Raw genomic sequence first — 98,439 nt, 5'->3', positions numbered from 1 at the left:
CGAGAGGCGGCGCGGCCTCGCTGCGGCGCTGCGGGGGCTGCGCGGCGGGCCGTGACCCACCGCCCTTGCCGCCTTCCATATCCTTCAGGCGAAAATCCACATCGCCCATCTGCTTCTGCATCTCGGTCTGCATCTGCCGAACCTGGAACTGCAGTTCCTCGTTGCGGCCGGTCAGCTGCCGCACCTGCTCTTCCAGCCGGTTCAGGCGCAGCGCCATTTCGGCCGGGCTCTGCGCATGGGCGAGCGGCGCCAGCGGCAGCGTCATGAAGAAAACGGCGGCACCGGCGAGGAGTCGGGTCTTGGCGTGGTTCATCTGCGGGGTTTCCGTTGATGCTGGACAGCTCAGCTATGTGCGGATCGGGGCCGGATTGCGGCGCGGCGCCACAAGCCTCATCGCACAAAAGAAAGCCCGGCCGCCAGAGGCAGGCCGGGCTCTCCCGATAACTTGATTCGGCTGGCGATCAGCTGCCGGCGCCGCCCAGCACCGTGACGGCGCGGCGGTTCTGCGACCAGCAGGAGATGTCGTCGCAGACAGCCACCGGGCGCTCCTTGCCGTAGGAGATCGTGCGGATGCGCGAAGCCGGAACGCCGCGCGAGGCCAGGTAATCGCGGGTGTTCTGGGCGCGGCGTGCGCCGAGCGCCAGGTTGTACTCGCGCGTGCCGCGTTCGTCGGCATGGCCTTCGACCGTGATCTGGTAACGCGGATACTTGCTGAGCCACGTGGCCTGCTTGTCCAGCGTGGCCTGCGCGGTCGAGGTCAGGTCCGTCGAATCGCTCTCGAAGAAGACGCGATCGCCGACATTGACCACGAAGTCGCCGGGGCTGCCGGGCGGTCCGCCATTGCGGCCATATCCCGCGCCGCCTGCACCGGCGCCGGCGAGATCCTGATTGGTTTTGGATGCGCACGCCGATGCCAGCAGCGCCATGGACAGCACGGCGGCGATCGAGACGGCGCGGTGAGCACCCTGCATTCGCAACATGGAAGAAAACTCCTCGCGTCCTTGTTCGGACATGCCCTTTTCTACACGCGGTTTGGTTAAGCGAAGGTTCCGTTAAGCGATTTTCTTCAAATCGGATCAACGTTACCCGCCGAACACACCGCGTGATGCGTGCAGAGGTGGTTGGGGCTCAATCATGGCCGCAACGCGGCGCCCCACCCTCTCAGCCCGCGATCCCGCCGAGGCGTGGTGCAACGGACACACCGGACGGTTCGGGCACGCGCCCGAGAAACGCCGCCAGCGCCCGCCACGGCTCGATCGTCCAGTGACCGGAGGCGAGCCCCGATGTCGAGGGCAGGATGAACACGGCGCTCGAACCGATACATGCAGGCTGGAGTCCGGCCTTCGCCGCCTTGCCCATCACCCGCCGTCCGGCGTTCAGGCTGTCGAACGCCACCGCGCGCGGAGCGTAGTGCTCGATCTTCGCGATGACGCCGGCCACGTCGTAGTCGCCGTGCGCAAGATCGCGGTCGAGCCCGCTGCGCGTCTTCACGAGATCGGTCAGTCCGATTCCGAAACGCGGCAGAAGATGGTCCTCATCCGGACGCATCAGGCGCGGCGTCAGGCCGACCTCGTGCAGCGTCCGCCAGAAGCGGTTGCCGGGATTGGCGTAATAGTGCCCGCGCGCAGCAGAAACCGGGCCCGGCGCCGTGCCGCACAGCACGAGGTCGAGACCCGGTTCCAGAAAATCCTTGAGGATCATCAGTGCAGGGAGGGTGACCAGGCCGGGTCGGACGCGTAGGCCGGGGTCTTCACCGCCTGCTCGTTGTAGCCGGTGATGTCGACCGAGAAGAGCTTGGGTCCGCCGCCCTGGTCACGGAAGAACATCAGGACGCGTCCATTGGGCGCCCAGGTCGGTCCTTCATTGTGATAGCCCGAGGTCAGGATGCGCTCTCCCTGCCCGTCCGGACGCATGACGCCGATGGAGAACTTGCCGCCACCCTGCTTGGTGAAGGCGATGAGGTCGCCGCGCGGAGACCAGACCGGCGTGGAATAGCTGCCTTCGCCGAAGGAGATGCGCTGCGCACCGCCGCCGCCTGCGCTCATCACATAAAGCTGCGGCTTGCCGCCACGGTCGCTCTCGAACACGATCTGGCTGCCGTCCGGCGAAAAGCTGGGCGAGGTGTCGATGGCCGAGCCCTCCGTCAGGCGGGTCGTCTGCTTGCTGCGCAGGTCCATCACGAACAGATTGGCGTTACCCTCGGCCTGGAGGCTCAGGGCCACACGCTGGCCGTCGGGCGAGAAGCGGGGCGCGAAGGTCATGCCGGGGAAGTTGCCGACGAGCTCGCGCTGTCCGTTCTCGAGGTTCAGCAGGTAGACGCGCGGATTGCCGCCCGCGAACGACATATAGGTGATCTGCTGCGAGCTCGGGCTGAAGCGGGGCGTCAGCACCAGGTCGTCGCCTCGTGAGAGCTGGCGCACATTGGCGCCGTCCTGGTCCATGATGGCCAGCCGCTTCACGCGCTTGTCCTTCGGCCCGCTCTCCTCAACGAAGACGATGCGGGTGTCGAAATAGCCTTTCTCGCCCGTCAGCCGCTCATAGATGGTGTCGGAGATGATGTGCGCGATGCGGCGCCAGTTCTGCGGCGTTGTCGTGTACTGCTGGCCGAGCATCTGGCTGCCGCCGAACACGTCCCAAAGGCGGAACTCTGCCTTCAACTGGCCACCGGGCTGCGGGGTCACGCGGCCCGTCACCAGCGCCTGCGCGTTCACGATGCGCCAGTCGCCGAAACGCGGCGGCTGGTCGATATTGGTGATGCGCTCGATGAACGCTGCGCGGTCGATGGGCGCGAACAGGCCCGAGCGCTTGAGGTCGGCCTCCACCACGCCGGAGATGTTCCGGGCCATCTCGTCGCTCGCTCCGCCGCTCGCGAAATCGGTGATCGCGATCGGCATGGGCTGCACGACGCCCTGAGTGAGTTCCACGCGAAGCTGTGCAAGCGCGGGCGTGCCCGCAAGCGACAGAGCTAGGACGCCTGCACAGGCAGCCACGATGCGGTTCAAGGCGGTTCGGAGTTTTGGCATGCTTTGACCTAAGAGATTTGAAGCGGGTGCTGGGTCAGCCGCCCATCATCTGAAGCGGGTCGAAATTGATCTCGGTCGTCTTCCAGCTGTCGTACATCTCCGGCGGCAGCTGGAGCGGCGAGCAGCGGCGCACGGCACGGGTGGCCGCGTCAGCCGCTGCCTGGAAGGCAGGATTGCGGCTGCTGTTCGTGACGATCGGCCCACCCGAGATCGAGCCGTCACGATTGAGATCGAACTGCACGACGACGGCCAGATCGGTTGCCCCGGTGGCGCCGATCGGCGGCGACCAGCAATTCATCACCTGATCGCGGATCATACCGGCCAGACGCGTCATTTCGGAGACGGAAAGCTGCTGCGCCGTTCCGCGCGCGATTCCGGCCGTGGTGTCCTGCGCCAGTTCCGGCGCGGCCTGCGCCACGCGGCCGGGGTCGCGCTTGTCGGCCAGCGCCGCGATCTTGGTGGGGTCGAATTTCGGGCGCGGCTTTTCGTCCGGCGTCTTGGCGGCCGTCTTCTTGGGCTCGGGCTTCTTCTCGACTTCCTTCTTGATGAGGTCGTCGAGGCTTGCCTGGCTCTTGGCGTCCACCTTCTTCTCGGGCGGCTTCGGGGTCTCGGCCTTCTTCGGCTCGGGCTTGGGTTCCGGCTTCGGCTCGGGCTTCGGCGCTTCAGCCTTCTTGGGCTCGGGCTTTGGCGGCTCGGGCTTCGGCTGAGGCGGCGCTTCCGCCTGCTTCGGCGGCTCCGGCTTCGGCTCAGGTACGGGCGGCGGCGGTGGAGGCGCGGCGGCTTCCGGCTTCGGCGGCTCGGGCGGCGCCTCCTGCGGCGGAGGCGGCGGGGCTTCCACGTCCTGCTTGGCCTCGGGCGCGGGAGGCTTGGGGTCCGGCGTCACGGCCGCGACCTTCTTGGCCTCCACCTTTGGCTTGTCGATCTTCTTCGACGTCTTCTCGCCCTTGGTCAGCTGGTCGTATTCGGATGGAGAGATCAGTTCGATGGGCAGCGCCGGCGTGGGCTGCGGGTCGAAAGGCTTGGCGCTGGAAAAGCCCACCAGCACATAGCCGAGCACCGCCGCGTGAGCGACGGTGGACACGACCATTCCGGTGTTCGGCGTCTTCACGCGTCAGCCCCCCTGCTCGACTTCGGTCACGAGCGCGACACGGCGGAAACCGGCGGCGGAGAGCGTCCCCATCACCTGCATCACCTGTCCGTAATTCACGGCTTTGTCGCCCCGCACATAAATGCGTTCCTCATAGCCCTGCTTCGTGATGGCATTGAGGCGCGGGACGATCTCGTTCACCTGAACGGGCGTCTCCTGAAGGAAAATCTCGCCCTTCGTGTTCACAGAGATGGTCAGCGGCTCCTTCTCGTCGTTCAGCGCGCCGGCCTGGCTTTGCGGCAGGTCGATCGGCACGCCAACGGTCAGCATGGGCGCGGCGACCATGAAGATGATGAGCAGCACCAGCATCACGTCCACCATGGGCGTGATGTTGATTTCGCTGATCACGCCGCCGCCGCGGCCGCCACGGCGTCCCCGCCTGCGTCCGCCGCTTCCGCCGGCCTTCGGTCCCGCGGCGCCCATCAGCTGGCCCGCTCGTCGATCTGGCGCGACAGGATGGCCGAGAACTCGTCGGCGAAGCCTTCGAGGCGGCTGGTGTGGCGAGACACCTGCGCGGAGAACTTGTTGTAGAAGATCGTGGCCGGGATCGCGGCAACCAGGCCGAGCGCGGTGGCGAGCAGCGCTTCCGCGATGCCGGGTGCCACGACGGCAAGCGAGGTGTTCTTCGAGGCCGCAATGGACTGGAAGCTGGTCATGATGCCCCACACCGTGCCGAACAGGCCAACGAAGGGGCCGGCCGAGCCGATGGTGGCAAGGATCAGCAGCTTGCTCTCCAGCCTCTCGACCTCGCGCTGGATGGAGACATCCATCACCTTGTCGATGCGCATCTGCAGGCTGGCGACGGCCTTGCTGCCGCCCTCGAAGCTGCGCTTCCACTCACGCATCGCGGCCACGAACAGCGACGGCATGGAGTTGACGGGGCGCGGCGCGAGGTTGCGGTACAGCTCCTCGAGGCTCTGGCCGGACCAGAACACCTTCTCGAAGCGGTCCATCTGGCGCTTGTTGCGGGTGAACAGAACGGTCTTGTCGACGACGATGGCCCAGGTCCACACGGAGGCGAAGATCAGGCCCAGCATGATGAGCTTGACCACCAGGCCAGCCTGCATGAACAGGCCCCACATGGACATGTTATGCGCGGCCGCGATGCCCTCTTGGGCGATGGCAGGATCCATTCGGGACACACCTTCTGGGCAGGGGTTCCCGGCGGGCCGGGCCCCAATCTCAACATCTGCGAAAGAGCGCTGTGCGCTTGGCAGGCCGCAGAAAGGGCGCCCTTTAGCGGCCGGGGCTGAACACCCCGTGGCCTGATGACGCTTCAATACGGCTGAACTGCGGCGCGCGCAGTCACCCCTTCGCACCCTTCATGGCCTGTTAAGCTTAAGGGCCGGTTAAGACGCCGGGTGCCTGCGGGACCGGCCGACGAAAAAAGCCGCCCCGGAAGGGCGGCTTCTCTTCATTCGTTCGCAATAACGCGAAGGCGTCAGGCCTGGTCGTGCACCACTTCGGTCGACGGCGCGGAACGCCCGCGACGGTCGGACATGAACTGGTCGAATTCGGCCTTGTCCTTGGCGGCGCGCAGCTTGGCCAGGAAGTCGCGGAACTCGGCCTCTTCTTCCTCGAGGCGCTTCAGAGCTTCATTGCGGTATTCGTCGAACGCGGTGTTGCCGCTCGGGCGGAAATACGCGTTGCGCTTGAAGGAGCCGCAGAAGCCCTTGAGACCGGCCATGCGGTCAGCGCCGCCGAAGCCGTTGCGCGGGGAACAGGTCATGCGTCCACTCCAGTACAGATAAGCCAGGGTTGCCAGCCCGACGGGCCAGAAGACGACGAAGCCGAGCACGACCGCCGCAATCCAGGCGGGCCTGCCCCATTCGTCCAGTTTCGCAGTGATTGCCATCTCAGCTCCACGTGTGAATGTTAAACACATTTACATTAGTGGGGATGCCGGTTTCGGGGTTCAAGAATTGCGTCAGACTTTTTTGATGCCCAGCCCCTGCAGGTAGACCAGCATGCCGGCCTCCAGCAGGTCCTCCGGGCTCATCGGCAGTGAGCGCCGTCCCGGATCGGCACGGGAGAACAGCGAGGCGATGCCGTGCGCCAGCGACCACATATGCAGCGCCACCATCAGCGCAGGAGGCCTCTGCGCCGGAGCCACGGTCTCCACCAGCCGCTCCGCCGCCAGCCTCAGCACGGCGAACGCCTTGTCCCCTGCCTGCCTCAGTTCCGGGGTGCTGTCGGCCGGAAGCGCCGCCTCGAACATCGCGGAATAAAAGGCCGGCTCGGTGCGGGCGAACGCCAGATAGGCGTGGCCCACCCGTTCCATGGCGTCGAACGGATTGGGACGCCCCTCGTCCCAGGCCTTCGTCAGCGCAGCCTCGAACGCCTCGAAGCCACGCGCCGCCACGTCGGAAAGCAGCGCGTCGCGGTCGCGGTAGTGCCGGTACGGTGCCGCCGGGCTGACGCCGGCCGCGCGAGCGGCCTCCACGAAGGTGAAGCCGGCCGGGCCTTTCTGCGCAATCAGGTCCAGCGCCGCCTTCAGCAGCGCCTCCTTCAGATTGCCGTGATGATAACCGCGCCCGCCCATCCGCCTCGCACCATGTGAATGCCTGTTACATCGAAACCGTTGGCATGTCTTGCAACACGGCACTTGCGCGCGGCATCGGTCAACGGAATAGACAGGCGATGCGCACCCCCCTCCTCGCCGCCCTCATCCTCCTCGCCACCGCACCCGCTCAGGCCATGGACGGCGGCACCCCAGCATCCACAAGCGATGCCGCCGCCTCGTCCACTGTCGCCATCCAGGCGGTGCGGCCCATGCCGGACGGCAAGGCGCAGGTGTCGGAATGCACCGGCGCGCTCATCGCCCCGGACCTCGTCCTCACCGCCGCCCATTGCCTCGACGCGGCGGACAGCCCCGAGCATGTGGCGGCGTTCTTCTTCAACGGCTCGAAGGCCGTTCCGGAGATCGTGCGCGTGGCCGCCATCGCCCGTCACCCTGCGCACCGGCGCGGCTGGGCCGAGAAGGCCGGCGACATCGAGACCCGGCAGGCGGAAATATCGGCCGATCTCGCGGTGCTCCGGCTCGCGGTCCCCTCCGGACGGCGGCCCATCGCGTCCGACACCTCGGCCCTGCCCGCCGCCATGCTAGGCGCGGGCATAGCTGGCCCGGGCGGACGCTCGGGCACGCTGAAGCGCGCGGCCATCGAGAACGTGCGCCCCACCACCAGCGGCCCGCGTCTGGCTTTCGCCACGCCGGTGAAGGCCCGCGTCTGCCGGGGCGATTCCGGGGGCCCTCTTCTCACCGCGTCCGGCGGATTGTGGGGCGTGTCCGGCGCAGCCCTGCGCGGCAAGGACGGCTGCGCGGCGCGTCTCGTGGCCGTGCCGTTCGATCCCGCCTCCCCGCCGGTTGCGGCCATGATGCAGATGGCGCGCCGGCCCTAGATGCGGCATAGGTCGGAAAAAACACCGGAGGAAACAACACGATGCCGACAGATCTGCCGGAACCGAACCACGCCCCCGCCACGCCGGACCAGGCGATAAGCGATCCCGACACCCTCTACTTGGCGCCATCCAAGCTGCGCTGGATCAGCACCCTCGTGGTCAGCACAGGCATCCTCGCTCTCGACGTGTCCCTGCTCGCGCAGGGCGGATCGCCCGGCATCTGGATGCTGCTGATCCTCTTCGGCCTCATGGCCGGCATCGCCATCACCCAGTTGATCCCCGGCTTGGGCGGGCTGTGGCTGGACCGCGAGGGCTTCCACTTTCGCGTGGCCGTCTACACGCGCCGCCGCCAGTGGTCCGAGATCACGGAGATCGCCTCCAGCTCGGCCGGCCTGTTCCACATCGTCGGCTATCACCTCGTGAAGGATGATCCCTCGAAGCCGCGCGAAGTGCTGCCGGAGACCTATGGCGTCGGCGCGCATGAACTCGGCCGCGTCATGAACTGGTGGCGCAACCGCGCTCTTGGCATCCAGCCCTCGGCACCCGTGCCCGTCGGGCTCGAAACGGCCGTCCCGCAGGACGGCAACGCCTAGGGCGCCAGCCGGGCTCGCACCTCGGGCGGCACCCTCACGGGCCGCCCGCCACGGCCCAGTACGGCGCAGGACACCTCCGCTTCCACCAGCACGGCACCGGCACGCGTCACCGCCTGCATCAGGGTCAGCGACGCGCCGCCCACAGCGGAAACGCGCGTCTCCACCACCACCTCGTCGTCGAGCCGCGCCGGCATACGGAAGTCGATCGCCATGCGCCTCACCACGAAGGTCACGCCGCTCTCGGCCATCAGCGTGCCCTGGTCGACGCCGGCGACGCGCAGCAGTTCGGTGCGGCCGCGCTCCATGAAGCGCAGATAGCTGGCATGGTAGACGATGCCGCCGGCATCGGTGTCTTCCCAGTAGATGCGGATGGGCAGGAGATGCGGGTCAGAGCTCAAGACAGGCCTCCGAGGCTCCCTCTCCCCGCCGGGGAGAAGTGAAGATCACTCATCTTCGTCGAACAGGGGCAGCGGCGTCGCCGGGGCGTTCGGCATGGCCAGCCCGAGATGGCGGAACGCGTTCGCCGTGAGCACGCGGCCGCGCGGCGTGCGCGCCACGAAGCCCTGCTGGATCAGATAGGGCTCGATGATCTCCTCGATCGCGTCGCGCGGCTCGCTCAGCGCCGCTGCCACCGTCTCGACCCCCACAGGCCCGCCGCCATAGTTCATGGCGATGGTGGAGAGGTAGCGCCGGTCCATCGCGTCGAGCCCCGCGTCGTCCACCTCAAGCTGCAACAAAGCATGGTCGGCCACCGCCCGCGTCACGCTTTCGGCACCGGCCACATAGGCGAAGTCCCGCACCCGCCGCAGCAGCCTTCCCGCAATGCGCGGCGTGCCGCGCGCCCGCCGGGCGATCTCGCGCGCGCCGTCAGGCGTCATGGCGATGCCCAGCACCCGCGCGCCGCGCGTCACGATTAGGTCGAGTTCCTCCACCGTGTAGAAGTTCAGCCGCACCGGAATGCCGAAGCGGTCGCGCAAGGGCGTCGTCAGCAGTCCCGCGCGGGTCGTAGCCCCCACCAGCGTGAACTTGGCAAGGTCGATGCGCACCGAGCGCGCCGCCGGCCCCTCGCCGATGATCAGGTCGAGCTGGAAATCCTCCATCGCCGGATACAAGATTTCCTCCACCGCCGGGTTGAGCCGGTGGATTTCGTCGATGAAGAGCACGTCGCGCTCTTCGAGATTGGTCAGCAGCGCCGCGAGATCGCCGGCCTTCGCGATCACCGGCCCGGACGTAGCCCGAAAGCCGACGCCGAGCTCCCGCGACATGATCTGCGCCAATGTCGTCTTGCCGAGCCCCGGCGGTCCCGCAAACAGCACATGATCAAGCGCCTCGCCGCGCGACTTCGCAGCCTCGATGAAGATGGAGAGGTTCGCCCGCGCCTGCTTCTGGCCGATGAATTCGGACAGCCGCTGCGGCCGCAGCGAAGCATCGGCCTCATCCTCGGGCGTACGTTCGGGTGTGACGAGGGATCTACTCACGACCCATCCTTCCCACCGCCCTCATGCTGAGCAGGCTCGCACCGCGAGCCATGTCGAAGCATGCTCGCGAGCACTGAACCCGGAGCCATCCTTCGACACGGATGCCGGTGGCATCCTGCTCAGGATGAGGCAGTAGACCGATCACTTCGCCAATTCCTTCAGTCCAAGACGGATCAGCACAGCCGTCTCCGCGCCCTCGCCCGCCGTCCGAAGCGCCGCAGCCACCGCGCCGCTCGCCTGCAATTGCGCATAGCCCAGGTTCACCAAGGCCGACACAGCGTCGGCAACCGGCCCCGGTGCCCGCTTCTCGCTGAGGTCGTCCTGCATCTGGATCAGGCCGATATCGGCGGTCGAATAGGCCGGAGCCTTGTCCTTCAGCTCGGCGACGATGCGCGCCGCCACCTTGGGGCCGACTCCCGGTGCCCGCGACACCGCCGCGCGGTCCTGCAAGGCAATGGCATTGGCGAGGTCCGGCGCCTTCAGCACGCCGAGGATCGCCAGCGCCACCTTGGCGCCCACGCCCTGCACCGTCTGCAACAGGCGGAACCAGTCGCGCTCCAGCTCGCTCATGAAGCCGAACAGCCGGATCTGGTCTTCCCGCACATAGGTCTCGATGTGGAGGCTGGCCGCCTCGCCTCGCCCCGGCAGCGCACCCAGGGTGCGGCTGGAGCAATGCACGAGATAGCCGACCCCGCCGACATCGAGGATCACCCAGTCCTCACCGCTGGAATCGACAGTGCCGCGCAGCTTCCCGATCATCGCGCACCAAGGGCGGCGACACGGGCCGCGTGCACGCGGTGGTGCGCATGCGTGATGGCGACGGCCAACGCGTCGGCGGCGTCGGGTGCTAGCGGCCCGGCCTTCGGCAGCAGCACGGCGATCATGGCCGCTATCTGCCCTTTGTCGGCGTGCCCGGCTCCCACCACGCTCTTCTTGATCAGGTTCGGAGCATATTCCGCGACCGGCAGGCCGGCCTGCGCCGGCGCCAGCATCGCCACGCCGCGCGCCTGCCCCAGCTTCAGCGTGGACATAGGATTGCTGTTGACGAAGGTTTCCTCGACAGCCGCCTCATCCGGGTCATGCGCGAGGATCAGCGCCGCAAGGCCGGCATGCAGGCCTGCCAGCCGACCCGCGAGGGGAAGCTTCTCGTCCGGCACCACCGTGCCGCTCGCCACATAGCTCACGCGGTTGCCGGTGCAGTCGATGACGCCCCAGCCGGTGCGCCTGAGCCCGGGATCAATGCCGAAGATGCGAATCGTATGTGGGACCATAACGTGAACTAATCCCGCATCAGGGGTTCACGTCCAGTTATCATCCCCAGACCCGCACCGCCCCGGATCCGCGCTCAGGCGGCGGTCAGCTTCGCCATCACCTCGTCGGACACTTCGAAGTTCGAATAGACGTTCTGCACGTCGTCGTCGTCTTCCAGCGCATCCACCAGCTTCAGCATGCTTTGCGCCTTCTCCTCGTCCAGCGAGGAGGTGATGTTCGGCCGCCAAACGGACTTCACGCTGCTGGCCTCGCCAAGAGCCGCCTCGAGCGCCTTGGAGACTTCGCCGAGATCCTCGAACCCGCAGGTCACGACATGGCTTTCCGCATCGGACTGCACATCGTCGGCACCGGCTTCTATGGCGGCCTCAAGCACCGCGTCCGGCGTGCCCGCCTTGGCGGGATAGATGATTTCGCCCACCCGGTTGAACATGAAGCCCACCGAGCCGGTCTCGCCCAGCGCACCGCCGGCCTTGGTGAAGTAGGAGCGCACCGCCGACGCCGTGCGGTTGCGGTTGTCGGTCAGCGCCTCGACAACAACGGCAACGCCGCCGGGGCCGTAGCCTTCGTAGCGCACCTCTTCATAGTTCTCGCCTTCGCTGCCCGAGGCCTTCTTGATGGCGCGGTCGATATTGTCCTTGGGCATGGACTGCGCCTTGGCCGCCTGCACCGCCAGCCGCAGCCGGGCGTTCATCGAGACGTCGGGAAGGCCCATCTTGGCCGCCACCGTGATCTCGCGCCCCAGCTTGGAGAACAGCTTGGCGCGCTGCGCGTCCTGCCGCCCCTTGCGGTGCATGATGTTCTTGAATTGCGAATGGCCGGCCATGGCGGACGCTCCCTGAAGCGGATTTTTGCGGGTTTATAGAATAGCGCCCGAGCGCACGCCAAGCCCCGCGAGGCCGCGCCTCAGCTTGCGAGGCCGAACGCCGCCCAAATGGCGCCGGCCAGCGCGGCCAGCACGCTCGCGGTGATGGCAATCCCGCCCAGTCCGATGGCGACGCCGAGCCCCAGCACCACCGAATCCTTCTCGATCAGTGCGACGGAGATGACCACCGTCGCCATCGCCGGAACCATATTGGTGAGCGGGAACGGCAGCAGCACGCACAGAGACAGCAGCATGATGAACAGGCCGATCAACCTCTCGGCGGTCGTGCTGGAGACGAGATTTCCGCGCGGCCGGCACAGTCGCTCCACCCGGCGCAGCTTCGGCTCTGCCATGCTCAGCACTTTCTGCAAGGTCTCGCGGCGCATCTTCTTGTCCAGCACCCGACGCGGAAGCCAGGGCGTCGGCCAGCCCAGCACCATCTGCGCGGCGATCATCAGCACCGGGAGGCCGAGGATCGAGCCAAGGCCGGGCGGCGCCGGCACGCAGTTCGGCAGGCTGAAGATCAGCAGCAGAAATCCGAAGCTCCGCTCCCCGAATGCCTCGAAAAGCGAGCGCACGGTGACGAGATCGTCGGGATCGCCGGCGGCAACGCGGCGCAGGACGTCGGTCACCCTCTCCTCGTCGTGGTGGACGGCGGCGTTCACCAGAAACGCGGCTCCACCGGCTCCAGCCGTGGCCCGATCCGCACGGGCGACACCTTCACGGCCAATCCCGTCTTGTCGTCCGTCTCCACCGCCAGCCCGCACACGGTGGCCTCGCCCATGGCGGCTTCGAAGCGCTGCGTCGAGATCTTGCGCAGGAAGCGCCGCACCGGCTCCTCCTTGTCCATGCCCAGCACCGAATCATAGTCGCCGCACATGCCGGCGTCGGACATATAGGCCGTGCCGCCGGGCAGGATCTGGTGGTCGGCGGTCGGCACATGGGTGTGCGTGCCCACAACGACGCTGGCGCGGCCGTCCACGAAGTGCCCGAAGGCCTGCTTCTCGCTGGTGGCCTCGGCGTGGAAATCGATCAGCACCGCGTCGCAGACCTGACCCAACGGAGCGGCGGACAGCTCCGCCTCGGCGCGGGCGAAGGGATCGTCCAGCGCATCCATGTAGATGCGGCCCATCAGGTTCATCACCAGGACCCGGCGCCCGTCATGGGTGTCGATCAGCGCCGAGCCGCGTCCGGGCGTGCCGGGCGGAAAGTTGGCGGGCCGGATCAGCCGGTCGGCGCGCTCGATGAACACAAGCGTCTCGCGCTGGTCGAAGGCATGGTTGCCGAGCGTGACGGCGTCCGCCCCGGCTCCCACCAGCTCCTCGTAGATCGCCTCGTTAATGCCGAAGCCGCCGGCCGCGTTCTCGCCATTGACCACGACGAGGTCGAGGTTCCAGCGCCTCCGCATACCGGGGATCGCGTCGATGGCCGCCTGACGGCCGGAGCGCCCGACAAGATCGCCCAGGAACAGGATGCGCATCCTACAGCCCGTCCAAGCCGCCGGCGCGCGGCGTGATGCGGATCAGCTCCCGCTCCGTCACCACGGCATCCAGCGGCACGTCGTGCAGCTCACGCGGCACCTCGTCCACTTCCTGCAAGGCGAAGGCGTAGCCGATGGTCAGGGGGCGCTCCTCGCGGGCCAGTGCACCGAGGGTGCGGTCGTAATGCCCCTGCCCGTACCCCACGCGAAACCCGCGGCGGTCGAAGGCGGACAGCGGCACGATCACCACATCCGGCACCACAGCCGGCGCGTCCACGTCCGGCTCGCGGATGCCGCCGAAGCCCTTGTCGAGCGGGTCCTCTTCCAGCCACAGCCGGAAATGCATGGGCACCTGCGGGTCGGCCACCTTGGGCAGCGCCGGCTTGGCACCTGCGGCCCGCAGCCGCTCGGCCAGCGGCGCGACCTTCACCTCGCCCTGAATGGGAGAATAGAGCGCGACTACCTTGCCCTCGGCGGGCTCGATCAGGCGCATCACGAAATCGGCGGCGTTCTGCGCGCAGGCCGCCTTCTCCTCGTCGGAGAGCGCGCGGCGGGCGGCGATGTTGCGGGCGCGAAGGGCGGCCTTGGCCGCGTGGCTTGTGTCGGGATCGGCGGTCAGGGCGGGATACCAGGCAGCAAGAGAAAAGTGCGGGCCACATAGGCCGTCGGATTTTCGATCCCGGGAACCTACCATTGTAGGTGGGCGCCATGTGACCAAGCCCAGGGGCAAGGCCAGGGACAGCTCCCTGTGAGATCGATAAGGCCCGGGAATACAGTGTTCCTAACGAACCCCGCAGCACCGCCCGATCAATTTAGTGCGTCGTCCTCGTCCGCGCCAGTGCCCGCGTCGCGCCGTCCGGCGTTCAATTCCTTCGCCACCGCCTCGAGCCGCTTGACCACCGCGTCGATCGCGGCGGCCGTCTCGAACTCTCCGGCCCGGCGCGCGTCCAGCTCTTCCTGATCGGCGGATTTCAGCTGCGCGGTGTCGCTGCGCATGGCCTCGACCTGCCTCCGCAGGTCGGACAATTCATCCGCCAGCACCACGCTGGCCATCACGGTCAGGCGCAGGTCGCCGATCTCGCCGAAGCTCTTGCGCATGGCATTGATCTTGTCGTCGACCGCCTTGCTCAATTCGTGCAGGTGCTCTTCCTGCCCGTCGTCACAGGCCATGCGGTAGGAACGGCCGGCTATGCTGACGCTGACTTCAGCCACGGGCTCCACCTTCCTCGTCGGCCTGGGCCAGCACGTCGCGGATGGTGTCGATGGCCGTTTCCAGCCGGCGCGCCACATCGCGATTGGTTGTCTCCAGCCGTGCGGCCCGCGCGCTGATCTCGTCCATTTCGTTGGCCAGCCGGGAGCGGTCCTCGGCCAGCATGGCGATCTCGCCCTCGTGGTCCGCCTCGGCGGATCGCTGGTCGAGCACGCGCGCCGAAGCCGCCTCTACGCTTGCCATCGCCATATCGAGCCGGCGCAGTGCCGCGCTCAAGGCGCCATCCTTCATAAGCATGCACTCCGATGGCGCCGCAGGTGGACCAGCCGTGGCGTAGGGCTGCTGACGATTTGACGATATTTTGCGGCTGAGCGCCATTGCGTCAATGCGCTGCAACACTTGCCCACGATTGTTGGTGCGTTGCATCACGCGGAGAAGGCTCCGTAAACGACCGGCGAATTGACTACCTCTTTGGGGAACCCTAGATGCTGGTGGCCGTAGGACTCTCCTCTCCTGGCCTTTCTGTCCCGGGTCGCAGCACCTGCCGACGGAGCCCTGAAAACCCTGCACGCGGAACGGGACGGACATGACATCTCGTGAACAGCACGATCGCCTGGCCAATGCCATTCGCATCCTCTCCATGGATGCCGTCGAGAAGGCCAAGAGCGGCCATCCCGGCCTGCCCATGGGCGCGGCCGACATCGCCACGGTCCTGTACACCCGGTTCCTGAAATACGACCCCAAGGATCCCCACTGGCCGGATCGCGACCGATTCGTTCTGTCCGCCGGCCACGGCTCCATGCTCATCTACAGCCTGCTCTATCTGTCGGGTTACGAGAGCATCAACCTCGATGACATCAAGAGCTTCCGGCAGCTGAACTCCCGCACCCCGGGCCATCCCGAGAACTTCATGACCTTCGGGATCGAGGTCACCACCGGCCCACTCGGCCAGGGTCTCGGCAACGCCGTCGGCTTCGCGCTGGCCGAGCGTCACCTCGCCGCGCAGTTCGGCTCGGAAGTGGTGGACCATTACACCTATGTGCTGGCCTCCGATGGCGACCTCATGGAGGGCATCAGCCATGAGAGCATCGGCATTGCCGGCCATTTGAAGCTCAACAAGCTCATCGTCTTCTGGGACGACAACCGCATCTCCATCGACGGCCCCATCTCGCTGTCCGATTCGACCGACCAGGTGGCCCGCTTCATCGCCCATGGCTGGAACGCCGAGCGTATCGACGGCCATGATCCCGAGGCCATCGCCGCCGCCATCGAGCGCGCCCAGAACAGCGACAAGCCCACGCTCATCGCCTGCCGCACCACCATCGGCTTCGGCGCTCCCGAAAAGGCCGGCACCTCGTCCGTGCACGGCTCGCCGCTTGGCGCGGCCACCATCGAGGGCGCCCGCAAGGCGTTCGGCGTCGACCTGCCGGCCTTCGGCATTCCGGACGACGTGCTGTCCGCATGGCGGGAAGCCGGCCTGCGCTCGCAAGACGCCCACGCCGAATGGAAGAAGCGCGCCGAAGCCCTCGATTCGTCCAAGAAGGCCGAGTTCGAGCGCCGCAACCGCGCGGAGCTGCCGGAAAGCCTCGGTGGCGCTTTCGACAAGCTCAAGGACAGCCTGTTCTCCGCGCCGAAGGAAGTCGCAACCCGCAAGTCCTCGGAGATCGTGCTCGACGCCATCGCCGATCACCTGCCGGAACTGCTCTCCGGCTCGGCCGACCTGACGCCCTCCAACAACACCAAGGTCAAGGCGTTCACCGAGGTCGCGCCCGGCGATTACGCCGGCCGTTTCGTCCATTGGGGTATCCGCGAACACGGCATGGCCGCGGCCATGAACGGCCTCGCCCAGCATGGCGGCATCATCCCCGTCTCAGGCACCTTCCTGGTGTTCTCCGACTATTGCCGCCCGTCCATACGGCTCGCGGCCCTGGCCGGCATCCACTCCATCTTCGTCTTCACGCATGATTCGATCGGCGTGGGCGAGGACGGCCCGACCCATCAGCCGGTCGAGCATCTGGCGGCGCTGCGCGCCATTCCCGGCCTGATGGTCTTCCGCCCGTGCGACACGGTGGAGACGGCGGAAGCCTGGGAGATCGCGCTCCGCACGGAGGGTCATCCCAGCGTGCTGGCCCTCACCCGCCAGAACCTACCGCAGCTCCGCCTCGAGGCCGCGCAGGCCGACACGACCGCACGGGGCGCCTACGAGATCCGCTCGGCCGAAGGCGAGGCAAAGGTCTCCATTTTCGCGTCGGGCTCCGAAGTCTCGCTGGCCGTCGAGGCGAAGGCAAAGCTGGACGCCGCCGGCGTGCCGACCCGCGTCGTGTCCGTTCCCTGCATGGAGCTGTTCTTCCAGCAGGACGAGACGTACCGGGCGAAGGTCATCGGCACGGCGCCGGTCCGGATCGGCGTGGAAGCCGCTCTTCGCCTCACCTGGGACGCCATCATCGGTTCGGACGGCGGCTTTGTCGGCATGGACAGCTTCGGTGCCAGCGGCCCGGCAAACGAGGTCTACGAGCACTTCGGCATCACATCCGATGCTGTCGTGGCCATGGCGCAGGAGCGGCTTGGTCGCTAAAGAAATCTTCAACAGGTAATGCGCAGTAACAGGCGTCTTTCAGGAGGAACATCGAGATGGCGGTTCGGGTAGCGATCAACGGCTTCGGGCGCATTGGCCGCCTCGTCCTCCGCGCCATCGTCGAGTCGGGTCGCGACGACATCAAGATCGTCGCGATCAACGATCTCGGCCCGGTGGAAACCAACGCCCACCTGCTGCGCTACGACTCGATCCACGGCAAGTTCCCGGCCGCGGTCACCGTGAACGGCGACGTCATCAGCGTTGCCGGCCACGGCGACATCAAGGTCACGGCGGTGAAGAACCCGGCCGAGCTTCCCCACAAGGAGCTCGACATCGACATCGTCATGGAATGCACGGGCATCTTCACCTCGCCCGCCAAGGCGCAGGCCCACATCGATGCCGGCGCAAAGCGCGTCCTGATCTCGGCTCCTCTGGCCGATGCGCCCAAGGGCGAGAAGACGGTTGTCTACGGCGTCAACCACGACACGCTGACGGCGGAAGACGTCATCGTCTCCAACGCGTCCTGCACCACCAATTGCCTGGCTCCGGTCGCCAAGGTCCTCAACGACGCAATCGGCATCGAGAAGGGCTTCATGACGACGATCCACTCCTACACCGGCGACCAGCCGACGCTCGACACCATGCACAAGGACCTCTACCGCGCCCGCGCGGCGGCTCTCAGCATGATCCCGACCTCGACCGGCGCGGCCAAGGCCGTCGGCGTTGTGCTGCCCGAGCTGAAGGGTAAGCTGGACGGCACCTCCATCCGCGTGCCGACGCCGAACGTCTCGGTTATCGACTTCAAGTTCGTCGCCAAGCGCGAGACCACGGTCGAGGAGGTCAACGAGGCCATCAAGCGCGCCGCCGGCCAGCAGCTCAAGGGCGTGCTGGACGTGGTGGACGACAAGCTCGTCTCCTCGGACTTCAACCACAACCCGGCCTCCTCCTCCTTCGCTCTGGACCAGACCAAGGTCATGGAAGGCACCTTCGTGCGCGTCCTGTCCTGGTACGACAATGAATGGGGCTTCTCGAACCGCATGGCCGATACGGCCGTGGCCATGGGCAAGTTCCTCTGAGCCATGGCGCTGACCCGCAGCCTCACTGCCCGCTGGCGTAGCCTTGAGGGAACGGGGCTCGACCACGTCACGTTGACGCCCGGCGAAGGCCGGGTGGTCGCGCGCGGCACCGTCATCGGCGAGCGCGGCGGCACGCCCTATGGCGTGTTCTACCGCGTTGATCTCGATGCCGAATGGCGCACCCGCGAGGTCGCCATCGGCACCGCCGAAGGCCAAGGCCTACACTTGCTCTCGGACGGCGCAGGCCACTGGTCGAACGGTGTGGGCGAACACCTCGCCCATCTCGACGGCTGCGTGGATGTCGATCTCGCCGGCACGCCTTTCACCAACACGCTGCCCATCATGCGCCACGCGTGGGAGCAGGGCGAACGTGCCGAGTTCCGGATGCTCTACATCCCGTTCGACAGCTTCGTGCCGAGCGTGGACGCGCAGGTCTACACCTGCATCGAGCGCGGCCGCCGCTTCCTGTACGAAGCCGCCGATCGCAGCTTTTCCGCCGAGATCGCGGTGGACGCCGACGGTCTCGTGACCGACTATCCACCCCTGTTCACCCGGATGCTCTGATGGCCGATTTCCGCACCCTCGACGATGCTGGCGACCTCACCGGAAAGCGCGTCCTCGTTCGCGTCGACTACAATCTCCCCATGGAGAACGGCCAGGTCACGGACGACACCCGCATCCAGGCCTCCCTGCCCACCATCCGTGACATCGTCTCGCGCGGCGGCAAGGCCATCCTGATGGCCCATTTCGGCCGCCCCAAGGGCAAGCGGGATGACAGCCAGAGCCTGAAGCCGGTCTTCCCCGCGCTCATCGCGGCGCTCGGCACCAAGGCCGCCTTCTGCGACGACTGCGTGGGCGAGAAGGCGGAAGCCGCCGCCAATACGCTCGCCAACGGCGACGTGCTGCTGCTGGAAAACCTGCGCTTCCACGCCGGCGAGGAGAAGAACGATTCCGAGTTCGTGGCGCAGCTCGCCCGCCTCGGCGATCTCTTCGTCAACGACGCGTTCTCCGTCGCCCATCGCGACAGCGCCTCCGTCACCGGCCTCGCCCATGTGCTGCCGGCCTATGCGGGCCGCTCCATGGAGAAGGAGCTGGAGGCCCTCACCAAGGCGCTGGCAAAGCCTGAGCGCCCCGTCGCGGCGGTTGTCGGCGGCGCAAAGGTCTCCACCAAGATAGACCTGCTGTCGAACCTCGTCGGCAAGGTCGACATGCTGATCATCGGCGGCGGCATGGCCAACACCTTCCTCGCCGCGCAGGGCCACGCGGTCGGCAAGTCGCTGTGCGAGCATGACCTGCTCGACACCGCGCAGGACATCATCGCCACCGCCGAAAGCGCCGGCTGCCGTATCGTGCCGCCCGTCGATGCCGTCGTCGCCAAGGAATTCCGCGCCCATGCCACGAACCGCACCGTCGGCGTGGCGGAGGTCGCGGACGACGAGATGATCCTCGACGCCGGCCCGAAGAGCGTGGAGGAGGTGTCCTCGCTGCTCGAAACCGTCAAGACGCTCGTCTGGAACGGCCCGTTCGGCGCCTTCGAGATGGAGCCCTTCGACGCCGCCACCGTCGCCGTGGCCCGCAAGGCCGCCGAGCTCACGAAGGCCGGCCGCCTGCTCTCCGTCGCCGGCGGAGGCGACACCGTGGCCGCGCTCAACCATGCCGGCGTGGCCGAAGACTTCTCCTATATCTCCACGGCGGGCGGCGCCTTCCTCGAATGGCTGGAGGGCAAGAGCCTTCCGGGCGTCGAGGCGCTCCGTTCGTCCAACTGATCCGCACGCACCTCAAGAGGCTCGACACATGGCTCGCATCACGCTCAGGCAGCTTCTCGACCACGCCGCCGAGCACGGCTACGGCGTGCCGGCCTTCAACATCAACAATATGGAGCAGGCGCTGGCCATCGGCGCCGCCGCCAAAAGGCTCGACGCGCCGGTCATCATCCAGGCCTCGCGCGGCGCGCGCTCCTACGCCAACGACATCATGCTGGCCAAGATGATCGACGCGCTGGTCGAGATCTATCCCGAGATCCCGATCTGCATGCATCTCGACCACGGCAACAACGAAGCCACCTGCGCCACCGCCATCCAGTACGGCTTCACCTCGGTGATGATGGACGGCTCGCTCGAAGCCGACGGCAAGACGCCTGCGGACTACGACTACAATGCCGGCATCACCCGCCGCGTCGCGGACATGGCGCACTGGGCCGGCTGCTCGGTGGAGGGCGAGATCGGCGTGCTCGGCTCGCTGGAATCTGGCGAGGGCGAGAAGGAGGACGGCCACGGCTTCGAGGGCGTGCTGAGCCACGACCAACTGCTGACCGATCCCGATCAGGCCGTCCAGTTCGTGAAGGACACGAAGGTCGACGCGCTGGCCGTCGCCATGGGCACCTCGCACGGCGCCTACAAGTTCTCCCGCAAGCCGGACGGCGAAGTGCTGGCGATGAACGTGATCGAGGAGATCCACCGCCGCCTGCCCAACGTCCACCTCGTCATGCACGGTTCGTCGTCGGTGCCGGAGGACCTGCAGGAGATCATCAACCGCTACGGCGGCGAGATGAAGCCCACCTGGGGCGTGCCGGTGGAGGAGATCCAGCGCGGCATCAAGCACGGCGTGCGCAAGGTCAACATCGACACCGACAACCGCATGGCCATGACCGGCGCCATCCGGAAGGTGTTTGCCGAGAACCCCAGCGAGTTCGATCCGCGCAAATACCTGAAGCCCGCATCGGACGCGATGGCCAAGCTGGTCGGCGAGCGGCTGGAGCAGTTCGGCACCGCCGGCAACGCGTCGAAGATCAAGGTTATCCCGCTCGGCGAAATGGCCAAGCGCTACGCCTCCGGCGAACTGGACCCCAAGTTCAGCTGACGCGCGGCGCGCGATCGGCTAGCATGCCGGCATGAACACCGGCAGGGCACAGGAACTTCCAGGCTGGCGGGCGCTCGTTGCGTCCGTCTGCGTGCTGTCGCTCCTCCTGCTCGTGTCCGCCGTCGGCCTCCAGCGCGGCCTCGTCACCGGCAATCATGTCGTGGGCGTCATGCTGGCCGCGGACAATGGCGATCCGGCGCCCGACACCTGGGGCGCCGCCTGCCCCAATTCCGTCGTCACCAAGCCGGGCCTCACCGAGACCGCGCCCCTGCGCTGCCCGGCCCGCGCGGAAACGCCCATCCGCCTGCGCCTGGTGGACGACGCCACCCCGCCCGCGCGCATCTCCGGCACCCCGTTCCGTCCTCCGAGAACGGCCTGACGCTCCCCGTCAGTCCCCGTCTTTTCCCGGAGTTTCATCATGACCCTCACCACCGGGCGCGTCCTCACGCGCCGCCTGTTCCTTGCCGGCCTTGCCGGTTCGCTCGCCGCCTGCCAGCAGACCACCGCCCCGGCGCCGAAGCCCGCAGCCGCCCTCCCCGTGCGTGACATCGAGGGCTACGGCCCCGTCACCTCCGAGCCCTATCCCGTGCCGGGTGTCCCCGCCGGCGCCATCCGTCCGGAATTCCTGCGCCAGGAGGTGGCCTATTCCACCAGCGAACCGCCCGGCACCATCGTGGTCGATCCCGGCGCGAAGTACCTCTACCTCGTCCAGGCGGGCGGCAGCGCCATGCGCTACGGCATCGGCGTGGGCCGCGAGGGCTTCGCCTGGAACGGCACCGCCCTCATCAACATGAAGCGCGAATGGCCGCGCTGGACCCCGCCGGCGGAAATGATCGCCCGCCAGCCGGAGCTCGAGCCCTACCGCAAGGGCATGGAGTCCGGCCTGCAAAACCCGCTCGGCGCCCGCGCGCTCTATCTGTTCCAGAACGGCCGCGACACGCTCTACCGGCTGCACGGCACCAATGAGCCGCGCTCCATCGGCAGCAATGTGTCCTCGGGCTGCGTGCGGCTGGTCAACCAGGACGTCATAGACCTGTATGCCCGCACCCCGCTCGGCACGCGCGTCGTGGTGCTGCCCTCGGCGGCAGGCGTCTAGCCAAAGGCACCAACCCCGCATCCGGCGTCCCGGCGAAGGCCGGGACCCATACCCCGTGCGGCTGACAGGCTGAACGAGGCATCGACAGCACCCGCGCGAAACCGTGAAATCCGAGCGTATAGGTCCCGGCCTGCGCCGGGACGCGCGGAGTGGATGCACTGCAAGAGCAGGCCCCCACCCGCGCCACGGTCCGCCCCATCCCGCACCCTGCGGAACCCCGGCGCATCCCCTCCGTTCCCCCACCGCACCCCCACGGCAGGGAACACACCGCATGGCCGCGCATCAGGGCTCGAAGAAGGTCATCTACGCCGCGCTGGCCGGCAATCTGCTCATCGCCGTCACCAAGTTCGTCGCCGCCTTCTTCACCGGCAGCTCGGCCATGATCAGCGAGGGCGTGCATTCGCTGGTGGACACGGGCAATGAGGGCCTGCTGCTCTACGGCCTGCACCGCGCCTCGCGACCCGCCGATGCCGGCCACCCGCTCGGCCATGGCCGCGAGCTGTATTTCTGGACCTTCATCGTCGCCCTTCTCGTCTTCGCGCTCGGCGCGGGCGTGTCGATCTACGAGGGCGTGAAGCACATCATGGAGCCGGAGCCGGTCACCAACCCGCTCATCAACTATGTGGTGCTCGGCCTCTCCATCCTGTTCGAGGGCTATAGCTGGACCGTCGCCTTCAGGGAGTTCCGCAGCCAGAAGGGCCGCCTCGGCTATGTGGAGGCGGTGCGCCGCAGCAAGGACCCCACCACCTTCACGGTGCTGCTGGAAGACAGCGCGGCGCTCGCCGGCCTCGCCATCGCCTTTCTCGGAATCTGGCTCGGCCACACCTTCGGCATCCCGGAGCTGGACGGCGTCGCCTCGGTCGGCATCGGCCTCGTCCTCGCCGCCACGGCGGTGGTGCTGGCGCGCGAAACGAAGGGCCTCCTCATCGGCGAATCCGCCTCACCCGAGGTGCAGGCCGGGATACTGCGCATCGCGCAGGCGGACCCGGCGGTGCGGAGCGCCAACGGCATCATCACCGTCCATCTCGGCCCGGACCAGATCATCGCCCATCTCAGCGCCGAATTCGAAGACCACACCACCGCCCCGCAGATCGAAGCCTGCGTGACGCGGCTGGAGAACGCAGTGCGTGAGGCCTATCCGCGGGTGACGGCGCTGTTCGTGAAGCCGCAGGCGGCAGGTGCTTGGAGCGAGCGAGCCGCGGCTATATTGCCTTCGACGGCTGACGTATAGAAGGTCTACAGACGCTAATCTGCCTCTACTTTACCGACGAGTGGCACGAGAGCCCATGTCTCGTTGGCTATTGACGCAAGAGGGCTCACTTCAACCATCGCAGACGGCACATTCCTCTCGATCCATACATTCGCAGCACCTTCATCGGACTTGCGGCGTCCCTTTTGAAATACATCTCGATACCTCAACGGCGATATACCCAGGAACGGAACGAAGGAAACCTTGTCGGCGTCAGTCTCTGCCTCCAGCTCAATTTCGTCTTCATGCAGCTCTTTCGCTCTGCTCTTAGGATAAGGCTCCATGTAAACGACACGATCAATGCCCGCAGCAATGAGGTGCTTTGTGCAGTTATGACAAGGAAAAGTTGTACAGAATAGTGTCGCTTTGCGCAGTGAACGCCCTAGTCTTGCAGCATCGCACAACGCGCACATCTCCGCGTGCACAACTCTGCCGTACTCTGTAAGATCCATTATCCACGAATTCGCAAGTGCACCATCTTGTTCTTGCGATCCTTTTGGTGCCTTACCTGTGAGCTTATCGACTATTGCTATGTCGCTACCTTCTTTCAGGATATCATCGGTGAGAAAGTTAGATCGCCGAAGACGCTCCACTAGATCCCTCAAGACTTCTTTCTTCTGTCGTTCATTCGGATCGAATCCCTTCATTACGTCTCGGTTGTCTGGTGTTTCTCCGTCCCAGTATGTGCCTCCGCCAGCTTTAGGGGCCTCATTGCAGCCTTGGGTTATCAATTCTCCGTCTTTAGAGAAGATAGCTGCTCCCACTTGGCGTGATAGATCTCCTGAACGAAGAGAAGAATATTTCGCCGCATACATACCGTATTCGTCTTTGTTGGGTGTGATGCTTGTTCTGCCAAAGAAAGCTTGAATAAATCTAGATACCCCCCTCTTCATCTTCTCCTGAGAAGATCCATCTATAAACAAATCTGCGAGGTGAAACGTGTCTCGGAGTTGCTGTCCCAGTTTCTCCCCGATCTCACTCGCGTCTCTCTCGATCAGGTGAATTACCTTACTCTCGATCTCAGAGGCAGAAAGCTGCGTGGAGGAACTTCTTTTGATAACATCAATCAAGAATTTGCGTCGGCTCTCCTCTGATGAGTATGCAGAAATGAGAATGAACTGCTTGCCGTAAACTTTTCTAAGGAGGTCGACCTCGCTTGGATGTTTGAGCTGACGCACGATATATGCCACTCGACACATGGGGGTTTGTCGTAGTCTCGGGATCTCAGCGGCGGGAACGTCTTCATCGAATTTCCGACGGGTGCGCGACTCGACGTTTGCTTTCTGTCGGGCATCGGCGATTGCGCCGACAGCGATGCGAGCTAAAGCATCAGGTCCGCGCTTCTTTCTGATGGCGTTTGCGTAGTCCATTTTCGCGATGAATTCGTCGCTCTTACTGTCGCCCTGCTTGAGAGCACCATCGCCATAGCCCTGCATCGCAGACGTGAGCTTTACCTCGTATGCCGAGTAAGCGATGTCGGAAAGACACTCCGCAATCACTCTGCAAATTAAGTCCATGTCGACGCCGATTGGACCAGCAGTGCCGAAAACAAGCTCGGGAGAATTTTCGGCCGCTGCTATCACGCTCGTGAACCTCTGATCGAATTAGTTCCGCAATTGGCGAAAGGTTGATTTGGCGGAACTCAGTTGTCCATGGTTCATTCAATTGGCAGAGAATCAAGGAGGTCGCGAATGAACCAACAAGATGACAACGGCGAGCGCCGACAGTCAGAGCGGGATCCTTTCTTGGTTGCAGCCATCAAGCAATCCGCAGAGTTGCTGGGTATGAGGTTCGTCGTAGATGACGAGAAGCTGCGCCAGTTCAACTCTGCACATGAGCCTGCGCCCACTCGTCGCTTTGTAGAGGGGCGGTTTTCTGTATCCTGAGCATTGACAATATTCCTATTCGCATGCTACACACCCGTCACTCCCGGTCGTGAGGGGCGCATCTAGAGGCGTCGACCATGCGGATCGAGGGTGCGGTGGCCGGTGTTGGGTTCGCAACCCAAGCCGGAGGCCCAAGGTGTCGGTTCCTGGCGGCGAGGACGTCCGTCTCGATCCACTTGGCGGCCGTTCGTACGGGGTGTGCCAACGCCCCAGAACGGCAGGGGGATCACAGCAGAGGGTAGCAAGTTAATCCTCTGGGGGTCCGGCACAGCAAGCCAAGCACACCGCGCGCGGGACGCCCCGAGACGGGCTTTCCCACGGTGACTGAACAACTGGCCTGGCTCTCAACCACTACCCTACCGAGCCAGACCGCCGCGGGAGCGGCCAATCTCCCGGCGTCCCGCGCGCCCCTCAGGGGTTCGATATTGGGAACGTGGCCACAAGGATCAGTGGCCGAAACATGAACTCTGTCCACGGAGCGCTTCCGCGCATCCGCAGTCCGGAACAGCCGCAGCGCCGCGCCCGGCGCGCAGCCGGCGGGCCTAGATCGGCCGCCCCATCAGGCGAAGATATTCCGCCTCCGGCGCGCCATAGGCCGCATCCGCCGTCGCCTTCAGCCCGTCGCGGTCGCGCACGGTGACGAGGCCGCGCGTGGAGCGGATCAGGTGCTGGCCTTCCAGTATGTGCAGCGCCGTGGTGACACCGGCGCGCCGCACGCCCAGCATGATGGCCAGGAATTCATGCGTCAGCGGAAGCTCGTCGCCCTCCACGCGGTCGTGGCTCATCAGCAGCCAGCGGGCCAGCCGCTCCTCGATGCTGTGGCGGGCGTTCGACAAAGCGGTCTGCGACATCTGCGCGACCCGCGCCTCGTTGAACAGCAGGAACAGGTCGTGCATGGAGCGATGCTCGCGCATCAGCCCCTGCAGCCTGCCACGTTCCACGCGCAGCCCATGTCCGGGGATCTGCATCGTGGTCTCCAGCAGGGAGCGGTCGGTGCCGTTGATGACGGAGCTGCCGGTCATGCCGTCCCGCCCGTACAGGCTGACTTCCGAGCGCTCGCCATTGACGTTGACGGCCAGGGTGGAGGCCAGCCCGGTCAGCGGAAAATAGACGTGCTCGATCACCTGTCCGGCACGTTCGAGGATCATCGCATGGGGAAGAGCGACCTCTTCGAGAAACGGCCGGAGCGCGCCAAGATCCTCGTCCGAAAGCGCTGCGAGAACACGGTTCTGGCTGGTGGCCACTGCTGGGTGAATCCTTCGTGCAAAGCAGATGTCCGCATAGATCACGCGGATGGAGGCGACTACGGACGGTTCCGTACATTATTGCAACAGCCGATGACCGCGCCGTCGGCGCCGCCACCGCGCGCGCCATCTACATTTTGCCACCGGCGCCTGCTAAGACGCGGGCATGTCGAAGACCTCCCAGAAGGGCGATGCCGCCCGCCTCATGCTCATCAGCCCCGTGCTCCAGCCGGACGCCGACTTCGAGGGGGCACTGGCTGCCGCACTCGAAGCCGCCGAGATCTCGGCGGTCGTTCTGCGCGTCGAGCCGGGCGGCGACGAGCGCGGGCTGCTGAAAGTGCTGAAGCCGCTGGTCGAGCTGGCGCAAGAGCGTGGCGCCGCCGTCCTCGTCGAAGGCGCGCCCGACCTGGTCGGCAAGTCCGGTGCGGACGGCATCCACGCGCTGGGTGAAAAGCAGGCCGTGGAGGCCACCGAGCGGTTCCGGCCGGAAAAGATCGTCGGCGTCGGCGGGCTCCGCACCCGCGACACCGCGATGTCGGTTGGCGAGATCGGGGCCGATTACGTGCTGTTCGGAGATCCCGGCAAGGGCGGCGAGGCCCCGCCGCTGGATGCGCTGCTGGACCGCCTCGCCTGGTGGGCGGAGGTCTTCGTCATCCCCTGCGTCGGCTATGCGGCCGCACCGGACGCCGTCTCCCGCATCGCCGCCACCGGCGCGGAGTTCGTGGCGCTCGGCCCGTGGGTCTGGACCCATGACGAAGGACCGGGTGCCGCCGTCTCGGGCGCAGTGGACGCCCTGGCCCTCGGAGAAGCGGTTTGATCGGGCGCGCCGTCGCCGCGGCCCTGCTGGTCCCGCTGCTCTGCGGCGCGGCCTTTTCGCAGGGGCCAAGCCTGCCGCCCATCGCCAAGGAAGACATGCCGCTGCTGCCCGCGCCACCTCCGGTGGAGGATGGCGGCACGGGAGACGCGGCCTATGCCGCCTACCAGCGCGGCGCCTATGTCACCGCCATGGAGTTCGCGCAGCGCCGCGTCCGGGAAAACCGCGACGCCGCCTCCGCGATGACCCTGATCGGCCTGCTCCACGAGAACGGCTTCGGCACCAGGCGCGACACGGCGCAGGCCGCCGAATGGTACGGCAAGGCCGCTGCGGCAGGTGACACCAACGCCATGGTGTCGCTGGCGCTCCTGAAGCTTGAGGGCGACGGGACGGCGAAAGACACCAAGGGCGCGGCCGATTTGTTCGAGAAGGCCGCCGGGCGCGGCGATCCTCTGGCGCGCTACAATATGGGCCTGATCCATATGCAGGGTGAGTCCCGCCCCCGGGATCCCAAGAAGGCGGCCGAAGATTTTCGCGTCGCAGCCGAAGCCGGCAACGCGGACGCGCAATACGCCTACGCCACCATGCTGCGCGAGGGCCAGGGCGTGGCGGAGGACCGCGTGGAGGGAGCGCGCCTGCTCGGTCTCGCCGCCGCCGCCGGCCATGGCGACGCTGCCGTGGAGTTCGCCATCTCCGTCTTCAACGGCGACGGCGTGCCGAAGAACGAGGAGCGCGCGGCGGTACTGTTCCTGGAATCCGCGCTGCGCGGCAATGTCATCGCCCAGACGCGGGTGGCCCGTCTCTACGCCGCCGGCCGTGGCGTGGAAGCCGACCGCATCCGCGCCGCTGCCTGGTACATGATAGCCCGCGAGAAGGGCGCAAAGGACCGCTATCTGGACGACGTGCTTGCCGGCATGACGGAAGACGAGACCGTCAAGGCCGAGGGGCGCGCGGCTGCCCTGCGCGGCGAGAGCGCCCGTGCCGGCACCGCGGGCCTTGACGCTCCGCCCGCGGGCGGGCAGTAACCGCCCTCCCCCTTTTTCCTCCGTCTCTGAGGCGTCATGCCCCGTTCCCCGTTGATGAACATCATGGTCCAGGCCTGCTCCAAGGCCGGGCGAGCCATGCGGCGCGACTTCAACGAGGTCGAGCAGCTTCAGGTGTCGATCAAGGGACCGTCCGACTTCGTCAGCATCGCGGACCGCCGCGCCGAGGACACGCTGCGCCAGGAACTCGCGCGCGCACGCCCGGACATCGGCTTCCTGCTGGAGGAAGGCGGCGAGATCGAAGGCCGCGACCCGTCGCAGCGCTTCATCATCGACCCCATCGACGGCACCACCAACTTCCTGCACGGCATCCCGCATTTCGCGATCTCGGTGGCGCTGGAGCGCAACGGTTCGCTGGTGGCGGCGGTGGTCTACAATCCGGTGGCCGACGAGCTGTTCACCGCCGAGCGCGGCAACGGCGCCTTCCTCAACGACAGGCGCCTGCGCGTGTCGGGCCGCAAGAACATCGTGGATTGCGTGATCGGCACCGGCGTTCCGCATCGCGGCAAGGGCGACCACGAACTGTTCGGCCGCGAACTGCGCGCCGTGCAGGGTCAGGTCGCGGGCATACGTCGAGCGGGCGCGGCCTCGCTCGATCTCGCCTGGGTGGCAGCGGGCCGTCTCGACGGATTCTGGGAGCGTGATCTCAAAGCCTGGGACATGGCCGCAGGCCTGCTGCTCATTCGCGAAGCAGGCGGTTACGCGTCCGACCTCGATGGCCGAGACGACATGCTGACGAAGGGCCACGTTGTCTGCGGCAATGAAGCGTCACATCGCTGGCTGGCCGACACGCTGAAGAAGGTGCGCTGAGCGCACCTCTCAGGCGATCAGGTCCGGCGTCAACGTGTCTTCGAGATGTGAGATGCGGTCCTTCAGGGCCAGCTTGCGCTTCTTGAGCCGCTGAAGCTGCAGCCGGTCACAGGCCACGAGCCGTTCGAGCGCCTCGATGGCCGTGTCGAGGTCGCGATGCTCTTCCTCGAGCCGCGCCAGCTCCGCCTGCAGCGCGGCGTCTTCCTCATTGTCCTGAACAACCATCCCGGCTGTGGCCCCGCCCGTGCCTCTGAACCGCCAACCGCTGAGCGGAAGACCGCGAGACGATACGCCCGCACACCCCCGCTCTTCAAGGAGGGAGCTCGCCCTACCCCCGCCAAATTCCTCGGTTGGAATCGACATACTACGGCTGCGGTGTCATCCTGCTGTCGTAGAGACACAAGGAGGAATGGAATGTCGATTTCTTCGCATCTAACGTCGCTCGTATCCAAGAAAGAGGATTTGGAGCGCCAGATCGAAGCCGAGCTTTCCCACCCAAATGTCGATGAAGTGCGCATCGCTGAGCTGAAACGACGCAAACTCAAGATCAAGGATCAGATCACCAAGCTGCAGCCGGAGATCGAGCATACCCTGCACTAGAGTGCATGTTGGAGGAGGAGCGGCTTAGCGCTCCTCCTCGTCATCTGCATCGTCTTCACGCGGCAGGTTCTTGAGCTTCGCGAACACGGAGTCGACGTCGATCGCCTCTTCCTGGGGACGGGTTTCCCGGCGTCCGAAGTCGGCGAACGGCTCGCTCTGGCCGGCCGTGGTAACCTCCGTCGGCAGCAGGCTCTGCCCCTCTTCCGCTGTCTCTGGCCGCGGCGGCGCGTTCCGGGCAGCCTTATTGACCTCGAGATCGAGGTCCATCTGCGAGCACAGGCCAAGCGTCACGGGATCGAGCGGCGACAATGACGACGTGTTCCAGTGCGTCCGGTCCCGGATGGACTGGATGGTGGTCTTGGTGGTTCCCACCAGACGCATGATCTGCGCGTCCTTGAGCTCCGAATGGTTCCGGATCAGCCAGAGAATGGCATTCGGCCGGTCATGACGGCGCGACACCGGCGTGTACCGCGGGCCCGCCCGGCGCTTGACCTCGGGAAGCTTCACCTTCGATTCGATGAGCCTCAGGCGGTACGACGCATTCGCCTCGCCCTTCTCCACCTCGTCACGGGTCAGCTGGCCATTCGAGATGGGGTCGATTCCGCGAATGCCCTGCGCGGCGTCGCCGTCGGCAATCGCCTTCACCTCCAGCTCATGCAGATGGCAGAACTCCGCGATCTGGGCGAAAGACAGCGATGTGTTGTCCACGAGCCAGACGGCAGTTGCCTTCGGCATCAGCGGCGCATTCGCCATGACATATCTCCTTTGAGCTTCGCCCGGAGGGGCGGAGCAGTCGTTCATCAACGATGACCGGAATGGCGGGAATATAGGTGTTCGTCCTCCTCGAAGCAAACCGGATCTGACACCCTGCGTGATCCTTTCCTTACGCTGCGCGTTGGTTGCTTTGGGCTACCTCGATGGCCTTGCAGCCAGGAGTTTTCGTGATGAACGCTGAAGAGGATGCGCAGCACCGCAGGCCTGGTTTCCAGATTGGAGAGGATCTTTCCGCCCTTTCAGTCGCAGAGTTGGATCATCGCGTCACAGCCTTGCAAGTCGAGATCGAACGCCTGAACAAGGCACGTGCAGCCAAGGTGGCCCATCTGGACGCAGCCGCCGGCATCTTCGGGAAGCTCCGTTAACCGTTCAGAAACCTTTACGGGCTATTAAGAAGCTTCTCCTGACTGGAGCGGCGCCTCAGCCTCGCTCGTTCTGACGTCTCCCTGGACTCGGAGCCGCCGACAAGGCGGCTTCTTTTTGCGCCGGGACACGCAGCAGGCGTTAACCATTCGTTAACTTTGCTCTTCCACTTCATGACGCTTGAAGCCAGTGTGGACCCGCATCACGCCTCGGTTCATACCCAGTGCCTTCAACGGATTTATCACGTCATGGAACAGCTCTCCGAGGGCCTGCAGGACGGGCGGTTCGTGCGCTTCAGCGACAAGCTGCTTACGTCTGATTCGTTTCGTGAGCTTTTCCGCGAGGGGATGGCGCTGGTCGAAGAGACTGCAGCCTACCTGGATGGCGATGGCCGCGACGAAAGCCGGCACCTTTCGAGGACGAGCGCCCTTGCCTACGCAACGGAGAGCATGAGGCTCACCACGCGCTTGATGCAGATTGCGTCCTGGCTCCTCATCCAGCGTGCTGCGAACGATGGCGAGATGAACCCGCAGCAGGCGGAACAGGAAAAGCAGAAAGTTAAGCTGAACGGGGCCCGCTCGACCGTGCCCGCCGACACTTTCCTCACGCTGCCCGACCGCCTGCAGGAGTTGGTGGGGCGCACCGAGAGATTACAGCAGCGCGTGGTGCTTCTGGAGAGCCACTTCCTCTCTGGGGCAAAGGACCTCGACAACCCGATCGCCAATCAACTGGCACTTCTGCGAACGGCTTTCGCCATCAGCGCATAAAACAGTTCCGAGCCGGTGATGACGAAAAAAAGCCCCGCTCAAGCGGGGCTTTTTCGATTCTGAATGCAGCCTATGTGCGCTTGCCGATGGATCCGAACCGCGCGGCAAACTTGGACACGCGGCCGGCGCGGTCAAGAAGCTGCTGCTGTCCACCGGTCCACGCCGGATGCGTCTTGGGATCGATGTCTAGCTGAAGGGTGTCGCCCTCTTTGCCGTAGGTCGAACGGGTCAGGTACTCGGTGCCATCGGTCATCACGACCTTGACGAAGTGGTAGTCGGGATGGATGTCGGACTTCATACTCGCCTCACGGCATGGGCGCGCGGCGCCGCACGCCCTCGATGTTCGAGAAACAGGAAGGCGCCCCTATAGCGCAGGCCCGGATCGGGCGCAAGCATCGTCGGCCACGCTCCGGAAACAGGCAATACGCCGCAGAAATTCCAGCACGGCGAACTTGCCCACACGGCCGCATCGGCTGCATGGTCCCGCCACCAAGGCACCCATGAGAAAACCTCGCTCCACATCTTCAAACGCGGCAGCGTCCACCAGACGGCTGGGGCCCCTGCGTGCGCTGCTTCCGTTCGCCGCTCCTTACAAGGGCCGTATCGCGCTGGCGTTTTTGGCGCTGCTTGCGGCATCCGCGGCAACCTTGATCGTGCCACTGGCACTGCGCCGGATCATCGACTTCGGGTTCAGCTCTGAAGAACGCGAGATGGTGGATTGGTATTTCGCGACGATGCTGGCTGTGGCGGCCTTCCTGGCACTTGCCAGCGCCTCCCGCTTCTACCTGGTCATGACGCTCGGCGAACGCGTGGTGGCCGATATCAGGAACGCCGTCTTCGCACATCTGACGGGGCTGTCCGCCAGCTTCTATGACCAGTCACGTGCGGGTGAGCTGGTGTCGAGGCTTACGGCCGACACAACGCTGATCAAGGCAACGTTCGGTTCGTCCGCATCTCTGGCACTGCGCAACCTCTTCCTCTTCGCCGGCGCCAGCATCATGATGGTGGTGACCTCGCCTCGCCTGTCCGCGCTGGTTCTCGTGGCAATTCCCTTCATCGTCCTTCCGCTCGTCGCGTTCGGACGCTCGGTTCGTCAGAAATCACGCAAGGCGCAAGACACGCTCGCCGACGCATCTGCGATGGCTGCGGAATCGCTCGGCGCAATGCGTACGGTCCAGGCCTTCAATGCCGAACCCGCGCTGAAGGCCGGCTTCTCACATGCCGTCGAGCGGGCCTATGATGGCGCGCGGTCAGCAACAGCGACGCGAGCACTTCTGACAGCCGTCGTCATCTTCCTCGTGTTCGGCAGCGTTGTCGCCGTGCTTTGGTGGGGCGCAACAGACGTTCTGTTTGGAAGGATGAGCGCCGGCCTTCTCGGCCAGTTCGTGCTCTACGCGGTCTTCGCGGCCGGGGCACTTGGTGAAATCTCGCAGGTCTGGAGCGACATCTCGCAGGCGGCGGGTGCGGCAGAGCGGCTGGACGAACTTCTGCACGTACCTTCTGCGGTGGTCGAAGTGCCTTCGCCGCGCGTACTGCCGAAGCCGCCACGGGGCCAGATCAGGTTCGAGCACATCGATTTCGCCTACCCCGCACGACCCGACTTACCCGTCCTCAAAGATCTCAGCATCGAGATCGCAGCTGGTGAAACGATTGCCGTTGTCGGCCCTTCGGGAGCCGGCAAATCAACCCTGATCCACCTCCTGCTGCGCTTCTACGACCCGCAATCGGGGTTCGTGACGATCGACGGCGTCGACATAGCTCAAGCGAGCTTAAGCGATCTGCGGAGCCGCATCGCGCTCGTTCCCCAGGATTCGGTTATCTTCGCCGGCACGGCACGGGACAACATCCGCTTCGGAAAGCCGGATGCATCGGACGCCCAGATCGAGGCAGCTGCCCTAAGCGCCGCCGCCGACGGGTTCATCCGCGCGCTTCCTGAAGGTTATGAGACCTCGATCGGGGAACGTGGCGTGACGCTTTCTGGCGGACAGAAACAACGCATCGCCATTGCAAGGGCCATCCTGAGAAACGCTCCCATCCTGCTTCTCGATGAAGCAACATCCGCGCTCGACGCGGAGAGCGAGTCCCTCGTACAGAACGCGCTCGCAGATCTCATGAAGGGCCGGACAACGCTGGTTGTCGCCCATCGGCTGGCGACGGTGCTGAGAGCCGATCGGATCCTCGTCATGGATGAGGGCCGCGTGGTGGAAATCGGCACACATGCCGAGTTGATTGCTCGTGGCGGTCTCTACGCGCGGCTTGCGAGCCTGCAGTTCAGCGATCCGAGCACGGCCCTGCGCTGAACACGGCGTTCAACGCTCCGTCAGCTTCAACTCGATGCGCCGATTGCGGGCGTATGCCTCGTCGCTGTCCGCAGGGTCGAGCGGCTGGTGTTCGCCGAAGCCGGCGGCCACGAGTCTCTGCGGAGGCACACCACGGGACACCAGGTATTTAACCACCTCGATGGCGCGTGCCGAGGACAGCTCCCAGTTCGACGGGTAAAGCGCCGACCGCTGGGGGCGCTTGTCCGTGTGGCCGTCCACGCGCAGGACCCAGTTGATGTCCGAGGGTATCTCGCGCGTCAATTCGAGCAAGGCGTCAGCGAGCTTGCCCAATTGCTCGATCCCAGAAGCCGATACAAGCGCAGACCCGCCTTCGAAGAACACCTCCGACTGGAAGACGAAACGGTCGCCAACGACCCTAATCTCCGGCCGGTTGGCGAGGATCTCCCGCAGTCGCCCGAAGAAATCAGAACGATAGCGCGCAAGTTCCTGCACCCTTTGAGCGAGCGCGACATTCAACCGGGATCCGAGGTCGGCGATCCTGGCCTGGCTCTCTCGACCGCGCGATTCCGATGCCTCCAGCGCCTCTTCGAGCGCACCGATCTGGCGTCGAAGGGCGCCGATCTGCTGGTTCAAAAGTTCCACCTGCGCCAAGGCGCGACTTGAGATCTCTTTCTGCTGGCCAAGCTCGTCACCGAGCGCCTGAACACGGCCGCCAGCCTCCGCCGCCTGCCCTGCACCGGCACTTGCCGCGCCTCGCAACTGGTCGCGCTCTGCCTCCACGCCGGCAAGGCTTGATTGCAACGAGGTAAGCTCATCCTGAAGCGAGCGCTTGGAAGACCGTTCGAGAGCCAGGAACTGCGTCAGCTCGGCCAGTTGTGCGTTCAGTTGCTCCAGCGCGGTGTCCTTGCTCGACACCTGCTGTGACAGCACGAATTGCGCCACCACGAAGACGGACAATAGGAAGATGATGGCCATGAGCAAAGTCGACAGCGCGTCGACAAAGCCCGGCCAGTAGTCGATCTGGCGTTCCCGCCCCCGGCGCCTTGCCATCGGTCAGCCCATGCGATCGGTGCGATGGTCGTTGAAGAGGCGCTTCAAATCCTCGGTCTGCGCCGTTTGGCGCTCCATCCATTCCCTAATGAGAGCCTGCTCGGCGCGAAGGTGGTGGATCAGGCCCTGCACGCCGTCGGTCAGACGCCCGACACCTGCTCCGCCGCCATTGCTCGCGAGCATCTGGTTGAGCCGGTCGAGCGCCGCCGCGACGTCGGTGTTGCCGCCCGCCAGGTTTTCATCGTCGCTGCCGATGTGGGCATCCGCAACCGTGCCGGACAGCCAGTCTTCCAGTTCATTGTAGAACCGGTTCTGTGCCTGCCCCGCCTGCAGATCCAGGAAGCCGAGAACCAGCGAACCTGCGAGGCCGAAAAGCGAGGACGAGAACGCGATGCCCATGCCGGACAAAGGCTGGCTCAAGCCGCGCTTGAGATCCTCGAAGATCATGCCCGAATCGCCGCCGCCCTGCACCTGCAGGCCGCCGATGACGCCGCCAACGGACGAGACGGTCTCCAGCAGGCCCCAGAACGTCCCGAGCAGGCCGAGGAACACGAGGAGGCCCGTAAGGTAGCGGCCGATATCTCTGGCTTCGTCGAGACGATTGCCGAGCGAATCGAGGATGGACCGCAGCGTCATCGTGGATATGGAGGCGCGGCCGAGACGATTGCCGAGCAGTGACGCCATCGGCGCCAGCAGGACCGGCGCATCGCGCAAGGCAAGGCCGGGATCCGACACCCGGAAATCATTTACCCACCGGACTTCGGGAAAAAGCCGCACGACCTGGCGGAAGGAGAGCGCGATGCCGATGAACAGAACGCAGAAGATCAGGCCGTTAAGACCGGGATTGGCCATGAAGGCCTTCGCGATCTGCTTGTGCAGCATGAGCCCGACAAACGCCACGAGCAGCAAGAACACCACCATCCTGAGCAGGAAGATCCGTGGCGAAGACAGCTTGTAGGGATCGAATTCGGCAACGGACATGGGGGCGAGCTTCCCTCTTTGCGGCGCGACCTTAACGGACCGAGAGACGCAAAGAAACGAGCAATGCCCGCCCACGTCATGCACTTGCCCGGTGCGTGCCTTCGCAGGTCGGAACAAGTGGCACACTGATGGATTCAACCTGCAGGAACCAACCCAGGAGGCCGGCATGTCGGACGACAAGACCAAGAAGGGGCAACAGGATCGCGGCCGCGTGGCGGCGAATGAGGATTACGAGGTCCGATACTTCGCTGAGAAGAACGACATAGCCCAAGACGAAACCGTCGACCTCATCCACAAGGTCGGCAACCAGCGCGATGATCTCGAGAAAGCCGCGGAGAAGGTCAGGGCGAAGCATTAGGACAGCCCGATCGTTGCTACCTTGCCGCGCGGTGGCACCCTCCATATAGTCCGCCGCTCTTTTCAGGGGCAGACGAAGGAATCTCCGCATGGCGGATCAGGGGCGCCCTGTCGCCATCATCATGGGCAGCCAGTCAGACTGGTCCATCATGCAGCATGCCGCCGAGACGCTGGAAGCGCTCGGTGTCGGTCATGACGCCCGCATCGTGTCCGCTCATCGCACACCGGAGCGGCTGTACAGCTTCGCGAGAGGTGCCCGCGGCGATGGCTTCAAGGTCATCATCGCCGGCGCCGGTGGAGCGGCCCATCTGCCGGGTATGACGGCGTCGATGACACCCCTGCCCGTTCTCGGCGTCCCGGTGGAAAGCAAGGCGTTGTCCGGGATGGACAGCCTGCTCTCCATCGTGCAGATGCCGGCGGGAATTCCGGTGGGCACGCTTGCAATCGGTCGTGCCGGAGCCGTCAACGCGGCGCTGATGGCAGCAGCCATCCTTGCCCTGAACGATCCAGAACTCGCGATCCGCCTTGACGCGTGGCGTGACCGCCAGACCACCGCGATCGCGGAAGCCCCCATAGCCGAGGCCTGAAATGTCGCATCAACCGCTTCCGCCGGGTGCCACCATCGGTATCGTTGGTGGCGGACAGCTCGGGCGCATGCTGGCGCTCGACGCCGCACGTCTGGGGTTCCGGGTCCATGTCTATTGCCCCGACGGGGGCAGCCCCGCCTTTGCGGTGTCGGCTGCCCATGTTCAAGCCGCCTACGAGGATGAGGATGCCCTCGCGCGGTTCGCGCGCGACGTCGACGTCGTCACCTATGAATTCGAGAACGTGCCGAGCCGGACCGCCGAGGTCCTGGCGTCTCACAGGCCGCTTTTCCCCGGCGCCCGCGCGCTGCAGGTCGCGCAGGACAGGCTGGAGGAGAAGAACTTTCTCCGGCAACTTGGACTTCCCCTTGCCGATTTTGCCGCCGTGGACGGCCGCGGCGACCTCTCAGCCGCGGTGCAGCGGCTCGGCCGCCCGTCCGTCCTCAAGACGCGCCGCTTCGGCTATGACGGAAAGGGTCAGATCACGCTGAGAGACGACGTGCTTCTGGAGAACGCACTTGACGCCGTGAACCGGCAGCCGAGCGTGCTGGAAGCTTTCGTGCCCTTCGTCCGAGAGATTTCCGTGGTGGCCGCACGCGGTCAGGACGGCGCATTTGCGGCTTACGACGTGACGGAAAACCGCCATGCGAACCACATCCTGAACACCTCGACTGTTCCCGCCAACCTCTCCTCAGAGGCCTGCGTCGAAGCTCAGGCTATGGCACGAAGCATCGCCGACGCCCTCGGCTATGTCGGCGTGATCGGCGTCGAGATGTTCGTCGTGGAGGATGGCGGGCGCGAACGACTGCTTATCAACGAGATTGCGCCACGGGTTCACAACTCCGGTCACTGGACGCAGGACGGCGCGGAGACGAGCCAGTTCGAGCAGCACATTCGAGCGGTTGCCGGTTGGCCCCTGGGGTCCACGCAGCGCTTGGCGCGCACCCAGATGACAAACCTCATTGGAGACGACGTGTCCGCTTGGAGCAGTCTTGCCGCCGAACCGGGCGCCCGCCTGCACCTATATGGCAAAGCGGAAGCGCGACCCGGGCGGAAGATGGGACACGTCAACCGGCTCCTCCCGGGCAACTGAAAACCAGTTCCGCCAAGATGGACAAAGCGCGACTCGTCTGGTAGACGCACACCTCAATCAGGCAATTGGCTGCATCGGCGCTTGCGCGCGGTCCTTGCCCATACCGGAACAGATCAAGGAAAGTGGCCGCCCGTGCAGGTTCTCGTTCGCGACAACAACGTCGACCAGGCGCTTAAAGCGCTGAAGAAGAAGATGCAGCGTGAGGGCATCTTCCGTGAGATGAAGTTGCGTGGTCATTATGAGAAGCCTTCGGAGAAGAAGGCCCGCGAAAAGGCTGAAGCCGTGCGCCGTGCACGCAAGCTGGCTCGCAAGCGCGCGCAGCGCGAGGGTCTCATCCCGATGAAGAAGCCTGCTGCCCGCTGATCCCAGCAGGCAAGCAAGATCGTGCAGAAGCGCCCCGGCTCGCCGTGGGCGCTTTTCTCGTTCACGTCCTCATGCTGCCGCAATGAAGGCACAATGTAGGACAAGGGGAACACACAATATGCTGGATTCCGGTTCGCGCAGCGCTTTGCGGCAGGCCTTGGCTGTTTCTGGATGCGCCATCTTGTTGGCGGGCTGCGGTGCAGGATCTCGTGCCGTCACAGGCACCATCGACGCAGAAGCCGCGGCGAGCGCCCAGACAGATGTCGCCTCGCTGACCGCGGCTGTGCAGAGCAATCCGCAGAACGCGGAGGCCTATAACACACGCGGCTCTGCGCTCGCCCGTTCCGGCAAATACAAAGAAGCGATCGCTGACTTTACCACCGCGATCCAGCTCGATCCGGGTTTCGATCGTGCCTACACCAACCGTGCCCTTGCCCAGCATGCGTTGAAACAGGACCAGTTGGCCATCGCAGACTACGAGCGCGCCATGAGCGTCAATCCCGGCTCAGCCCAGGCATATATCGGCCGTGGCAATGTCTACCGGCAGGCCGGTCGGTTCCAGCAGGCGATGAACGACTATCAGCGCGCGCTGGAGATCGATCGCCAGAGCGCACAGGCCTATCATAACCGTGGACTGGTTCAGCAGGCACAGAACCAGCATGGACCGGCCATCGAGGACTTTACCCGCGCAATCGCGATAGACGCCTCCGCCCCACCTCCACACATTGCTCGGGCCGTCAGCTATCTTGCGACCAATGATCCGAAAGCGGCGCTCGAGGATCTCAACACGGCCCTCGCGACAGCGCCGAGCAACGCCGAAGCCTGGTTCACGCGCGGGCAGGCTTATGAGCAGTTGAACGACCAGAACAATGCGCGCGCGGCCTATGCCCGCGCGGTGCAGGTCTCTCCTCGTGATGAGAGAGCTCGAAGCGCCTTCAGCCGTGTCGGCGGTCAGGCCGGTGTCAGCTACAGCCTGACCAACTGACCGCGTGCCCACTGCCAGGAATGAGAAAGCCGCCCATCTGGGCGGCTTTTCTTTTTCAGCACGACCCAACGAGGTTGGTGTGGATGGGAATGCTCAGGCGCCCGCCGGGACACGACTCTCGCCTGATCTACCGATCGCCGGGCCCGCGCACGAAAAAGGGCGCCTTGCGGCGCCCTTTCTTAAGAACGAATGGTGGGATCAGGCCAGAGCCTTGAGGACCTGGTCCGTGATCTTCTTGGCATCCCCGAACAGCATCATCGTGTTCGGGCGGAAGAACAGTTCGTTCTCCACGCCGGCATAGCCGGAGCCCATGCCGCGCTTGATGAACAGAACCGTCTTGGCCTTCTCGACGTCGAGGATAGGCATGCCGTAGATCGACGAGGTGGGGTCGGTCTTTGCAGCCGGGTTCGTCACGTCATTGGCGCCGATCACGAAGGCCACGTCGGCCTGCGCGAACTCGCCATTGATGTCCTCAAGCTCGAACACGTCATCGTAGGGCACGTTGGCCTCCGCCAGCAGCACGTTCATGTGCCCCGGCATACGTCCCGCGACGGGATGGATCGCGTACTTGACGTCCACGCCTTCCTTCTTGAGCTCATCCACCATTTCACGAAGCGCATGCTGAGCCTGCGCCACCGCCATGCCGTAACCCGGCACGATGATGACCTTCTCGGCATTCTTCATGATGAAGGCCGCGTCGTCGGCCGACCCCTGCTTCACAGGGCGCGTCTCGACCACACCACCAGCCGCCGCGGTCTCGCCGCCGAAGCCGCCGAGGATCACGGAGATGAAGCTGCGGTTCATCGCCTTACACATGATGTAGGACAGGATGGCGCCCGAGGAGCCGACCAGCGCGCCCGTGATGATGAGCGCGAGGTTGCCCAGCGTGAAGCCAATGCCGGCAGCAGCCCAACCCGAATACGAGTTCAGCATGGACACCACGACGGGCATGTCCGCGCCACCGATCGGGATGATCAGCGTGACGCCGATGACCAGCGCCAGAAGGGCGATGATCCAGAACACGGCGTGGCTCTCGGTCGCCACGAACACGGCGATCAGCACCACAACCGCGACCGCGAGGGCGATGTTGATCAGGTGGCGCTGCGGCAGGATGATCGGCTTGCCGGACATGCGCCCGTCAAGCTTGAGGAAGGCGATCACGGACCCGGTGAAGGTCATGGCGCCGATAGCTGCACCGAGCGACATCTCCACGAGGCTGCTGCCATGGATCTCTCCGGGATTGCCGATGCCGAAAGCGGCAGGTGCATAGAGCGCACCGGCTGCGACGAGCACGGCCGCAAGTCCGACCAGTGAGTGGAAGGCCGCCACGAGCTGCGGCATGTCCGTCATGGCGATGCGCTTGGCGATCAGCGCACCGGCGCCGCCGCCGATGGCGATGCCGAGAATGATGAGGCCCCACGCCATGGCGTCTGCGGGGGGCGCGATGACCAGCGTGGTGACGATGGCGATTGCCATGCCGACCATGCCGAACATGTTGCCCTGCCGCGACGTCGTCGGGTGGGACAGGCCGCGGAGCGCCAGGATGAAGAGGACACCGGCGGCCAGATAAAGGAATTGCGCGAGATTGGTCACGCCCGTCAGCCCTTCTTCTTATACATTGCGAGCATGCGCTGCGTGACCAAGAAGCCGCCGAAAATGTTCACGGAGGCGAGGATCAGCGCGAAGAAGCCAAGCGCGCGTGCCCAGAGCGGACCGCTATCGACTTCGCTGAGATGAACGCCGGCAGAAAGAAGAGCGCCGACGACAATAACCGAGGAGATGGCGTTCGTGACGGCCATCAGCGGCGTGTGCAGCGCCGGGGTGACGCTCCAAACGACATAGTATCCAACGAAGATGGCCAGCAGGAAGATGGCGAACCGGAACACGAACGGATCGATGGCTCCGCCGGTCGCCGCATGAACGCCGGCTCCGACCGCGTCGCCTGCGACATCGGCATAGGCCTGCGCGGCATCGGCGGCAGCGCGTGCGGCATCGGCCGCTTCAGCGGCCCGTGCGGCGGCCTCGCTGGGCGTCAGCGCCTGTGCAAGAAGTTGAGGCTGCATCTATTTCAGGCCCCTTTGGACTGGAAATTGGGGTGAACGACCGCGCCGTCGCGCGTCAGGACGGAGGCTTTGATGATCTCGTCGTCCCAATTTACGGCAATGGCGCCGTCCTTGATCACGAGTTCGAGGAAAGCCAGGAGGTTCTTGGCATAGAGACCGGAGGCGCTGGCGGCGAGACGGCCGGCCATGTTGCCATAGCCGACGATCTTCACACCGTTATGGTCCACGATCTCGTTGGACTTCGCGCCCTCGACATTGCCGCCACGCTCGACGGCCAGATCGACGAGCACGGAGCCGCGCTTCATCGATTCCACCATCGCGGTGGTGACGAGCTTCGGCGCCGGGCGCCCGGGGATCAGGGCGGTGGTGATGACCACGTCCTGCTTGGCGATGTGGCTGGCCAGCAGTTCCGCCTGCTTGGCGCGGTATTCTGCCGACATCTCCTTGGCGTAGCCACCGGAGGTCTCGGCCTGCTTGAACTCCTCATCCTCGACCGCGATGAACTTCGCGCCGAGCGATTCGACCTGCTCCTTGGAGGCGGGCCGAACGTCAGTGGCCGTAACGATGGCACCGAGGCGCCGCGCAGTGGCGATAGCCTGGAGGCCCGCGACGCCCGCACCCATGACGAAGACGCGTGCAGCAGGAATAGTGCCTGCGGCGGTCATCATCATCGGGAACACGCGGCCATACTCAGAGGCCGCCTCGACCACGGCGCGATAGCCGGCGAGGTTCGCCTGCGAGGACAGCACGTCCATGACCTGGGCGCGCGTGATGCGGGGCACGAGTTCCATCGCGACGACGGAAGCCCGTGTACCGGCCAGCTTCTCGAGCTCGGCCTCGTTCCCGTAGGGATCGGCGATCGAGAGGACGACTGCGCCGGCAGTGATGCCCGCCAGTTGCTCGGTCGTCGGACGACGCACCGAGAGCACAACGTCCGCGCCGGCAACTGCCTCAGCTGCGGAAGAGATAACGGTGGCACCTGCGGTCTCGAAATCCGCATCACGAAGGCCCGAGCGGAGCCCGGCTCCGGCCTGGACGGCGACGTTTGCCCCCATGCCCGTGAGCTTCTTGATGGTTTCGGGCGTGGCGGAGACGCGACCCTCGTTCGGGTCCGTCTCGGCAAGAACGGCAATACGTAGTGTCATCAGACCAGCAGAGCCCACACGATCAACATGAGAACGAGGACGACAGAGCCGGGAACGGCACTGTCACGAGCGGCACCGACAATGCCGGCGATGGTTGACAGAACAAGGCTTACGCCGAGCCAGAAAGTACTGCCGGCGGTGCCGAAGATGGCGAGGCCGACGACCCAGGTCAGCACCAGGATCGTGCCGACCTTGGTGAGCTTCATGACGTTTGTGTACGTCGCTTCATGCTCGGCATAGTCATTGCCAGCCGCAGTGGCGTATTCCGTCCTGCCGTGTTCGGCCATGCCCATCTCCTGTGCGGATCGATTTGCGCTTGCGCCTTTAGCCGAAAGACGTGCTTTCGGCAACGTTCCGCGCCACAGAATCGCCATATGCCGCAGGCTCCGGAGAGAAGCCCCATCGCCTGGCATACATTATGCCGAAGCTGGCGATCCCTCCAAGAGATTTACTGCACGCAGGGCGGACTTCTGCCGCTCTTCCACGCCTTCTGGGGAAAACCCGGCGATCTCCTCATTGAAAAGCCGGTAGAAATTCAGCTCGGCCTTCAGGTGAAGAAACGCGCCGCCGAGACCTATGGCGGCTCGATCCATGAACACGAACTCCCGCGGGACTGTAACCGGCCCCTTCTCCTTCAGGGCCCGGTGAACGTGGAACGCCTGCTTGCGACCGAACTCTGTCGGAGAGACGCCCTCGCCGGCGATAGCCTGCACCTTGTCGGTCAGCAGCGGACCATAGATGAACCCGGCCCAGACATTGAGGATATCCACCAGTTCCTTCGACAGGTTCCGGAATCCCCAGGTCTCGTACGCATGCACGACACGCGCACCATCTCCCGTACGGAGACCGTGGTAGAGATCGACGACGCCGCCTACAAAGCGTGGCGGGAAGATGCGTATGCAGCCGTAATCCAGAAGATTGATTCCGGACGGTGCTCCGTCGCTCTCACGAACCGTGTAGTTGCCGAAATGCGGGTCGCCATGGATGACGCCGAAATGCGCGAAGGGATGCCACCAAGCTTTGAAGATGGCTGTGGCGAGGCCGTTGCGCTCCTCCTGGGTGCCGCCGCGGAAATCCATCAGGCGCCGACCATCCAGCCATTGCAGCGTCAGCAGGCGGCCCGTGGATAGCTCCGGTCGAACGGAGGGCACGCTGACCTCATCGACATCCGCGAGCATGTGAGCATAAAGCGCGGCGTGTTTTGCTTCGCGGCGATAGTCCAGCTCTTCGCGAACGCGGTCGCCGATCTCCTGCGCGATCTCACTGGTGTCGATTGCCTGATCCATGCGGCGGTGCAGGCCCAGCAGCATGCGAAGCTGTGCCAGATCGGCTTCGACGGCCGACGCCATCTCCGGGTATTGCAGCTTGCACGCCAGCCGCATTCCATCGTGAGCAACGGCTTGATGCACCTGCCCCAATGAGGCGGCAGCGCTTGGGTTGAGATCAAACTCCGCGAACTTGTCCCGCCAGTCGGCACCCAGTTCAGACATCATGCGGCGCCGCACGAATGCCGCACCCATGGGCGGCGCTTCGCTCTGAAGCTTCATCAGTTCCGCCGCGTACTCAGGCGGAACAGCGTCGGGGATGGTGGCCAGCAACTGGGCCACTTTCATCAGCGGGCCCTTCAGCCCACCCAGAGCTGCCGCAAGATCGGCCGCGCCACCTGCGGCTCGGGATTGCCCCAGCACGCGCGCCCCCGCCATCCTTGCGGCAACGCCGCCGATATTGGTGCCCACGCGGGCGTAGCGGGACAGGCGACTGCTGAGCCTGTTTCGTTCGAGATCGCTGTTGTCTGTCATTGGGTTCCCGTGCTGCAGGTCAGATAGGACGCCGCGTCACGGGAACAACCAGCAGACCGCCCTCCCCGGCGGCTCAGGCCTGTTCGAGTTCCTCAAGGTCGCTGATCATCCGCTCGATCAGCCCGAGGCCGGTCTGCCAGAAAGCCGGATCCCGAGCATCGAGGCCGAAAGGCGCCAACAGCTCCGAATGATGCTTGGTGCCGCCGGCAGCCAGGAGTTCGAAATATCGGTCGGCGAACCCGTCATGCGCGTTCTCGTAGACCGCATAGAGCGAGTTCACGAGGCAGTCACCGAAGGCATAAGCGTAGACATAGAACGGCGAGTGGATGAAGTGGCCGATATAGGTCCAGAACACTTCGTAGCCGGGGTTGAACCGGATCGCGGGCCCAAGGCTCTCGCCCTGCACGCTCATCCAGATTTCGTTGAGGCGATCGCTGGTGAGTTCGCCCTCCTCCCGCCGCGCGGTGTGGACGCGACGCTCGAAGGTGTAGAACGCGATCTGCCGAACCACGGTGTTCAGCATGTCCTCCACCTTGGAGGCCAGCAGCGCCTTCTTATGCACCGGGTCGGTGGTGCCTTCCAGGATCTTGCGGAAGGTCAGCATCTCCCCGAACACCGAGGCGGTCTCTGCGAGGGTAAGGGGCGTCGGCGCCATCAGTGGGCCGTTGTGAGCCGCCAACACCTGATGCACCCCATGGCCGAGTTCATGCGCCAGCGTCATCACGTCACGCGGCTTGCCGAGGTAGTTCACCAGCACATAAGGGTGCGCCGAGGGTGTCGTGGGGTGCGCGAACGCGCCGGGCGCCTTCCCGGGACGGGCGGGAGCATCGATCCAGTTCTTGTCAAAGAACTTCTGCGCGATATCCGCCATCTTCGGCGCGAACTCGCCATAGGCTGAGAGCACCGTTCCGCGCGCTTCCTCCCAGGAAATGGTGCGCTGCTCCACGCTGGGCAGCGGCGCGTTCCGGTCCCAGTGCTCCAGCACCTCTTTGCCGAACCATTTGGCCTTCAGCTTGTAGTAACGGTGCGACAGGCGCGGATACGCGTCCTGTACGGCCTGCACGAGCGCTTCGACCACTTCGCGCTCGACACGATTTGCGAGATGCCGCGAATCCGCGATGTCCTCGAACTTGCGCCAGCGGTCGGAGATCTCCTTGTCCTTCGCAAGCGTGTTGGTGATGAGCGTGAAGGTACGAAGATTTTGCTTGAACACTGCCGCAAGGGCTTCCGAGGCGTCCTTGCGGAGCGTCTCGTCGGTTTCCTGCATCAGGTTCAGCGTGCGCTCCAGTGGGAGCTTCTCGCCCCGCACATCGAACTCTAAACCGGCGATGGTCTCGTCGAAGAGGCGGTTCCAGGCGCCGCGGCCGGTCGTATAATTCTCGTGGAACAGTTGCTCGACCTGCGGCTCCAACTGGTGCGGGCGTTCTTTGCGCACATCTTCGAAGAAGGGGCGGTAGCGTGCGATGTCCCCGTCGGAAAGCGCTGCGTCGAGAACGGCATCGTCGATCCCGTTCAGTTCCAGTGTGAAGAAGATGAGGTGGGCCGAGGCGTCCGTCAGCTTCTCGGAGACATCGCCGTAGAACTTCGCGCGAGCCGGATCATTGGTGTTGCCGGCATAGACAAGGCCTGCATAGGAGCCGAGGCGCCCCATCAGGTCGTCGATAGCCTCGTAGGCCCGCACCGCCTCAAGCAGCGCCTGCCCGCCATTGGCTGCGAGTTCGCTGAGCCGCCCTTTGTACCTTCCCTCGAAAGAACGCGAATCGTCCGCCGCGCGCGCCAGATCGGCAACAAGTTCAGGCGCATCCATGGCAGTGTAGAGGTCCGCCAGGTTCCACTCCGGCAATGATCCAAGCTTGGGATCGGCAATCGCGGGTTCGGCGGCATCGAAAAGTGCGGAGGGCAGGTTCACGGCAAACCTCGGGGGATCGGTGTGGTTGCACACCATATCGCGTCGTCGTCCGCGATGATCAACCTCCCGTGACCAGAGGTTCCGGTAAGTATCTGTTTACCAAGCGGTTCCACCATGCAGGTGCCGCGATTCCGCAGTGGGCGCTGTGCCATCTGGGGCGGGTTCGTCGCCATTTCTTGTGGCGTAGTGGACACGACTTCACGGAAGACGCGCCCATCGTGCGCTTTCGCACGCCGACCCTCTGCCCAAAGGGGTGGTGGCGGGACTACATGATCAAGGTTGTTTGGAGAACTCAGATGCGCAGGTCCCGCACGCTCGCATGCCTCGTCACTGCGCTACTGTGTTCGGCCGCGCCCGTCGCAACCATGGCCCAGGACGGAACGGCTCCCGCTGAACCGGTCCTGATGCAGGCTCCGCCTCAGCCAGCGCAATCGACGCCGATCTCTCCGGACGCTTCCGTTCCGGCCGATGCGGTCGTTTCCGCTCCTGAAGGCCAAGGCGCCGCTGGAGCATCCTTGCCTCTTCCTCCACAGGCAGCCAACGAGCCTGCAGCAGAGGGACAACCTCAACTCGCCGCGCCGACCGAGCCCGCGGCCCCCGCCCCTGCGCAGATCACGCAGGGCGTTGAAACGCCTGCCGCGCCCGTCCCCACCTTCGAAACTGTTCTTGCCGGGCGCCTCTCCACGCAACGGGAGGATGCTGAACTTGCCGCCTTCTACGTCGAACGCGGCAACAAGCCGCTGTGGATCGAAAACGGCAAGTTGAGTTCGAAGGCTGCGGACATCGTAGCGCGGATTTCCCGAGCCGATGAAGATGGCTTGCAGGCCAGCAGCTTCGTCCTTCCGGACCCCGGCGGCACCGACACTTCGCTGGAAGCTGAGACCGCTGCCGAGGTCGCGTTGTCGCGGGCGGCGATCGCCTACGCCCGCGAGGCGGAGGGCGGGCGGATCGATCCGGCCCGTGTCAGCCCGTTGGTAACACCGGAGATCTCCCGCACTCCTGGACGTGACATCCTCGCGGCGCTTGCCGCAGATGCCGATCCAGCCGCACGGCTGGCAGCCTACAATCCCCCTCACCCGGGTTTTGCGGCGCTGAAGGCGCGCCTGGTCGAGCTACGTCGCGACCAGCAAGATGCCGACACCGGTCCGGCTCCCATTCCTCCCGGCCCTGTGCTGAAGCCCGGAATGTCGGACGAGCGCGTTCCGCTGCTGCGGGCGAAGTTCGCCCTGCCGGCAGCGGGAGACACGGTCTACGATCCGGCTCTCGTCGACGCGGTGAAGGCCTTCCAGAAGGGTGCCGGGCTCCGGCAGGACGGCCTCCTGGGCGCGCGCTCACTCGCCCTTCTCAACGGAGAGGCATCGAGCCCTGAGGACGAGATCAAGCTGGTGCTCGTCAACATGGAGCGCTGGCGTTGGCTGCCGCGGGACCTCGGCAGCACGCATGTCATGGTGAACGTGCCTGAATACATGGCGCGCATCACCCGAGAGAATGCGGTGGTGCATGAGACGCGGGTCATCGTCGGCAAGCCTATCCACCAGACGCCGATCTTCTCTCACCAGATGCAGTTCATCATCGTCAATCCGGCATGGAACGTCCCCTCCTCCATTGCCACTAAGGAGATGCTGCCGAACCTTCTGCGGGATCCGACCTACCTTGCGCGTCAGGGGATGGAAGTGCTCGACACCAGCGGCCGTAAGCCTGTCGTTATCGACTCCACCTCGGTGGACTGGTCGCGCGTCAACATGAACCGCATCCGCATTCGCCAGCCTCCGGGCGAGCGGAACGCGCTGGGGCACATCAAGTTCATGTTCCCGAACAAGCATGCGGTATACCTGCACGACACCCCAAGCCGCGGCCTGTTCGCCAACGCCCAGCGCGCCTACTCGCACGGCTGCGTCCGCGTGCAGGATCCTTTCGCCCTTGCCGACGTGCTGCTGGAAGGATCGAACTGGAACGCTGACAAGATGAAGAAGCTCATCGGCCAGAAGGGCGAGCGCCGCATCAACCTGGCCCACAATGTGCCGATCCACATCGTCTACTTCACGGCCGAACTGGCGGCAGACGGACGATTGGTGAAGCGCGCCGATATCTATGGGCATGATCGCCGCATGGCCGCGCTGATGGGCCTGAACGGCCAGGCTCAGGCCTCCGTTCGCGGACGCTAAAATATCTTGGCTGAGGATTTCCGATCACATTTCTTGTGATCGGTCCCCTTTTTTGCCATGTTTGGGGCCGACATCGGGAGGTGCGGATCGAGGCGGCTGACACTGCTAAGGCGGTGTTAACCATCCTCATAGACGATACGTCACCTGATATCGCCTCCAACGAGGCTTAGGCCGGGATAAAGCTCTGGTGCAGACGCCTTCAGCCGCTTATCGATTCGTCCGCCGGGTGCGCAAGCTCGGCAGCAGCCTCGCCATCGCCGGCATCGTTGTCGCTGCAGGCGTCGAGGGTACGCAGACTGCGGTCGCCAACGGCGATACGCGGACGCTGAGCTTCTACCACACACATTCCAAGGAACGTCTGACGGTCACGTTCAAGAAGAACGGCCGCTACGACCCCGCTGCCCTTAAGCAGCTGAACTATTTCCTTCGCGACTGGCGCAACCAGAAGCAGACGAATATGGACCCCCGCCTCTTCGACGTGGTGTGGGAGGTCTATAAGGACGCAGGCGCCCGGAGCGACGTTCAGATCATCTCGTCCTACCGCTCGCCTGAGACCAATGAGGGCCTGCGCTCCCGCAGCTCAGGCGTGGCCAAGCACAGCCAGCATACCCTCGGCAAAGCCATGGACATTCATGTCGGCGGCATCCCGATGAGCAAGATCCGCGAAGCGGGTCTTCGCCTGCAGCGTGGCGGCGTCGGCTTCTATCCCACCTCGGGCCTGCCGTTCGTCCATCTCGACGTGGGCACGGTTCGGCATTGGCCGCGCATGTCTCGCCAGGAACTGGCGCGCGTGTTCCCCGATGGCCGCACCGTCCACATCCCGAGCGACGGCAAGCCGATGAAGAATTACGAAACGGCTTTGGCTGACGCGCGCCGCAGTGGCTCTGCCGTCAAGGGGCAGCCTGCTCCGTCCCAGCAGCCCATCATGATGGCTTCGGCGGGTAGCACGGGTGGCAATCTGATCAGCCGCCTGCTCGGCAATGACGACGAAGAAGATACGGCTCCAGCCGCGCCAGTGGCTGTAAAGCAGCCCGAACGGGCCGTGGCAGCAGCAAAGCCGCAGACAACGCCAGCCCAACCGACGCAGCAGCAGCCTGAACCGCGCGCTGCCGCTGTTGCGATTGCACAGGCCATCCCGGTGCCGCAGGCCCGCCCGAGCCTTGGCTATGCATCCGAGCCTGCCGCTGCAGCTGCTCCGCAGATGGCGTGGTCGCGTGGTCCTGATGCGAACGCCGCGCGTGCCGAAGCCGTTCGCGAGATGGCTGCGGCTGCCAGTGCGAGCACGACGACTACACCGGCACCGGCCCTGCCGATGCCGCGCCCGCAGGTCCCGGTCGCTAGCGCGCCTGCGACAGTGCTGGCCTCGGTCACACCCGTTGCGCCGCCAGTGCCTGAGATCCGGCCGCAGGCTCCTGTCACGGCGTCTCTCGGCCTCAGCAGCACCGAAGCCGCATCACGCTTAATCGCAAGCGCTGTGCGCCGGATGGCGGGCGTTCAGACGGAGGGTCGTGCGTCGGCACCGGCGGCAACACCCGTCGCAACTGCTGCCCTGGCGCCGGTTGAGCGCACTGCCAAGGTGGAAGCAGCTGAAGACATCGCCGTCGTTGCGGTCTCGCGTGAGCGGGCCGTTCGTGATGGTGCGGTGCAGTTGGCTGCCCCGCAGCCCGCGGCGGTCGAAGGTCTGATCGCAGCGCCGAAGGCCATCATCCCGGTCAAGTTCGGAGCCAATCCGACGGCCGGTCTCCGCAGCGATGCCTTTGCCGGAGCATCCATCGTTCCGGTGCGGACGGAGAGGTTTGCATCCACCGCGCCCCGCGCGGCCACGATAGTGGATGTGGACAGGCGCGGCTGAACCGCGTCTGTCTGATGATCATGTAATCTGAGGTGCGCCGGCCTAGGCCGGCATGCCCAGGGCGCTGAGATAGAGCTCCAGGATCGCGTCCTGCTCCTCGCGCTCCGCCGCGTCCTGCTTGCGGATCGAAATCACCTTGCGCAGAACCTTCGTGTCGAAGCCGTTGCCCTTGGCTTCGGCATAGACCTCCTTGATGTCATCGGAGATCCCCTTCTTCTCTTCCTCAAGCCGCTCGATGCGCTCGATGATGGAGAGGAGTTGATCCTTGGCGACGTCGGAAGCGGACATTTCGATGACCTCAGGGCAAACGCATGAACAGGTGCGTCTTTGAGACGTTTACCCTAAGCCACGTCAAGCGCCGGACCGTTCTTAACGCGCAACCTGTGGAAAGCGGGCACTACTGGCCAGCTCAATGACTTCCCCGAAGGTCGAATGCCTTCTGCTGTTCCAGCGTCGCTTCAGGCTGGTGGCGCGACTTCCATTCCTCGTAGCTCATCCCGTAGACGATCTCACGGCTGTCATCCTTGGACATCGCCAAGCCTCGCTCCTCGGCCGCGTCCTTAATCCAGTTTGACAAACAATTCCGGCAGAAGCCCGCCAGGTTCATCATGTCGATGTTCTGGACCTCGGGCCGCTCGCGCAGGTGGGCAACGAGACGACGGAAGGCTGCCGCTTCCAGCTCCGTCATGGTGTTGGCATCGATCTCGGTCATGTCGGCTCCTCAGTTCAGCGCCGGATCGGCGGATCCATATCGGCCCGTGATCCCCACTGCTCGATCTTGTGGATGTCAGGTTGGCGGATCAGCGGCGCAAGAGCCGTTGCAAGGCGATTGGCCCACGCGCCTGCTCCGAAATCATCCGAGATCAGGTCCTGCCGAACCTCGATGAGGGCGTGCGGTAGCCCTCGTTTCGTGCCGTGGCGGTACAGCGTGTCGTTTTCGAGTGCGCCGTCATAAGGCTCGTTGTCGCCAATCTCGAATTTTCCGTCCTGCCTCAGCGAGTCGATCAGAGGGCACGCCAGGCGAGGATCGCGGTCCCAAAGCACGGCGGCATGCCAGGGTCGTGGTTCGGTTTTCCAGACGGGCGTGAAGCTGTGTACGGCAATGATCGCCGGCGCCTGATCCGCCGCAGCCATAATGTCCAAATGACGCGCTATGGCCTCGTGATACGGGGCGTGGAAATGCGCAATGCGTTGCGCAATGCCCTCGGCACCGATGCGGGCATTGCCGGGGATCACGGCACCATCCGAGAGGCGCATCACCAGAGTGGGATCATCCGGTCCGCGATTGGGATCGATGAGCAGGCGCGAAAAACCTGAGAAAATCGCCGTGGCACCGAGCAGCCTCGCAAGCTCCCGCGTAACCGCTGCCGCTCCGATGTCGTAGGCGATGTGCCGTTGGAACTGTTCCAACGGGAGCCCGAGATGCCCGAATTCGGCAGGTACGGCATTGGTGGCATGATCGCACAGCAGAAGAACGTCGCTGGACGCGCCCGGCACGATTTCGACCGGGGCGCGGTATGGTTCAGGCATTGGCTCGTCAGGCATAGGCGCAGCATAGTGACGGCGCGCCGCTCCTGCCATAGGAAGCGCCATGTCTCTCCCGCCCCACGAGAAATCTCCTGCATCCTCGGCTGCGCTGGCCGCGCTCGTGGCCGGCGCCGTCGCGATGGGTGCATCACCCATCCTGGTGCGTCTTGCGGAGGTCGGCCCTTTCGCAAGCGCCTTCTGGAGGGTGTCGCTTGCGCTTCCGGTGCTGTGGGCCTGGGCCAGACTGGAAGCGCGCGGCAGGCCGAAGACCGAGAGCAGGCCCGTGAGCCGGGCTGCATTGCTGGCGGGGGCGCTGTTCGCAGGCGACCTCTTCTTCTGGCACCTCGCGGTCACCCACACCACAGTGGCCAACGCCACCTTCTTCGCCACCACGGCACCGGTCTGGGTTGTCCTCGCAGCCTGGCTGATGCGCAGCGAGCATGTGGGGCGGCGGACCTTGGGCGGACTTGGCTTGGCCGTACTGGGCGGAAGCATGCTCGTGGCCGAGAGCATGGAGGTGGATCCGTCCCGGATCAGCGGCGATATCTTCGGCCTCACCACCGCGATCTTTTTCGGCGGGTACTTTCTGGCCGTGCGGGCGGCGCGGCAAGAAGAAGGGCCGGCCCGGATTACTTTTGTCGCATCAATCGTGACGGCGCTGATCCTGGGTGCGATCGCGTTCATGCTGGAGCCGACTTTTATACCCGCCAGCGGCACTGGTGTGGGCGCCCTCGTCGGACTTGCTCTGGTCAGCCATGCCGCCGGCCAAGGCCTTCTCGCCTATGCGCTGGGCCATCTGCCGGCGGTGTTCTCGTCACTCGTGATCTTTCTCGAGGCGATCGCGGCTGCGGCCCTGGGTGTCCTCGTTCTGGGCGAGATGCTCTCCACCCTGCAGATCGCCGGCGGCGTGTTGATACTCGCAGCCGTAATGATCGCCCGCCCGTCCTCGTCCGCAGCGGGTTAGCCGCCGTCTTGCTGCCGCTTTTATCGCGCTGTTGTCCTTTGGTGAGAGCCGCTGCAGACGTTGACTTTGCCGCGCGTGAAAAGGATACACGTTTGTCTTGTCTGGCTTACGCGAGCCGATCACGTATGGCGTTGGTCCACGGTTCAGGTACTCGGGCGGTTTGGCGCAAGCCGGCTTGCATCGCGCTAACGGCGTTTATCTCCGCACTTTTGTATGCGCCAGCGGCTTTCGCCGTGGATTTCCGCCTTTGCAATGCGACCGCGGGCCGTGTCGGCATCGCAGTCGGCTACAAGGACGGCGACACCTGGGTCACCGAAGGCTGGTGGAACGTGGGCGCATCGAGCTGCGAGACCCTGCTAAAGGGGCCGCTGGTTGCGCGCTTCTACTACGTCTATGCCATGGATTATGACAAAGGCGGCGAGTGGAGCGGCTCGGCCTTCATGTGCACGCGCGAGAAGGAATTCACGATTCGCGGTGCGGACAATTGCCTTGCCAGGGGCTTCGCGCGCACCGGCTTTTTCGAAATCGACACGGGCGAGCAGCGTAGCTGGACTGTTCAGCTGACCGACGAGACGGCCAGCACGACTGGAGAGGCCGCCACGTCGACCGGGACCGGACGCAGCGCCGCGGCGGGATCACCCGGGCTGTCGCTCAAGCGATAAACTGAAGAGTACGCGCCGCTAGATCTCGCGGCCCTGCACCTTCTCGGCCAGCTTTGTGACCTGATCCCGAAGCCCGTCGATCCGGGGGTTGATCGCAAGTGCGCGACGATAGGCGTCCAGGGCACGACGTTCGTCCCCGGTCTGCTCGAGGATCCGACCGAGGCCGGCCCACGCGCCATAGTGCCGTGGTTCGTGGCGGAGGGTTTCGCGGATGTCCTGCATTGCTCGCCCGTAATCGCCCTTCAGGAAGAACAGGGTCGCCCTCTTGTTCCAGCCTTCGGCGTAGTCGGGCTTCGCCTCGAGTGCCGCTCTCAACAGCGTCAACGCACCGGCTGAGTCCTCGGAAGCGGCAAGCTCCAACGCGCGTTGCGTCAACAAATCCGCGGTATCACTGCCGGATTGGCTCCACAGTGCCTCGATGCCCGATTCGAAGCGGCGCGCATCTTCATCGCTGGCCGATGCGGCGAGGCGGTCGAAGAGGCGATCAAGCCGCTCCTGCCGTTCGCGCGCCGTCACGGGAGCAACGATTCGCGGCACCTCCGCCGCACCCACCCGGTTGCGCGGCGGGTTCTTAGAATCCTGCGCAAAAGCCCCTGACGCGAGAGCGAGAGGGGCTAAGCAGACGATGATGAAAAAGCGGTGCAGCCACATACGCCCAGGCTAGAGCGCTACGCTGCATACGTCAAAGAACAGAGGCGTGAGCCCCTGCAGGGATCAACCCTGGCGCGCCTTGAAGCGCTTCTGCGTCTTGTTGATGATGTAGACGCGGCCCTTGCGGCGCACGATGCGGTTGTCCCGATGGCGGTCGCGCAGCGACTTCAGGGAATTGCGGATCTTCATCGGTCTCTAGCCTGCCATAGCCGGCTCGCGCCGGAAAATAACCGTGGCCGCCGAAGCGGCCCGCTCAGTGATGTCGAAGCATCGGATATGGCGCGGTATCTAGGCCAAAGACCCAGGGATTGCAATGCCGAACCTGCCTCCGGCGCTACGCAACACCGGCTCGCAATAGATCATGGACATGCAGGATGCCAAGGGGGCGGCGATCCTCCACGACAAACAGCGCCATGATCTTCGACGAGTTCATCAGTTCGAGAGCCGCACTCGCGATTGATTCCGGGTCGATGGTGCGGGGGGCGCGGGTCATCACCTCGTCGATAGGCAGATCCAGCAGGCGCGAACTCATGTGCCGCCGCAGATCGCCATCGGTGACGATGCCTGCCAGCGCCCCATCGGCATCGAGCACGCCGACACAGCCGAAGCTCTTGGTGCTGATGGCAAGGATGGCTTCCGACATGGCCGTTCCGACCGGAACAAGCGGCATGGCTTCGCCCGCATGCATCAAATCCCGCACACGGGTCAGGCTCGCGCCGAGTTTCCCGCCGGGGTGAAAGGTCTGGAAATCCGAGGCGCTGAAACCCCGGCTTTCGAGCAGCGCGACGGCCAGGGCGTCACCGAGTGCAAGCTGCATCGTGGTGGAGGTCGTAGGCGCAAGGCCGTGGGGGCAAGCCTCCACAGTTCTCGGCAGCACCAGGACGATGTCGGCGTTGCGCGCCAGCGAACTGTCGGGATTGGACGTCATCGCCACCACCGGAACACGGAATCTGCGGGTGTGATGCAGCATGTCTTTGAGCTCGGCCGTTTCACCCGACCAGGACAGCGCCAGGACGACATCCTGAGGCGTGATCATGCCAAGGTCGCCGTGGCTCGCCTCGGCCGCGTGGACGAAGGAGGATGGCGTGCCCGTGGATGCAAAAGTGGCCGCCACCTTGCGCCCGATATGCCCGCTCTTGCCCATGCCGGTGACGATGACCCGGGCACCGTTGGCTATGGCAAGCACCGCAGCCTCGAACGCCCGGCCGAGGTCTCCGTCCAGCGCTTCCTTCAGCGTCTGCAGTCCATTCGCCTCGCATGAGACCGTCCGGACAGCAGAGCTCACGGCGTCGGACACCTGGAACCCATTAGGAACACTCGTCAGCACGCGGGCACCCTCTCGTTCATGCTCTTCTTAGGCCTGCCTATGTCCTTGCGACAAGTTCACCCGGGGAAACGAGGCGTTAACCAGGCTTGTTCAATGATGCTTAACCATGAGGAACCCGGAGCGAGCAGCATGCCATCCGCGTCCGGTAAGCCCTTGGCGAACCGGCGGGCTTGTCTGCGCCGTGTTGCCGGTCTTGCTGATCTCGACAGATGTCGGTGCTCAAGAACTTCGTGGCGCGCTCCCGCTTCCCGGGGAGCAGCCGACAGCCTCGCGATCCCTGTCCGAAACCGATCTGTCCTCCTCGCAGCCGCTGGCTGAAAGCACCGCGTTTGACCCGGGCCCGAGCGATGCGGCACCCCTGCCCGGCCTTACCTCCGAGCTTTTGGCAGCGCCCGGTGAAAGCGCCGCCTCGCGCAGGCGTGCCATATCCGAAGACGATCCATATGCGCCGGTCGGCCTGAAGGCCGGGTCTTTCATTTTTCTGCCGCGCCTGGACCAGAACGTCGGGGTCGACAGCAATCCTCGCCGGGAACGCGGCGGCGAAGGTTCGGCCTACTCCCGCACACTGGGACGGCTGGACGTCGAATCCGAATGGCTGCGCCATTCCCTTCGCGGCTCCATACAAGCGGGCTACACCGCTTACCGGGAGTTTCCTGATCTGGACGCCCCGGACTTCCTGGGCGAAATCGAAGCACGCGCCGACGTGCGCAGGGACATGCGGCTCGACCTTTCGTTCCGGCTGACGAAGGAGAGCGAAAGTCCGGGTGATCCCGACCTGCCCGAAGGGGTCAGCGGTCGCCCCGACATCCTTCGCTATGGCGGCACGGCCGGCTTTACCATCAAGCCCAACCGCGCATCGCTCGCCTTGCAGGCCCTCGCGGAACGTTCGGAATATGGCGAAGCCGTCCTGAACAATGGCGAGGTGGTGGACAACACAGATCGAAATGTCAGCGTCTTCGAACTGAAGCTAAGGACCGGGTACGAACTGTCTCCGGCGCTGGAGCCCTTCCTGGATGTGGCGGTTAACCGGCGAGAGCACGACCAGACCTTCGACGATCTCGGCTTCCGCCGCAGTTCCGACGGCTATGAGATCGCTATCGGCGCCAGGTTCGAGCCAAGTGTCGTCTTTGCCATGACAGGCAAGGTCGGGTATCGCCAGCAGACCCCGGATGATCCCACCCTCGACTCCATCAACGGGCTCGTGACTGAAGGTTCGCTCGTCTGGCGTCCGACCGCACTGACCACGGTCACGCTTGCTGTCGACAGCGGTATCAGCGAAACGACACGCGCGGATTCTTCCGGCGCCCTTGCCCGTTCGGCCTCGGCGCGCGTCGATCACGCGCTCAGGCGCAACCTCCTGCTCAGCGGCAGCCTGGTGTTCCAGAGGTCGGATTATGCCGGAAGCGACTACCGGATCGATGAGACGACCGCGGAACTGGGCGTCGAATACCGCTTCACCCGCACGGTGGCGGTGCGGGGTCGCCTCGCCCATCAGGATTACAGGACCAGCCTGCCGGGCGAGGACTACACCGCGAATGTGGTGGAGGCTGGTATCAGCCTCCGCCGTTGATCAGCGGGCGCTGATGGCCCGAACTTCCGCCATCAGGTCTGCGGCAAGGTCTTCGCGCTCGAGCCCGTAGGCCAGATTGGCCGTCAGGAAGCCGATCTTGGAACCGGTGTCGAAGATCCGACCGTCGAAGCGATAGCCGAAGAAGTCCTGCGTCTCAGCGAGGCGTAGCATGGAGTCGGTGAGCTGGATTTCGCCGCCTGCGCCGGCGCCCTGCTTCTCCAGCAAACCGAAGATCTCGGGCTGAAGGATGTAGCGGCCGGAAATCGAATAGTTGGAAGGCGCGACCTCGGCTTTGGGCTTCTCCACCATGGAGGTGATACGGAAGCCGGGGCCGTGCGTCTCTCCCACGCCGACGATCCCGTACTGATGCACCTGTTCCTTGGGCACCTCATTGACGGCGAGGACGTTGCCGCCACTCTGCTCGTAAACCTCGATCATTCCGGCGAGGCAGCTGGGACCATGATGCAGCATGTCCGGGAGCAGCACCGCGAAAGGTTCGTCGCCAACGATCTCACGGGCGCACCACACAGCATGGCCGAGGCCGAGCGGCTCCTGCTGACGGGTGAAGCTGGTCTGGCCCGCGGCAGGGAGGTCCTTCTGCAGCGCAGCAAGTTCCTTGGTCTTGCCACGGCGCTCCAGCGTCGCATCGAGTTCGTACTGCTTGTCGAAATGATCCTCGATCACACCCTTGTTGCGGCCAGTGACGAAGATGAAATGCTCGATGCCAGCGGCGCGCGCCTCGTCGACGACATGCTGGATCACGGGCCGGTCCACGACCGTCAGCATCTCCTTCGGCACGGCCTTGGTGGCAGGAAGAAAGCGGGTGCCGAGACCGGCCACGGGGAATACTGCTTTGCGGATGCGTCTCATCGGGGGATAAACTCTGTGTGGGGCCCGGATCACAATCTAGAGCTGTATCGTGACCTCTTGATTTAAACAAACGTCTGCCGGCCTTCATCGTTTCAGGCGATTATGGGCCAGCGGGGCACGTATCAGCTAAGTGCCGACCATTCTGGGGGGAGAATCGTTAATGAACGTACTTGTGACCGGCGGAGCCGGCTACATCGGCAGCCATATGGTGCTGGCCCTGCTTGAGGCTGGCGAACGCGTTGTCGTTCTTGACGATCTCTCGACCGGATACCGGTGGGCGGTGCCGCCGGACGCCACCTTCGTGAGCGGAGACATCTCGGATGGCCCCTTTGTCGAGCGCCTGCTGGAAGAGCACCGCATCGAAGCCATCATCCACTTTGCGGCACGCATCGTCGTGCCGGATTCCGTGGCCGACCCTCTGCACTATTACCTCGCGAACACCTGCAAGAGCCGCGCCCTGTTCGAGGCCGCCGTGCACGCCGGCATTCGCAAGATCGTCTTCTCATCGACGGCAGCGGTGTACGGGAACCCCATCAGCAATCCCGTGGGCGAAGATCAGACGCCGATGCCGGTTTCGCCTTACGGTGCATCCAAGCTCATGTCGGAATGGATGCTGCGCGACGCGGCCGCTGCGCATGACCTGAACTATGTCGTCCTGCGCTACTTCAACGTTGCGGGCGCCGACCCCGCCGGCCGGTCGGGTCAGTCCACGCCCAATGCAACCCACCTGATCAAGGTCGCGGTCCAGACCGCCCTCGGGCAGAGGCCTGCCATCGAGGTATTCGGCACCGATTACGAGACCCGCGACGGTACCTGCGTTCGCGACTACATCCATGTCACGGATCTGATCGGTGCACACATGTGCGCACTGCGCCACCTTCAGAACGGCGGCGAGAATGCGGTGCTGAACTGCGGATACGGCAATGGGTATTCCGTTCTTGAGGTTCTAGACTCCGTCAAGCGGGTCTCGGGGGTCGACTTCACGGTCAACCTGTCACCACGTCGGCCCGGCGATCCGGCGAAGATCGTCGCTCAGGCCGATCGCATCCGCCGAACCCTGAAGTGGCGACCGGAACACGACAATCTCGACCTGATCGTGCAAAACGCGCTGGATTGGGAACGTCGGCTTCACAACCGCGTGCACGGGTAATCACCTGTTCACCATACGGAAACCATCTTCGGGTTGTCTGGGAGGATCATTGGGCAGCAATCCAGCTGCCCATGCGAAGGGAGCGACACCCCATGACGAGATGCCCTCCGGCTCGGACTGTTCAAAGGTTTGGACGCGGCGCGGCCAGATCGAAGCTCCTGGCCGTGCTGATGCTGCTCGTGGGCATCCTCTCGTGGGCAGAACCGGCATCAGCTAATTTTCAGGCTTTCGTGGACCGTCTCTGGGTGGACGCGCAAAAGCGTGGCGTTCCCCGTTCGGTCTTCAACGCAGCCTTCGACGGTGTTCGACCCGATCCTGAAGTTCTCGCGCTGACCCGCAAGCAGCCGGAATTCACCTCCACATCCGCGCAGTACATCACGAAGCGCGCTTCTGATCTCCGGATCGAAAAAGGGCGCCTCAAGGCGGGCGAACTCGCGTCCCTGCTCAAGCAGATCGAGCGGCGTTACGGGGTGGATCCCTATGTGGTGCTTTCGGTGTGGGGCAACGAGACCAATTATGGCGGCTTCCTCGGCGGTCATTCCGTCATTCAGGCGCTCGCTACCCTCTCTTATGGGGGCTATCGCGCAGACTATTTCCGCAAGGAGCTGCTCCACGCCCTCGATATTCTTGCGCAGCGCCACACCGATCCGAAGCACATGATCGGTTCGTGGGCAGGCGCCATGGGCCACACGCAGTTCATGCCCTCGAGCTTCAAGGCCTATGCGGTGGACTTCGACGGTGATGGCCGTCGCGACATTTGGACGAACATTGCCGATGCACTTGGCTCGACCGCCAACTACCTGAAAGTGCACGGATGGAGGCCGGGCGAGGCGTGGGGCTATGAGGTGGTCTTGCCGCAGGGCTTCAACAGCCGCTCCGCGCCTGCCACGGCGACTTTGGGCCAGTGGCAGGCGATGGGCCTGCGCCGCGCGAATGGCCAGGGCTTCCCGCGCGCCGGCGATGTGGGCCGCCTCCTGATGCCGGGCGGCGCCTCTGGCCCGGTCTTCCTGGTGCTGCCGAACTTCCGCGTTATCAAGCGCTACAACAACTCCGACAACTACGCCCTGGCCGTCGGTCATCTTGCTGATCGCGTCCGCGGCGGCGGGCCTTTCGCTACGCCTTGGCCGGAGGACCAGCTTCTCTCGCAGGCCGAACGAAAGGAGATCCAGGCGCTGCTGGGCCGTCTTGGCTACCCGATCGGGACGCCGGACGGGAAGTTCGGTCCGCAGACGAGGTCCGCCATCCGCTCCTTTCAGGAGGCAAAGGGCCTGCCGGCGAGTGGAAACGGCAGCCTTGCCATGCTTGAGCGTTTGCGCACCGCCTACTAGGCACCTATCTGAACCAGACGCGTCAACTCGGTGCGTCCGCGTTTGAGGTTTTCGATGTCTTCACGGCGGCTACTACTCGTATTTGCTCTCGCCATGGTAGCCGCCGTGGAGCCCGCTGACGCCCAGTTCTTCGGATCCCGCAACAGCGATCAGCAGCAATCCGAGCCCAGGATCGTTCGACCGAGGACACGCCAGCCGCCCCAGGAGACCCGCCGCTACGTGCCCCCACCGCCCGAGCAGCGCACACGGCAGCCGTCCTTCTTCGACCGACTTTTCCCGCGGCTGGGAATGCCTGCGCCACAATGGTCCGAGCAGGGTCAGCCGCGGCCCCCCGCTCCTGCCCGACCGCGTCCGCAACGCCCAAGCCGCCCCGAGGCTACTGCGGGGGCAGGCGCGGCAACAGGTGCCGCCGCAAGAGCATCGTCTTCCGGTTCGGCGGCTGGTGCCGCACGCGAGCAACCACCGGCGCGGCGCAAGGTTGAAGCCTCCACCTTTGTTGCGGTTCTCGGCGATTCCCTGGCCGAGAACCTCGCCGGTGGCCTCTCCGAGACATTGAGCGAGCAGCCGGAAGTTGGTCTCGTACGGGAAATCCGCCCGGGCGTCGGCTTCCTGAAGCCGACCGATCGTAGCTGGAAGGCCATTGCCGAAGAGGTTCTGAACCGACAGCCGCCCGTATCGGCTGCCGTGGTGTTCATGGGCCCGATGGACGATCCGGTCGACAGGAAGAACGCGAAGGCGGACACGAGCGAGGCCATCTCAGCGTGGACGGATGTCTATGCCGCACGCGTGGACGACATCACCATGGCCTTCCGCATGAAAGGCATACCGCTGCTTTGGGTGGGCCTGCCGCCAGTGGAGGACGCGCGCATCAGTGCGGACAACGCCTTCGTCAACGAACTGGTGCAGCAGCGGGTCACCGCCATGGGCGCTACCTTCATCGACGTCTGGGAAGGCTTCGTGGATGAGCAGACCGACAGCTTCACGGCGGACGGTCCGAACATCGAAGGCCGTGTCGTGCGGCTTCGTACCGCCGACGGCGTTCACTTCACCAAGGCCGGTGCCAGCAAACTCGCACACTATGTCGAACTCGAACTCCGCCCCTACCTCCTTCCGAAGGAAGAGGGTGCAGCGCTCGCTGACGTGGCCAAGGAGATCCAGGCTGTGCCCATACAGCCGGGTTCAAGCCGTATCCTGCTTCTCGGGGAAGCCCGACGCAGCCCGGGCGCCATGCTGGTTCCCGCGGCTAATCCCGCCGCCGATCAGGCTATGGTGAGCAATGAGCCCGCCGCCAGGTCTTTGAAGACCGGAGAGGCGCTGGCATCCCGCCCCGGCAGGGCCGACGACTTCTCCTGGGCTGCAGTGCCTTGATCAAGAAAAAGGCCGGCTCCAGAAGCCGGCCTTTTTCTTGATCGCGACGGTCACACGCAGCGGCTAGATCCTCGGCAGCACCGACGCTCCCATGAGGTAGGCGTCCACCGCATGCGCAGCCTGACGTCCCTCGCGGATTGCCCACACGACCAGCGACTGGCCGCGCCGCATATCACCGGCGACAAAGACGTTCGGCACCGAGGTCTCGTAGCTCAGCGTGTTGGCGATGACGTTCCCGCGGGCATCGAGGTTAACCTCAAGCTCGTTCAGCAGACCTTCGTGAATGGGGGACACGAAGCCCATGGCAAGGAAGACAAGATCGGCCGGGATCTGGAATTCCGTGTCGGCGATGGGCTTGAAGGAGGCGTCGACACGGACGCAGTTCAGTGCCGTGACCTTTCCGTTCTCGCCGGCCACGCCTTGCGTGAGAACCGCGAACTCCCGCTCGGCGCCCTCCTGATGGCTGGACGAGGTGCGCAGCTTCAGCGGCCAATCCGGCCACGTCATCAGCTTGTTCTCGCGGGTCGGCGGAAGCGGCAGGATCTCCAATTGCGTCACGGAAAGCGCGCCCTGACGCACGGAGGTGCCGATGCAGTCCGAGCCCGTATCACCGCCGCCGATAACCACCACATGCTTGCCGGTGGCAAGGATGGGATCGCCATGCGGCGTGTTCTCTCCTGAGACGCGGCGGTTCTGCTGCGTCAGGAAGTCCATGGCATAGTGGATGCCCTGGAGCTCGCGGCCGGGGACAGGAAGGTCGCGCGGCTTTTCGGCACCGCCGGTGAGGATCACCGCGTCGTAGTCCTCCGAAAGCTGCTTTGCGGAAACATCGACGCCGACGTTCACGCCGTAGTGGAAGGTGACACCCTCCTCCTCCATCTGCCGCACGCGGCGGTCGATGAGGTGCTTCTCCATCTTGAAGTCTGGAATGCCGTAGCGCAGCAGCCCACCGGCGCGGGCGTTCTTCTCAAATACATCGACGTCGTGCCCGGCGCGCGCCAGCTGCTGAGCGGCGGCCATGCCGGCCGGGCCCGAGCCGATGACGGCGATCTGACGACCGGTCTTCTCGCGCAGCAGCGGGCTACCCGCCCATCCGTTTTCCCACGCCTTGTCGGCGATGGCGCATTCGATGGTCTTGATGGTGACCGGCTCGTCGGTGAGGTTCAGCGTGCACGACTGCTCGCACGGCGCAGGACAGATACGGCCGGTGAACTCCGGGAAGTTGTTGGTGGAGTGCAGGTTGCGGGCCGCCTCCTCCCAGTCGCCGTGATAGACGAGGTCGTTCCAGTCCGGAATCTGGTTATGGACCGGGCAGCCATTGTGGCAGTACGGGATTCCGCAATCCATGCAGCGCGCAGCCTGGGCCTTCGTGGCCGGCTCCGCGAGCGGGATCGTGAATTCCTTGTAGTCGCGCACGCGCTCGGCAACCGGCGCGTAGGTGCGATCCTGGCGTTCGATTTCCAGGAAGCCTGTGATCTTGCCCATGATTACTCCGCTGCCGCCAGCTGGTTGGCCTTTTCCATCTCGGCCAGTGCACGGCGGTACTCCGTAGGCATCACCTTGATGAACTTGCCCCGGTAGGTCGCCCAATTGTCGAGGATCTCCCTCGCCTTCGCCGAGCCCGTATAGCGCTCGTGATTGGCGATGAGCTGCATCAGCCGCTCGGAGTCCAGACGCGTCATATTGCTCAGCAGATCAACGCGGCCCGCGAAGAGCAGATCCGGTCCCTGATGATGCACGCGCTCCAGAAGCTCGGCCTCTTCAGGTACGGCCTCGAATTCCACCATGGACATGTTGCAGCGCTGGCTGAACGTGCCGTCCTCGTCCAGCACATAGGCGACGCCGCCCGACATGCCGGCCGCGAAGTTGCGCCCCGTCTGCCCCAGAACCACGACGATACCGCCGGTCATGTACTCGCAGCCATGGTCGCCCGTGCCTTCCACCACCGCGATGGCGCCCGAATTGCGCACGGCGAACCGCTCGCCGGCCACGCCGCGGAAATAGACCTCACCCGCGATCGCGCCATACAGCACGGTGTTGCCGACGATGATCGACTTCTCCGGCACGATGCCGGAATGCGGCGGCGGCCGCACGATGACCTTCCCACCGGCAAGTCCCTTGCCGACATAGTCGTTGGCCACGCCTTCGAGCTCGAAGGTAACGCCGTGGGCGAGCCAGGCCGCGAAGCTCTGCCCGGCGGTGCCGCTGAGCTTCACATGGATGGTGTCATCCGGCAGGCCGGCATGGCCGTAGCGCTTCGCCACCTCGCCGGAGAGCATGGCGCCCGCCGAGCGATTGTAGTTGTGGATCGCGGTCGGGATCACCACCGCTTCACCGCGCTCCAGCGCAGGTTCGGCCTCGGCGATCAATGTACGGTCCAGCACCTTCTCGAGGTGATGGTTCTGCGTCGTGACATGGCGGATCGCCGCGCCATTGCTCTCGTCAGGCTTCTGGAACAGCCGCGAGAAGTCGAGGCCACGTGCCTTCCAGTGCTCGACCACGCGCGTGCGGTCCAGCATCTGCATCTGGCCGACCATGTGCTCGAACCGGCGGTAGCCGAGTTCGGCCATGATCTCGCGCACCTCTTCTGCAACGTAGAAGAAGTAGTTGACCACGTGCTCCGGCTGGCCGGTGAAGCGCTTGCGCAGCACGGGATCCTGCGTCGCCACGCCCACCGGGCAGGTGTTCAGGTGGCACTTGCGCATCATGATGCAGCCTGCTGCAATGAGCGGTGCGGTCGAGAAGCCGAACTCGTCGGCGCCGAGGAATGCCCCGATGACGACGTCGCGGCCCGTCTTGAGACCGCCATCGACCTGCACCGCGATGCGGCCGCGCAGTTCGTTCTTCACCAGAGTCTGGTGCGTCTCGGCAAGGCCGATTTCCCAGGGGGAACCCGCGTGCTTGATGGAGGTCAGCGGGCTCGCGCCCGTGCCGCCCTCGAAGCCCGAGATCGTCACATGGTCGGCCCGCGCCTTGGCAACGCCTGCCGCGACCGTGCCGACGCCCACCTCAGACACAAGCTTTACCGACACATCCGCGCGCGGATTGACGTTCTTCAGGTCGTAGATGAGCTGCGCCAGATCCTCGATAGAGTAGATGTCGTGGTGCGGCGGCGGCGAGATCAGGCCCACCCCCTGCGTGGAATGGCGCACCTTGGCGATGATCGCATCGACCTTGTGGCCGGGCAACTGGCCGCCTTCGCCGGGCTTCGCGCCCTGCGCCATCTTGATCTGGATCATGTCCGAATTGGCGAGATATTCCGCCGTAACGCCGAAGCGGCCAGAGGCCACCTGCTTGATGGCCGAGCGCATGCTGTCGCCGTTCGGCAGCGGCGTGAAACGGTCCGTCTCCTCGCCGCCCTCGCCCGTGTTCGACTTGCCGCCGATCCGGTTCATGGCGATGGCCAGAGTGGTGTGCGCCTCGCGGCTGATGGAGCCGTAGCTCATCGCGCCGGTGGCGAAGCGCTTCACGATGCTGGCGGCGCTCTCCACGTCCTCAAGCGCGATCGGCGTGCGGCCGTCCGACTCGGCGGTGTTGAAGCCGAACAGGGAGCGGATGGTCAACGGCGCGTCCACGCAGTCATTGATCTGCCGCGCGTATTCGCGATACCGCTCCTGGCTGTTGCCGCGCACCGCGTGCTGCAGGTCGCGCACGGTGTTGGCGGTCCAGGCGTGGTTCTCGCCGCGCATGCGCAGGGCGTATTCGCCGCCGACTTCCAGCGCATTGCGCAGAACCTGCACATTGCTGAACGCGTCGGCGTGGCGGCGCACGCTTTCCTCGGCCACTTCGGCCAGCCCGATTCCCTCAATGCTGGTTGCGGTGCCGCGGAAGTAGCGCTCCACGAATTCACTCTTCAGACCAACGGCATCGAAGATCTGCGCGCCGCAATAGCTCTGATAGGTCGAGATGCCGAGCTTGGAGGCAACCTTCAGAAGCCCCTTGCCGACGGACTTGGTGAAGCGGGACACCGCCTCATATTCCGAAACCTCGACGGGGAAATCACCCGAGCGATGCATCTCCAGGATGGTCTCGAACGCCAGATACGGGTTGATCGCCTCGGCGCCATAGCCGGCCAGGCACGCGAAATGATGCACCTCGCGCGGCTCGCCGCTTTCCACCACGAGGCCCACGGAAGTGCGCAGGCCCTTGCGGATCAGGTCGTGATGCACGGCCGCCGTCGCCAGCAGCGCCGGGATCGGGATCCGGTCCGCGCCCACCATGCGGTCCGACAGGATGATGATGTTTCGGCCCTCGGCCACCGCCGTCTCGGCCTGAACGCACAGGGCCTCGACAGCGGCTTCCATGCCCTCGGCACCGGCTTCCACCGGATAGGTGATGTCGAGCGTGCAGGTCGAGAAGCTGGGCTCGATATCCGCGATGTGGCGGATCTTCTCCAGATCGGCATTGGTCAAGATCGGCTGGCGAACCTCCAGCCGCTTCTTGTTGGCCGTGCCCTCATGGTCGAGGATGTTCGGGCGCGGGCCGATGAACGACACCAGCGACATGACCAGCTCTTCGCGGATCGGGTCGATGGGCGGGTTCGTCACCTGTGCGAACAGCTGCTTGAAATAGGTGAAGAGCGGCTTCGACTTCAGCGAAAGCGGCGAGATGGGCGTGTCCGTGCCCATGGAGCCGACAGCCTCCTGCCCCGTCACCGCCATCGGCGCCATCAGCAGCGTGAGGTCTTCCTGCGTATAGCCGAACGCCTGCTGGCGATCGAGCAGCGGCACACTGCTGGTCCAGTCCGGCACGTCGGAAACCGTGTCGAGGTCTTCGAGCTGGATCTGAGTGCGCGCCAGCCAATCCTTGTAGGGATGCTCGGCCGAAAGCTGCGTCTTCACCTCCTCGTCGGAGACGATGCGGCCTTCCTGCAGATCGATCAGCAGCATCTTGCCCGGCTGCAGGCGCCACTTGGTGATGATCTTCTCTTCCGGCTCCTCGATCACGCCCATCTCGGACGCCATCACGACGATGTCGTCGGAGGTCACGAAATAGCGCGCCGGGCGCAGGCCGTTACGGTCGAGCGTGGCGCCTATCTGCCGGCCGTCCGTGAAGGCCATGGCGGCGGGGCCGTCCCACGGCTCCATCAGCGCGGCGTGGTATTCGTAGAAGGCGCGGCGGTCCTCTTCCATGTGCGGATGGCCGGCCCACGCCTCGGGGATCAGCATCATGGCCGCATGGGCGAGGCTGTAGCCGCCCTGCACCAGGAATTCGAGCGCGTTGTCGAAGCACGCGGTGTCGGACTGGCCCTCGTAGGAGATGGGCCACAGCTTCTCGATGTCGTCGCCGAACAGCGGCGAGGACACGGAAGCCTGACGCGCTGCCATCCAGTTGACGTTGCCGCGCAGCGTGTTGATCTCGCCGTTGTGCGCCACCATCCGGTAGGGATGAGACAGCTGCCAGGACGGGAACGTGTTGGTGGAGAAACGCTGGTGAACCAGCGCCAGCGCGCTCTCGAAATCCGGGTGCCGCAGATCGGGATAGTAAACGCCCACCTGGTCGGACAGGAACATGCCCTTGTAGACAAGCGTGCGGCACGACAGCGACGGCACATAATAGCCGCGCGTGCACGGGTTTGCCGCCCGGTAGATCGTGTTCGAGACGTGCTTGCGCAGGATGTAGAGCTTGCGCTCGAAATCGTCCTCGTCCGTCACGCCGGCGCCGCGGCCGATGAACACCTGGGCGTGGTGCGGCTCTGTCGGCAGCACGGAATAGCCGAGCGTGGAATTGTCGGTCGGCACGTCGCGCCAGCCGAGCAGCACCTGCCCCTCGTCCGCGATCACCTCAGCGAATGTTTCACGAATGATTCGCTGCCCTTCCGCATCGCGCGGCATGAACACATGTCCAACAGCGTACATTTGCGGCTCAGGCAGCGAAAAGCCCAGCCGTTCGGCCTCGGCGCAGAAGAACTTGTGCGGGATCTGCACGAGGATGCCGACGCCGTCCCCGGCGCGCTCATCCGCGCCCACGGCGCCGCGATGCTCCAGATTGGCGAGGATCTTCAGCCCCTTCTCCACGATGTCGTGGGAGGGCACATTCTTCATATGCGCGATGAAGCCGACGCCGCAGCTGTCATGCTCGTTCGCCGGATCATAGAGGCCATCGCGCACGGGCAGATGCGGATCGCGCGCATGGGTGCTCAGCGAGCCCCACGGCAGCGTGCTTTCGTCAGGATAAATCCTGGTCATGGCCTTCACCTCGCAAAAGCGGCCGGTGGCGCCCCGGCCCCGCCCACACCTTGAACCCCTCGCCCGTCGCGGTTTTGCGGCCGCTCCGACAGGCACATCCAGGCGACACCGCTCCGCCCGGTCCCGCAAAGCAGGCCGAGAGGATAGAACGGTTCCACCTGGACACAAACGGACAGCACCGCTGTCCTATTCAGCGGCCGGAAACTACGCGAAACAGATTTGGAACACAAGCGGGTTTTGGAGGGGTTCTAGGTCTTCCATGTTGTGTGCGCTGCGGGCAATCCTGCTCTCAAGCCGGCCATGCGCGCACTACACCCGGGAATCTGCAATTGCCCGATCGTTTAGCTGCGAGATTTGCTAATGAGCAGGTGGCCGCCAAACGCGGCGACAACACGAACCTGAGGGGCGAGCCGATCTTGGACAGTCAGGACCTCACGCGCATTTTGACGCTTTTGAAGCCCGGCATGGTGCTTACCGTGCCTGATGACTGGCTCGATACTGCTCTCGAGGGAACGCGGGCGCAGAAGGCCAACCGCGTTGCGGCACTCGCGAGTGAGTTCTGCTGCGTGCACAAGCACGGGATCGGTTTCCAGACCTTCGAGCGGGTTGATTATCCGCGCTGCGGCTGAGCGGCTAAACCCAGGCGACCTCGGCATCCTTGCTGCCTCATCCTGAGCTTGTCGAAGGATGTTCAGGTTGCTCAGGAATGCCTCCACCATCCTTCGACAAGCTCAGGATGAGGCCTTCGCTAGCTGATAGGACATGAAAAGCCCCCGGGCCTGATGGCGCCGGGGGCCTTGTTCTTACGCAATAGAAAGCGGGATCAGGCGGCCTTGTTGCCGGCCAGTTCCTTCACCTTGGCTTCGAGGCCGTGCACGTATTCTTCGAACTTGGCCGGGTTGCGGAACGCCTCGACCACTTCGGTGGTCCAGGTGTTGTGGCGCAGCGAGAGCTTGGTGAACGCCGTGGCGGTGCCGCCCTTCGCCGTCAGATGGTTCTGGATGCGGAAGGGAATGGCTTCCAGCACGTGATAGTCGGAGGTCGGGTGCTCCTTCTCGAACACCAGGAAAGCCTCCGAGGCCTGGCGGTACTGGCCGGCATTGATGAGGTCCGTCGCCTTCTCCAGAAAATCGGTGAGCGGCTTGTGATGAGCGGCAGCGTTCATTCTGTTTCCTTCCGGGTGACCTGAAACCTTTGGCACGGCCGGGAGCCGCGCGCGTGGGCCCGAAGCCCGCAGGGTCGAGGTAAGAGGGTGTACACGCCGGGTCAAGGTCGCAGATCGCCTCGGCGGCGCGTGCAACAAAAAAGCGCCCCGGTTTTCCGGGGCGCCCTGTAGCCGTCACATCCTGATGGATCAGGCAGCCTTGTTCTCGATGACCTGCGGACGGCCCGCTTCGGCCTGGCCGCTGCCGATCTGGATGGTGCGGGGCTTCTTGGCCTCCGGCACTTCCCGGACGAGCTCGATGTGGAGCAGCCCGTTTTCAAGGCTGGCGCCCTTCACCTGCACATAGTCCGCGAGCTGGAAGCGGCGCTCGAAGGCGCGCGAGGCTATGCCCTGATGGAGCACTTCGCCACGGCTCTCCTCGGCCTTCTTGTTGCCGGTGACCGTCAGCGCGTTCTCCTTGACCTCGATGTTGAGGTCGGACTCGCCGAAGCCGGCGACAGCCACGGAGATGCGGTACTCGTTCTCGCCAAGGCGCTCGATGTTGTAGGGCGGATAGCCCGGCGCGGCCTGCGCCTCGGCGGTGCCGAACTGGTCGAGCAGCGAGAACAGACGGTCGAAGCCGACGGTGGAACGATACAGGGGGGTGGGGTCGAACGTACGCATGTTGTCACATCCTTCTAAAAGCGATGCCGTGTCTGACCCGCCATTGCGGCCGGGCCATTTTGGTGTTGCACACCCCGTTCGGGCCTGTGCATCACCGATGTGGTAAGCACGATTTTCGCGTTCAAGAGCCCCCAGTCCACATTTCATGACACCCCCGCCCCTCTTCGCCCATCCCGATAATCCCCTTCCTGACGGTGGTGTTCTCGTGCCGCTGAAGGCCCCGGATGGGCTGGTGCTGCGCGCGGCGCGCTTCCCTGCGGCCCGTGATGCAGCGTTCAAGGGCACGGTGTGCCTGTTCGCCGGACGGGGCGAGTTCATCGAGAAGTACTTCGAAACCATCTGCGACCTGACCGCCCGTGGCTTCGACGTGGCCTCCATGGACTGGCGCGGTCAGGGTGGTTCGAAGGCGAAAGGTTCGCGTCGCGGGCACATCAAGAGCTTCGACACCTTCCAGCGCGATATCGACGTGTTCATGGAGGATTTTGTGCGGCCAGACTGCCGCCCTCCCTACTTCGCGCTGGCGCATTCCATGGGAGGCGCGCTGATCCTCGAAGCCGCGCGCCGGCGCACCACCTGGTGGGAACGCGTGGTGCTGAGCGCACCCATGATCGGCCTCCCGGGATTGGCTGGCGGGCCGCTGGTGCAGCGCCTCGCCGCCCTGTCCGGGCTGACGGGGCTGGGGCAACTCTACGTGCCCGGCGGTTCAGCGCGCTCGTCCTACTCCGGGCGCTTCGAGAACAATGTGCTGACGGGGGACCACAAGCGTTTCACCCGCGTGCAGACGCTGGAGCATGCGGCGCCCCATCTCGTATTGGGGGCCCCGACGCTCGGCTGGCTGAATGCTGCGGGCCGTGCCATGGCCACGTTCGGGGATCCTGAAAGGGTGGCGCAGATCCGCACGCCGACCCTCTTCGTCGCGGCGGGCGATGAACGCGTGGTCTCGAATCGCGCCATGACCCTGCTGGCCTCGCAGATGCGGACCGCCAAGGTGGTGACGTTGCCCAGCGCGCGGCATGAATTGATGATGGAGCGGAACGCGGTGCGCAACGCGTTCTTCGCAGCCTTCGAGGCCTTCGTCCCGGGGACGCCGACCTTTCCGGACTAAGACGGCTTGAAGCGATTGGTCCGCGGGAAGCCCTTCGGGGCGAGCCTTCCGGCATCGGCACGGTTGCCGATCCAGTCGCGCAATTCCTCGCCGGCCAGTGTCCAGGTGCGGCCGGACGTGTCGAGCCAGGTCAGGCCCTTGGCGTTGTCGAAGGTGCGGACATCGGCCACGCCGCCATCCTTGTACTTCTGCATGCGCACGCCCCGGCCGCGCGACAGCTCCGGCACCTGCACCAGCGGAAAGACGAGGAGCTTCCGGTTCTCGCCGACAATGGCCACCATGTCGCCGTCCACCACGGGCGCAAGGCGCACCTTCACGGCGGCATCGAGATTCAGCACGTTGCGGCCCTTGCGCGTGGAGGCGATGAGGTCGTCTTCGCGCACGCTGAAGCCGCGCCCGTCATCGGCCACCAACAGGCGGCGGGCTCCCGGCACATGAGCCCAGGCCAACGCGATATCGGCACTTTCCTCAAGGTCGACATGGTGACGGATGGGATCGCCCTGCCCGCGCCCGCCGGGCAGCCGCGAGGCATCCAGCGTGAAGACCTTGCCGTTGGTGGCCAGTACCAGGATCTTGGCGGTCGTCTCGGTCGGCAGCGCAACGAGCAGGCTGTCATCCGCCTTGAAGGACAGCGTCGAGAAATCCGCCACATGGCCCTTCAGCGTGCGCACCCAGCCCATGCGCGAGACGATGACGGTGACCGGCTCGCGCTCGATGAAGGCTTCGGTGATCGCCGCCATTGGCTTGTCCGGAGCCTCGGCGAAGCTTGAGCGACGCTTGCCCAGCGCCGTCTCGGGACCAAAGCTCTTGCGAACCTCGGCGATCTCCTTCTTCACCTTGTTCCACTGCCGCACATCGGAGGCGAGCAGCGCCTCGACCGAGGCCTTCTCGGCGGATAGCCCGTCATGCTCCTTGCGAATGGCGATTTCTTCCAGCTTCGCGAGCGCGCGCAGGCGGATATTGAGGATCGCCTCGGCCTGAACCTCGGTAAGTTCGAAGCGGCGGATGAGTTCGGCCTTGGGGTCATCCTCCTCGCGGACGATGCGGATCACCTCGTCGAGGTTGAGGAAGGCAATGAGCAGCCCGCCCAGCACCTCCAGCCGGCGATCGATGGCCGCGAGCCGGAAGCGGGCGCGGCGCACCACCACGTCGCGGCGATGCGCCAGCCATTCGCGCAGAACGGGCGCAAGGCCTAGCACCTGGGGCACCCGCCCCTGCACCAGCACGTTCATGTTTAGGCTGATGCGGAACTCCAGATCGGTGAGCTTGAACAGGCTCTCCATCAGGATCTCGGGATCGACCGTGCGGGCACGCGGCTCCAGCACGATGCGGATGTCGTCGGCGCTCTCGTCGCGGATGTCGGCGAGGATCGGCACCTTGCGGTCGATCACCATGGACGCCAGTTGCTCGATGAGCCGGCTCTTCGGAACGAGGTAGGGAATCTCGGTGACGATGATCACCCAGGTGCCGCGCCCGGTGTCTTCCTTGTGCCAGCGGGCGCGCACGCGGAAGCCGCCGCGGCCGGTGCGGTAGGCGTCGGCGATGGAGGAGGCCTGCTCCACGATCACGCCGCCCGTCGGGAAATCCGGGCCCGGAACAAGGTGCAGTATCTCGTTCGTGCCGGCGGCCGGATTGTCGATGAGGAGGATGGCCGCATCGAGCAGTTCAGACGCGTTGTGCGGCGGGATCGACGTCGCCATGCCGACCGCGATGCCCTGAGAACCGTTTGCCAGCAGGTTCGGAAACGCGCCGGGCAGCACGAGAGGCTCCTCTTCGGAGCCGTCATAGGTCTCGCGAAAATCGACGGCGTCTTCGTCCAGCCCGTCCAGCAGGAGGCGTGCAACCTCCGTCAGCCGCGCCTCGGTGTAGCGCATGGCGGCGGCGTTATCGCCGTCCACATTGCCGAAATTCCCCTGCCCCTCGACCAGTGGCCAACGCTGGGAGAAGTCCTGCGCAAGGCGCACCAGCGCGTCGTAGACCGACTGGTCGCCGTGCGGGTGGTATTTGCCGATGACGTCGCCGACCACGCGGGCCGACTTCTTGAACGCCTGCCCCGGATCCAGCCGCAGCAGCCGCATGGCGTAGAGCAGCCGGCGGTGGACCGGCTTCAGCCCGTCGCGCGCATCTGGCAGGGCTCGCTGGGTGATCGTGGACAGCGCATAGGCAAGATAGCGCTCTTCAAGCGCCGACCGTAGATCGATCGCCTCGATGCCGTCTCCGCCTGATGGCGGCGTAACCTTCTCGCCCATGGCCTTGGGCTAAAGGGTACGACGAGTCGAATCAATCACCTGTGGCGCGTTGTCCAGAACGTGTCTCCATTCCGACGCACGCCACATAGGCCGCCCGCGCGTCCGGTACCGCCACGCCACGTGGCTCGTAGATGTTGCGGTCGAGGAAGTGCCCGGTCAGCGCGAAGCCCGCCAACACGTCGCGTGTATCGGCGGTGACGTTGCCCCCTGAGCCGATAAGGAAGGACGGCAGCGGCAGGAGGCGCGCCGCGTAGGGAGCACCTGCCTCTGCCGACACGGCGCGGGAAGATTTGGGTGAGACGTAGATCAGGTCGTCCAGCCGCCCGGTCGCGGCACAGGACGACAGATCGAGGCCGAAGCCCATTTCGGCCAGCATGGCCAGTTCGAACCGCACGACGAGTGCCGGCCCGATATCCGGCTCGGACAAATGATCAAGGACCAGCCCAAGAGTCTCGAACACGGCGGGATGGGGGTCGCGTTCAGGCAGCAGCCGCGCAAGCGCCGATAGCCAGGCGAGCCCGAAGATGGAGGCGCGGCTTTCCATCAGCGCCGCCGCCCGGAGGGTCAGGCCCTCCACCTCATAGTTGCCTAGATGGTCATCGATACGGGCACGCCACTCCGCCCGCACAAGATTCCCGGGCTGCAGAGTGGGACGGCGGGTGCGGGAACGCCCGCCCCGAACCATGCCAAGATGCCTGCCATGCGCAGCAGTAAGCAGTTCGAGGATAACGCTGCTTTCGCCATGCGGACGGGCGGAGAGGATGATGCCGTCGTCCGTCCAATGCATCTAGCGGGGGAATTCCAGTCCCATTTCGCGATAGCGCTCCGGATCGTCCGACCAGTTCTCGCGCACCTTCACGAACAGGATGAGGTGAATCGGATGCTCCGCGATGCCGGCGATCTCGTGCCGCGCGGCCATCGAGATGGCCTTGATCGTCGCCCCACCCTTTCCGATCACGATCTTCTTCTGGCTGTCGCGCTCGACATAGATGGTCTGCTCGACGCGCGCGGAGCCGTCCTTGCGCACCTCCCAGAGCTCGGTCTCGACCGTGGAGGAATACGGCAATTCCTCGTGCAGCCGCAGGAACATCTTCTCGCGCGTGATCTCGGAAGCCAGCATCCGCATCGGCAGATCCGACATCTGGTCTTCGGGATAGAGCCACGGGCCTTCCGGCACCTCACCCGCGAGCCAGCGCCGGAGATCGGCCACCCCATGGCCTTTGTGCGCGGAGATCATGAAAACCTTCACAAACGGGTGCCGCTCGGTGGCGTCCTTCGCCAGCTTCAGCAATTCCTCATGTGGAACAAGATCGATCTTGTTCAGGATGAGGAAGACGGGGCGCTTCACCTCGCCAAGCTTCTCGATGATCTTCAGGACCTCATCGTCGAGGCCCTTCTTGGCATCGACGAGCACGCCAGTGAGGTCCGCCTCCATGGCGCCGCCCCAGGCTTTCGAGACCATGGCCCGGTCCAGCCGACGCCTCGGCGCGAAGATGCCGGGCGTATCGACGAAGATGAGCTGGCTCGCGCCTTCGGCCGTGATGCCGCGCACCAATGCGCGCGTGGTCTGCACCTTGTGCGTGACGATGGAGACCTTGCCGCCGACCATGGTGTTGAGCAGCGTAGACTTCCCGGCATTCGGCGCACCGATGAGGGCCACGAAACCGCAGCGGGTCGGCGTCTGGCCGGTGTCGTCATCCATGCTGCTCACCTTCGCTCCACTGTCCCTCACGCATGAGGATGGCCTTTGCAGCCGCTTGCTCTGCGAGCCGTTTCGGGCGCCCTTCGCCCTCCGCGCTACCATAACCCGGTATGGACACTTCCACCCGGAACAGCGGGTGATGATCCGGGCCCGTTCGCGCTACCTCCCGATAAGCGGGTATAGGCAGCCCTCGACCCTGCGACCATTCCTGCAGGGCCGTCTTGGCGTCCTGCAGTGGACGGCGCGGGTTCATCATACGCTCACGCCAGTGGGTTTCCACCAGCCGCCGCGCGGCCTCGTGCCCGCCATCCAGGTAAACCGACGCGATCACCGCTTCGCAGACGTCCGCGAGAAGGGCTCGCTTGCGCCGGCCGCCATTGCTGGATTCGCTGGTGCCGAGACGCACCGCGTCACCTATCTTCAGTTCGTCCGCGACTTCCGCGCAGGTTTCCGCGCGCACGAGTTCTGCCAGGCGCTGCGAAAGCTCACCCTCCGGCACATCGGGAAAGGTGGCGTAGAGCATGTCCGCGACGACCAGCCCGAGGACCCGGTCGCCAAGGAATTCCAGCCGCTGATAGCTGCCGGTTCGTGCCTGATCGGCGGGCACCGCACTGACGTGCGACAGGGCTTGATCCAGCAGTTCCGGCGTGGCGAAGCGATGGCCCAACCGGTCTTCCAGCGCCGCGCGAGCGGCGGCGCGCGGGTTCTTCACGACAGCCAACTGAGCAGGCGCGACCAGCGCACGGTCCACGGCCAGTTCCAGAATGCCCATGCGTGACGGCCTTCATCCACGGAGAAGAAGATGATCTGCGCCTTGCCAACGAGGTTGTCGAAGGGAACATAGCCGACGGCCGAAAGCACGCGGCTGTCCGTGGAGTTATCCCGGTTGTCGCCCATCATGAAGTAGTGGCCCGTCGGCACCTCATAAACCGGCGTGTTGTCGTAGAAGCCGTTCTCGATCAAATCGAGAGTCTCATAGGTCACGCCGTTCGGCAGCGTTTCCTTGTACCGGGGCACGCGAACCGCGCGGCCGCCCGGCTCCTGCTCGACATAGTCTTCAATCCGCACCTTAGGCACGGCCTGACCATTGATGTTCAGGACGCCGTCGATCATCTGGATGCGGTCACCCGGCAGCCCGATCACGCGCTTGATGTAGTCCGTCGAATTGTCCGTGGGCAGCTTGAACACCACCACATCGCCGCGCTGCGGCTCCGCGGCCCATACGCGGCCCGAGAAGAGGTTGGGCGAGAACGGGATCGAAAACCGGCTGTAGCCGTAGGAGAACTTCGAAACGAAGAGGTAGTCGCCCACCAGCAGCGTCTCCTTCATCGATCCGGACGGGATGGAGAAGGGCTGGAACAGGATGGTGCGGATGATCACCGCGATGATCAGCGCATGAGCGATAACGCGAAGGGTTTCGAGGAAACCGCCCTGCTCGCTCTTCTTTTCGGTGGCCAAGCTCATTTGCCTCTCGCTGCGCCCTGCGCGGGTGCTTGCCCTCTTTGCGCAGGCTGCGCCATCGTCGCGGGCGCATCCTGATAAACGCTTGTGCCTGTGCTCACAATGCATCCCGTGAAAGCGGCACGGCGCTGATCATCACGAAGGCTTGCGCCAGCGGATACTCGTCGGTGATGGTCACGTCTATTCGCGCGGTATGCCCGGGTGGTGTCAGGCGCTTGAGATGGCTATTGGCACCGCCGGTAAGTTCCATCGTGGGACGGCCGCTTGCCAGGTTTACGACCCCCATGTCGCGCCAGAATGTGCCTTGCCTGAAGCCGGTGCCGAGCGCCTTGGAACAGGCTTCCTTGGCCGCATACCGCTTCGCGTAGGAAGCGGCACGACCTGCGCGATTCTCCGAGCGACGCTGCTCGACCGGCGTGTAGACGCGCTGGATGAACCTCTCGCCGAAGCGCTCCAGCGTCTTTTCGATGCGGCGGATGTCGACGATGTCCGAGCCGATGCCGAGGATCATGCCGTCACCTCTCTCCCTGCACGTCCCTGCTCCATCGCGGTGCGCATTCGGGCGATGGCGTTGCCCAGCCCGACAAAGATGGCCTCGCCGATGAGGAAGTGTCCGATGTTGAGCTCTCGAATCTGCGGGACTGCCGAGATGGCACGTGCCGTCGCGTAATCGAGCCCATGGCCGGCGTGCAGTTCCAGTCCCAGTTCTTCGCCGAGAGACGCCGCCGCCACGATGCGCTTGAACTCGGTTAAGGCACGCTCCGCATCGCCGGCGGCAAGAGCGTCGCACCAGCTTCCGGTGTGAAGTTCGACAACTGGCGCCCCGAGTTCGGCGGCTGCGGCGAGCACGTCCGGCGATGCCTCGACGAACAGCGAGACGCGGATGCCGGCATCGCTCAGGCGGGCTATCGAATCCGCAAGCACGTCCCGTTGACCCAGAACGTCGAGCCCGCCCTCGGTGGTGCGTTCCTCGCGCTTCTCCGGCACCAGGCAACAAGCGTGCGGCCGCAAACCGACCGCCATCGCCACCATCTCCTCCGTCGCCGCCATCTCGAAGTTCAGCGGAACCGGAAGCTCCCGCAGCGCAGCGATGTCGGCATCCCTGATGTGGCGGCGATCTTCCCGAAGATGGGCTGTGATTCCATCCGCTCCGGCCTCCAGCGCGGCACGGGCTGCGCGCACCGGATCCGGCAGCACGCCACCCCGTGCGTTCCGCACCGTTGCCACGTGGTCGACATTGATGCCCAGGCGAAGATCCGAAGGCATCAGCCCGCCTTCACCACCTGGTGGGCAACAGACGTGCCGCCAGGTGAGTTAGAGATATGGCGAATGATCATCATGATCAGGCTATCGCGCCCGGCGGTGGCAAAGTCATGGCAGCTACTTCGTGGCACCAAGGCTGCGCGAGCCGGGTTTGGTCGCGGGAATGGCAGCAAGCTCAGGCGGCAGCGCATCGGCAGCATAGGTCGGGATGTCCAGCGTGGCCAAGGCCACGAGTTGCACCCCGAGATTCGCCGCGCCCCCGGAACGGTCGATCAGGCAAGCGGCACCGACGATATCGGCTTCCGTGTCAGCAATAGATGCAAGGCATTCACGCGAAGAGAGGCCCGTCGTCACGATGTCCTCCACCATGACGGTGCGAGCGCCTGGCGGGATCTGGAAGCCGCGGCGCAGGCGGAACACGCCGTCCTCACGCTCCACGAACACGGCCTTGGCTCCGAGATGCCGGGCGGTTTCATAGCCCGGAACGATGCCGCCGATCGCAGGCGAAACCACGTAGTCGACCTGACCGAACTCATCGCGGATCTTGCCAGCCAGCGCGCGGCACAGCACCTCCGTCCGGGCCGGATCCTGGAAGATGAACATCTTCTGCAGGAAGACAGGGCTGTGCAGGCCGGACGACAGCACAAAGTGGCCTTCCAGAAGCGCTCCGGCATCCCGGAAGTTCTGCATCACCTCGTCCTGCGTCATCGCATCCCCACTGCTGCTGTTGTCGTTGCCGGCCTCAGCCATTCACCCGCTCCACACTGCTGATCACGGTCGAGCTCTTCAGATCGCGCATGATGTCCATGAGGTGTTTCAGATCGTGGACGCCGAGATCAAGCGTGACCTCGTGGAAATCTGACGAGCGCGCAATGAGAGAGATGTCGTCGATATTGCCGTCATGCCGGGCAATGGCGCCCGTGATGTGCGCCAGCGAACCCGGCTCGTTCATGCAGGCAACCTTCAGGCGCGCGGGGAACCGCAACGCCGCCGCGGCCTCAATATCCCAGCGCACGTCGATCCAGCGGTCCGGCTGGTCTTCGAAATCCGCCAGCACCGGCGACTGGATGGGATAGATGGTCACGCCCTTGCCTGGCTCCGCGATCCCGACGATCCGATCTCCCGGAACGGCTCCGCCATCGGGGGCGAAATGGACTGAGAGATGCGGCTTGATCCCTAGGATCGGGATCGATGGCGTGCCGTCTGCCGAGACATTCGACAGTTCCCTGAGGGTCGATCCGTGCTTCACGGCTTGAGAGCCAGACACATGCCCTGCCTGCCGCAATGCGGGGCGGTCCACCTTCACTTCTGAATAGACGGCGCGAACCACATCGTTGGACAGCATCTCGCCGCGGCCCACCTCGGACATCACCTCATCGACCGAGTTACGCGCCAGCCGCGGAAGGGCCGCTTTCAGCAACTCGTCACTGTAAGGCTTGCCGACGCGCTCGAAGGCACGCTCCACGATCTGCCGGCCGAGGCCTGCATATTGCCGGTGCACGGCTTCGCGCGTGGCACGACGGATCGCAGCCCGCGCTTTGCCGGTTCGAACGAGCGATTCCCAGGCAGCCGGCGGCTGCTGCGTGTCGGCGCGGATAATCTCCACCTCATCGCCGTTCTGGAGTTCTGAGACCAGAGGCGCCGTGCGCCCGTTGATCTTGCAGCCAACGCACGAATTACCGACGCGGGTGTGGACCTCATAAGCAAAATCGATGGGCGTCGCGCCGCGTGGCATGGCGATGAGGCGGCCCTTGGGTGTGAAACAGAACACCTGATCCTGAAAGAGCTCGAGCTTGGTGTGCTCCAGGAACTCCTCCGGGCTGTCCCCCTCCGCGATGACTTCGATCGTGCGGCGGAGCCATTCATAGGCACGGCTGTCGCGGCTCAAGCGGCTGTCCGCATCGCCGTGCACGCCGTCCTTGTACAGCGTGTGGGCGGCGATGCCATATTCCGCCACTTGGTCCATGTCCGCGGTCCGAATCTGGAGTTCGGCCCGCTGATGGCCGGGACCGATGACGGTGGTGTGCAGCGAACGGTAATCGTTCTGCTTCGGCGTCGAGACGTAATCTTTGAACCTGCCCGGCACCATGGGCCAGGTGGTGTGGACGATACCCAGCGCACGGTAGCAATCGGCCACGGTCGGCACGATGACGCGGAACGCGAAGACGTCGGAAAGCTGCTCGAAGGCCAGTTCCTTGCTCTCCATCTTTCTCCAGATGGAGTAAGGCCGCTTCTCTCGTCCCTTGATCTGCGCCTCGATGCCGAAATCGCACAGTTTGCCAGACAACTCGGTCTCGATCCGCGCTATCAGGTCACTGGACCGCTCCCGGAGCACTCCAAGCCGATCTACGATGGTCTTGTAGGCGTCGGGGTGGAGGTGGCGGAAGGCAAGCGCCTCCAGTTCCTCGCGCATCTCCTGCATGCCCATGCGGCCCGCAAGCGGCGCATAGATGTCCAGCGTCTCTTCCGAGATGCGGGCGCGCTTCGCCTCCGGCACCCAATGAAGCGTCCGCATATTGTGCAGGCGGTCGGCCAGCTTCACCATGAGGACGCGAACATCCTCGGAGATCGCCAGTAGCAGCTTGCGCAGGTTCTCTGCCTGCGCCGCTTGCTTGGAGACGAGGTCGAGCTTCTTGAGCTTGGTCAGTCCTTCGACAAGGGCGCCGATCTTGGGACCGAACAGCCGATCCACCTCATCCTTGGTGGTGCCGGTGTCCTCGATCGTGTCGTGCAGGAGCGCCGCCACGATGGATGCGTCGTCGAGCCGGAACTCGGTGAGGATCGCGGCGACTTCGAGAGGGTGGGAGAAGTAGGGATCGCCGGATGCGCGGGTCTGCCCGCCGTGCGCCTGCATGGCGTACACATAGGCGCGATTCAGAAGCGCCTCATCCGTGTGCGGATTGTACTTCCGGACGCGGTCGACAAGCTCGTATTGGCGGATCATGCACTGTGCGGCGGCCAAGCTGCCGCCTTATCTCCCGCCGGTATATGGGGCGGCACTGCGCCCTTCGGCAAGCACAAACGCCGCGCTTTAGGGCGCGGCGTTCGATTAAGAACCAGCAGTGGAGACCTGGCTTACTCGCCCTCGTCTTCCGTGTTGTCCACCGGCGGCGCCAAGCCTTCGAGGCCGCGCAGCAGGTCTTCCTCGGTCATACGATCGAAAGCCACGTCGCCGTCGCTGCCATCGTTCGTCAGGAGCGGTACGGGCTCCGGCTCCGGCTCGTCGACCTCGACGTGCTTCTGCAGCGAATGGATGAGGTCTTCCTTCAGATCGTCGGCCTTGATTGCCGTGTCCGCGATCTCACGCAGCGCCACAACGGGGTTCTTGTCGTTATCGCGATCCACAAGCAGCGGCTGACCGCCCGCGATGAGGCGAGCGCGATGCCCGGCGAGCAGCACGAGCTCAAAGCGGTTCTCGACCTTGTCGATGCAATCTTCGACGGTGACGCGGGCCATGGGCGGCCTCTCCTGTCCATAAAGATGTGGGGCTTTGCCCCGACATACTCTTCTTGGGCACAGGGTTCAAGGCGCCTTGACACCCTGAACAGGCGCTCGCCATGGTGCCACCCACGTTTTTCCAGGGAGCACTTGGCCACCGGCGCCGGCATCCTTCTTTCGTCCCGATTCCCTGCATAGATGGTCAGCAACGCTCCTCCATGAACCAGACGCCCCCACGGATCGCCCTCTTCATCGACGGTGCGAACTTCTATTCCAGCGTGAAGGCGCTTGGATTCGACGTGGACTTCCGAAAACTGCTAACGGAATTCGGATCTCGGGGCTCGCTGCTGCGCGCCTATTATTACACGGCAGTCACGGACGATCAGGAACACTCTTCCCTACGCCCGTTGATCGATTGGCTCGACTACAACGGCTATGCGGTGGTGACCAAACCGCTGAAGGAGTACACCGACTGTGCCACCGGGCGCCGCAAGCTGAAGGGCCGGATGGACGTCGAACTCACGGTCGATGCTCTCGAGCTCGCAGGGCGGCTGGACCAGATCTTCCTGTTCTCCGGGCATGGCGACTTCCAGGCTTTAGTAGCGGCTCTGCAGCGGAAGGCGGTCCGCGTCACAGTGGTCTCGACCGTTGCCACGCAGCCGGCAATGGCTGCGGACTGCCTCCGGCGGCAGGCCGACGAATTTATCGACCTGTCGGATCTGATGGGCCGGATCGGCAGGCCACAGGCCGAACGCCAGGCTCCCGATCGGCTGCCACGCTTCATACGCGGCCCGGTCGTCGAGGACGATGTCGAAGCGTGACAACGATCGTGCGAGAACCAAGGCAGGCACCACGCGACTGTCCGCTATGCCCACGCCTCGTCGCATTCCGTGAGAAATGGCGAGAGCAGGCGCCCACCTGGCATAACGCGCCGGTAAACGGGTTCGGGCCGCTCGACGCGGAACTCCTCATCGTTGGCCTTGCTCCTGGACTTCAGGGCGCCAATCGCACGGGAAGACCTTTCACCGGCGACTGGGCCGGTGATCTTCTCTATGCCACGCTCCTTCAATTCGGATTTGCGACTGGCGTCTACGACGAGCGCCCCGACGACGGGCTCGAACTCAAGAACGCGAGGATCATCAACGCAGTTCGGTGCGTGCCACCCCAGAACAAGCCCGTGGGTGCCGAGATTGCGACGTGCCGCACCTTTCTGGTCGACGACTTCAACGCGTTGGTTGATGCACGGGCCGTGATCGCCCTGGGCCGGATTGCGCATGACAGCATCCTGCGCGCGCTCGGCCTCCCCGCCTCGGCAGCCGCCTTCGGACACGCTGCAGAACATGACCTTGGCCGCTTCAGGCTCTTCGACAGCTATCACTGCTCGCGATACAACACGAACACCGGACGCCTCACGGAAGAGATGTTCCACACCGTCTTCCGCAATGCGCAGGTTTACCTGAGAGCCACTGCCTAGCCCTTGTCCCGCAACAGCCGGGCTTTCTCGCGGCCCCAGTCACGGTCCTTTTCCGTCTGACGCTTGTCGTGCAGCTTCTTGCCCTTTGCCAGAGCGAGCTCGACCTTCGCCCTGCCCTGCTCGTTGAAGTAGAGCTTGAGTGGGACAACCGTCATTCCCTCGCGCTGCACCGCGGAGACCAGCTTGTCGATCTGGCGACGGTGCAGCAGCAGCCGGCGCGGACGCTTGGTCTCGTGGTTGAAGCGGTTGGCGGCGAGATATTCCGGAATGTACGCGTTGTAGAGGTAGAGATCGCCGCCATACTCGCCGGCATAGGACTCGCCGAGCGTGGCCTTGCCGATGCGCAGAGACTTCACCTCCGTGCCGGTCAACGCAATGCCCGCCTCGAAGACGTCTCCAATCGCGTAATGGTAACGGGCCTGCCTGTTGTCCGCGATGATCGTGCGGGCTGGATCTGCTTTCGCTGCGCTCATGCGTCGAGAACGCCTGCATGGATCATTGCGTTGCGTATGGCATCGCGCGCTGCAGGCGTGGCGGTGACCAGCGGCAGGCGCACCTCATCCGCGATCTTGCCCAGGAGGCTGAGACCCGCCTTGGCTCCAGCCACGCCGGGTTCGACGAAGATGGCATGATGAAGCGGGATCAGCCTGTCCTGGATCTCCAGCGCCCGCGCGTAATCACCTGCGAAGGTGGCATTCTGCAGTTCTGCGCAAAGGCGTGGCGCGATATTGGCAGCAACTGAAATGCAGCCATGGCCGCCTGCAGCATTGTAGGCAAGCGCCGTCATGTCCTCGCCGGAGAGCTGATTGAAGTCCCGTCCGACGCCCGCACGCTGAAGGCTCACGCGCGCGATATTTCCGGTCGCATCCTTGACGCCTGCGATGTTCGGAAGTTCGAACAGTCGCGCCATGGTCTCCACCGACATGTCCACCACGCTGCGGGGCGGGATATTGTAGATGATGATCGGGATGTTGATTGCGTCGTTCACCGCCTTGAAGTGGCGGTACAGCCCCTCCTGCGTGGGCTTGTTGTAGTAGGGCACGACGGTCAGGACGGCATCGGCGCCGGCTTCCTCGGCCGCACGCGCCAGATCGACAGCCTCCGATGTGGAGTTGGAGCCCGCACCGGCGATCACCGGCACGCGGCTGGCTGCCTCTTCGAGGCAGATGCGCACGACGGCCTTGTGCTCCTCATGGGTCAGGGTCGGGCTTTCACCCGTCGTGCCGACCGGCACCAGGCCATGAGAACCTTCCTCAATCTGCCAGCTCACCAGATCCCGGAAGGCGGCCTCATCCACGGAGCCGCCTCGGAAAGGGGTCACCAGAGCCGTGAAGGACCCCTTGAACGGGGGACGATGAGCCATGAGAATGCAAACTCCAGGGAAGAGCCGGCGAGGTTTAATCCTATGTGGCGTGCCGGGGAAGCCCCGAGAGGCGAGCGCGACATGCTTTTGCCGCCATCTCGCTGCATCAGGACACCTATCCGGTCGCCTTTACCGCGCGGGTTAGCGTTTCATAAACGTTAGCGGGTGAGGATCGGGTAACCTTTCGGAGAACCCGCGTGACCTCGAGACCGCTTTTCGCCGGCCTCTCTTTCCTGTTGCTGAGCACCGCCTTGGTGTCCGCTCAGGACATGCCTCTGCCGGCACCCAGCCCCTGGAACGCTTCGCCTTCTGCTCAGCCCGGCATGCCGGCCAACGCGGCCGCGACCGCAGTGTCCAACGCCTTTGCAGCGGCGCCGCAGGCCAGCAGTTCGGTGTCGTCGCTCATCGGATCGGCTTCCGGCGGCGGCTCCTCCGCGCCTGCCGGCGTCGACGCGCCGGTGATCAAGCAGGCGATCGATCTGCTCGACAAAGGCCAGCTTGCGGCGGCGATGGAACTGCGTGGCCGGTTGCGTGACCGTGCAGCCGTGACGCTGTTCGACTGGCTTTGCATCCGCTCGGCATCGCGACAGATGGGTTTCCAGACCATCTCGGCCTTTCTGCGGGACAATCCCGATTGGCCGGGCAAGGCGCTTGCGCGCCGACGGGCCGAGGAGGCGCTGTACCTCGAGGATATCGACGGCGGGACGGTGCGCTCCTTCCTGGGCGGCGCCATGCCTTCGAGCGGAATGGGCAAGCTGGCGCTGGCGCGGATTTCCTCCCGCACCGAGGCGGCGAGGCTCGTCAAGGAGGTATGGCGCGACGAGGATCTCTCGCCTGCCGTTGAAAGCAAGGCACTCGCGGACTTCGGCGGTCTCCTGAACACGGACGACCACGCCGCCCGCGCGGAGCATTTCTTCTTCGAGAAAGATCTCGCCGCGGCACAACGCAATGCGGCGCGCGCAAGCAGCGCGTATCAGGCAGTTGCCAAGGCTCGCGTCGCTGTCGCCCGACGCACCAAGGATGCAGACGCATTGCTGGCGGCAGTGCCCTCTGCGGGGCGCAAATATCCAGGCTACCAGTATGCGATGATCGACCGCCTGCTGCGGCAGGACAAGCATAAGGAAGCCGCCCGCATCATGACCGAGGTCACGCGTGACCCGGCCGCGCTGGCGGACACCAATGCCTGGTGGGAAAAGCGGCGCTGGCTCGCCCGCGACATGCTGGACATGGGCGACGCCCGCATGGCCTATCGTATCTCCGCGGGCCACGCGAATACGCGGCCGGCCGACATCGTGGACGCCGAATTCCATTCGGGCTGGATCGCGCTGCGGTTCCTGAATGATGCGGCCACGGCAAAGAGACACTTCGCGCAGGCTGGCCGTGCGGCCAAAACGCCTCTCAGCCGGTCCAGGTCCGATTACTGGCTGGGACGCGCCGAAGAGGCCGCCGGCAATCGCGGCGCTGCGCAGTCCTACTTCGCGTCTGCGGCGGCGTATGGGTCAACCTATTACGGGCAGTTGGCCAAGGCGCGTCTGGGTGGCGGGAACGTTCCGGTCGGCGTGGTGAAGCCTTCCGCTTCCGCACGAGCGGCGTTCGACCGCTCGTCAGTAGCGCGCGCTCTCCGGCTGCTCTACGCGACTGGCAACAGGGACAAGGCGATACCGCTGTTCATGGAAACAGCGGAGAACCTGCGGGACGCGGAAAGCCTCGCGCTTCTGGCGGAGCTCGCGGATAAGAACAAGGATCCCCGTTCCCTTCTGGCGGTCGGCAAGGCCGGCGTGGCGAACGGCTTCCCGCTTGAAGCCGCGTCCTGGCCCACCAACGGTGTGCCCGCGTTCAAGCCGGTCGGACCTTCCATAGAGGCTTCGGTCGTGCACGCCATCGCACGGCAGGAGAGCGGCTTCCATCCGTCTGCCGCGTCAGGCGCCGGCGCGAAAGGCCTGCTCCAGATGCTGCCGGAGACTGCCCGGCGGACAGCGTCCAAGGTCGGCATGCCCTTCGATGCCAAGCGACTCAACGAGCCGACCTTCAACGCCACGCTTGGCGCGGCGCATCTCGGCGAATTGGCGACGAACTACGACGGCTCCTACATCCTCACATTCGTGGCCTACAATGCCGGGCCCGGTCGCGTGCGCGAATGGGTGCAGCGCTACGGCGATCCGCGCAACCCATCGGTCGATCCGGTGGACTGGGTGGAGCGGATACCTTTCACCGAAACGCGCAATTACGTTCAGCGCGTTATGGAGAACGTGCAGGTCTACCGCGCACGCTTCGGTGTGCGGGCGCCGCAGAACATCGACGCGGATCTTCGCCGGGGACAGGGATAGAGCGCCTGCACGCGGCTGAGACAATCACCCCAAATCAGAACAAGAAAAAGCCCCGGAGCAAACGCTCCGGGGCTTTTTTAGTTCAGGAGAATGAGCCCGGCAAGCCGGGCTCAAACCTTATCAGAAGCTGCGCTGAACGCGGGCAACAACCGAGAGGTCGTCAGCGTCTACCGTGTCGCCGTCTTCGTCGAAGGCCGCGATGTCACCGTCGATCGTGCCGTAGATTACAGCCAAGCCGAGGTCGAGGTTCTTGACCGGAGTCCAGAACACGTTGGCTTCTGCGAGGATGAAGTCGAACTCACCACCGCCAGCGAACTCAACATTGCTGAGGGTAGCCGCACCGTTGAAAGCAACAGTCTTCGTGGCCTGGAAGGTGACGCCGCCGCCGACCTGCCACATCGTGTTGTTTTCGCCGCCGAAGAAGGACTGGTCCGGAACAAAGACGCTGAGGTCGATCAGGTTACCGAACACATCTTCAGCACCAGCGTAGGACAGCGCGCCTTCCGAGTAAGCGCCCTGCGCCCAAACATAGGAGCCCTCGCTCAGGAAGCCTGCATTGAGCTTCACGCCGGCCTGAACAGCCCAGCCAACGCTGTCTTCAGTGCCCTCGAAGGTGTCACCTTCGTTGTCCTGAACAGCGGCCGAGATCTGTGCAGAACCCCATGCCTGGTCAACACGAATAGCAGCGATGACATTCGGCCACACCTGATCCAGGTCCGAGGAGCCATCATCAAGATCCACGTCGCGGGGAAGCGCGCGGAAGTACTTGTCTTCGATGCCGATCGTGGCTGCGAAGCCCGAGCCGAACGAAGCGGTATAAGCGAAGGTGTTGACCGTCTCAGCGGAGAAGAAGTCGGCAACGGTCGCCGCGTTCACGAAGTCGTAGAACGAAGAGGCCTTACCAGCGGTGAAGCCGGCGAACTGAACGAACGCTGCTTCGAGCGCGATCGAGTTGCCAGCGTCGTCATAGACATCCGCCTCGATCGAACCGGTATTGCCTTCATATTCGATGTACGAACGAAGCGTACCCCATTCAGTTTCCGAACGGGCATCGACGGCGATCGTGCCACGAGCGTTCGTCAGGAAGTCGTTCGAGTCATCTCCGCCGAGAAAGCCGTCATCATCGCCATCATCGCCATTGGCGTTGAATACCGAATCAAAACGAACGTAGCCGGAAATCTGCAGGCAGGTGTCTGTGCCCGGAATGTAGAAGAAGCCCTCACCATAGGTGGAGCAAACCTTCACGTACTCAACCGGCTCTGCCATCGGAAGGTCAGCTGCCTGTGCCCCGGTGAAAGCAGCAAAACCCGCCGCGGTACCGAGAAGAAGGGTTTTCACCGTCTTCATTTTGTTCTCCAAAAGTTTCGAGACCCTCTGGGACACCCTGGCGTTCTGCCTGAGCCTCCCCCCGTTCCCGCCGGTTCTTACGTTCCCGCGAGCGACCTGGAGCTTTGCCCTCGTCGTGAGTTCGACATTGACTATGACAGGGGTGCGCCGCAACGGTTCTGGCCGTCAAACCGCCGCTCTGTTGCCGCATTGGGGGGTAGGTGTTGCCAAAGCGTCACGATCAGGAGTGGTGGACGCTTAATCCTTAGGCCGATGCCTACTCCGCAGGCGCAGCATGGCCCGGTAACGCGCCATGCACCGCTGCGTCTCGGTGCTGTCGGGCGATCAGCGAATACGCCACCGGTACGACGAACAGCGTGAGCAGCGTTCCCAGGGACATCCCGCCGACAATGACCCAGCCGATCTGCTGGCGGCTCTCCGCGCCAGCGCCGGAGGCAAGCGCAAGCGGTATGGCGCCAAGCACCATGGCACCCGTGGTCATCAGAATAGGCCGCAGCCTCATCGCCGCTGCTTCGACCACCGCCTCCAGGCGGGGGATGCCCGCCTCCTGCCGCTGATTGGCGAATTCCACGATCAGGATGCCGTGCTTTGTGATCAGTCCCACAAGGGTCACGAGGCCGATCTGCGAATAGACGTTCAACGTCCCACCGGTAAGGTACAGCGCGCCCAGCGCGCCCGTGATCGAGAGGGGCACCGTCAGGAGGATGATGAAGGGGTCGATGAAGCTCTCGAATTGCGCGGCCAGCACGAGGTAGATGAAGGCGATTGCGAGGACGAAAACCAAAGCCAGACTTTGACTGCTCTGCTGGTATTCGCGGCTTTGCCCCGCATAGTCGGTCTGGATATTGGCCGGCAATGCGCCGGCCGCCGCGCGCTCAACCTCGGCAAGCGCGTCACCCAGGGTGAAGCCCGGCGCCACATTTGCGGACAGAGTCGCTGCCCTGAGCTGGTTGAAGCGCCGGAGCTCGCGGGGGGCCACAGACTCCTCGACTTTCACGATATTCGACAGCTGCACCATGTCACCGCCCGCGGAGCGCAGGTAGATGGTGGAAAGGTTCTCCGGCGAGGCCCGGTCTTCGCCAGCCAGTTGGACGACAACGTCGTATTGCTCGCCCTCGCGTTCAAACCGGGTGACTTGGCGTCCGCCGAGCAGCGACTCCAATGTGCGACCTGCAGTGGAGACGTCGATCCCGAGGTCGGCCACCTTCTGCCGGTCGAGGACGATCTCGAACTCCGGCTTGTTCAACACAAGATCGCTCTCGACGTTCTCCAGCACGGAGGACTCCGACAGCTGATCCACCAGCTTGTCGGCCATCACCCGCAGGTCTTCGAATGTTCCCGAACTCTGGATCACGAAGTTGACCGGTTTGCCGCCAAGACCGCCGCTGCCACCCAGGGATGGCGGATTGGATGCGAAGGCCTGAACACCCGCGATACGGCCAAGCTTGCGCTGAACCTCGGCACTGATCTCCTGTTGCTTGCGCGACCTGTCTTCCCAGTCCTTCAGCAGCCCGATGCCGGACATGTTGGTGACCTCGGGCGACCCGGTGTTCACGGTGTAGAACCGCATTTCCGGAACGCCCGCGAGCACCTCCCCCACCTGATTGGCGTAGCGCCTGGTGTAATCGATCGTCGCGCCTTCGGGCGCGCGCCCGAACAGGCGCATCAGCCCCCGGTCCTCAACCGGAGCCGTCTCCGACGAAAGCTGGGTGAAGAAGTAGCCGCTCGCCCCGGCCACGCCCAAGGCCAGGATGATCACCAGCGGACGCACTGCGAGCGAGAGCCTCAGCACCCTTGCATAGCCCGCCGTCATGGCATCGAAGCCGCGCTCCAGAAGCATGAACAGCCGGCCATGCTGCGTCTGGTGCTTCAGCAGCTTCGAGCACATCATCGGCGTTAGCGTGAGGGCCACGAAGCCTGACACGAGCACGGCGCCCGCAAGCGTCAACGCAAACTCAAGGAACAGCCGGCCAGTGCGCCCTTCGGCGAACGCAATGGGCGCGTAGACGGCCGCAAGCGTTATCGTCATGGCGACGACCGCGAAGAAGATCTCCCGCGAGCCCTTCATCGCAGCGTCGAAGGGTTTCATCCCGTCTTCCACGTAGCGGTAGACATTCTCCAGCACCACGATGGCGTCGTCGACAACGAGACCAATGGCCAGGACCATTGCCAGCAGCGTGAGCGTGTTAATGGAGAAACCCATCGCATACATGATCGCAAAGGACGTGATCAGGGAGACGGGGATCGTGACGATGGGGATGATCGCCGCGCGGATCGACCTCAGGAAGAAGAAGATCACCAGCACCACGAGCAGGACGGCTTCGCCGATGGTGTGGAAGACCGCGCTGATGGAGCGGTCGATGAAGACGGCGCTGTCGTAGCCGACCTGTGCGTTCATGCCCTCCGGAAGGCTTGCCTGAAGGTCGGGCAGGATCTGCTGCGCGGCATTGGAGACATCGAGCGGGTTCGCCGTAGCCTGCTTGATGATGCCGACGGTGATCGCATTCTGGCCGTTCAACTGGCTGACGCGGCGCTCATCCCGCGGGCCAAGCTCAACCTTGGCCACATCGCGCAACTTAACCTGGTAACCGCCGGCAAGCTTGAGGACGATTTCATCGAACTGCGCGGGCGAGGTCAGGCCCGTTCGCGACAGCACGTTGAATTCGCGGTCCGAGCTCTCGATACGCCCGGAAGGTATCTCGACGTTCTGAGCGCGAAGCGCCGCCTCCACGTCCTGAACGGTCAGGTCGTATGCGGCGAGACGCTCGCGATCGATCCAGATGCGCATGGCGTATCGCCGCTCGCCATAGATCTGCACATCGGCCACGCCCGTCATGTTCTTCAGGCGGTCGACGACGAAGCGATCCACGTAGTCCGATATCTCAAGAGGGCTAGCGCGGTCGCTGGTGAAAGACATGAAGAGAACGGCCTGGGCGTCGGCCTCGACCTTGGCGACCGTCGGCTCATCGACTTCATCGGGAAGATTGCGCCGCACGCGCGAGACGCGGTCTCGCACGTCGCTGGCCGCCACGTCCGGATCGACATCGAGGGTGAACCTCACCGTGATGCGACTGGTCTCCGACCGGCTCTGCGATTCGATCGTGTCGATCCCGGCAATGCCGGCGATCGAGCCTTCCAGAACCTGTGTGACCTGTGTCTCGACGATTTCCGCGGACGCGCCCGTATAGGAGGTCTGCACCGAAACCACGGGCTCGTCGATATTCGGATATTCGCGCACCGTCAGGCGGTCATAGGAGACCACGCCCAGCAAGAGCATCAAAAGGCTCATCACCGTCGCGAAGACGGGACGGCGAATGCAGAGCTCCGAGATCCCCATGGGTCAGACGGGCCCGGCGCTGCTGACGACTTCGACAGAGGCACCGTTCCGCAGCCGCCCCTGCCCCGCAGTCACGATCTGCGTGTCGGCGGCCAAACCCTCGACGACCTCGACGGAGCCCGCCATCCGACGCCCGAGCTTCACCCGCGTTTCCTGCGCCTGCCCGTCCGCGACGCGGTAGACGAATGTCTCCTGCCCCCGGGGGACGACGGCACCTTCCGGCACCATCACGACCTGTCCCCTGTCCTTCCCCTGCACCGTCACTCTCGCGAAAAGGCCTGGCCGCAGGCGTGCCCCGACATTGTCGAGGCGAGCGCGGATCCGGACCGCCCGGCCATTCACGTCCACGAGCGGGTCGATGGCGAAGATGCTGCCGGTGAACTTCTCTCCGGGAAAGGCATCGGCGGTTACCGTGACGGTCATCCCGACAGCCACATCTTGGAGATTGACCTCGGGGAGACGGAAATCGAGCTTAAGCGTGTCGATCTTCTCCAGATTGACAAGGGTCTGCCCAATCTGGGCGTAGGCCCCTTCGGAGACTGTCCGCAAGCCCACCACACCGGCGAACGGAGCCCTGATCTCCATCTTATCAAGCCGCACGCGTGCAAGCTCGCGCTGCGCCTGCGCGGAGGCCCTGGCCGCCTGCGCCTCGTCGAGCGCTCGGCCAGTACCCGCGCCGCTGCGTGACAGCGAAGTGGCACGTTGCAGATTGGATTGCGCAAGATCGAAGGCCGCATCCGCGGTTGCAAGGTCGGCACGCGCAAACGCGTCATCGAGCTTGACCAAAACCTGACCCGCTTTGACGGGCTGGCCTTCTTTGAAGAGAATCTCGGAAATCCGTCCCGCCACCTCGGACGCGATGGCAACCGACTCGTCCGACACCAGCGTGCCGATGGAGTTCAACTCGGTGCGCGCCACGCCTGCCTTCGACAAGGCGACCTCCACCGGCGCGGCGCGGCGCGGAGCATTCTGCTCCTGCGCAGGGCTCGCGGAAGCCTGGGACCATGGCAGGTCTCCGTCCTGCCATTTCAGCACGCCGTAGACCGTCACGACGGCAAGCAGCATGCCGGCGATCGCGATCATTGTCTTCTGCATGCGAGGATCCCAAGCGTTTCATCGGAACCATAGCCGATGCGGGTGAACGGATGTGACACAGCTTCGCGAGGAAACCACTGTGAACACGGGCTTCAACGCATGTGAGGGTCGTTCCCTGCGCTGACGCGGACATTGTGGTGCCGGCTTTCGGGCTTGCAAACCATCCGCTTGGCCGCTATGTCCCCTCCCGTCAGCGCGCGCCGCCTGCCCGGTGCAGCGTGAGCCCGTTGGGGAATAGTTCAACGGTAGAACAGCGGACTCTGACTCCGTTAATCTAGGTTCGAATCCTAGTTCCCCAGCCAACCGCCACCGAGCTCGTCGCTGCAGAGAGCTCTCCCGGTTCAGCATAGCCGCAGCCGCGATTGCTAGATCGTGCTGTCATTTCGCGAGCGCAGAACGTCGGCACCGACATATGTCGCCTTACTCTGGCGATCGAGTATTCCGGCGGGCCTTCCCCTCATAATCCAACACTTGCGCGGAAGCAGCCAAGCTGCTGCTTTGAAGCTATGGCGGGCCTGCGACGACCTCTTCCTTTAAGCTCGAACTGACCCGTGGCTGACCATTCGGTAATTCGCCATGCTTGTTCTAAAATTTACGACCTCACTTGGCGAGGTACACTTTCAGCTTGAGGCCCAAGAGAACCCCCAGCGTGCAGAACAGCAGGAAAATCCAGCCTGCCAGCGCTGCCGCCTGAATGCCGGAGAGCAGCAAACCCACCGTGCAGCCTAAGGCCGTCATGGCACCCCACCCCATCAGCACGCCGCCTGAAAGGCCGTTCCACACCTGCCAGCCGGTTGGCCAGGACGGCTTGAACTGCCCGGCCACGAGAGCCGAGGCAAAGCTGCCGAGCACGATGCCGAGCACGAGATGGCCGTTGGCTGTGAGCCAAAATTGCTGGATCGCCGTGGCACAGCCGCGAAACGTGTCGAGGCCGTACAGCGTCTCCGGCAGAAGGCCGAAGGCTCCCGAGACGCTGCGCGCGCCGCTGCCGATCTGCGACGTGACGCCCAGAGGGGCAAACCGAAGATACGCAAAGGTGCCGATGGCGCCGACCAGCAGGCCAGCCGTCACCGGAGGCCAACGCTCGATGAAGATGGCACGCGCAGCGGAGATCTCGCCGCCTCGTGGAAGCGGCCTAGAGCGCCACAGGACTGCGATGACGAGAAGGCTGAGGGCGCCCAAGGTGGCGGCCAGCGCTCCGGCATAGCCGAGAAGATGCGGAAGCCAGATGACCGGTCCCTTCGCGAGATCGGCCATGAACAGGGTGTTCCAGGTTTGAAAGCCAAGAGCGAAGCCGATAAAGGCGCCGAGAAGCGCGAATGGCGATGTCGGGGAGCCCTCGCCCAGCCGGTAGATGTGCGCGGAGATGCACGAGCCGGCGACAACCATGCCGATGCCGAAGACGAAGGAGCCGAGCGCCAGAGCGGGGCTTACCGGGCCGATATGCGCATCCGGCGGCAAGCGATCGGCGGTGGGGACGGGCATCCACGACCCGAACACCACGAAGTAGCCTACGGCTCCGGCAGCCAGCGCAACGAAAATGGCGAGCACTCCGCCCCCATCCCGATGAAGGACGAAGTCGCGAATATTGCAAAGGAAGCAGAAGCGCGATCGTTGAAGCACGATGCCCAACGCCGTACCGGTAAGTAGCGCGAACGGCAGGTTCCGATTGCCGCCAAGCGCGCCAGCGAGATAGGCACCAAGGGCGGCGCAGCCCAGCACCACGATGGCAAGGGCGGTCGAGAAGGTCCGGCTCATGCAATACTCGTCGTAAAACGGAAAAAGGGCGCGCCAGAGCGCGCCCAAGTGTTGGGAGTGAGAAGCAGTGAGTACTACTTGCCCTGCCAGACAGTGCCCGCAAGATTCGTCACCGGCACGCCGACAGCGTTGCCGTACTCGGTCCATGAGCCGTCATAGTTCTTGACGTCGTAGCCCAGGATCTTGGTCAGCGCGAACCACGTATGGCTGGAGCGCTCGCCGATACGGCAATAGGTAATGATGGGCTTGGAGCCGTCGATGCCGATCTCGGCAAAAGCTTTCTGCAGGTCGTCCTTGGACTTGAAGGTGCCGTCTTCCTTCACCGCTTTGGCCCATGGGAAGTTCTTCGCACCCGGAATGTGGCCGGCCCGGACCGCCAATTCCTTGAAACCTTCAGGCGCAACGATCTCGCCGGAATATTCCTTGGGGCTGCGGATATCGACCAGCTGCGTGCCTGGCGCCGCGGAGGCTGCGACGTTCACGACATCCTGGAAGCGGGCGCGAATCGAGGTGTCCGCATCCTTGAGCGTGAGGCTTGTCGCGGTGTAGGTCGGCACCCGGCTGTCGAGCGGCAGGTTCTGGGCTTCCCAATATTTGCGGCCGCCGTCGAGCAGCTTCACATCGAGGCCGTAGACGTCGAAGACCCAGGCTCCCCAAGCCGCAAACCAGTTGTTGTTATCGCCGTAGAGGACGACCGTCGTGTCCTCGTCGATGCCTGCTTCCTGCAGCAGCTTCTGCAAGCTCTCCTTGCTGGCGATGTCGCGGCGGACAGGATCGACCAGATCTGAGTGCCAGCGGATATTGGTGGCGCCAGGGATATGGCCGCGCTCATAGATGCCCGCATCCACGCTGACCTCGAAAATCCGCACCTTTGGATTGTCGATGTTCTTCTGAAGCCAGTCAGCGGTGACAAGGGAGTCCGCTGCGGCCGCCGGTACGGTGAACAACAGGCCGACGGCAGCGATCGCGGAAAAAGTCCTACTCGTCATGTTTAATGCCCCACAGTCACGAAGAAGATATGTTGATTAGGATCCTCATGCCCCTGCCTCTGTCAATCGGTATGTCTACGCAGCTTATATATTAAGTACGATGAATTACATATATTCTCTGTGCTGAACGTCGGTGGTCCATCTCAACCCGGCCGGCATTAGATCAGCCAAATCTGCTCAGCAGGGAATGCCGATCCCCATCACGATCATCGAAAATCGTTTAGCGCAGAGACCGTGAACCTCACGCGGGCGTTGATGCTGCCTGTAATCAGCCTCACCCTATCTTCGGCGACTTCGTTACAGGCGCGGGGAATGCAGGCCTTAAAAAGGCGGACTTAGATGCTGGCGAAAACCCAAGGCCGCGTCGATCGCCGTCGCCTGATCGGATGCCGACGGCAGGTGCAACGGCTAGGCAGGTTGGGCATGCCCGCGTCCGTCTTCATCATCCAGTGCAACACTCGTTGCATTTTCTGCATCAAGGCTGATAACGGCGTGCATGGCCGACAGCTTTTCCAGCCTCGTTGATCGAATACGCTCACGTTTCGTGGACCTAAGTCCTCAGCAGCGAATTGCGGCGGCCTTCGTGCTGAAGCGGCCGGAGGACGTGGCCATCGTGTCCATGAGGACGCTCGCGGCACATGCCGGCGTCCAGCCGGTCACTTTTGTTCGGCTGGCCCGCACCTTGGGTTTCTCGGCCTGGGAGGACTTCAAGGAACCGTTTGTCGAGCGCATGCGTGTTGCGCCGGCCCTTTACTCGGATCGCGCGAAACGACTGGCGGAGGTTGACCCGCGGGAGGTCCATCTCAGCCACTTGAAGACGCTAGAAGCCACGCAAGGCCTCAACGACACGCCGACATTCGCTGCCGCGGCCGAAGCTTTCGAGCGCGCCCCGAATGTCTTCGTTGCCGGCTTCCGCGCCTGCTTCGGTCCTGCTCATGCTTTTGCCTATGTTTATCGCCTCTTCAGACCGGACGTGGTGCTGCTGTCTGGAATGGGGGGCGGCCTTGAAGCGGAGCTGCGCGCGGTGGACGAGGAGGACGTCGTCGTCGTGATGGGCTTCCGGCCGTATTCCCGAGAAAGCGTGATCGTGGCCGAGCATGCGGCGCGACGTGGCGCAACCGTGATCGCCATCACGGACAGCCCTCTGGCGCCGTTCGCCCGGGAGGCGAAAATCGTGCTGACATTCTCGACCGAAGGTCCCAGCTTCTTTCCATCACTGGTTTCCGCATGGGCTATAGCCGAGCAGTTGCTCGACGTGATCGTCGCGCGCGGCGGCGATGCGGTGCTCGAACGCCTGAAATCTGCGGAGGCGCAGCTTCAGGCGCTCGGCGTCTTCGTTCCGGCTTACGACGCCTCCGATAACTGACCCGGCGGTAAGAGAGGCTTCAAGCCGGCTTCGATCTCTGCACGGCGCGGCTCAAGGAATGGCGGCAAGGCCAGCCTCTCTCCAAGGGTCTCCAGCGGTTCATCAACCGCAAATCCCGGGCCTTCCGTCGCCAGTTCGAACAGGATGCCGCTCGGCTCCCTGAAGTAGAACGAGCGGAAGTAATAGCGTTCCACCTCGCCGGAGTTCGGCAGCCTTGTGGACGCGATCCGCTTTGCCCAGTCCGTCAACTGTTCATGCCCGCCCACGTTGAACGCAACGTGGTGCACGCCGCCGGCACCTGGCCGGGTGGCCGGAAGGTCTGGCTGGACGGCGACATGAAGCTCCGCACCTGCACCCCCTTTCCCCATCTCGAACACATGAACCCTGTGCTCAGGGCTGTCCGGATGTGCGTAACTGCCGGTCGAACGCATGTTCATGACCTGCGTCAGAAGCGGCTCGGTGCGCGCGAGATCGGGAACGCTGATCGTGATCGGGCCGAGCCCGCGGATCTGATGCGCAGCGTCGACAGGGCTCCGATCCCAGGGATGGGCATCGGCATAGGCGCCATCATCCACCAGCATGAGCCTCTGGCCCTCGCCATCATCGAAGCGCAGCGCCCGACGTCCCGCCTGATCGACCTCCTGAACTGAAAGCCCCCTCGCCTCGAGCCGCTCCCGCCAGAACGACAGGCTCTCGCCGCCTGCGATCCGCAGCCCCGTGTGGGTGATGGCTCCGGTGCCGCGTTTTTCCGGCCCGACGGGGAAGTCGAAGAAGGTCAGGTCCGTGCCGGGACTGGCCAGCCCGTCGGCATAGAACAGGTGGTAGGCCGTCACGTCGTCCTGGTTCACCGTCTTCTTGACAAGGCGCATTCCGAGGAGGCGCGTGTAGAAGTCGAGGTTTTCGGCTGGTCGCGCGCTGACGGCGGTCAGGTGATGCAGGCCATGCAGTTCAAGAGACATCGCTTCATTCCTCACCGGCCAGTGCCGGTTCATCAGGAAAGGTGGAGGTTCGCTGCGGTCGGTGATAGCCCCTGCTTTGCACGGCATCTTTGCGGATCTGCACGCCCCGGCTTCTCCCCACATATATCGAATTGATATATGTGGGGTTGATATAGTATGTAGGCGTCATGAACATCCGCACTGCCTGCCTCGCGCTGCTCGCGCATGGTGAAGCCTCGGGCTACGACCTCAAGAAGCGATGGACGGAGGGCCCGTTTTCCCGCTTCTTCGATGCAAGCTTCGGCTCCATCTATCCGACGCTTGCCAAGCTCGAGCAGGAGGGCCTCGTTCTGTTCCGGCAGGAAGGCCAGGCGGGCAAGCCGCTTCGCAAGGTCTACTCGCTGACCGAGAGTGGACGCCAAGCCTTTATGGAAGCGCTCAGCGCGCCTCCCGAGCCCGACGTGTTCCGCTCGGCCTTCGCTCTTCTTGCCCTCTGTGCGCCGTTCCTGCCCGCCCAGGTTCTCGAACGGGCCATCGAGGTTCGGTTGAACGATCAGCGTGCGGAATTGGCCGAGCTGGAAGCGATCGCGAGCACCGATACGCGTGCGCCTATCTCGTGGCTGGTCGCCTGGGGCATCCACCATTTCCGCAGCGACATCGCGTTTCTGGAAGCCAAAGGCGCGGAACTCGCTGCCATGGCGGGCAGCGCCGAGCCGGGTGGAACATACGAAGTCTGCCCATCCTGCACTTCAGGAGCTGACGCATGATCCTCCCCTCCTTCGTGCCCGCTCTCGCGCTGATCATGGGCCTTGCAACACTTTCCGCCGCCGCCGCTGAGCCGGAGCAAAGCGCCGCTGCCCCGGCGCCGAGCGTCACCATCGTTCGTGCCGAGCGCGGAGATATCGCCGAAGAAGTGCATGTGTCCGGCACCATCACCGCGCGAGAAGAAGTCTTGGTGGCTCCCCAGATTGACGGTCTGGCCGTGACGGAAGTTCTGGTCGAGGAAGGCGACATTGTCGCCAAGGACCAGGTACTTGCCCGCCTGTCCCGAAGTGCGCTCGAAGCGGAGAGCGCGCAGGCGTTTGCCTCCATAGCTCAAGCTCGCGCACAGATCGCCGAGGCTGAGGCCTCCGTGCTGGAAACGTCCCAGGCACTGCGGCGCATCAGTTCCCTTCGGAAGACAGGAACGGCAAGTGCGCAGCAGTTGGAACAAAGCCTATCCACCTCGCAGGTAGCCGAAGCGCGGCTGAACGCTGCCCGTCAGAACCTCAAGGTCGCAGAAGCCCAGAAGCAGCTGGTGGATGTGCGAATGGCACGCACGGATATACGCGCGCCGGCGGCAGGCCTCGTCAGCCAGCGCAATCTGAAGCTCGGCGGTATTGCCTCGCTCGTGGCGGATCCCGCGTTCCGCATCATCGAGAACGGTGAGGTCGAACTGCAGGCCGAAGTCATCGACTCCGTTCTTGCCAAGTTGCGGCCGGGGCAGACGGCGCGCGTTCTCCCGGCGGGCTCCCAGCAGCCGCTCGAAGGAACCGTGCGCCTGATT

At 64.4% G+C, this 98,439-nt stretch carries 100 protein-coding genes, 1 tRNA gene and 1 other RNA gene (1 of these 102 cut by a window edge); 40 read left to right on the top strand and 62 right to left on the bottom strand.

The window, feature by feature from the left end; all coding sequences use genetic code 11:
* From SCD90_RS11695 to SCD90_RS11655, 9 genes are all read right to left on the bottom strand, one after another.
* Nucleotides 1-313, bottom strand: a 313-nt coding sequence (locus SCD90_RS11695; RefSeq protein WP_319844857.1) for a YbgF trimerization domain-containing protein, incomplete at its 3' end; no start/stop codon positions are given.
* 148 nt (nt 314-461) lie between these two features.
* The gene (gene pal, locus SCD90_RS11690) at nt 462-980 is read right to left on the bottom strand and encodes a peptidoglycan-associated lipoprotein Pal (RefSeq protein ID WP_319844856.1); all 519 of its coding nucleotides are present in this window, start codon (nt 978-980) and stop codon (nt 462-464) included.
* A gap of 181 nt (nt 981-1,161) precedes the next feature.
* Nucleotides 1,162-1,701: a mismatch-specific DNA-glycosylase gene (locus SCD90_RS11685; RefSeq protein WP_319844855.1), complete on the bottom strand. Its 540-nt coding sequence runs from the start codon at nt 1,699-1,701 to the stop codon at nt 1,162-1,164.
* Complete coding sequence (gene tolB / locus SCD90_RS11680; protein ID WP_319844854.1) at nt 1,701-3,023, bottom strand: Tol-Pal system beta propeller repeat protein TolB; 1,323 nt, start codon at nt 3,021-3,023, stop codon at nt 1,701-1,703. The genes SCD90_RS11685 and tolB overlap by 1 nt, the downstream gene beginning before the upstream one ends.
* Before the next feature lie 34 nt (nt 3,024-3,057).
* The gene (locus SCD90_RS11675; protein ID WP_319844853.1) at nt 3,058-4,131 is read right to left on the bottom strand and encodes a TonB C-terminal domain-containing protein; all 1,074 of its coding nucleotides are present in this window, start codon (nt 4,129-4,131) and stop codon (nt 3,058-3,060) included.
* Between the two features lie 3 nt (nt 4,132-4,134).
* A complete protein-coding gene (gene tolR, locus SCD90_RS11670; protein ID WP_319844852.1) occupies nt 4,135-4,593 on the bottom strand; it encodes a protein TolR in 459 nt (152 codons plus the stop codon).
* Nucleotides 4,593-5,303, bottom strand: a complete 711-nt coding sequence (tolQ, locus tag SCD90_RS11665; protein ID WP_319844851.1) for a protein TolQ — start codon at nt 5,301-5,303, stop codon at nt 4,593-4,595. Before tolQ ends, tolR begins: the two co-directional genes overlap by 1 nt.
* Nucleotides 5,304-5,611: 308 nt before the next feature.
* Nucleotides 5,612-6,025, bottom strand: coding sequence for a DUF2852 domain-containing protein (locus SCD90_RS11660; protein ID WP_319844850.1), 414 nt, complete (start codon nt 6,023-6,025; stop codon nt 5,612-5,614).
* A gap of 72 nt (nt 6,026-6,097) precedes the next feature.
* The gene (locus SCD90_RS11655) at nt 6,098-6,712 is read right to left on the bottom strand and encodes a TetR/AcrR family transcriptional regulator (protein ID WP_319844849.1); all 615 of its coding nucleotides are present in this window, start codon (nt 6,710-6,712) and stop codon (nt 6,098-6,100) included.
* A 98-nt stretch (nt 6,713-6,810) separates the two neighbouring features.
* Here SCD90_RS11655 and SCD90_RS11650 point away from each other — a divergent pair, with 98 nt between their 5' ends.
* Together SCD90_RS11650 and SCD90_RS11645 are read left to right on the top strand one after the other, a co-directional pair.
* The gene (locus SCD90_RS11650; protein WP_319844848.1) at nt 6,811-7,569 is read left to right on the top strand and encodes a S1 family peptidase; all 759 of its coding nucleotides are present in this window, start codon (nt 6,811-6,813) and stop codon (nt 7,567-7,569) included.
* A 41-nt stretch (nt 7,570-7,610) separates the two neighbouring features.
* The gene (locus SCD90_RS11645) at nt 7,611-8,162 is read left to right on the top strand and encodes a hypothetical protein (RefSeq protein WP_319844847.1); all 552 of its coding nucleotides are present in this window, start codon (nt 7,611-7,613) and stop codon (nt 8,160-8,162) included.
* Here the strand turns inward: SCD90_RS11645 and ybgC are convergent.
* The 11 genes from ybgC to SCD90_RS11590 form a co-directional block, all read right to left on the bottom strand.
* On the bottom strand, nt 8,159-8,560 hold the full coding sequence (gene ybgC, locus SCD90_RS11640; RefSeq protein WP_319844846.1) for a tol-pal system-associated acyl-CoA thioesterase: 402 nt from the start codon (nt 8,558-8,560) through the stop codon (nt 8,159-8,161). The two genes, SCD90_RS11645 and ybgC, sit on opposite strands and share 4 nt — an antisense overlap.
* A 45-nt stretch (nt 8,561-8,605) precedes the next feature.
* Nucleotides 8,606-9,640, bottom strand: a complete 1,035-nt coding sequence (gene ruvB / locus SCD90_RS11635; RefSeq protein ID WP_319844845.1) for a Holliday junction branch migration DNA helicase RuvB — start codon at nt 9,638-9,640, stop codon at nt 8,606-8,608.
* 141 nt (nt 9,641-9,781) lie between these two features.
* On the bottom strand, nt 9,782-10,399 hold the full coding sequence (ruvA, locus tag SCD90_RS11630) for a Holliday junction branch migration protein RuvA (RefSeq protein ID WP_319844844.1): 618 nt from the start codon (nt 10,397-10,399) through the stop codon (nt 9,782-9,784).
* Nucleotides 10,396-10,911, bottom strand: coding sequence for a crossover junction endodeoxyribonuclease RuvC (gene ruvC, locus SCD90_RS11625; protein ID WP_319844843.1), 516 nt, complete (start codon nt 10,909-10,911; stop codon nt 10,396-10,398). Before ruvC ends, ruvA begins: the two co-directional genes overlap by 4 nt.
* 74 nt (nt 10,912-10,985) lie before the next feature.
* Nucleotides 10,986-11,735: a YebC/PmpR family DNA-binding transcriptional regulator gene (locus tag SCD90_RS11620; protein WP_319844842.1), complete on the bottom strand. Its 750-nt coding sequence runs from the start codon at nt 11,733-11,735 to the stop codon at nt 10,986-10,988.
* A gap of 80 nt (nt 11,736-11,815) precedes the next feature.
* Nucleotides 11,816-12,439, bottom strand: a complete 624-nt coding sequence (locus tag SCD90_RS11615; RefSeq protein WP_319844841.1) for an exopolysaccharide biosynthesis protein — start codon at nt 12,437-12,439, stop codon at nt 11,816-11,818.
* Nucleotides 12,436-13,254 carry a TIGR00282 family metallophosphoesterase gene (locus SCD90_RS11610; protein WP_319844840.1) on the bottom strand — a complete coding sequence of 273 codons (819 nt, stop codon included), beginning with the start codon at nt 13,252-13,254 and terminating at the stop codon, nt 12,436-12,438. The genes SCD90_RS11615 and SCD90_RS11610 overlap by 4 nt, the downstream gene beginning before the upstream one ends.
* 1 nt (nt 13,255) lies before the next feature.
* Entirely contained in the window at nt 13,256-13,873 is a 618-nt protein-coding gene (locus tag SCD90_RS11605) for a 5-formyltetrahydrofolate cyclo-ligase (RefSeq protein ID WP_319844863.1), read from the bottom strand.
* A 28-nt stretch (nt 13,874-13,901) separates the two neighbouring features.
* Nucleotides 13,902-14,057, bottom strand: a non-coding RNA gene (ssrS, locus tag SCD90_RS11600) — 6S RNA.
* A 4-nt stretch (nt 14,058-14,061) separates the two neighbouring features.
* Nucleotides 14,062-14,466, bottom strand: coding sequence for a cell division protein ZapA (locus SCD90_RS11595; RefSeq protein ID WP_319844839.1), 405 nt, complete (start codon nt 14,464-14,466; stop codon nt 14,062-14,064).
* Nucleotides 14,459-14,740, bottom strand: a complete 282-nt coding sequence (locus SCD90_RS11590) for a DUF4164 family protein (protein WP_319844838.1) — start codon at nt 14,738-14,740, stop codon at nt 14,459-14,461. Before SCD90_RS11590 ends, SCD90_RS11595 begins: the two co-directional genes overlap by 8 nt.
* 310 nt (nt 14,741-15,050) lie before the next feature.
* Here SCD90_RS11590 and tkt point away from each other — a divergent pair, with 310 nt between their 5' ends.
* The 8 genes from tkt to SCD90_RS11550 all read left to right on the top strand — a co-directional run bounded on the left by tkt (nt 15,051) and on the right by SCD90_RS11550 (nt 23,301).
* Nucleotides 15,051-17,039, top strand: coding sequence for a transketolase (gene tkt / locus SCD90_RS11585; RefSeq protein ID WP_319844837.1), 1,989 nt, complete (start codon nt 15,051-15,053; stop codon nt 17,037-17,039).
* 56 nt (nt 17,040-17,095) lie between these two features.
* On the top strand, nt 17,096-18,115 hold the full coding sequence (gene gap, locus SCD90_RS11580) for a type I glyceraldehyde-3-phosphate dehydrogenase (protein ID WP_319844836.1): 1,020 nt from the start codon (nt 17,096-17,098) through the stop codon (nt 18,113-18,115).
* Between the two features lie 3 nt (nt 18,116-18,118).
* Nucleotides 18,119-18,679: a putative glycolipid-binding domain-containing protein gene (locus tag SCD90_RS11575; protein WP_319844835.1), complete on the top strand. Its 561-nt coding sequence runs from the start codon at nt 18,119-18,121 to the stop codon at nt 18,677-18,679.
* On the top strand, nt 18,679-19,881 hold the full coding sequence (locus tag SCD90_RS11570; RefSeq protein WP_319844834.1) for a phosphoglycerate kinase: 1,203 nt from the start codon (nt 18,679-18,681) through the stop codon (nt 19,879-19,881). Before SCD90_RS11575 ends, SCD90_RS11570 begins: the two co-directional genes overlap by 1 nt.
* Nucleotides 19,882-19,909: 28 nt before the next feature.
* The gene (gene fba, locus SCD90_RS11565) at nt 19,910-20,974 is read left to right on the top strand and encodes a class II fructose-bisphosphate aldolase (RefSeq protein WP_319844833.1); all 1,065 of its coding nucleotides are present in this window, start codon (nt 19,910-19,912) and stop codon (nt 20,972-20,974) included.
* 31 nt (nt 20,975-21,005) lie between these two features.
* Entirely contained in the window at nt 21,006-21,353 is a 348-nt protein-coding gene (locus tag SCD90_RS11560) for a hypothetical protein (RefSeq protein WP_319844832.1), read from the top strand.
* 39 nt (nt 21,354-21,392) lie between these two features.
* Entirely contained in the window at nt 21,393-22,070 is a 678-nt protein-coding gene (locus SCD90_RS11555; RefSeq protein WP_319844831.1) for a L,D-transpeptidase, read from the top strand.
* Nucleotides 22,071-22,341: 271 nt separating this feature from the next.
* Nucleotides 22,342-23,301 carry a cation diffusion facilitator family transporter gene (locus SCD90_RS11550; RefSeq protein ID WP_319844830.1) on the top strand — a complete coding sequence of 320 codons (960 nt, stop codon included), beginning with the start codon at nt 22,342-22,344 and terminating at the stop codon, nt 23,299-23,301.
* Nucleotides 23,302-23,315: 14 nt separating this feature from the next.
* On the opposite strand, the gene SCD90_RS11545 is transcribed toward SCD90_RS11550, so the two are convergent.
* On the bottom strand, nt 23,316-24,902 hold the full coding sequence (locus tag SCD90_RS11545) for an anti-phage dCTP deaminase (protein WP_319844829.1): 1,587 nt from the start codon (nt 24,900-24,902) through the stop codon (nt 23,316-23,318).
* A gap of 108 nt (nt 24,903-25,010) precedes the next feature.
* Between SCD90_RS11545 and SCD90_RS11540 the strand changes: the two genes are divergently transcribed.
* On the top strand, nt 25,011-25,205 hold the full coding sequence (locus SCD90_RS11540) for a hypothetical protein (RefSeq protein ID WP_319844828.1): 195 nt from the start codon (nt 25,011-25,013) through the stop codon (nt 25,203-25,205).
* Between the two features lie 542 nt (nt 25,206-25,747).
* On the opposite strand, the gene SCD90_RS11535 is transcribed toward SCD90_RS11540, so the two are convergent.
* Complete coding sequence (locus SCD90_RS11535) at nt 25,748-26,449, bottom strand: Crp/Fnr family transcriptional regulator (protein ID WP_319844827.1); 702 nt, start codon at nt 26,447-26,449, stop codon at nt 25,748-25,750.
* Nucleotides 26,450-26,615: 166 nt separating this feature from the next.
* On the opposite strand from SCD90_RS11535, the gene SCD90_RS11530 reads away from it, so the two are divergent.
* From SCD90_RS11530 to SCD90_RS11520, 3 genes are read left to right on the top strand one after another with little or no spacing between them, the layout of a single operon-like run.
* Nucleotides 26,616-27,266, top strand: coding sequence for a thiamine phosphate synthase (locus SCD90_RS11530; protein WP_319844826.1), 651 nt, complete (start codon nt 26,616-26,618; stop codon nt 27,264-27,266).
* Nucleotides 27,263-28,288 carry a tetratricopeptide repeat protein gene (locus SCD90_RS11525; RefSeq protein WP_319844825.1) on the top strand — a complete coding sequence of 342 codons (1,026 nt, stop codon included), beginning with the start codon at nt 27,263-27,265 and terminating at the stop codon, nt 28,286-28,288. Before SCD90_RS11530 ends, SCD90_RS11525 begins: the two co-directional genes overlap by 4 nt.
* 36 nt (nt 28,289-28,324) lie before the next feature.
* Nucleotides 28,325-29,116 carry an inositol monophosphatase family protein gene (locus tag SCD90_RS11520; protein ID WP_319844824.1) on the top strand — a complete coding sequence of 264 codons (792 nt, stop codon included), beginning with the start codon at nt 28,325-28,327 and terminating at the stop codon, nt 29,114-29,116.
* A gap of 9 nt (nt 29,117-29,125) precedes the next feature.
* On the opposite strand, the gene SCD90_RS11515 is transcribed toward SCD90_RS11520, so the two are convergent.
* A complete protein-coding gene (locus tag SCD90_RS11515) occupies nt 29,126-29,341 on the bottom strand; it encodes a YdcH family protein (protein ID WP_319844823.1) in 216 nt (71 codons plus the stop codon).
* Between the two features lie 189 nt (nt 29,342-29,530).
* On the opposite strand from SCD90_RS11515, the gene SCD90_RS11510 reads away from it, so the two are divergent.
* Entirely contained in the window at nt 29,531-29,716 is a 186-nt protein-coding gene (locus tag SCD90_RS11510) for a YdcH family protein (protein ID WP_319844822.1), read from the top strand.
* Nucleotides 29,717-29,740: 24 nt separating this feature from the next.
* Here SCD90_RS11510 and SCD90_RS11505 read toward each other — a convergent pair whose 3' ends face one another.
* Nucleotides 29,741-30,469 (bottom strand): DUF1013 domain-containing protein, encoded by a 729-nt coding sequence (locus SCD90_RS11505; protein ID WP_319844821.1) that lies wholly within the window; start codon nt 30,467-30,469, stop codon nt 29,741-29,743.
* A 191-nt stretch (nt 30,470-30,660) separates the two neighbouring features.
* Between SCD90_RS11505 and SCD90_RS11500 the strand changes: the two genes are divergently transcribed.
* The gene (locus tag SCD90_RS11500; protein ID WP_319844820.1) at nt 30,661-30,855 is read left to right on the top strand and encodes a DUF1192 domain-containing protein; all 195 of its coding nucleotides are present in this window, start codon (nt 30,661-30,663) and stop codon (nt 30,853-30,855) included.
* Nucleotides 30,856-31,101: 246 nt separating this feature from the next.
* Entirely contained in the window at nt 31,102-31,620 is a 519-nt protein-coding gene (gene rcdA / locus SCD90_RS11495) for a protease adaptor protein RcdA (RefSeq protein WP_319844819.1), read from the top strand.
* Nucleotides 31,621-31,690: 70 nt separating this feature from the next.
* Here rcdA and rpmE read toward each other — a convergent pair whose 3' ends face one another.
* Entirely contained in the window at nt 31,691-31,918 is a 228-nt protein-coding gene (gene rpmE, locus SCD90_RS11490; RefSeq protein ID WP_319844818.1) for a 50S ribosomal protein L31, read from the bottom strand.
* A 202-nt stretch (nt 31,919-32,120) separates the two neighbouring features.
* Between rpmE and SCD90_RS11485 the strand changes: the two genes are divergently transcribed.
* A complete protein-coding gene (locus SCD90_RS11485; protein WP_319844817.1) occupies nt 32,121-33,920 on the top strand; it encodes an ABC transporter transmembrane domain-containing protein in 1,800 nt (599 codons plus the stop codon).
* A gap of 9 nt (nt 33,921-33,929) precedes the next feature.
* On the opposite strand, the gene SCD90_RS11480 is transcribed toward SCD90_RS11485, so the two are convergent.
* Both SCD90_RS11480 and SCD90_RS11475 read right to left on the bottom strand, forming a co-directional pair.
* Nucleotides 33,930-34,952 (bottom strand): peptidoglycan -binding protein, encoded by a 1,023-nt coding sequence (locus SCD90_RS11480; protein ID WP_319844816.1) that lies wholly within the window; start codon nt 34,950-34,952, stop codon nt 33,930-33,932.
* A gap of 3 nt (nt 34,953-34,955) precedes the next feature.
* Nucleotides 34,956-35,933 (bottom strand): flagellar motor protein MotA, encoded by a 978-nt coding sequence (locus tag SCD90_RS11475; RefSeq protein WP_319844815.1) that lies wholly within the window; start codon nt 35,931-35,933, stop codon nt 34,956-34,958.
* A 166-nt stretch (nt 35,934-36,099) separates the two neighbouring features.
* Between SCD90_RS11475 and SCD90_RS11470 the strand changes: the two genes are divergently transcribed.
* From SCD90_RS11470 to SCD90_RS11450, 5 genes are all read left to right on the top strand, one after another.
* Entirely contained in the window at nt 36,100-36,291 is a 192-nt protein-coding gene (locus SCD90_RS11470) for a DUF3606 domain-containing protein (RefSeq protein WP_319844814.1), read from the top strand.
* Nucleotides 36,292-36,379: 88 nt separating this feature from the next.
* Nucleotides 36,380-36,877 (top strand): 5-(carboxyamino)imidazole ribonucleotide mutase, encoded by a 498-nt coding sequence (gene purE, locus SCD90_RS11465; RefSeq protein WP_319844813.1) that lies wholly within the window; start codon nt 36,380-36,382, stop codon nt 36,875-36,877.
* A 1-nt stretch (nt 36,878) separates the two neighbouring features.
* Nucleotides 36,879-37,967 carry a 5-(carboxyamino)imidazole ribonucleotide synthase gene (locus SCD90_RS11460; RefSeq protein ID WP_319844812.1) on the top strand — a complete coding sequence of 363 codons (1,089 nt, stop codon included), beginning with the start codon at nt 36,879-36,881 and terminating at the stop codon, nt 37,965-37,967.
* A gap of 132 nt (nt 37,968-38,099) precedes the next feature.
* Complete coding sequence (rpsU, locus tag SCD90_RS11455) at nt 38,100-38,330, top strand: 30S ribosomal protein S21 (RefSeq protein ID WP_114958714.1); 231 nt, start codon at nt 38,100-38,102, stop codon at nt 38,328-38,330.
* A 118-nt stretch (nt 38,331-38,448) separates the two neighbouring features.
* Nucleotides 38,449-39,315 carry a tetratricopeptide repeat protein gene (locus tag SCD90_RS11450; RefSeq protein WP_319844811.1) on the top strand — a complete coding sequence of 289 codons (867 nt, stop codon included), beginning with the start codon at nt 38,449-38,451 and terminating at the stop codon, nt 39,313-39,315.
* A 198-nt stretch (nt 39,316-39,513) separates the two neighbouring features.
* Here SCD90_RS11450 and SCD90_RS11445 read toward each other — a convergent pair whose 3' ends face one another.
* From SCD90_RS11445 to SCD90_RS11420, 6 genes are all read right to left on the bottom strand, one after another.
* Nucleotides 39,514-40,908, bottom strand: a complete 1,395-nt coding sequence (locus SCD90_RS11445; protein WP_319844810.1) for an NAD(P)(+) transhydrogenase (Re/Si-specific) subunit beta — start codon at nt 40,906-40,908, stop codon at nt 39,514-39,516.
* Between the two features lie 5 nt (nt 40,909-40,913).
* The gene (locus SCD90_RS11440; protein ID WP_319844809.1) at nt 40,914-41,378 is read right to left on the bottom strand and encodes a proton-translocating transhydrogenase family protein; all 465 of its coding nucleotides are present in this window, start codon (nt 41,376-41,378) and stop codon (nt 40,914-40,916) included.
* Nucleotides 41,379-41,383: 5 nt separating this feature from the next.
* Complete coding sequence (locus tag SCD90_RS11435) at nt 41,384-42,523, bottom strand: Re/Si-specific NAD(P)(+) transhydrogenase subunit alpha (protein ID WP_319844808.1); 1,140 nt, start codon at nt 42,521-42,523, stop codon at nt 41,384-41,386.
* On the bottom strand, nt 42,523-42,810 hold the full coding sequence (locus SCD90_RS11430; RefSeq protein ID WP_319844807.1) for an aa3-type cytochrome c oxidase subunit IV: 288 nt from the start codon (nt 42,808-42,810) through the stop codon (nt 42,523-42,525). The genes SCD90_RS11435 and SCD90_RS11430 overlap by 1 nt, the downstream gene beginning before the upstream one ends.
* Before the next feature lie 129 nt (nt 42,811-42,939).
* Entirely contained in the window at nt 42,940-44,322 is a 1,383-nt protein-coding gene (locus SCD90_RS11425) for an ABC1 kinase family protein (protein ID WP_319844806.1), read from the bottom strand.
* A 73-nt stretch (nt 44,323-44,395) separates the two neighbouring features.
* Entirely contained in the window at nt 44,396-46,267 is a 1,872-nt protein-coding gene (locus SCD90_RS11420; RefSeq protein ID WP_319844805.1) for a M3 family oligoendopeptidase, read from the bottom strand.
* 479 nt (nt 46,268-46,746) lie between these two features.
* Here SCD90_RS11420 and SCD90_RS11415 point away from each other — a divergent pair, with 479 nt between their 5' ends.
* Together SCD90_RS11415 and SCD90_RS11410 are read left to right on the top strand one after the other, a co-directional pair.
* Nucleotides 46,747-48,396 carry a L,D-transpeptidase family protein gene (locus SCD90_RS11415; protein WP_319844804.1) on the top strand — a complete coding sequence of 550 codons (1,650 nt, stop codon included), beginning with the start codon at nt 46,747-46,749 and terminating at the stop codon, nt 48,394-48,396.
* Nucleotides 48,397-48,583: 187 nt separating this feature from the next.
* Nucleotides 48,584-50,248 (top strand): peptidoglycan L,D-endopeptidase MepK, encoded by a 1,665-nt coding sequence (locus SCD90_RS11410; protein WP_319844803.1) that lies wholly within the window; start codon nt 48,584-48,586, stop codon nt 50,246-50,248.
* Between the two features lie 42 nt (nt 50,249-50,290).
* Here the strand turns inward: SCD90_RS11410 and SCD90_RS11405 are convergent, their stop codons facing one another.
* From SCD90_RS11405 to SCD90_RS11395, 3 genes are all read right to left on the bottom strand, one after another.
* Nucleotides 50,291-50,536 carry a DUF2312 domain-containing protein gene (locus tag SCD90_RS11405; RefSeq protein ID WP_319844802.1) on the bottom strand — a complete coding sequence of 82 codons (246 nt, stop codon included), beginning with the start codon at nt 50,534-50,536 and terminating at the stop codon, nt 50,291-50,293.
* A 121-nt stretch (nt 50,537-50,657) separates the two neighbouring features.
* Entirely contained in the window at nt 50,658-50,960 is a 303-nt protein-coding gene (locus SCD90_RS11400; RefSeq protein ID WP_319844801.1) for a DUF1244 domain-containing protein, read from the bottom strand.
* 14 nt (nt 50,961-50,974) lie between these two features.
* A complete protein-coding gene (locus tag SCD90_RS11395) occupies nt 50,975-51,778 on the bottom strand; it encodes an N-formylglutamate amidohydrolase (RefSeq protein ID WP_319844800.1) in 804 nt (267 codons plus the stop codon).
* Nucleotides 51,779-51,839: 61 nt separating this feature from the next.
* Between SCD90_RS11395 and SCD90_RS11390 the strand changes: the two genes are divergently transcribed.
* Both SCD90_RS11390 and SCD90_RS11385 read left to right on the top strand, forming a co-directional pair.
* The gene (locus tag SCD90_RS11390; RefSeq protein ID WP_319844799.1) at nt 51,840-52,739 is read left to right on the top strand and encodes a DMT family transporter; all 900 of its coding nucleotides are present in this window, start codon (nt 51,840-51,842) and stop codon (nt 52,737-52,739) included.
* 125 nt (nt 52,740-52,864) lie between these two features.
* Nucleotides 52,865-53,401: a DUF1036 domain-containing protein gene (locus SCD90_RS11385; RefSeq protein WP_319844798.1), complete on the top strand. Its 537-nt coding sequence runs from the start codon at nt 52,865-52,867 to the stop codon at nt 53,399-53,401.
* Nucleotides 53,402-53,419: 18 nt separating this feature from the next.
* On the opposite strand, the gene SCD90_RS11380 is transcribed toward SCD90_RS11385, so the two are convergent.
* The 3 genes from SCD90_RS11380 to SCD90_RS11370 form a co-directional block, all read right to left on the bottom strand.
* Nucleotides 53,420-53,938, bottom strand: coding sequence for a tetratricopeptide repeat protein (locus SCD90_RS11380; protein ID WP_319844797.1), 519 nt, complete (start codon nt 53,936-53,938; stop codon nt 53,420-53,422).
* A 177-nt stretch (nt 53,939-54,115) separates the two neighbouring features.
* On the bottom strand, nt 54,116-54,241 hold the full coding sequence (gene ykgO / locus SCD90_RS11375) for a type B 50S ribosomal protein L36 (protein WP_114957376.1): 126 nt from the start codon (nt 54,239-54,241) through the stop codon (nt 54,116-54,118).
* A gap of 145 nt (nt 54,242-54,386) precedes the next feature.
* A complete protein-coding gene (locus SCD90_RS11370) occupies nt 54,387-55,337 on the bottom strand; it encodes a KpsF/GutQ family sugar-phosphate isomerase (RefSeq protein ID WP_319844796.1) in 951 nt (316 codons plus the stop codon).
* 235 nt (nt 55,338-55,572) lie between these two features.
* Between SCD90_RS11370 and SCD90_RS11365 the strand changes: the two genes are divergently transcribed.
* Nucleotides 55,573-56,949: an outer membrane beta-barrel protein gene (locus tag SCD90_RS11365; RefSeq protein WP_319844795.1), complete on the top strand. Its 1,377-nt coding sequence runs from the start codon at nt 55,573-55,575 to the stop codon at nt 56,947-56,949.
* Here the strand turns inward: SCD90_RS11365 and galU are convergent, their stop codons facing one another.
* Nucleotides 56,950-57,819, bottom strand: coding sequence for a UTP--glucose-1-phosphate uridylyltransferase GalU (gene galU / locus SCD90_RS11360; RefSeq protein ID WP_319844794.1), 870 nt, complete (start codon nt 57,817-57,819; stop codon nt 56,950-56,952).
* A gap of 160 nt (nt 57,820-57,979) precedes the next feature.
* On the opposite strand from galU, the gene galE reads away from it, so the two are divergent.
* The 3 genes from galE to SCD90_RS11345 all read left to right on the top strand — a co-directional run bounded on the left by galE (nt 57,980) and on the right by SCD90_RS11345 (nt 61,665).
* A complete protein-coding gene (galE, locus tag SCD90_RS11355; RefSeq protein WP_319844793.1) occupies nt 57,980-58,969 on the top strand; it encodes a UDP-glucose 4-epimerase GalE in 990 nt (329 codons plus the stop codon).
* 170 nt (nt 58,970-59,139) lie between these two features.
* A complete protein-coding gene (locus SCD90_RS11350) occupies nt 59,140-60,297 on the top strand; it encodes a lytic murein transglycosylase (RefSeq protein ID WP_319844862.1) in 1,158 nt (385 codons plus the stop codon).
* 93 nt (nt 60,298-60,390) lie between these two features.
* Nucleotides 60,391-61,665, top strand: coding sequence for an SGNH/GDSL hydrolase family protein (locus tag SCD90_RS11345; RefSeq protein ID WP_319844792.1), 1,275 nt, complete (start codon nt 60,391-60,393; stop codon nt 61,663-61,665).
* Nucleotides 61,666-61,728: 63 nt separating this feature from the next.
* On the opposite strand, the gene SCD90_RS11340 is transcribed toward SCD90_RS11345, so the two are convergent.
* Together SCD90_RS11340 and gltB are read right to left on the bottom strand one after the other, a co-directional pair.
* Entirely contained in the window at nt 61,729-63,150 is a 1,422-nt protein-coding gene (locus SCD90_RS11340) for a glutamate synthase subunit beta (protein ID WP_319844791.1), read from the bottom strand.
* Nucleotides 63,151-63,152: 2 nt separating this feature from the next.
* Complete coding sequence (gltB, locus tag SCD90_RS11335; protein WP_319844790.1) at nt 63,153-67,853, bottom strand: glutamate synthase large subunit; 4,701 nt, start codon at nt 67,851-67,853, stop codon at nt 63,153-63,155.
* A 329-nt stretch (nt 67,854-68,182) separates the two neighbouring features.
* Between gltB and SCD90_RS11330 the strand changes: the two genes are divergently transcribed.
* A complete protein-coding gene (locus SCD90_RS11330) occupies nt 68,183-68,482 on the top strand; it encodes a hypothetical protein (RefSeq protein WP_319844789.1) in 300 nt (99 codons plus the stop codon).
* A 194-nt stretch (nt 68,483-68,676) separates the two neighbouring features.
* Here SCD90_RS11330 and SCD90_RS11325 read toward each other — a convergent pair whose 3' ends face one another.
* Both SCD90_RS11325 and SCD90_RS11320 read right to left on the bottom strand, forming a co-directional pair.
* Nucleotides 68,677-69,018 carry a hypothetical protein gene (locus SCD90_RS11325; RefSeq protein ID WP_319844788.1) on the bottom strand — a complete coding sequence of 114 codons (342 nt, stop codon included), beginning with the start codon at nt 69,016-69,018 and terminating at the stop codon, nt 68,677-68,679.
* A 189-nt stretch (nt 69,019-69,207) separates the two neighbouring features.
* A complete protein-coding gene (locus SCD90_RS11320) occupies nt 69,208-69,681 on the bottom strand; it encodes an Hsp20 family protein (protein ID WP_319844787.1) in 474 nt (157 codons plus the stop codon).
* Between the two features lie 145 nt (nt 69,682-69,826).
* On the opposite strand from SCD90_RS11320, the gene SCD90_RS11315 reads away from it, so the two are divergent.
* Entirely contained in the window at nt 69,827-70,786 is a 960-nt protein-coding gene (locus tag SCD90_RS11315) for an alpha/beta hydrolase (RefSeq protein ID WP_319844786.1), read from the top strand.
* Here SCD90_RS11315 and parC read toward each other — a convergent pair.
* From parC to rpoZ, 10 genes are all read right to left on the bottom strand, one after another.
* Nucleotides 70,783-73,035 carry a DNA topoisomerase IV subunit A gene (gene parC / locus SCD90_RS11310; protein WP_319844785.1) on the bottom strand — a complete coding sequence of 751 codons (2,253 nt, stop codon included), beginning with the start codon at nt 73,033-73,035 and terminating at the stop codon, nt 70,783-70,785. The genes SCD90_RS11315 and parC overlap by 4 nt on opposite strands.
* A gap of 31 nt (nt 73,036-73,066) precedes the next feature.
* Nucleotides 73,067-73,822, bottom strand: coding sequence for a DNA repair protein RecO (recO, locus tag SCD90_RS11305; protein ID WP_319844784.1), 756 nt, complete (start codon nt 73,820-73,822; stop codon nt 73,067-73,069).
* Complete coding sequence (era, locus tag SCD90_RS11300) at nt 73,823-74,737, bottom strand: GTPase Era (protein ID WP_319844783.1); 915 nt, start codon at nt 74,735-74,737, stop codon at nt 73,823-73,825.
* Nucleotides 74,730-75,509 (bottom strand): ribonuclease III, encoded by a 780-nt coding sequence (gene rnc, locus SCD90_RS11295; RefSeq protein ID WP_319844782.1) that lies wholly within the window; start codon nt 75,507-75,509, stop codon nt 74,730-74,732. Before rnc ends, era begins: the two co-directional genes overlap by 8 nt.
* The gene (gene lepB / locus SCD90_RS11290) at nt 75,446-76,201 is read right to left on the bottom strand and encodes a signal peptidase I (protein WP_319844781.1); all 756 of its coding nucleotides are present in this window, start codon (nt 76,199-76,201) and stop codon (nt 75,446-75,448) included. Before lepB ends, rnc begins: the two co-directional genes overlap by 64 nt.
* A gap of 94 nt (nt 76,202-76,295) precedes the next feature.
* Nucleotides 76,296-76,709, bottom strand: coding sequence for a holo-ACP synthase (acpS, locus tag SCD90_RS11285; protein ID WP_319844780.1), 414 nt, complete (start codon nt 76,707-76,709; stop codon nt 76,296-76,298).
* Nucleotides 76,706-77,464, bottom strand: coding sequence for a pyridoxine 5'-phosphate synthase (locus tag SCD90_RS11280; RefSeq protein WP_319844779.1), 759 nt, complete (start codon nt 77,462-77,464; stop codon nt 76,706-76,708). Before SCD90_RS11280 ends, acpS begins: the two co-directional genes overlap by 4 nt.
* Before the next feature lie 114 nt (nt 77,465-77,578).
* Nucleotides 77,579-78,169: an orotate phosphoribosyltransferase gene (gene pyrE / locus SCD90_RS11275; protein WP_319844861.1), complete on the bottom strand. Its 591-nt coding sequence runs from the start codon at nt 78,167-78,169 to the stop codon at nt 77,579-77,581.
* A 34-nt stretch (nt 78,170-78,203) separates the two neighbouring features.
* Nucleotides 78,204-80,405, bottom strand: a complete 2,202-nt coding sequence (locus SCD90_RS11270; RefSeq protein WP_319844778.1) for a RelA/SpoT family protein — start codon at nt 80,403-80,405, stop codon at nt 78,204-78,206.
* A gap of 131 nt (nt 80,406-80,536) precedes the next feature.
* A complete protein-coding gene (gene rpoZ, locus SCD90_RS11265; protein WP_319844777.1) occupies nt 80,537-80,917 on the bottom strand; it encodes a DNA-directed RNA polymerase subunit omega in 381 nt (126 codons plus the stop codon).
* Nucleotides 80,918-81,117: 200 nt separating this feature from the next.
* On the opposite strand from rpoZ, the gene SCD90_RS11260 reads away from it, so the two are divergent.
* Both SCD90_RS11260 and SCD90_RS11255 read left to right on the top strand, forming a co-directional pair.
* Nucleotides 81,118-81,720, top strand: a complete 603-nt coding sequence (locus SCD90_RS11260; protein WP_319844776.1) for a LabA-like NYN domain-containing protein — start codon at nt 81,118-81,120, stop codon at nt 81,718-81,720.
* Complete coding sequence (locus tag SCD90_RS11255; protein WP_319844775.1) at nt 81,717-82,373, top strand: uracil-DNA glycosylase; 657 nt, start codon at nt 81,717-81,719, stop codon at nt 82,371-82,373. The genes SCD90_RS11260 and SCD90_RS11255 overlap by 4 nt, the downstream gene beginning before the upstream one ends.
* Here the strand turns inward: SCD90_RS11255 and smpB are convergent.
* Complete coding sequence (smpB, locus tag SCD90_RS11250) at nt 82,370-82,846, bottom strand: SsrA-binding protein SmpB (RefSeq protein WP_319844774.1); 477 nt, start codon at nt 82,844-82,846, stop codon at nt 82,370-82,372. The two genes, SCD90_RS11255 and smpB, sit on opposite strands and share 4 nt — an antisense overlap.
* Nucleotides 82,843-83,736, bottom strand: coding sequence for a 4-hydroxy-tetrahydrodipicolinate synthase (dapA, locus tag SCD90_RS11245; protein WP_319844773.1), 894 nt, complete (start codon nt 83,734-83,736; stop codon nt 82,843-82,845). Before dapA ends, smpB begins: the two co-directional genes overlap by 4 nt.
* 323 nt (nt 83,737-84,059) lie before the next feature.
* On the opposite strand from dapA, the gene SCD90_RS11240 reads away from it, so the two are divergent.
* Nucleotides 84,060-86,063: a lytic transglycosylase domain-containing protein gene (locus tag SCD90_RS11240; protein WP_319844772.1), complete on the top strand. Its 2,004-nt coding sequence runs from the start codon at nt 84,060-84,062 to the stop codon at nt 86,061-86,063.
* A 120-nt stretch (nt 86,064-86,183) separates the two neighbouring features.
* Here the strand turns inward: SCD90_RS11240 and SCD90_RS11235 are convergent, their stop codons facing one another.
* The 3 genes from SCD90_RS11235 to SCD90_RS11225 all read right to left on the bottom strand — a co-directional run bounded on the left by SCD90_RS11235 (nt 86,184) and on the right by SCD90_RS11225 (nt 91,842).
* Entirely contained in the window at nt 86,184-87,410 is a 1,227-nt protein-coding gene (locus tag SCD90_RS11235; RefSeq protein WP_319844771.1) for a porin, read from the bottom strand.
* Nucleotides 87,411-87,666: 256 nt separating this feature from the next.
* The gene (locus SCD90_RS11230; RefSeq protein ID WP_319844770.1) at nt 87,667-90,747 is read right to left on the bottom strand and encodes an efflux RND transporter permease subunit; all 3,081 of its coding nucleotides are present in this window, start codon (nt 90,745-90,747) and stop codon (nt 87,667-87,669) included.
* Nucleotides 90,748-90,750: 3 nt separating this feature from the next.
* Nucleotides 90,751-91,842, bottom strand: a complete 1,092-nt coding sequence (locus SCD90_RS11225) for an efflux RND transporter periplasmic adaptor subunit (protein WP_319844769.1) — start codon at nt 91,840-91,842, stop codon at nt 90,751-90,753.
* A gap of 228 nt (nt 91,843-92,070) precedes the next feature.
* Between SCD90_RS11225 and SCD90_RS11220 the strand changes: the two genes are divergently transcribed.
* A tRNA-Gln gene (locus SCD90_RS11220) sits at nt 92,071-92,144 on the top strand.
* A 298-nt stretch (nt 92,145-92,442) separates the two neighbouring features.
* On the opposite strand, the gene SCD90_RS11215 is transcribed toward SCD90_RS11220, so the two are convergent.
* Entirely contained in the window at nt 92,443-93,600 is a 1,158-nt protein-coding gene (locus SCD90_RS11215; RefSeq protein ID WP_319844768.1) for a YeeE/YedE family protein, read from the bottom strand.
* Nucleotides 93,601-93,674: 74 nt separating this feature from the next.
* Nucleotides 93,675-94,589 carry a sulfurtransferase gene (locus SCD90_RS11210; RefSeq protein ID WP_319844767.1) on the bottom strand — a complete coding sequence of 305 codons (915 nt, stop codon included), beginning with the start codon at nt 94,587-94,589 and terminating at the stop codon, nt 93,675-93,677.
* Between the two features lie 496 nt (nt 94,590-95,085).
* On the opposite strand from SCD90_RS11210, the gene SCD90_RS11205 reads away from it, so the two are divergent.
* A complete protein-coding gene (locus SCD90_RS11205; RefSeq protein WP_319844766.1) occupies nt 95,086-95,955 on the top strand; it encodes a MurR/RpiR family transcriptional regulator in 870 nt (289 codons plus the stop codon).
* Here the strand turns inward: SCD90_RS11205 and SCD90_RS11200 are convergent.
* Nucleotides 95,934-96,914, bottom strand: a complete 981-nt coding sequence (locus SCD90_RS11200) for a ring-cleaving dioxygenase (RefSeq protein WP_319844765.1) — start codon at nt 96,912-96,914, stop codon at nt 95,934-95,936. The two genes, SCD90_RS11205 and SCD90_RS11200, sit on opposite strands and share 22 nt — an antisense overlap.
* A 167-nt stretch (nt 96,915-97,081) precedes the next feature.
* On the opposite strand from SCD90_RS11200, the gene SCD90_RS11195 reads away from it, so the two are divergent.
* Together SCD90_RS11195 and SCD90_RS11190 are read left to right on the top strand one after the other, a co-directional pair.
* Nucleotides 97,082-97,660 (top strand): PadR family transcriptional regulator, encoded by a 579-nt coding sequence (locus SCD90_RS11195; RefSeq protein WP_319844764.1) that lies wholly within the window; start codon nt 97,082-97,084, stop codon nt 97,658-97,660.
* Nucleotides 97,657-98,439, top strand: partial view of an efflux RND transporter periplasmic adaptor subunit gene (locus SCD90_RS11190; RefSeq protein ID WP_319844763.1) — the 5' portion only. The gene runs 363 nt beyond the window's last position; 783 of the gene's 1,146 nt are visible here — the first part of the coding sequence; it begins with the start codon at nt 97,657-97,659; its stop codon lies off the right edge, out of view. Before SCD90_RS11195 ends, SCD90_RS11190 begins: the two co-directional genes overlap by 4 nt.

The sequence above is a fragment of the Terrihabitans rhizophilus genome, assembly GCF_033898525.1.
Taxonomy (GTDB): Bacteria; Pseudomonadota; Alphaproteobacteria; order Rhizobiales; family Methylopilaceae; genus Flaviflagellibacter; species Flaviflagellibacter rhizophilus.
This window is presented reverse-complemented; position numbering and strand designations above follow the sequence as displayed.

What these genes read in the sequence shown, in the direction of transcription:
- pal (WP_319844856.1), bottom strand. Translation starts at nt 980, where the DNA reads ATGTTGCGAATGCAGGGTGCTCACCGCGCCGTCTCGATCGCCGCCGTG.
- SCD90_RS11685 (WP_319844855.1), bottom strand. Translation starts at nt 1,701, where the DNA reads ATGATCCTCAAGGATTTTCTGGAACCGGGTCTCGACCTCGTGCTGTGC.
- tolB (WP_319844854.1), bottom strand. Translation starts at nt 3,023, where the DNA reads ATGCCAAAACTCCGAACCGCCTTGAACCGCATCGTGGCTGCCTGTGCA.
- tolR (WP_319844852.1), bottom strand. Translation starts at nt 4,593, where the DNA reads ATGGGCGCCGCGGGACCGAAGGCCGGCGGAAGCGGCGGACGCAGGCGG.
- tolQ (WP_319844851.1), bottom strand. Translation starts at nt 5,303, where the DNA reads ATGGATCCTGCCATCGCCCAAGAGGGCATCGCGGCCGCGCATAACATG.
- SCD90_RS11660 (WP_319844850.1), bottom strand. Translation starts at nt 6,025, where the DNA reads ATGGCAATCACTGCGAAACTGGACGAATGGGGCAGGCCCGCCTGGATT.
- SCD90_RS11655 (WP_319844849.1), bottom strand. Translation starts at nt 6,712, where the DNA reads ATGGGCGGGCGCGGTTATCATCACGGCAATCTGAAGGAGGCGCTGCTG.
- SCD90_RS11650 (WP_319844848.1), top strand. Translation starts at nt 6,811, where the DNA reads ATGCGCACCCCCCTCCTCGCCGCCCTCATCCTCCTCGCCACCGCACCC.
- SCD90_RS11645 (WP_319844847.1), top strand. Translation starts at nt 7,611, where the DNA reads ATGCCGACAGATCTGCCGGAACCGAACCACGCCCCCGCCACGCCGGAC.
- ruvA (WP_319844844.1), bottom strand. Translation starts at nt 10,399, where the DNA reads ATGATCGGGAAGCTGCGCGGCACTGTCGATTCCAGCGGTGAGGACTGG.
- ruvC (WP_319844843.1), bottom strand. Translation starts at nt 10,911, where the DNA reads ATGGTCCCACATACGATTCGCATCTTCGGCATTGATCCCGGGCTCAGG.
- SCD90_RS11620 (WP_319844842.1), bottom strand. Translation starts at nt 11,735, where the DNA reads ATGGCCGGCCATTCGCAATTCAAGAACATCATGCACCGCAAGGGGCGG.
- SCD90_RS11610 (WP_319844840.1), bottom strand. Translation starts at nt 13,254, where the DNA reads ATGCGCATCCTGTTCCTGGGCGATCTTGTCGGGCGCTCCGGCCGTCAG.
- tkt (WP_319844837.1), top strand. Translation starts at nt 15,051, where the DNA reads ATGACATCTCGTGAACAGCACGATCGCCTGGCCAATGCCATTCGCATC.
- gap (WP_319844836.1), top strand. Translation starts at nt 17,096, where the DNA reads ATGGCGGTTCGGGTAGCGATCAACGGCTTCGGGCGCATTGGCCGCCTC.
- SCD90_RS11575 (WP_319844835.1), top strand. Translation starts at nt 18,119, where the DNA reads ATGGCGCTGACCCGCAGCCTCACTGCCCGCTGGCGTAGCCTTGAGGGA.
- SCD90_RS11570 (WP_319844834.1), top strand. Translation starts at nt 18,679, where the DNA reads ATGGCCGATTTCCGCACCCTCGACGATGCTGGCGACCTCACCGGAAAG.
- fba (WP_319844833.1), top strand. Translation starts at nt 19,910, where the DNA reads ATGGCTCGCATCACGCTCAGGCAGCTTCTCGACCACGCCGCCGAGCAC.
- SCD90_RS11560 (WP_319844832.1), top strand. Translation starts at nt 21,006, where the DNA reads ATGAACACCGGCAGGGCACAGGAACTTCCAGGCTGGCGGGCGCTCGTT.
- SCD90_RS11555 (WP_319844831.1), top strand. Translation starts at nt 21,393, where the DNA reads ATGACCCTCACCACCGGGCGCGTCCTCACGCGCCGCCTGTTCCTTGCC.
- SCD90_RS11550 (WP_319844830.1), top strand. Translation starts at nt 22,342, where the DNA reads ATGGCCGCGCATCAGGGCTCGAAGAAGGTCATCTACGCCGCGCTGGCC.
- SCD90_RS11540 (WP_319844828.1), top strand. Translation starts at nt 25,011, where the DNA reads ATGAACCAACAAGATGACAACGGCGAGCGCCGACAGTCAGAGCGGGAT.
- SCD90_RS11530 (WP_319844826.1), top strand. Translation starts at nt 26,616, where the DNA reads ATGTCGAAGACCTCCCAGAAGGGCGATGCCGCCCGCCTCATGCTCATC.
- SCD90_RS11520 (WP_319844824.1), top strand. Translation starts at nt 28,325, where the DNA reads ATGCCCCGTTCCCCGTTGATGAACATCATGGTCCAGGCCTGCTCCAAG.
- SCD90_RS11515 (WP_319844823.1), bottom strand. Translation starts at nt 29,341, where the DNA reads ATGGTTGTTCAGGACAATGAGGAAGACGCCGCGCTGCAGGCGGAGCTG.
- SCD90_RS11510 (WP_319844822.1), top strand. Translation starts at nt 29,531, where the DNA reads ATGTCGATTTCTTCGCATCTAACGTCGCTCGTATCCAAGAAAGAGGAT.
- SCD90_RS11505 (WP_319844821.1), bottom strand. Translation starts at nt 30,469, where the DNA reads ATGGCGAATGCGCCGCTGATGCCGAAGGCAACTGCCGTCTGGCTCGTG.
- SCD90_RS11500 (WP_319844820.1), top strand. Translation starts at nt 30,661, where the DNA reads ATGAACGCTGAAGAGGATGCGCAGCACCGCAGGCCTGGTTTCCAGATT.
- rcdA (WP_319844819.1), top strand. Translation starts at nt 31,102, where the DNA reads ATGGAACAGCTCTCCGAGGGCCTGCAGGACGGGCGGTTCGTGCGCTTC.
- rpmE (WP_319844818.1), bottom strand. Translation starts at nt 31,918, where the DNA reads ATGAAGTCCGACATCCATCCCGACTACCACTTCGTCAAGGTCGTGATG.
- SCD90_RS11485 (WP_319844817.1), top strand. Translation starts at nt 32,121, where the DNA reads ATGAGAAAACCTCGCTCCACATCTTCAAACGCGGCAGCGTCCACCAGA.
- SCD90_RS11480 (WP_319844816.1), bottom strand. Translation starts at nt 34,952, where the DNA reads ATGGCAAGGCGCCGGGGGCGGGAACGCCAGATCGACTACTGGCCGGGC.
- SCD90_RS11475 (WP_319844815.1), bottom strand. Translation starts at nt 35,933, where the DNA reads ATGTCCGTTGCCGAATTCGATCCCTACAAGCTGTCTTCGCCACGGATC.
- SCD90_RS11470 (WP_319844814.1), top strand. Translation starts at nt 36,100, where the DNA reads ATGTCGGACGACAAGACCAAGAAGGGGCAACAGGATCGCGGCCGCGTG.
- purE (WP_319844813.1), top strand. Translation starts at nt 36,380, where the DNA reads ATGGCGGATCAGGGGCGCCCTGTCGCCATCATCATGGGCAGCCAGTCA.
- SCD90_RS11460 (WP_319844812.1), top strand. Translation starts at nt 36,879, where the DNA reads ATGTCGCATCAACCGCTTCCGCCGGGTGCCACCATCGGTATCGTTGGT.
- SCD90_RS11450 (WP_319844811.1), top strand. Translation starts at nt 38,449, where the DNA reads ATGCTGGATTCCGGTTCGCGCAGCGCTTTGCGGCAGGCCTTGGCTGTT.
- SCD90_RS11440 (WP_319844809.1), bottom strand. Translation starts at nt 41,378, where the DNA reads ATGCAGCCTCAACTTCTTGCACAGGCGCTGACGCCCAGCGAGGCCGCC.
- SCD90_RS11435 (WP_319844808.1), bottom strand. Translation starts at nt 42,523, where the DNA reads ATGACACTACGTATTGCCGTTCTTGCCGAGACGGACCCGAACGAGGGT.
- SCD90_RS11430 (WP_319844807.1), bottom strand. Translation starts at nt 42,810, where the DNA reads ATGGCCGAACACGGCAGGACGGAATACGCCACTGCGGCTGGCAATGAC.
- SCD90_RS11425 (WP_319844806.1), bottom strand. Translation starts at nt 44,322, where the DNA reads ATGACAGACAACAGCGATCTCGAACGAAACAGGCTCAGCAGTCGCCTG.
- SCD90_RS11420 (WP_319844805.1), bottom strand. Translation starts at nt 46,267, where the DNA reads ATGGTGTGCAACCACACCGATCCCCCGAGGTTTGCCGTGAACCTGCCC.
- SCD90_RS11405 (WP_319844802.1), bottom strand. Translation starts at nt 50,536, where the DNA reads ATGTCCGCTTCCGACGTCGCCAAGGATCAACTCCTCTCCATCATCGAG.
- SCD90_RS11400 (WP_319844801.1), bottom strand. Translation starts at nt 50,960, where the DNA reads ATGACCGAGATCGATGCCAACACCATGACGGAGCTGGAAGCGGCAGCC.
- SCD90_RS11395 (WP_319844800.1), bottom strand. Translation starts at nt 51,778, where the DNA reads ATGCCTGAACCATACCGCGCCCCGGTCGAAATCGTGCCGGGCGCGTCC.
- SCD90_RS11390 (WP_319844799.1), top strand. Translation starts at nt 51,840, where the DNA reads ATGTCTCTCCCGCCCCACGAGAAATCTCCTGCATCCTCGGCTGCGCTG.
- SCD90_RS11385 (WP_319844798.1), top strand. Translation starts at nt 52,865, where the DNA reads ATGGCGTTGGTCCACGGTTCAGGTACTCGGGCGGTTTGGCGCAAGCCG.
- ykgO (WP_114957376.1), bottom strand. Translation starts at nt 54,241, where the DNA reads ATGAAGATCCGCAATTCCCTGAAGTCGCTGCGCGACCGCCATCGGGAC.
- galU (WP_319844794.1), bottom strand. Translation starts at nt 57,819, where the DNA reads ATGAGACGCATCCGCAAAGCAGTATTCCCCGTGGCCGGTCTCGGCACC.
- galE (WP_319844793.1), top strand. Translation starts at nt 57,980, where the DNA reads ATGAACGTACTTGTGACCGGCGGAGCCGGCTACATCGGCAGCCATATG.
- SCD90_RS11350 (WP_319844862.1), top strand. Translation starts at nt 59,140, where the DNA reads ATGCTGCTCGTGGGCATCCTCTCGTGGGCAGAACCGGCATCAGCTAAT.
- SCD90_RS11345 (WP_319844792.1), top strand. Translation starts at nt 60,391, where the DNA reads ATGGTAGCCGCCGTGGAGCCCGCTGACGCCCAGTTCTTCGGATCCCGC.
- SCD90_RS11340 (WP_319844791.1), bottom strand. Translation starts at nt 63,150, where the DNA reads ATGGGCAAGATCACAGGCTTCCTGGAAATCGAACGCCAGGATCGCACC.
- gltB (WP_319844790.1), bottom strand. Translation starts at nt 67,853, where the DNA reads ATGACCAGGATTTATCCTGACGAAAGCACGCTGCCGTGGGGCTCGCTG.
- SCD90_RS11325 (WP_319844788.1), bottom strand. Translation starts at nt 69,018, where the DNA reads ATGAACGCTGCCGCTCATCACAAGCCGCTCACCGATTTTCTGGAGAAG.
- SCD90_RS11320 (WP_319844787.1), bottom strand. Translation starts at nt 69,681, where the DNA reads ATGCGTACGTTCGACCCCACCCCCCTGTATCGTTCCACCGTCGGCTTC.
- SCD90_RS11315 (WP_319844786.1), top strand. Translation starts at nt 69,827, where the DNA reads ATGACACCCCCGCCCCTCTTCGCCCATCCCGATAATCCCCTTCCTGAC.
- parC (WP_319844785.1), bottom strand. Translation starts at nt 73,035, where the DNA reads ATGGGCGAGAAGGTTACGCCGCCATCAGGCGGAGACGGCATCGAGGCG.
- recO (WP_319844784.1), bottom strand. Translation starts at nt 73,822, where the DNA reads ATGCATTGGACGGACGACGGCATCATCCTCTCCGCCCGTCCGCATGGC.
- era (WP_319844783.1), bottom strand. Translation starts at nt 74,737, where the DNA reads ATGGATGACGACACCGGCCAGACGCCGACCCGCTGCGGTTTCGTGGCC.
- rnc (WP_319844782.1), bottom strand. Translation starts at nt 75,509, where the DNA reads ATGGGCATTCTGGAACTGGCCGTGGACCGTGCGCTGGTCGCGCCTGCT.
- lepB (WP_319844781.1), bottom strand. Translation starts at nt 76,201, where the DNA reads ATGAGCTTGGCCACCGAAAAGAAGAGCGAGCAGGGCGGTTTCCTCGAA.
- acpS (WP_319844780.1), bottom strand. Translation starts at nt 76,709, where the DNA reads ATGATCCTCGGCATCGGCTCGGACATCGTCGACATCCGCCGCATCGAA.
- SCD90_RS11280 (WP_319844779.1), bottom strand. Translation starts at nt 77,464, where the DNA reads ATGCCTTCGGATCTTCGCCTGGGCATCAATGTCGACCACGTGGCAACG.
- pyrE (WP_319844861.1), bottom strand. Translation starts at nt 78,169, where the DNA reads ATGACGCAGGACGAGGTGATGCAGAACTTCCGGGATGCCGGAGCGCTT.
- SCD90_RS11270 (WP_319844778.1), bottom strand. Translation starts at nt 80,405, where the DNA reads ATGATCCGCCAATACGAGCTTGTCGACCGCGTCCGGAAGTACAATCCG.
- rpoZ (WP_319844777.1), bottom strand. Translation starts at nt 80,917, where the DNA reads ATGGCCCGCGTCACCGTCGAAGATTGCATCGACAAGGTCGAGAACCGC.
- SCD90_RS11260 (WP_319844776.1), top strand. Translation starts at nt 81,118, where the DNA reads ATGAACCAGACGCCCCCACGGATCGCCCTCTTCATCGACGGTGCGAAC.
- smpB (WP_319844774.1), bottom strand. Translation starts at nt 82,846, where the DNA reads ATGAGCGCAGCGAAAGCAGATCCAGCCCGCACGATCATCGCGGACAAC.
- dapA (WP_319844773.1), bottom strand. Translation starts at nt 83,736, where the DNA reads ATGGCTCATCGTCCCCCGTTCAAGGGGTCCTTCACGGCTCTGGTGACC.
- SCD90_RS11240 (WP_319844772.1), top strand. Translation starts at nt 84,060, where the DNA reads ATGCCGGCCAACGCGGCCGCGACCGCAGTGTCCAACGCCTTTGCAGCG.
- SCD90_RS11235 (WP_319844771.1), bottom strand. Translation starts at nt 87,410, where the DNA reads ATGAAGACGGTGAAAACCCTTCTTCTCGGTACCGCGGCGGGTTTTGCT.
- SCD90_RS11230 (WP_319844770.1), bottom strand. Translation starts at nt 90,747, where the DNA reads ATGGGGATCTCGGAGCTCTGCATTCGCCGTCCCGTCTTCGCGACGGTG.
- SCD90_RS11225 (WP_319844769.1), bottom strand. Translation starts at nt 91,842, where the DNA reads ATGCAGAAGACAATGATCGCGATCGCCGGCATGCTGCTTGCCGTCGTG.
- SCD90_RS11215 (WP_319844768.1), bottom strand. Translation starts at nt 93,600, where the DNA reads ATGAGCCGGACCTTCTCGACCGCCCTTGCCATCGTGGTGCTGGGCTGC.
- SCD90_RS11210 (WP_319844767.1), bottom strand. Translation starts at nt 94,589, where the DNA reads ATGACGAGTAGGACTTTTTCCGCGATCGCTGCCGTCGGCCTGTTGTTC.
- SCD90_RS11205 (WP_319844766.1), top strand. Translation starts at nt 95,086, where the DNA reads ATGGCCGACAGCTTTTCCAGCCTCGTTGATCGAATACGCTCACGTTTC.
- SCD90_RS11200 (WP_319844765.1), bottom strand. Translation starts at nt 96,914, where the DNA reads ATGTCTCTTGAACTGCATGGCCTGCATCACCTGACCGCCGTCAGCGCG.
- SCD90_RS11195 (WP_319844764.1), top strand. Translation starts at nt 97,082, where the DNA reads ATGAACATCCGCACTGCCTGCCTCGCGCTGCTCGCGCATGGTGAAGCC.